General features: G+C 72.7%; 103 protein-coding genes and 1 tRNA gene (1 of these 104 only partly in view). 45 read left to right on the forward strand and 59 right to left on the reverse strand.

Annotation, left to right across the window (positions count from 1 at the left end):
• Positions 1–274, reverse strand: partial view of a cytochrome d ubiquinol oxidase subunit II gene (locus tag C4U03_RS09275; RefSeq protein WP_103937266.1) — the start only. 767 nt of this gene lie to the left of the window's left edge; 274 of the gene's 1041 nt are visible here — the first part of the coding sequence; its start codon is at positions 272–274; the stop codon falls past the left edge of the window.
• A gap of 2 nt (positions 275–276) precedes the next feature.
• Positions 277–1641: a cytochrome ubiquinol oxidase subunit I gene (locus tag C4U03_RS09280; RefSeq protein WP_103937267.1), complete on the reverse strand. Its 1365-nt coding sequence runs from the start codon at positions 1639–1641 to the stop codon at positions 277–279.
• A gap of 403 nt (positions 1642–2044) precedes the next feature.
• Between C4U03_RS09280 and C4U03_RS09285 the strand changes: the two genes are divergently transcribed.
• A tRNA-Val gene (locus C4U03_RS09285) sits at positions 2045–2120 on the forward strand.
• 302 nt (positions 2121–2422) lie between these two features.
• Here the strand turns inward: C4U03_RS09285 and C4U03_RS09295 are convergent.
• The 6 genes from C4U03_RS09295 to C4U03_RS09320 form a co-directional block, all read right to left on the reverse strand.
• On the reverse strand, positions 2423–3373 hold the full coding sequence (locus tag C4U03_RS09295; protein WP_200827156.1) for an ornithine carbamoyltransferase: 951 nt from the start codon (positions 3371–3373) through the stop codon (positions 2423–2425).
• Positions 3374–3424: 51 nt separating this feature from the next.
• Positions 3425–4240 (reverse strand): class I SAM-dependent methyltransferase, encoded by an 816-nt coding sequence (locus tag C4U03_RS09300; protein ID WP_103937268.1) that lies wholly within the window; start codon positions 4238–4240, stop codon positions 3425–3427.
• A 37-nt stretch (positions 4241–4277) separates the two neighbouring features.
• Positions 4278–5213 (reverse strand): class I SAM-dependent methyltransferase, encoded by a 936-nt coding sequence (locus C4U03_RS09305; RefSeq protein ID WP_103937269.1) that lies wholly within the window; start codon positions 5211–5213, stop codon positions 4278–4280.
• A gap of 15 nt (positions 5214–5228) precedes the next feature.
• Positions 5229–6200 (reverse strand): 2,3-diaminopropionate biosynthesis protein SbnA, encoded by a 972-nt coding sequence (sbnA, locus tag C4U03_RS09310; protein ID WP_103937270.1) that lies wholly within the window; start codon positions 6198–6200, stop codon positions 5229–5231.
• Between the two features lie 39 nt (positions 6201–6239).
• Entirely contained in the window at positions 6240–7472 is a 1233-nt protein-coding gene (locus C4U03_RS09315) for an MFS transporter (RefSeq protein WP_103937271.1), read from the reverse strand.
• Between the two features lie 764 nt (positions 7473–8236).
• The gene (locus tag C4U03_RS09320; protein ID WP_200827176.1) at positions 8237–9151 is read right to left on the reverse strand and encodes a proteasome assembly chaperone family protein; all 915 of its coding nucleotides are present in this window, start codon (positions 9149–9151) and stop codon (positions 8237–8239) included.
• A gap of 146 nt (positions 9152–9297) precedes the next feature.
• Between C4U03_RS09320 and fxsT the strand changes: the two genes are divergently transcribed.
• A complete protein-coding gene (fxsT, locus tag C4U03_RS09325) occupies positions 9298–11625 on the forward strand; it encodes an FxSxx-COOH system tetratricopeptide repeat protein (RefSeq protein WP_103937273.1) in 2328 nt (775 codons plus the stop codon).
• On the opposite strand, the gene C4U03_RS09330 is transcribed toward fxsT, so the two are convergent.
• From C4U03_RS09330 to C4U03_RS09350, 5 genes are all read right to left on the reverse strand, one after another.
• Positions 11603–13603, reverse strand: coding sequence for an amylo-alpha-1,6-glucosidase (locus C4U03_RS09330; RefSeq protein ID WP_103937274.1), 2001 nt, complete (start codon positions 13601–13603; stop codon positions 11603–11605). The genes fxsT and C4U03_RS09330 overlap by 23 nt on opposite strands.
• 177 nt (positions 13604–13780) lie before the next feature.
• Complete coding sequence (locus tag C4U03_RS09335; protein WP_200827157.1) at positions 13781–14824, reverse strand: glycosyltransferase family 4 protein; 1044 nt, start codon at positions 14822–14824, stop codon at positions 13781–13783.
• A 160-nt stretch (positions 14825–14984) separates the two neighbouring features.
• Entirely contained in the window at positions 14985–15953 is a 969-nt protein-coding gene (cbbX, locus tag C4U03_RS09340) for a CbbX protein (protein ID WP_103937275.1), read from the reverse strand.
• Between the two features lie 73 nt (positions 15954–16026).
• The gene (locus C4U03_RS09345; RefSeq protein WP_103937276.1) at positions 16027–16449 is read right to left on the reverse strand and encodes a ribulose bisphosphate carboxylase small subunit; all 423 of its coding nucleotides are present in this window, start codon (positions 16447–16449) and stop codon (positions 16027–16029) included.
• A complete protein-coding gene (locus C4U03_RS09350) occupies positions 16449–17897 on the reverse strand; it encodes a form I ribulose bisphosphate carboxylase large subunit (protein ID WP_103937277.1) in 1449 nt (482 codons plus the stop codon). Before C4U03_RS09350 ends, C4U03_RS09345 begins: the two co-directional genes overlap by 1 nt.
• 113 nt (positions 17898–18010) lie before the next feature.
• On the opposite strand from C4U03_RS09350, the gene C4U03_RS09355 reads away from it, so the two are divergent.
• Positions 18011–18886, forward strand: a complete 876-nt coding sequence (locus C4U03_RS09355; RefSeq protein ID WP_103937278.1) for a LysR substrate-binding domain-containing protein — start codon at positions 18011–18013, stop codon at positions 18884–18886.
• Between the two features lie 106 nt (positions 18887–18992).
• Positions 18993–20177 carry a saccharopine dehydrogenase family protein gene (locus tag C4U03_RS09360; protein WP_103937279.1) on the forward strand — a complete coding sequence of 395 codons (1185 nt, stop codon included), beginning with the start codon at positions 18993–18995 and terminating at the stop codon, positions 20175–20177.
• 42 nt (positions 20178–20219) lie between these two features.
• Here C4U03_RS09360 and C4U03_RS09365 read toward each other — a convergent pair whose 3' ends face one another.
• Both C4U03_RS09365 and C4U03_RS09370 read right to left on the reverse strand, forming a co-directional pair.
• On the reverse strand, positions 20220–21338 hold the full coding sequence (locus C4U03_RS09365) for a GAF domain-containing sensor histidine kinase (RefSeq protein WP_103937280.1): 1119 nt from the start codon (positions 21336–21338) through the stop codon (positions 20220–20222).
• Positions 21339–21437: 99 nt separating this feature from the next.
• Positions 21438–22094 carry a response regulator gene (locus tag C4U03_RS09370; RefSeq protein ID WP_200827158.1) on the reverse strand — a complete coding sequence of 219 codons (657 nt, stop codon included), beginning with the start codon at positions 22092–22094 and terminating at the stop codon, positions 21438–21440.
• Positions 22095–22276: 182 nt separating this feature from the next.
• On the opposite strand from C4U03_RS09370, the gene C4U03_RS09375 reads away from it, so the two are divergent.
• Positions 22277–23227, forward strand: coding sequence for a phosphoribulokinase (locus tag C4U03_RS09375; protein WP_235017731.1), 951 nt, complete (start codon positions 22277–22279; stop codon positions 23225–23227).
• A gap of 245 nt (positions 23228–23472) precedes the next feature.
• Here C4U03_RS09375 and C4U03_RS09380 read toward each other — a convergent pair whose 3' ends face one another.
• The 9 genes from C4U03_RS09380 to C4U03_RS09415 form a co-directional block, all read right to left on the reverse strand.
• Entirely contained in the window at positions 23473–24090 is a 618-nt protein-coding gene (locus tag C4U03_RS09380; protein WP_103937282.1) for a hypothetical protein, read from the reverse strand.
• Entirely contained in the window at positions 24077–25657 is a 1581-nt protein-coding gene (locus C4U03_RS09385) for a vWA domain-containing protein (RefSeq protein WP_103937283.1), read from the reverse strand. The genes C4U03_RS09380 and C4U03_RS09385 overlap by 14 nt, the downstream gene beginning before the upstream one ends.
• Positions 25657–25806, reverse strand: coding sequence for a hypothetical protein (locus C4U03_RS40315; protein ID WP_160146934.1), 150 nt, complete (start codon positions 25804–25806; stop codon positions 25657–25659). The genes C4U03_RS09385 and C4U03_RS40315 overlap by 1 nt, the downstream gene beginning before the upstream one ends.
• 30 nt (positions 25807–25836) lie before the next feature.
• Positions 25837–26925 carry a hypothetical protein gene (locus tag C4U03_RS09390; RefSeq protein ID WP_103937284.1) on the reverse strand — a complete coding sequence of 363 codons (1089 nt, stop codon included), beginning with the start codon at positions 26923–26925 and terminating at the stop codon, positions 25837–25839.
• 268 nt (positions 26926–27193) lie between these two features.
• The gene (locus C4U03_RS09395) at positions 27194–27526 is read right to left on the reverse strand and encodes a hypothetical protein (protein ID WP_103937285.1); all 333 of its coding nucleotides are present in this window, start codon (positions 27524–27526) and stop codon (positions 27194–27196) included.
• A gap of 40 nt (positions 27527–27566) precedes the next feature.
• Positions 27567–28022 carry a peroxiredoxin gene (locus C4U03_RS09400; RefSeq protein ID WP_103937286.1) on the reverse strand — a complete coding sequence of 152 codons (456 nt, stop codon included), beginning with the start codon at positions 28020–28022 and terminating at the stop codon, positions 27567–27569.
• Positions 28023–28242: 220 nt separating this feature from the next.
• A complete protein-coding gene (locus tag C4U03_RS09405) occupies positions 28243–28671 on the reverse strand; it encodes a DUF3052 domain-containing protein (protein WP_103937287.1) in 429 nt (142 codons plus the stop codon).
• Positions 28672–28837: 166 nt separating this feature from the next.
• Positions 28838–29257, reverse strand: coding sequence for a YjbQ family protein (locus tag C4U03_RS09410; protein WP_103937288.1), 420 nt, complete (start codon positions 29255–29257; stop codon positions 28838–28840).
• Positions 29258–29389: 132 nt separating this feature from the next.
• Positions 29390–29608: a DUF1918 domain-containing protein gene (locus C4U03_RS09415; protein WP_103937289.1), complete on the reverse strand. Its 219-nt coding sequence runs from the start codon at positions 29606–29608 to the stop codon at positions 29390–29392.
• 235 nt (positions 29609–29843) lie between these two features.
• On the opposite strand from C4U03_RS09415, the gene aceE reads away from it, so the two are divergent.
• Positions 29844–32633 carry a pyruvate dehydrogenase (acetyl-transferring), homodimeric type gene (aceE, locus tag C4U03_RS09420; RefSeq protein ID WP_103937290.1) on the forward strand — a complete coding sequence of 930 codons (2790 nt, stop codon included), beginning with the start codon at positions 29844–29846 and terminating at the stop codon, positions 32631–32633.
• 303 nt (positions 32634–32936) lie between these two features.
• Here aceE and C4U03_RS09425 read toward each other — a convergent pair whose 3' ends face one another.
• A complete protein-coding gene (locus C4U03_RS09425) occupies positions 32937–33317 on the reverse strand; it encodes a VOC family protein (protein ID WP_103937291.1) in 381 nt (126 codons plus the stop codon).
• A 265-nt stretch (positions 33318–33582) separates the two neighbouring features.
• On the opposite strand from C4U03_RS09425, the gene C4U03_RS09430 reads away from it, so the two are divergent.
• From C4U03_RS09430 to C4U03_RS42425, 3 genes are all read left to right on the forward strand, one after another.
• Entirely contained in the window at positions 33583–33984 is a 402-nt protein-coding gene (locus C4U03_RS09430) for a hypothetical protein (protein WP_146087292.1), read from the forward strand.
• 163 nt (positions 33985–34147) lie between these two features.
• The gene (locus C4U03_RS09435) at positions 34148–38632 is read left to right on the forward strand and encodes a cation-translocating P-type ATPase (RefSeq protein ID WP_103937293.1); all 4485 of its coding nucleotides are present in this window, start codon (positions 34148–34150) and stop codon (positions 38630–38632) included.
• An 87-nt stretch (positions 38633–38719) separates the two neighbouring features.
• A complete protein-coding gene (locus C4U03_RS42425) occupies positions 38720–38851 on the forward strand; it encodes a hypothetical protein (RefSeq protein WP_268817497.1) in 132 nt (43 codons plus the stop codon).
• A gap of 141 nt (positions 38852–38992) precedes the next feature.
• Here the strand turns inward: C4U03_RS42425 and C4U03_RS09440 are convergent, their stop codons facing one another.
• Entirely contained in the window at positions 38993–39691 is a 699-nt protein-coding gene (locus C4U03_RS09440) for a helix-turn-helix transcriptional regulator (RefSeq protein ID WP_103937294.1), read from the reverse strand.
• A gap of 282 nt (positions 39692–39973) precedes the next feature.
• On the opposite strand from C4U03_RS09440, the gene C4U03_RS09445 reads away from it, so the two are divergent.
• Entirely contained in the window at positions 39974–43072 is a 3099-nt protein-coding gene (locus C4U03_RS09445) for a M14 family metallopeptidase (RefSeq protein ID WP_103937295.1), read from the forward strand.
• A gap of 96 nt (positions 43073–43168) precedes the next feature.
• Here the strand turns inward: C4U03_RS09445 and C4U03_RS09450 are convergent, their stop codons facing one another.
• Positions 43169–44122, reverse strand: coding sequence for an alpha/beta fold hydrolase (locus tag C4U03_RS09450; protein WP_103937296.1), 954 nt, complete (start codon positions 44120–44122; stop codon positions 43169–43171).
• A 60-nt stretch (positions 44123–44182) separates the two neighbouring features.
• Positions 44183–45085, reverse strand: a complete 903-nt coding sequence (locus C4U03_RS09455; RefSeq protein WP_235017732.1) for a GDSL-type esterase/lipase family protein — start codon at positions 45083–45085, stop codon at positions 44183–44185.
• Positions 45086–45241: 156 nt separating this feature from the next.
• On the opposite strand from C4U03_RS09455, the gene C4U03_RS09460 reads away from it, so the two are divergent.
• From C4U03_RS09460 to C4U03_RS09500, 9 genes are all read left to right on the forward strand, one after another.
• Positions 45242–46513, forward strand: coding sequence for a sensor histidine kinase (locus tag C4U03_RS09460; protein WP_103937297.1), 1272 nt, complete (start codon positions 45242–45244; stop codon positions 46511–46513).
• A 47-nt stretch (positions 46514–46560) separates the two neighbouring features.
• Positions 46561–47253: a response regulator gene (locus C4U03_RS09465; protein WP_103937298.1), complete on the forward strand. Its 693-nt coding sequence runs from the start codon at positions 46561–46563 to the stop codon at positions 47251–47253.
• A gap of 120 nt (positions 47254–47373) precedes the next feature.
• On the forward strand, positions 47374–48330 hold the full coding sequence (locus tag C4U03_RS09470) for an alpha/beta hydrolase (protein WP_103937299.1): 957 nt from the start codon (positions 47374–47376) through the stop codon (positions 48328–48330).
• Positions 48323–49297 (forward strand): acyltransferase family protein, encoded by a 975-nt coding sequence (locus C4U03_RS09475; protein ID WP_103937300.1) that lies wholly within the window; start codon positions 48323–48325, stop codon positions 49295–49297. Before C4U03_RS09470 ends, C4U03_RS09475 begins: the two co-directional genes overlap by 8 nt.
• Before the next feature lie 354 nt (positions 49298–49651).
• On the forward strand, positions 49652–50854 hold the full coding sequence (locus C4U03_RS09480; protein WP_103937301.1) for a helix-turn-helix domain-containing protein: 1203 nt from the start codon (positions 49652–49654) through the stop codon (positions 50852–50854).
• Between the two features lie 135 nt (positions 50855–50989).
• Positions 50990–51367: a hypothetical protein gene (locus C4U03_RS09485; RefSeq protein WP_146087293.1), complete on the forward strand. Its 378-nt coding sequence runs from the start codon at positions 50990–50992 to the stop codon at positions 51365–51367.
• Positions 51354–51680: a hypothetical protein gene (locus tag C4U03_RS09490; protein ID WP_146087294.1), complete on the forward strand. Its 327-nt coding sequence runs from the start codon at positions 51354–51356 to the stop codon at positions 51678–51680. The genes C4U03_RS09485 and C4U03_RS09490 overlap by 14 nt, the downstream gene beginning before the upstream one ends.
• Positions 51677–52006, forward strand: coding sequence for a hypothetical protein (locus tag C4U03_RS09495; RefSeq protein WP_103937304.1), 330 nt, complete (start codon positions 51677–51679; stop codon positions 52004–52006). The genes C4U03_RS09490 and C4U03_RS09495 overlap by 4 nt, the downstream gene beginning before the upstream one ends.
• 81 nt (positions 52007–52087) lie before the next feature.
• The gene (locus C4U03_RS09500) at positions 52088–52462 is read left to right on the forward strand and encodes a hypothetical protein (RefSeq protein WP_146087295.1); all 375 of its coding nucleotides are present in this window, start codon (positions 52088–52090) and stop codon (positions 52460–52462) included.
• Here the strand turns inward: C4U03_RS09500 and C4U03_RS09505 are convergent.
• A complete protein-coding gene (locus tag C4U03_RS09505; protein ID WP_103937306.1) occupies positions 52457–52657 on the reverse strand; it encodes a hypothetical protein in 201 nt (66 codons plus the stop codon). The genes C4U03_RS09500 and C4U03_RS09505 overlap by 6 nt on opposite strands.
• A gap of 34 nt (positions 52658–52691) precedes the next feature.
• Between C4U03_RS09505 and C4U03_RS39815 the strand changes: the two genes are divergently transcribed.
• Complete coding sequence (locus C4U03_RS39815) at positions 52692–52946, forward strand: hypothetical protein (RefSeq protein ID WP_146087296.1); 255 nt, start codon at positions 52692–52694, stop codon at positions 52944–52946.
• A 545-nt stretch (positions 52947–53491) separates the two neighbouring features.
• On the opposite strand, the gene C4U03_RS09510 is transcribed toward C4U03_RS39815, so the two are convergent.
• The 3 genes from C4U03_RS09510 to C4U03_RS09515 all read right to left on the reverse strand — a co-directional run bounded on the left by C4U03_RS09510 (position 53492) and on the right by C4U03_RS09515 (position 57238).
• Positions 53492–54928, reverse strand: a complete 1437-nt coding sequence (locus C4U03_RS09510; RefSeq protein ID WP_200827159.1) for a replication initiator — start codon at positions 54926–54928, stop codon at positions 53492–53494.
• The gene (locus C4U03_RS42430; protein ID WP_268817498.1) at positions 54925–55047 is read right to left on the reverse strand and encodes a hypothetical protein; all 123 of its coding nucleotides are present in this window, start codon (positions 55045–55047) and stop codon (positions 54925–54927) included. The genes C4U03_RS09510 and C4U03_RS42430 overlap by 4 nt, the downstream gene beginning before the upstream one ends.
• A 676-nt stretch (positions 55048–55723) precedes the next feature.
• On the reverse strand, positions 55724–57238 hold the full coding sequence (locus tag C4U03_RS09515) for a recombinase family protein (RefSeq protein ID WP_103937307.1): 1515 nt from the start codon (positions 57236–57238) through the stop codon (positions 55724–55726).
• A 59-nt stretch (positions 57239–57297) separates the two neighbouring features.
• Between C4U03_RS09515 and C4U03_RS09520 the strand changes: the two genes are divergently transcribed.
• The 7 genes from C4U03_RS09520 (at position 57298) to C4U03_RS09550 (ending at position 63825) form a co-directional block, all read left to right on the forward strand.
• Positions 57298–57510: a hypothetical protein gene (locus C4U03_RS09520; protein WP_103937308.1), complete on the forward strand. Its 213-nt coding sequence runs from the start codon at positions 57298–57300 to the stop codon at positions 57508–57510.
• A gap of 4 nt (positions 57511–57514) precedes the next feature.
• On the forward strand, positions 57515–58696 hold the full coding sequence (locus tag C4U03_RS09525) for a PucR family transcriptional regulator (RefSeq protein ID WP_103937309.1): 1182 nt from the start codon (positions 57515–57517) through the stop codon (positions 58694–58696).
• A gap of 97 nt (positions 58697–58793) precedes the next feature.
• Positions 58794–59702 carry an ACP S-malonyltransferase gene (locus C4U03_RS09530; protein ID WP_103937310.1) on the forward strand — a complete coding sequence of 303 codons (909 nt, stop codon included), beginning with the start codon at positions 58794–58796 and terminating at the stop codon, positions 59700–59702.
• On the forward strand, positions 59699–60685 hold the full coding sequence (locus C4U03_RS09535; protein WP_200827160.1) for a beta-ketoacyl-ACP synthase III: 987 nt from the start codon (positions 59699–59701) through the stop codon (positions 60683–60685). Before C4U03_RS09530 ends, C4U03_RS09535 begins: the two co-directional genes overlap by 4 nt.
• A 53-nt stretch (positions 60686–60738) precedes the next feature.
• Entirely contained in the window at positions 60739–61002 is a 264-nt protein-coding gene (locus tag C4U03_RS09540; protein WP_103937311.1) for an acyl carrier protein, read from the forward strand.
• 82 nt (positions 61003–61084) lie between these two features.
• A complete protein-coding gene (fabF, locus tag C4U03_RS09545) occupies positions 61085–62353 on the forward strand; it encodes a beta-ketoacyl-ACP synthase II (protein WP_103937312.1) in 1269 nt (422 codons plus the stop codon).
• Positions 62354–62382: 29 nt separating this feature from the next.
• Positions 62383–63825, forward strand: a complete 1443-nt coding sequence (locus C4U03_RS09550; RefSeq protein ID WP_103937313.1) for an acyl-CoA carboxylase subunit beta — start codon at positions 62383–62385, stop codon at positions 63823–63825.
• A gap of 149 nt (positions 63826–63974) precedes the next feature.
• Here the strand turns inward: C4U03_RS09550 and C4U03_RS09555 are convergent, their stop codons facing one another.
• Together C4U03_RS09555 and lnt are read right to left on the reverse strand one after the other, a co-directional pair.
• Entirely contained in the window at positions 63975–64469 is a 495-nt protein-coding gene (locus C4U03_RS09555) for a DUF3145 domain-containing protein (RefSeq protein ID WP_103937314.1), read from the reverse strand.
• Positions 64470–64739: 270 nt separating this feature from the next.
• The gene (gene lnt, locus C4U03_RS09560) at positions 64740–66206 is read right to left on the reverse strand and encodes an apolipoprotein N-acyltransferase (protein WP_200827161.1); all 1467 of its coding nucleotides are present in this window, start codon (positions 66204–66206) and stop codon (positions 64740–64742) included.
• A gap of 140 nt (positions 66207–66346) precedes the next feature.
• Here lnt and C4U03_RS09565 point away from each other — a divergent pair, with 140 nt between their 5' ends.
• Complete coding sequence (locus C4U03_RS09565) at positions 66347–67513, forward strand: S8 family peptidase (RefSeq protein ID WP_235017733.1); 1167 nt, start codon at positions 66347–66349, stop codon at positions 67511–67513.
• 87 nt (positions 67514–67600) lie between these two features.
• Here the strand turns inward: C4U03_RS09565 and C4U03_RS09570 are convergent, their stop codons facing one another.
• Entirely contained in the window at positions 67601–69085 is a 1485-nt protein-coding gene (locus C4U03_RS09570) for an FG-GAP-like repeat-containing protein (RefSeq protein ID WP_103937316.1), read from the reverse strand.
• Between the two features lie 310 nt (positions 69086–69395).
• On the opposite strand from C4U03_RS09570, the gene C4U03_RS09575 reads away from it, so the two are divergent.
• The 3 genes from C4U03_RS09575 to C4U03_RS09585 are packed head-to-tail and all read left to right on the forward strand — an operon-like array spanning position 69396 to position 72909.
• A complete protein-coding gene (locus C4U03_RS09575; protein ID WP_235017734.1) occupies positions 69396–69944 on the forward strand; it encodes an RNA polymerase sigma factor in 549 nt (182 codons plus the stop codon).
• Positions 69941–70381 (forward strand): hypothetical protein, encoded by a 441-nt coding sequence (locus C4U03_RS09580; protein ID WP_103937318.1) that lies wholly within the window; start codon positions 69941–69943, stop codon positions 70379–70381. The genes C4U03_RS09575 and C4U03_RS09580 overlap by 4 nt, the downstream gene beginning before the upstream one ends.
• The gene (locus C4U03_RS09585) at positions 70378–72909 is read left to right on the forward strand and encodes a CHAT domain-containing protein (protein WP_235017735.1); all 2532 of its coding nucleotides are present in this window, start codon (positions 70378–70380) and stop codon (positions 72907–72909) included. The genes C4U03_RS09580 and C4U03_RS09585 overlap by 4 nt, the downstream gene beginning before the upstream one ends.
• 7 nt (positions 72910–72916) lie before the next feature.
• On the opposite strand, the gene C4U03_RS09590 is transcribed toward C4U03_RS09585, so the two are convergent.
• From C4U03_RS09590 to C4U03_RS09610, 4 genes are all read right to left on the reverse strand, one after another.
• The gene (locus C4U03_RS09590) at positions 72917–73786 is read right to left on the reverse strand and encodes a sulfurtransferase (protein WP_407701418.1); all 870 of its coding nucleotides are present in this window, start codon (positions 73784–73786) and stop codon (positions 72917–72919) included.
• A gap of 60 nt (positions 73787–73846) precedes the next feature.
• Positions 73847–74962 (reverse strand): alkaline phosphatase family protein, encoded by a 1116-nt coding sequence (locus C4U03_RS09595; RefSeq protein WP_103937319.1) that lies wholly within the window; start codon positions 74960–74962, stop codon positions 73847–73849.
• A 203-nt stretch (positions 74963–75165) separates the two neighbouring features.
• Positions 75166–75744, reverse strand: coding sequence for a DUF5998 family protein (locus C4U03_RS09600; protein WP_103937320.1), 579 nt, complete (start codon positions 75742–75744; stop codon positions 75166–75168).
• 427 nt (positions 75745–76171) lie between these two features.
• Positions 76172–78643: a bifunctional acetate--CoA ligase family protein/GNAT family N-acetyltransferase gene (locus tag C4U03_RS09610; protein WP_103937321.1), complete on the reverse strand. Its 2472-nt coding sequence runs from the start codon at positions 78641–78643 to the stop codon at positions 76172–76174.
• Between the two features lie 177 nt (positions 78644–78820).
• Between C4U03_RS09610 and C4U03_RS09615 the strand changes: the two genes are divergently transcribed.
• Complete coding sequence (locus tag C4U03_RS09615) at positions 78821–79741, forward strand: carbohydrate kinase family protein (protein ID WP_103937322.1); 921 nt, start codon at positions 78821–78823, stop codon at positions 79739–79741.
• 128 nt (positions 79742–79869) lie between these two features.
• Here the strand turns inward: C4U03_RS09615 and C4U03_RS09620 are convergent, their stop codons facing one another.
• The 3 genes from C4U03_RS09620 to C4U03_RS09630 form a co-directional block, all read right to left on the reverse strand.
• Entirely contained in the window at positions 79870–80280 is a 411-nt protein-coding gene (locus C4U03_RS09620) for an ester cyclase (protein ID WP_103937323.1), read from the reverse strand.
• Positions 80281–80710: 430 nt separating this feature from the next.
• On the reverse strand, positions 80711–82870 hold the full coding sequence (locus C4U03_RS09625) for a RecQ family ATP-dependent DNA helicase (RefSeq protein ID WP_103937324.1): 2160 nt from the start codon (positions 82868–82870) through the stop codon (positions 80711–80713).
• Positions 82871–83182: 312 nt separating this feature from the next.
• Positions 83183–84082: a helix-turn-helix domain-containing protein gene (locus C4U03_RS09630; protein WP_103937325.1), complete on the reverse strand. Its 900-nt coding sequence runs from the start codon at positions 84080–84082 to the stop codon at positions 83183–83185.
• A gap of 440 nt (positions 84083–84522) precedes the next feature.
• Here C4U03_RS09630 and C4U03_RS39820 point away from each other — a divergent pair, with 440 nt between their 5' ends.
• The 3 genes from C4U03_RS39820 to C4U03_RS09640 all read left to right on the forward strand — a co-directional run bounded on the left by C4U03_RS39820 (position 84523) and on the right by C4U03_RS09640 (position 86260).
• Positions 84523–84720, forward strand: a complete 198-nt coding sequence (locus C4U03_RS39820; RefSeq protein ID WP_146087297.1) for a hypothetical protein — start codon at positions 84523–84525, stop codon at positions 84718–84720.
• A 49-nt stretch (positions 84721–84769) separates the two neighbouring features.
• Complete coding sequence (locus C4U03_RS09635) at positions 84770–85096, forward strand: hypothetical protein (protein ID WP_103937326.1); 327 nt, start codon at positions 84770–84772, stop codon at positions 85094–85096.
• 63 nt (positions 85097–85159) lie between these two features.
• Positions 85160–86260, forward strand: a complete 1101-nt coding sequence (locus C4U03_RS09640) for a DUF6745 domain-containing protein (RefSeq protein WP_103937327.1) — start codon at positions 85160–85162, stop codon at positions 86258–86260.
• A 180-nt stretch (positions 86261–86440) separates the two neighbouring features.
• Here the strand turns inward: C4U03_RS09640 and C4U03_RS09645 are convergent, their stop codons facing one another.
• The 11 genes from C4U03_RS09645 to C4U03_RS09695 all read right to left on the reverse strand — a co-directional run bounded on the left by C4U03_RS09645 (position 86441) and on the right by C4U03_RS09695 (position 97452).
• The gene (locus C4U03_RS09645; protein WP_103937328.1) at positions 86441–87307 is read right to left on the reverse strand and encodes an STM4011 family radical SAM protein; all 867 of its coding nucleotides are present in this window, start codon (positions 87305–87307) and stop codon (positions 86441–86443) included.
• Positions 87307–88605, reverse strand: coding sequence for an STM4012 family radical SAM protein (locus C4U03_RS09650; RefSeq protein WP_103937329.1), 1299 nt, complete (start codon positions 88603–88605; stop codon positions 87307–87309). The genes C4U03_RS09645 and C4U03_RS09650 overlap by 1 nt, the downstream gene beginning before the upstream one ends.
• Entirely contained in the window at positions 88602–89402 is an 801-nt protein-coding gene (locus C4U03_RS09655) for an STM4013/SEN3800 family hydrolase (protein WP_103937330.1), read from the reverse strand. The genes C4U03_RS09650 and C4U03_RS09655 overlap by 4 nt, the downstream gene beginning before the upstream one ends.
• Positions 89390–90478 carry an STM4014 family protein gene (locus tag C4U03_RS09660; protein ID WP_103937331.1) on the reverse strand — a complete coding sequence of 363 codons (1089 nt, stop codon included), beginning with the start codon at positions 90476–90478 and terminating at the stop codon, positions 89390–89392. The genes C4U03_RS09655 and C4U03_RS09660 overlap by 13 nt, the downstream gene beginning before the upstream one ends.
• Before the next feature lie 16 nt (positions 90479–90494).
• The gene (locus tag C4U03_RS09665; RefSeq protein WP_103937332.1) at positions 90495–91421 is read right to left on the reverse strand and encodes an STM4015 family protein; all 927 of its coding nucleotides are present in this window, start codon (positions 91419–91421) and stop codon (positions 90495–90497) included.
• A 129-nt stretch (positions 91422–91550) separates the two neighbouring features.
• On the reverse strand, positions 91551–92369 hold the full coding sequence (locus C4U03_RS09670; protein WP_103937333.1) for a MetQ/NlpA family ABC transporter substrate-binding protein: 819 nt from the start codon (positions 92367–92369) through the stop codon (positions 91551–91553).
• Positions 92370–92411: 42 nt separating this feature from the next.
• Positions 92412–93068 (reverse strand): methionine ABC transporter permease, encoded by a 657-nt coding sequence (locus C4U03_RS09675; RefSeq protein WP_103937334.1) that lies wholly within the window; start codon positions 93066–93068, stop codon positions 92412–92414.
• The gene (locus C4U03_RS09680; RefSeq protein WP_103937335.1) at positions 93068–94081 is read right to left on the reverse strand and encodes a methionine ABC transporter ATP-binding protein; all 1014 of its coding nucleotides are present in this window, start codon (positions 94079–94081) and stop codon (positions 93068–93070) included. Before C4U03_RS09680 ends, C4U03_RS09675 begins: the two co-directional genes overlap by 1 nt.
• A 542-nt stretch (positions 94082–94623) precedes the next feature.
• Complete coding sequence (locus C4U03_RS09685; RefSeq protein WP_103937336.1) at positions 94624–95229, reverse strand: response regulator transcription factor; 606 nt, start codon at positions 95227–95229, stop codon at positions 94624–94626.
• A complete protein-coding gene (locus C4U03_RS09690) occupies positions 95226–96380 on the reverse strand; it encodes a sensor histidine kinase (RefSeq protein WP_103937337.1) in 1155 nt (384 codons plus the stop codon). The genes C4U03_RS09685 and C4U03_RS09690 overlap by 4 nt, the downstream gene beginning before the upstream one ends.
• 148 nt (positions 96381–96528) lie before the next feature.
• Entirely contained in the window at positions 96529–97452 is a 924-nt protein-coding gene (locus tag C4U03_RS09695) for a threonine/serine dehydratase (protein WP_103937338.1), read from the reverse strand.
• A 70-nt stretch (positions 97453–97522) separates the two neighbouring features.
• On the opposite strand from C4U03_RS09695, the gene C4U03_RS09700 reads away from it, so the two are divergent.
• The gene (locus tag C4U03_RS09700; RefSeq protein WP_103937339.1) at positions 97523–98509 is read left to right on the forward strand and encodes a LysR family transcriptional regulator; all 987 of its coding nucleotides are present in this window, start codon (positions 97523–97525) and stop codon (positions 98507–98509) included.
• A gap of 18 nt (positions 98510–98527) precedes the next feature.
• Here C4U03_RS09700 and C4U03_RS09705 read toward each other — a convergent pair whose 3' ends face one another.
• Together C4U03_RS09705 and C4U03_RS09710 are read right to left on the reverse strand one after the other, a co-directional pair.
• Positions 98528–99184: an ATP-binding cassette domain-containing protein gene (locus C4U03_RS09705; RefSeq protein WP_103937340.1), complete on the reverse strand. Its 657-nt coding sequence runs from the start codon at positions 99182–99184 to the stop codon at positions 98528–98530.
• A gap of 99 nt (positions 99185–99283) precedes the next feature.
• On the reverse strand, positions 99284–100450 hold the full coding sequence (locus tag C4U03_RS09710; RefSeq protein WP_103937469.1) for a lactate 2-monooxygenase: 1167 nt from the start codon (positions 100448–100450) through the stop codon (positions 99284–99286).
• Positions 100451–100564: 114 nt separating this feature from the next.
• Between C4U03_RS09710 and C4U03_RS09715 the strand changes: the two genes are divergently transcribed.
• Positions 100565–103069 (forward strand): DNA gyrase/topoisomerase IV subunit A, encoded by a 2505-nt coding sequence (locus tag C4U03_RS09715; protein WP_103937341.1) that lies wholly within the window; start codon positions 100565–100567, stop codon positions 103067–103069.
• Between the two features lie 73 nt (positions 103070–103142).
• Here the strand turns inward: C4U03_RS09715 and C4U03_RS09720 are convergent, their stop codons facing one another.
• Together C4U03_RS09720 and C4U03_RS09725 are read right to left on the reverse strand one after the other, a co-directional pair.
• Positions 103143–103355, reverse strand: a complete 213-nt coding sequence (locus C4U03_RS09720; protein ID WP_103937342.1) for a DUF397 domain-containing protein — start codon at positions 103353–103355, stop codon at positions 103143–103145.
• 4 nt (positions 103356–103359) lie between these two features.
• Positions 103360–104211, reverse strand: coding sequence for a helix-turn-helix domain-containing protein (locus tag C4U03_RS09725; RefSeq protein ID WP_103937343.1), 852 nt, complete (start codon positions 104209–104211; stop codon positions 103360–103362).
• Between the two features lie 172 nt (positions 104212–104383).
• Between C4U03_RS09725 and C4U03_RS09730 the strand changes: the two genes are divergently transcribed.
• The 7 genes from C4U03_RS09730 to C4U03_RS09760 all read left to right on the forward strand — a co-directional run bounded on the left by C4U03_RS09730 (position 104384) and on the right by C4U03_RS09760 (position 111480).
• Positions 104384–105181 (forward strand): ATP-binding protein, encoded by a 798-nt coding sequence (locus tag C4U03_RS09730; protein ID WP_103937344.1) that lies wholly within the window; start codon positions 104384–104386, stop codon positions 105179–105181.
• Between the two features lie 306 nt (positions 105182–105487).
• Positions 105488–106306: a class I SAM-dependent methyltransferase gene (locus tag C4U03_RS09735; protein WP_235017736.1), complete on the forward strand. Its 819-nt coding sequence runs from the start codon at positions 105488–105490 to the stop codon at positions 106304–106306.
• Positions 106307–106348: 42 nt separating this feature from the next.
• Positions 106349–108166, forward strand: a complete 1818-nt coding sequence (locus tag C4U03_RS09740) for an AfsR/SARP family transcriptional regulator (protein ID WP_103937346.1) — start codon at positions 106349–106351, stop codon at positions 108164–108166.
• Positions 108167–108326: 160 nt separating this feature from the next.
• Positions 108327–108944, forward strand: coding sequence for a carboxymuconolactone decarboxylase family protein (locus C4U03_RS09745; protein ID WP_103937347.1), 618 nt, complete (start codon positions 108327–108329; stop codon positions 108942–108944).
• Between the two features lie 114 nt (positions 108945–109058).
• Complete coding sequence (locus tag C4U03_RS09750; RefSeq protein ID WP_200827162.1) at positions 109059–109571, forward strand: hypothetical protein; 513 nt, start codon at positions 109059–109061, stop codon at positions 109569–109571.
• A 232-nt stretch (positions 109572–109803) separates the two neighbouring features.
• Positions 109804–110370 (forward strand): thioredoxin family protein, encoded by a 567-nt coding sequence (locus C4U03_RS09755; RefSeq protein WP_103937349.1) that lies wholly within the window; start codon positions 109804–109806, stop codon positions 110368–110370.
• A 303-nt stretch (positions 110371–110673) separates the two neighbouring features.
• Positions 110674–111480: an SAM-dependent methyltransferase gene (locus C4U03_RS09760; RefSeq protein ID WP_103937350.1), complete on the forward strand. Its 807-nt coding sequence runs from the start codon at positions 110674–110676 to the stop codon at positions 111478–111480.
• 140 nt (positions 111481–111620) lie between these two features.
• On the opposite strand, the gene C4U03_RS09765 is transcribed toward C4U03_RS09760, so the two are convergent.
• Both C4U03_RS09765 and C4U03_RS09770 read right to left on the reverse strand, forming a co-directional pair.
• Positions 111621–111980: a hypothetical protein gene (locus tag C4U03_RS09765; RefSeq protein WP_103937351.1), complete on the reverse strand. Its 360-nt coding sequence runs from the start codon at positions 111978–111980 to the stop codon at positions 111621–111623.
• A 762-nt stretch (positions 111981–112742) separates the two neighbouring features.
• Positions 112743–114842: a DNA gyrase/topoisomerase IV subunit B gene (locus C4U03_RS09770; RefSeq protein WP_407701419.1), complete on the reverse strand. Its 2100-nt coding sequence runs from the start codon at positions 114840–114842 to the stop codon at positions 112743–112745.
• Positions 114843–115099: 257 nt separating this feature from the next.
• Here C4U03_RS09770 and C4U03_RS41690 point away from each other — a divergent pair, with 257 nt between their 5' ends.
• The gene (locus tag C4U03_RS41690) at positions 115100–115330 is read left to right on the forward strand and encodes a DUF7455 domain-containing protein (RefSeq protein WP_103937352.1); all 231 of its coding nucleotides are present in this window, start codon (positions 115100–115102) and stop codon (positions 115328–115330) included.
• Positions 115331–115343 lie beyond the last annotated feature (13 nt).

The following is a 115343-nucleotide window of genomic DNA, read 5'->3' on the forward strand; positions in this document are numbered from 1 at the left end:
CGGCCAGCGTCAGCGGGATGTACAGCGTCGAGGAGATCGCTGCGAACACCGGCGGGATCCCCGTCCACATGATCACCAGCACGAAGATCAGCCAGACGTGGTTGGCCTCCCAGACCGGCCCGATCGAGTGCTCGATCAGGTCCCGCTGCGGCCGCCCGGCCGTGGCCCGGCCCGCCAGCAGGTCCCACACCCCGCCGCCGAAGTCGGCGCCCGCCAGCAGCACGTAGGCGGTCAGGCCCACCCACATCACCGCCAGCAGGAGCTGCGCCAGCATGGTCAGACGACCCGGGTCTGCGACACGTCGTGTTCCTGCGGGGCCACCGGCACCGGCACGTCGCGGGTCAGCCGGCGCATCACGTACACGGTCACCACGGTCAGCACCGCGTACACCACCGCCAGCAGGACGAAGCCCCAGATCAGACCGGGCGCCGGGTTGACCGCGCCACTCGTGCGCAGGGTCCGGAACACGGTCCAGGGCTGCCGCCCGACCTCGGTGACGATCCAGCCGGCCTCCACCGCCAGCACCGCCGCCGGACCGGCCGCCGCCGCCCCCCACAGGAACCATCGGCTGCGCGGCAGCGCACGCCGCCGCCACCACGCCAGCGCCGCCCAGGCGCTCAGCGCCAGCAGCCCGAACCCGATCGCCACCATGACCTGGAACCCCCAGTGCACGATGTTGACCGGCGGGCGGTCGGCGGGCGGCACCGTCAGCAGCCCCACGATCTCGGCGTTGGGATTCCAGTGCGCCAGCAGCGACAGCGCGTACGGGATCTCCAGCGAGTACCGCAGCTCATCGCCCACCGCGATCCCGCCGAGGTGCAGCGGGACGCCCCGTGCGGTCTGAAACACCCCCTCCATCGCCGCCAGCTTCACCGGCTGGTTGGAGGCCACGAAGTGCGCCGCCCAGTCGCCCACCCCGATCTGGAACGGCGTGACCACCCCGGCCACGGTGAACGGCAGCAGGAAACCGGCCTTGTGGTAGCGGTCCCGCCTGCCGCGCAGCATCGCCACCGCGTACACGCTCGCCATCGCGAACCCCGCCACCATGAACGCCGCCAGGATCATGTGCACCGTCTGCGGCGGCGTGGCCGGGTTGAACATCGCCCGCCACGGCGAGACCTCGGTGATCCGCCCGCCGGCCTCCCGGAAGCCGACCGGCTGCTGCATCCACGCGTTCGCCGACACGATGAAGAACGCGCTGAGCACCCCGGCCAGCACGATCGGGACGCCGCTGAGGATGTGCGGCACCGTCGCCATCCGGTCCCAGGCGTACAGGTAGATCCCCAGGAAGATCGCCTCGATGAAGAACGCGAAGCCCTCCAGCGCGAACGGCAGCCCGAAGACCTGCCCGTACCTGCCCATCAGTTCCGGCCACAGCAGCCCCATCTCGAACGACAGGATCGTCCCCGACACGGCCCCGACCGCGAACAGCACCCCCAGTGCCCTCGCCCACCGCCGCGTCAGCAGCCGGTAGGCCACGTCTCCGGTACGGTGCCCCCGCCACTCGGCCATCAGCATGACGGCCGGCATGGCCACCCCCAGGCACGCGATGATGATGTGCCACCCCAGCGACAGCCCCATCTGCATCCGGGCCCCCCACAGATCGGTGCCGTCCGCCGCCACCCAATGCACAGCCGTCATGGCTCCCCCTGGTGCCGTTCCGCCGCTGTGCATACCCACCCCTGGGGAACGCGGCCCGGCGATCACGCCCCCTCATGCCCGACATGTCGTATCCGGGGTCCGGCTTGGCACGGCGTTGGCGAATCCCGGACGCGAGCACGCGCCGAGGCCGGTCATCTCGGGGAATCTCGCAGTGACGGCCTCCGCCAGGGGCGTCGCGGCCAAGGGCGCTCCGCCCTCAAGCCGATCAGGGTCTGCTCGATACCGCGGTGCACGCGGGGCACGACCGGCTCTTCACCGAGGAGCCGAGATCATCCTCGTACCCGATCTCCGGCACGAAAGGCCCGGAGGCGGCCCGCCGGCGGCGCCTCTCCGTCGCCGGGTACTGCCCCCGCCTCCTGAGGCTGTATCGTCTTGCAGTCAAGGGGCTGTGGCGCAGTTGGCAGCGCGGCGAGCTTACACCTCGTAGGTCGTCGGTTCGAATCCGGCCAGCCCCACCATCCGGCCGGCCCCACCATCCGGCCGGCCCCACCATCCGACCGGCCCCACCATCCGGCCAGCCCGGTCCGCGCCGCACGGGCCGCGCCGCACGGGCCGCGCCGCACGGGCCGCGCCGCACGGGCCGCCGCGGCGCCGGGCGAGCGTCCACAGGCCGAAGGCGCCGCCCTCGACGAGGATGAGCATTGAGCCCGAGGGCCAGCGGGAGCAGGCCCAGGCAGGGGACGGCGGACTCGGGCAGGAAGGTGGCACCGAACGCGGCGGTGGGGCCCGCCGTCTCCCGGCCGGGGCATCCCAGGACGCGTCAGAGTGCGCCGTGCGGAGGGATCGCCCACTCCAGCGTCGCCATGGCGCTGGCCAGTTTCATCCGGGCCTGGGACCAGGCGATGGAACGGGGACCGTCCAGCACCGCGCCCGCGACCTCCTCGCCGCGGTGAGCGGGCAGGTCGTGCATGAACAGGGCGTTGGGCCAGCGGTCCAGAAATGCCTCGTCCACATAGAACGGCCGGAACGTCTCACGCCACGATGCGGCGGCCTTGCTCGTGCCCGTGGTCTGCCAGCGGGTGGTGTAGACGACGTCGACCTCGGCGGGGAGTTCCTCGGCGGAGTGGGTCTCGGTGATCGCCCCGCCCGATGCCAGGCCGGGCGGCAGCCCGTACCCGGGCGGTGTGTAGAAGGTGATCGAGACCTCCGGGATGTGGGCCAGCCCCTGGGCGAGCGCGGTGGCGGTGTTGTTGCCCTCGCCGACATAGAGCACCCGTATGCCGGAGAGGTCGCCCCGATGCAGGAGCAGTGTGGCGAGGTCGCAGATGCCTTGGGTGGGGTGCTCCTCGGCGGCCATGGCGTTCAGCACCGGCAGGCAGCCCGCGCGGGACAGCTCCCGCAGTTCGTGCACGGGCCCGGCGGTGCGCGCCACGAGCGCGTCCAGCATGGCTCCGAAGATCCTGCCGGTGTCCTCCAGGGACTCCCCGGTGTTGGTCTGCAGGTCCTGCGGGCCGAAGGCGATCGGGGTCCCGCCCAGGCGGGCCGTGCCGACGGTGAATGCGGTACGTGTCCGCGTCGAGGTCCTGGTGAACAAGATGCCGACGAAACGGCCCGCCAGCGGGACGTCGTGGAGGTCAGGTCTGCGGTACAGCGCGACCGAGCGTTCCACCAGATGCCGCACGGTGGCCTCGTCCACGTCACCGAGCGAGAACAGCCCCCGTGCCGGGCGCCTCGCGGGCGCGCTGCGCAGTGGCCGGTCGAGCGTGGTCATGGATGCGTCAACTCCTTGCGTGGCGCGCCCGCGAGGGCGGGGCCGGACAGGTCAGGGCCGCTCGCAGCTCAGGATGAAGCTCATCGGCGGGCGGACGGGGAACCGCTCGGCCTCCCGGTAGCCGATGGAGTTGTCGTGGTCGAACTCGGCGAAGTGGCGGATCTGCAACCCCGCGCCGATCACCGCCTGGAAGATGTCCGACAGGGTGTAGTGGTACCAGTAGACCTGCTCGCGGCCGTACTTCTCGCCCGAGTAGTAGTCCAGCCCCGAGTCCCAGGCCACCGGCTCGTCCATGAAGTACGGGTAGTGCAGGTCGAGGGGCTCGTCTCGTCGCCTGTCGCGGTCGGGCTTGAACATCTCCAGGAAGGGGTGCGTCTCGTAGAGCACCACCTGCCCCCCGGGACGGACGACCCGGCGGGCCGCGTCGAAGTAGCCGGGCAGGTCGGGCATCCAGCACAGTGCCCCGGCGGTCAGGAACAGCAGGTCGGCCGTCGCGTCGTACCGGGAGGGGACCTGGTAGATGTCGGTCTCCACGAACTCCGCCTCCACCTGGGCGGCGGCCGTGAGGCGGCGGGCCTGCCGGACGAACTCGGAGGAGAAGTCGAAGCCGAGGCCGCTGCGGGCGCCGAGCTGGATCGCCGACAGCAGTTCCCGCCCGTTGTTGCAGTTGAACTGGGCGAGGACCTTGCCCTCCAGGCCCAGTGATCGCAGGTGGTCGCGGAACACCGGGTCGATGTAGTGGCCGGGGTCCGCGGCGAGGTGACGCCGGGTGTCTTCGAAGTTCTGTTCCGCGTGGCGCGGGGCCACCTCGTTCCAGGCCCGCCTGTTCTGCGCGATGACGGTGTCCGAGGGGGTGCCGATCTTCATTGGGGGGTTCCTTTCTTGGACCGGTCGTGGGTCGGGGTCAGGTGCTCCACTGCTGGTGCAGGGGGTCGGGGAGAAGACGGGATGCCAGGTGCCGGGGGATCTCCCGGGACCAGAACGGCTCCAGGGGAAGGCGCCGGGCGAATTCGGCGGGCCGGGAGATGTAGCAGCGGGTGTACAGGTAGCCGGTCTTCCTCTCGGCGGCCGAATCACTGCCGGCTCTCCGGTTGAAGGCCAGGGTGGCCTCGCGTTCGACCGGCGAGTTGAACCGCCGGTGCGGGAACAGGACGGGCGCGGTCTCGGTCACCAGCCCGAATTCCCGCAGCAGGGCGGCGGTGGGCGTGTAGTCGATGGGGGTGAGCGCGAAGTTGCACACCCACGGCACGCCCCGGTCGTTGTCGGAGGCTGTGACCAGGCGGCCCATCGTGCGCTCGGAGATGTAGCCGTAGACGCCGCTGGACAGGACGACGTCGCAGCCCGCGACGTCGTCGCGGGCGTCGGCGGGGACGTCCCGGCGTTCCAGGTCGGCCAGCACCGACCGGTCCTGGACACCGGTCCGGCGGCAAAAGTCGATCGCGTTCGGGCTGACGTCGAACCCGATGACGTCCACGGGGCGCTGTCCGGTGGCCCGGCCCGCGAGCATGCCGGGCAGGTCGGCATCCGGCAGTCCGCCGTCCAGGACGGTGGCGCTGAGCCGGCGGTACCCCATGCGGTGTTTGAGCAGGAGGGCGTTGATGCCGTAGGAGCATCCGACGTCGACCACGCGGACGCGCGGAGCGCCGCGGGCCTTGCCGGCCATATCGACCAGCGCCGCGATGAAGTGCTCGATGTGGTAGGGAACGCAGTAGTTCAGCTCCCGGTAGACGCGCATCAGCGGTCGCGGTGACGGATCGTTGTAGACGGCGGTGAAGTCGTACTTGGCCTTGATGAAGTCCTCGTCCTCGGCCGCCGGCCGGGTCGTGTGGGTGTCTGCCATCAGTCCATCTCCTGTCTAGAGGGCCGGCCGTGTCGGCCGGGTGCCGTCCAGCCCGTACTTCTCGTCCACCCAGGCGTCGGAGTAGACGGTGTCGAGGTACCGGTCGCCGAGGTCGGGCGAGATCGCCACCACCACCGCGTCGTGGGAGAAGCGGCCGGCGTAGCGGCGCACGCCCGCCAGGACCGAACCGGTGGAGCCGCCGACGAGCAGCCCGTACCGGACGGCGACCTCCCGGCAGGTCTCGACCGCCTCCGGCTCCTCGATGAACAGCACGTCGTCCATGTCCTCGGGCCGCGCGATCTCGGGGCGGCGGCTGGTGCCGAGCCCGGGGATATGGCGTGAACGCGGCGTGTCCCCGAACGTGACCGACCCGGCCGCGTCGACGGCGATGATCCGGGTGCCGGGAGACCGCCGCCGGAAGAGCTGTGCGCAGCCCATCAGTGTCCCGGTGGTGCCCGCGCCCGCGAACAGGAAGTCGACGCGGCCGAACTCGCGCAGGATCGCCGCGGCGGTGGTGTCGCGGTGGACGTCCCGGTTGGCGAGGTTGGCGTACTGGTTGGGCCACACCAAAGAGGGGTCTTCGCGCAGACGCTCCTGGATGTACCTGATCCGCTCGCCCAGGTAGCCGTGGTGCCGGTCGCGCCGTGTCACGATCACCACCTCGGCGCCCAGACGGTGCATCGCGGTGATGTGGGCCGCCTGGGCGTTCTGGTCGGTCACGCAGGTGAACCGGTAGCCGCGGGCCGCCGCCAGCATGCTCAGCGCGACGCCCAGGTTGCCGGAGGAGGACTCGATGACCCGGCCGCCGGACAGCAGCCGGCCGCTGGCCTCGGCATCGTCGATCAGGGCCACCGCGGTCTTCAGCTTGACCGAACCGGCCGGGTTGAGCCCTTCCAGCTTCAGCGCCAGATCGGTGCCGTGCGCGAAGCCGTCGAGTTTGAGGAAGATGTCGTCCAGGACGATGTCGTGGGGGGCCTCGAACAGCATGGCGTTGCCCTGCGCTCCTTCCGGGCTGGAGGTCGGGGGTCAGCAGAGATGGTCGGAGGAGGGCCGGGGCCGCGAGCGCGCCGCCGCCGCGCCCAGCGTGACGGCGACCGCCAGGAAGATCAGCGTGAAGGTCAGGGGGAAGCCGCCGGGTCCCAGCAGCCGCATGGAGGTGCCGATGACGGGCGGCCCGATCATGCCTCCGACGCCCCACAGCGCCCCGAACGCGGCGCTGCCGGCGACCAGGGCCGGGCCGTAGAAGCGCTCACCGAGGATCACCAGGCTCAGCGTGTAGATGGCGTAGTAGGCGCCGCCCCACACGAAGACCAGCGCCCCGAAGGCCCCGGGCGAGTGCACTCCCACCGGCAGCAGGGCCGCGCACACGGCGGTGAGGAGGGCGCAGGCCGCCAGCATGACGGGCCGGGAGATGCGGTCGGCCAGCCAGCCGATCGGGTACATCAGGGCGATGCTGCCGCTGATCATGGTGACCAGTGCCAGGTTCGCGCCGTCTTCCGACAGCCCTTCGCGCAGCGCGTACAGCGGCAGCAGCGACATGGCGCCCTGGTCGGCGAACGCCGCCGCGCCCACGCACAGCAGCAGCAGCGGCGCCAGCGGCAGGAACGCGCGCAGCCGCATCCCCTCCTCCTGCCGTCCTCTGGACGGCAGCGACCCGCGGGTGAGCATGAGCGGCAGCAGGGCCGCGATCGGGCAGCACGCCCCGAGCAGGAAGGGGGCCCACCCGCGGGTGCCGACGAGGGTCAGCAGCGCGGGGCCCACCGCGAAGCCGACCGACAGCAACGCCGAGTACAGGCCCAGGATCCGACCGCGCAGGCGTTCGGGCGCCAGTTCGTTGATCCAGGTGTCGGTGGTCACGAAGATGCAGGCCAGAAAGAAACCGATGGCCAGCCGCAATGGCAGCCAGGGCAACGGATGGCGGACCGCCCCTATCGCCAGTAGGCACCCGGCCACCGTGACCAGGCTCACCACCGCGACCCGATAGGCCCCTAGCCGCCGCACCAAAGGAGACGCCGCCGGGGCCGCCAGCAGCATTCCCAGCGGCATCATCGCCGCATTGAGGCCGTTGAGCCCCTCGGAAACCCCGCCCCTGTCGAGCAGGACGGCCAGCAACGGATATGTCAGGCCCTGCATCACCGTGAACACGCTCGCGCTGAGGGCGACGGCGACGATGGCGGGCCATACCGCGCGCCGTGGCCGGACGTCATGCGAGTCGTCGGCGAGGGCCACAGGGGAGTCTTCGGGATCGTCCGATCTCATGCTGCCGTCCCATTGTCCGGTGGCGGAACACGGTCGCGCGGCCCCTACCCGAGGACTTCTCCGAAAAACCGGCTACAAAGGTAGGCAAGCTTGGGCCAAGGGCGGCCGACCAGCCCTCCAAGCATGTCGATCATGGAATATTTTATCTGTTCTTTACCGGAGTCGATATCGGCGTTTCGAAGATCCCGCCATCCGGAGTCGATGGCCGATTACGAGGGATGACCGAAATGCGCCAAGAAGAGGCTGCGCAGCGCTCTGGGAGCGAGCAGGTCGGGGTTTCGGCGGCAGGCCGCAGTACAGATCGCAGGACCGAATTGTGATGGGAACTGGCGTCGGGACGACAGCCCGGGGCGATGCGGTTCCAGGACCGGACAGGGCCGCTCTCCTATCCGGTCAGCCCCTTTCCGGCGCATTCCGGGTGCTCCGTCGCCGCCTCGGGCGATCCAGAGGATCTGAACCGCCTCAACCGAAGCGGCACGCCGCCGGGTACGGCAAACCATCCGGCCCGTGCGATTCCGCTCCAACCCCCGCATCATGGGCGTGACCTCCGGCGCCTCCCTCGGCGTGGTCGTTCGGCCGTGTGCGGCTGCCGGCGGCCGCGTCCGCCATCGTCCTCACCGGCGCGGCGGTCGCCGCCGGGCCGATCGGGTTCGTGGGGCCGGCCGTGCCGACAGGCCCGAATCGGCCCGACCACGACAAGCGCGGGTCGAGGGTCGGCCCGACCGCCGGACGGACCGGCCCGCCGATCGGTGTCGCGGTCTCCGCTAGAGCTGGGGGTCGGGGCCGTCGGCGCGGCGTTCGGCGAGGAAGCGCTCGAACTCGGCGCCGAGTTCGTCGGCGGTGGGCATGTCCTTGTCCTCGGCCAGCAGGCTCTCGCGTTCGGTAGCGCCGGCGAAGGCGTCGTACTGCTGTTCCAGGGCGCGCACCACCTTCTCGACCTCGTCGTTGCCGTTGACCTGCTCGGCGATCTCGGCCTCGGTGCGGACGGCCGCCTCGCGCAGGGCGTCCGAGGGCAGCACCAGGCCGGTGCAGCCGATGACGGCGTCCAGGGCGGCCACGGCGGCGGTGGGGTAGGTGGACTGGGCCAGGTAGTGCGGGACGTGCACGGCGTAGCCGATGGCGTCGTGACCGGCCTCGCCCAGCCGGAACTCCAGCAGTGCGGCGGCGCTGCCGGGCACCTGGACGCGGTCGAAGAAGGACGTGCGGTTGACCAACTCGGGACGGGTGGCGTGCGCGGTCAGGCCCACGGGACGGGTGTGCGGCACGCCCATCGGGATGCCGTGGAAGGTGACCGCCAGGCCGACGCCGAGCCGTTCCACCAGGGAGCGGACGGCGGCGGTGAAGCCATCCCACAGCCGGTCGGGCTCGGGGCCGGTGAGGAACAGGAAGGGACTGCCGGCCTCGTCGTGGACCAGGTGGACGACCAGCTCGGGGGCCTCGTAGTCCGACCAGTGGTCGCGGTCGAAGGTCATCGGCGGACGGCGCGCCCGGTAGTCGATCAGGGCGTCGACGTCGAACCGGGCGATCACCCGGTGCTCCAGGGAGTCCAGGAGGTGCTCGCGCACGAGCTGGCCGACCGACCCGGCGTCCACGAAGCCGTCCAGGCTGTAGAGCAGGACGGGCCCGGTCATCTCCGGAACGTCCCCGGAAAGCTCGTACAGGTCCTCAGGGTTGCGCACCGTCTCCCCCACCTCGTCCGGCATTACTGATCCCCAACATAGGACATCACGAGATTCATCCCCGCCCTTGACCGCTACTTGCCGGAATCGCCGCATGCCCTTGCCGCGCCCCCGGGACGGGGGTGCAATGGGGCGGGAGGCGACGCATGCACGATGACCCCGAGGTCCCGCCGAGTCCGCGCATCTGCAACCTGCCGCGGCGCAATCCGGCCTTCACCGGCCGCGACGAGCTGCTGCGGCGGCTGCGGGAGCTGTTCGCCCGCCCCGGCCCGGCCGGGACGCGGGCGTGCGCGCTGTACGGGACGGGCGGGGTGGGCAAGACCCAGCTCGCCCTGGAGTACGGCTACCGCTACGGTTCCGGCTACGACGTCGTCTGGTGGATCGACGCGCAGCGGACGACCGGCATCGAGATGGGACTGTCGCATCTGGCCGACAGCCTGGACGTGCCGGCGGCCCTGCACACCGGCGAGCGGATCGGGCTGCTGTGGGAGATGCTGCGCGAGCGCCCCCGCTGGCTGCTGGTCTTCGACGGGGCCGGCGGCGAGGACGCCCTGGAGCGGTACTGGCCGCCGGGCGCCGGGCACGTACTGGTGACCTCACGGAACGCGGCGTGGCCGTTCCTGGCCGAGCAGGCCCTGCCGGTGGAGCGGTGGTCGCGGGCCGAGTCGGTGGCATTCCTGGAGCGGCTGTCGGCCGGCGACGGCACCGCCGACGCGCTGGCCGGCGATCTGGGGGACCTGCCGCTGGCGCTGGCGCAGGCAGCGGCCTACGTGCGGGCCGGGTCGCTGACCCTGGCCGAGTACCGCGAACGCTTCCACCTGTACCGCGAGAAGGTGGTGCGGGCGCGCCGTCCCGCCGGTTACGGGCAGACGGTGATGACCACCTGGCACATGTCCATCGAGGAGGCCGACCGGATCCGACCGGGTGCCCGCGACCTGCTGATCCTGCTGTCGTTCTGCGGCACCGGGCGGGTGCCGCGGGCGCTGCCGGCCGACCGGGTGGACGTGCTGCCGCAGCGGCTCGCGGCGGCGATCGGCACGGCCGCCGACTACGACCGGACGGTGGCGGCGCTGTCGACGTACTCGCTGCTGACGGCACAGCCGGACGAGCTGGTCGTGCACTCGCTGGTGCAGCTGACGGTGCGGGCGGGCCTGACCCCCGCCGAGCGCCGGGCCTGGGCGGAGACGGCGCTGCGGCTGCTGGACCGGGCGCTGCCGGAGGACGTCGGCGACTCCGGCGCCTGGCTCGCCTACCGCATCACCCCGCTGGTGCTGGCGGCCTGCGACATCGCCGGGGCGTACGGGGTGGCGCCAGGGCCGATCGCCGCGCTGCTGCACCACACCGGCCGCTACCTGAACGCCCGTTCCGACTACGAGACGGCGCGCCGGCTGCTGGAGCGGGCGCTGACGCTGCGGGAGACCCTGGCCGAGCCGGACGAGCTGGCGGTGGCCGACACGCTGGCCGCGCTGACCGGCGTCTACCTGAACCTGGCCGACCTGACCGCGGCCGAGCGGGTCTGCCGGCGCGCCCTGGACATCCGGGAGCGCCGCTGCGGGCCGAGCGACGCCAAGGTCGCCGACATCATGTGCGACCTGGGGCGGGTGCTGCGCGAGCGCAACCGGCTGGAGGAGGCCCGCCAGCGCAGCGACCGGGCGCTGCAGATCGCCGAGGACGCCTTCGGCCCCGACCATCCCCGGGTCGCCGACCACGCCACCTACCTGGGGATCGTGCTGTGGCGCGGCGGCCGGCTGAGCGAGGCGCTGGACGCCCACCACCGGGCCCTGCGGATCCGCGAGCGGGTGGGCGGGCCGCACCGGCTGGCGTCCACCTGCAAGCACATCGGGCTGCTGTACCGGGACCTGCGCCGCTTCGACCTGGCCGAGGAGTTCCTGGAACGCGGGGTGCGGATCCTGCGCTCGACCCTCGGCCCGGACCATCTCGACACGATCGAGGTGGAGATCCACCTGGGCGACGTGCGGCGGCTGCTGGGGTTCACCGAGGAGGCGGTGGAGCTGCTGGTGCGGGCCCGCCGGCAGCGTGAGCTCAAGCTCGCGCCGGGCCATCCCGACCTGGCGCTGTGCCTGGTGAAGCTGGGGACGGCGCTGCGCGACCTGGGCCGGTTGGAGGAGGCCGAGGAGGTCCTGCTGCGGGCCCGTGACATCTACGTGCGCACCCGCGGCGAGGACCATCCGTACGTGGCCGAGTCGCTGGTGCAGCTCGGGCCGGTGCAGCGGCTGTTGGGCGACGGGCGGGGCGCGGTCGAGACGCTGCGGCGGGCGGTGCGGATCTTCGAGGACAACTACGGTCCGTACCATCCGTCGCTGGCCGAGGCGTGGGAGTGCCTGGCGCCGCTGCTGGCCGAGCGCGGCGAGCGGGACGAGGCGGCCCGGTGGGTGGAGAACGCGATGAGCGTGCACCGCTCGACGGTGCGCGGCGTCGACTGGGAGGCGGTCAGCCCGCCGCCCGCACGGTGAGGCCCGGCGGTAGTCCGGTCACCTCCGGGCCGCCGCGCCCGGTCCTGATCCGGACCCGGCGCCCGGCGACGACCAGGCCGTCGGCCTCCAGCCCGCCGGACGCGCCGCCGGGCAGCGGGTGGACCGTGACGGTGCCGCCCGGGACGTCGGGTTCCAGCCCCAGCAGGGCGCGCAGGGCCAGCACCGAGGCGGCGGCCGCCCACGCCTGGGGACGGCAGGCGGCCGGGTAGGGCTCCGGGCCGCGGCCAGGCCCGCGGGCCGCCCCGCTCCACAGCTCGGGCAGCTCGTAGCCGAAGTGGTCGGCGGCGGCCAGCAGGTCGTCCAGCAGCGCGGCGGCGGCCTCGTCGTTGCCGCTGCGCGCCAGCCCCCACAGCGCGATGGCGGTGTCGTGCGGCCACACCGCGCCGAGGTGGTAGCCGAGCGGGTCGAAACCGGCGGTCCGGGCGCTGAGGGTGCGCAGCCCCCAGCCGGAGCGCATGTCGGGTGCGGCCAGCCGCCCGGCCACCTGCCGCTCCTGGGCACGTTCCAGCAGACCGGTGCCCAGGACGTGGCCCATGTTGGAGGCGACGGCGTCCACCGGGCGCAGGTCGGCGTCCAGGGCGATGGCGACGTAGCCGCCGTCCAGCCAGAAGCGCTCCTGGAAGCGGCGGCGCAGCCCGGCGGCCCACTCCGCCAGCTCGGCGGCCTCGTCCGCCTCCCCGCAGGCGCGCAGCAGCGCCGCGCCTCCGACGGCGGCCTCGTAGGCGTACGCCTGCACCTCCGCCAGCGCGATCGGCGCCCTGGCCAGGGCGCCGTCGGTGAACCGGACGGCCTCGGGCGAGTCCTTCCAGCCCTGGTTGACCAGGCCGCCGCCGTGCCGCCGGGCGTACCGCACGAAGCCGGTGTGCCGCCGGATCCAGGCCAGCGCGCGGCGCACCGCCGGCATCGGCAGCTCGCCGATCGGCAGCCCCCAGCGCCAGGCGTCCACGGCCAGGCAGACGAACAGCGGGGTGGTGTCGACCGCGCCGTAGTACACCGGCGGCAGCACCAGGCCGTTGCCGTGGTCGGCCTCGGCGTGCCGCAGCTCGTGCAGGATCTTGCCGGGCTCCTCCTCGGTGGCGGGGTCGTGCCGGACGCCCTGCCGCCGGGCCAGCGTGCGCAGCGTCGCGGCGGCCGGCCCGGTGCCCAGCGGCAGCAGCATCCGCGCCGCCCAGATGCTGTCGCGGCCGAACAGGGTCAAGTACCAGGGGCTTCCGGCGCCGACGAAGGTGTCGCCGGGATGCCCGGCGGGGGCCAGGGCGAGGGCGGCGAGTTGGTCGAGGCCGTGCCGCAGGAAGTCGTCCAGGCGCGGGTCGCCGCCGGCGAGCTTGGGCCGGGTCCAGGGGGTGCGGTCGGCGGGCCGCGTGACCGGCGGCGGGGTCGCGTGCTCCACCGACAGGGCCACGCGCAGCGCCCAGGTGCCGCCGGGCGGCAGGTCGGCGGTCCAACGCAGCGTTCCCGCGTCGGGGGACGGGTCGAAGGCCGCGGTCACCGTGGCCTCACCGCCCCGCCAGGTCACCCGCCCGTCCCGCGGCGTCGCGGGAAGGCCGGCGGCGCTGGGGGCGCCCGCGCGGACCCGGGCGACGTCCAGCAGGTCGCAGCCGAGTTCCAGGGCGATCGGGACGCGCCGGTGCGCGGTGCCCGCGTTGCGGACGATGATCTCCTCGGTCAGCTCGTCGGCCCGCCGGACCCGCTCGACGGTCAGGTCGGGGGCGGCGGCAGGACGGCCCCGGAACCGGGCGGCCGTGACGCCGTGCCGCTCCCCCGTCCGGGCGGGCCCCAGGTCCGCGCCGTCCACCAGCACCACCAGCCTGCTGAGGATCCGGCGGTCGGCGTGGAAGAAGCCGTAGGGGGGCGTCCCGTCCAGCCGCCCGTCGCGGGGCGAGACGACGAAGGCGGGCGCGGACACGCTGACGATGGCCTGCCCCACCAGGCGCTCGGCCGCGGCGCGTTCCTCCATGCCCGCTCCCTGATCAAGACGAACGGGGGCCGCCCACGCTCGTGGGCGCGCACCCCGTTGACGGCACCGGCACCGGGGAGCCGGCGTGCGTTGTCGCGAGTGACGCTAGCGGTTGCGGGTGCACGCCGGGGCCGGTCCGCGATTACCGGACTACCGGACCTCGGGAACGGCCGGTGGTCACAGGCGGCGACCGGCGGTGTCGTAGGCGCGGGCCAGCCTGCGGTAGGCGTTCTCGTAGGCGCCGGTCATGGTGGCGACGTCGAAGCGCTCGCCGACCCGCCGCCGGCACTCCCAGGGGTCGATGCGCTCGACGGCCCGGATGGCGTCCGGCAGTTCGGCCTCGGTGTCGCAGACCAGGCCGGTGACGCCGGGCTCGACCACCTCCGGCACCGCCGCCCGGCGCAGCGCCACGACCGGGGTGCCGCACGCCATCGCCTCGATCAGCACGACCCCGAACGGCTCCTCCCACTGGATCGGGAACAGCAGGCAGCGCGCCCCGGCCAGCAGTGCGTATTTGCTGCGGGTGTCGAGTTCTCCGAGATATTCCGCGTCCGGACCCAGCAGCGGCCTGATCCGCCGTTCGAAGTACTCGGTTTCCTCCGGGCGGGTGCAGCGTCCCGCCATTTTGATGGGATATCCGGCCGCGCGGGCCGCCGTTATGGCCACGTGCACCCCCTTGTCGGCGCACATTCGGCCGAGGAAGACCACGTAACCGTCTTTAACGTCGCGGTAGGGGAACAGCGCCGGATCGACCGCGTTGTGCGCCACCCCGGCCCACCGGATGCCGGAGGCGACCCGCTGCTGGGCGCGCGAGACCGACATCAGCCCGGCCGTGCGGCCGATGAACCGGTAGCAGCGGGCCGCCTCGCCGAGCGGCGCCAGATGGGCGGTGACGATCGTGGGCGCCCGCCGGGCCGGCGCGGTCAGCGGCCCGACCAGCGTGTGGTCGTGCACCACGTCGGGGCCGAACTCCTCGATGTACTCGGCGGCGGCGACCGCGTGCGCGACCTCGACCTCCACCTGGCCGAAGCGGGGATGCTGCGGCTCGGGGTAGGTCTGGCCGAATTCGGCCGCCGTGCCGTTGCGCCCGGCGGCCACCAGCATCACCTCGTGCCCGCGCGCGTGCAGCCCGTCGATCAGCTTGGCCACGACGGCCTCGGTGCCGCCGTATCCGGGGGGCGGGATTTCGTACCACGGCGGCGCCACCATCGCGATCCGCATAGGCCCGTCCTTCCGTCGCCCGCCCGGCCGGGCGCACCGGAACCCCGCCGCATCGGCCGTATCGGCCTTGCCCGGCGGTGCACAACGCCCTCGGCCGTCCGGGGACGGCTCGCCGCACCGTCAAAGGTAACAATCGGCGAACGGCGGTGAAACCCCGCTCTCATCCGGGCGGTGCCGCCTTCTCGGTGAATACGCGGCTGGCCAGGAAATCGTCGGGCTGCAAAATGGTGAGTTCCGCCCGGCCGACCCGGCCGCCCTCGGCGATCAGCCGGTTGGCGTGCCGCAGCCGGGCCCGTTCGATGGCGTTGCGCACCGAACGCGCGTTGGCGAACCTGGGGCGGGCGCGGCGCCGTTCCAGGTAGTCGTGGAAGACGGGCTCGGTCTCGGGCGCCAGCGCGTACCCCTCGCGCGCCAGCATCAGGCGCCCGATGGCCTCCAGCTCCTCCCCGGTGTAGTCGGGGAAGTCGATGTGATGGGCGATCCGCGAGCTCATCCCCGGGTTGGAGGAGAAGAAGGAGTCCATCCTGTCCTTGTAGCCGGCCAGCACCACCACCAGGTCGTCGCGCTGGTTCTCCATGACCTGCAGCAGGATCTCGATGGCCTCCTGTCCGTAGTCGCGCTCGTTCTCGGCCCGGTACAGGTAGTACGCCTCGTCGATGAACAGCACCCCGCCCATCGCCCGTTTGAGGACCTCCTTGGTCTTGGGCGCGGTGTGCCCGACGTACTGCCCGACCAGGTCGTCGCGGGTCACCGACACCAGATGCCCCTTGCGGATGTAGCCGAGCCGGTGCAGCAGCTCGGCCAGCCGCACCGCGACGGTGGTCTTGCCGGTGCCGGGACTGCCGGTGAAGCACATGTGCAGGTTGGGCCGCCCGGAGTCGATGCCGAAGCGGGCCCGCGCCCGGTCCACCAGCAGCAGCGCGGCGATCTCCCGGATGCGCGTCTTGACCGGGACGAGCCCGACCAGTTCGGTGTCGAGGGCGTCCAGCACCTCGTCCACCTGCGAGTCGGCCCGTTCCCGGGCCAGGTCGATCCGCGCGTCCGCCGGCAGCGGCGGGTCGGCGGGCGCCTCGGCCTCCGCCGACCCGTTCACCCCGGAACGCATCCCGAACCCCATCCGTTCGGTCATGATTCACCCCCTCGTGGAACCGCCCGCCGGGACCGGCCAGGCGTGAAAGAACCGGTCCCGGCGGGCGGCGGTCTCAGGACCCGTAGCGGTCGCCTTCGGGCCGGTCGGTGGCGTAGGCGTGCAGCGAGACCCGGACGCGGCGGTCGCTGGTCTCCTGCCGGTCGATGCGGAAGCCCGGCTCGGACGGCGGGCGTTGCACGATGAACGACAGCGCCGTGGTCTGCCGCCCGTAACCGGCGTCGTAGGCGTTCAGCCGGATGTAGTGGTTCGGGTACGCCTTGCGGCATTCGTTGATCTCGTACAGGACGCCCGCCGGGTCCTTGAGGTCGAACATCGGCAGGCCCCACATCTCCCAGTAGGAGTTGCGCGGGTGCGGGTCGTCGGTGAACTCCACCGAGCAGGGCCAGCCCCTGCCGAGGGCGTAGGAGATCTGCGCCGCGATCTCCTCGTCGGTCAGGTCGGGCAGGTACGAGAAGGTGCCTTGGGTGATCCGCATCAGACGCTCACAGGGGTCGGGGCGACGTCGGGGGTGTCGGTGGACTCGTAGGTGAAGGTGATGTCGCCCCAGGTGGACAGGGCGACGTCCAGTTCGCGGCTGTGCCTGGCGGCGGCCCGCAGGATGTCGGGGCCCTCGGCGAGGAAGTCGCGGCCCTCGTTGCGGGCCTTGATCATCGCCTCCAGCGCGACCCGGTTGGCGGTGGCGCCGGCCGCGATGCCCATGGGGTGGCCGATGGTGCCGCCGCCGAACTGTAGGATCACGTCCTCGCCCAGGTGGTGCAGCAGCTGGTGCATCTGGCCGGCGTGGATGCCGCCGGAGGCCACCGGCATGACGCCGGGCAGCGAGGCCCACTCCTGGTCGAAGTACAGACCCTTGACCGGGTCGGCGGCGATCTTGTCCTGCCGCAGCGTGTCGTAGAAGCCGGCGACTGAGTTGGGGTCGCCCTCCAGCTTGCCGACGACGGTCCCGGCGTGGATGTGGTCGACGCCGGCCAGCCGCATCCACTTGGCGATGACCCGGAAGCTGACGCCGTGGGTCTTCTGCCGCGTGTAGGTGGAGTGCCCGGCGCGGTGCAGGTGCAGGATGACGCCGTTGGCGCGGGCCCACTTGGCCATCGACTGGATGGCGGTGTAGCCGATGGTCAGGTCGATCATGACGATGACGCTGCCGAGCTCCTTGGCGAACTCGGCCCGCTCGTACATGTCCTCCATGGTCCCGGCGGTGACGTTGAGGTAGTGGCCCTTGACCTCGCCGGTGGCGGCCTGCGCCTTGTTGACGCCCTCCATGCAGTACAGGAAGCGGTCGCGCCAGCGCATGAACGGCTGGGAGTTGATGTTCTCGTCGTCCTTGGTGAAGTCCAGGCCGCCGCGCAGCGCCTCGTACACCACCCGGCCGTAGTTGCGGGCGCTCAGCCCCAGCTTGGGCTTGACGGTGGCGCCGAGCAGCGGGCGGCCGTACTTGCCCAGGTACTCGCGCTCCATGACGATGCCGTGCGCGGGCCCCTGGAACGTCTTGACGTAGTGCGGGGGGATGCGCATGTCCTCCAGCCGCAGCGCCCGCAGCGCCTTGAACCCGAAGACGTTGCCGATGATCGAGGAGGTGAGGTTGGCGATCGACCCCTCCTCGAACAGGTCGAGGTCGTAGGCGATGTAGGCGATGAACTCGCCCTCCTTGCCCGGCACCGGCTCGACCCTGTAGCACTTGCCCTGGTAGTTCTCGTAGCTGGTGAGCCGGTCGGTCCACACCACGGTCCAGGTGGCGGTGGAGGACTCCCCGGCCACCGCCGCGCCCGCCTCCTCCGGCGGCACCCCCGGCTGCGGGGTGATCCGGAACGCCGCCAGGATGTCGCTGTCCTTGGGCTGGTAGTCCGGCCGCCAGTAACCCATCTCCGCGTACGGGATCACCCCTGCCGACCAGCGGCCGCCCGTGCTTCCGTTGCCTGACATCGCCTGCTCCCGTGCCGTGCCGAACGTGGACGGCTCAAGGTTGCGGCAGCGATACTTGCCATGTCCATCAAGTGTTCTGGGCCGACCATCAAGCATTCATTCAAGGGATGAGGATGACCGAGGGGCGCCTGCGCACGTTCGTGGCGCTGGCCGACACCGGCTCGGTGCGCGCCGCCGCCGAGCGCCTGTACGTGACCGAGTCGGCGGTGTCCGCGGCGGTCGCCGCGCTGGCCCGCGAGCTGGGCGTGGCGGTGGTCGAGCGCCGGGGGCGTGGGGTGCGGCTGACCCCGGCGGGCGAGGCGTACGCGACCTACGCCCGGCAGGTGCTCGGGCTGCTGGAGCAGGGCCGGGCGGCGGCGCGCGGCCAGGCCGATCCGGGCCGGGGCACGCTGCGACTGGCGGCCGTGACCACCGCCGCCGACCAGGTGCTGCCCCGGCTGCTGGCCGGTTTCCGAGCCCGCTGGCCGGGGGTGGAGCTGACCCTGGAGGTGGGGCCCAGCCGGCAGGTGTGGCGGCGGCTGGCCGACCACGAGGCCGATCTGGTGCTGGGCGGGCGGCCGCCCGCCGGGGTGCCCGCCACCGTGCTGGCCACCCGCCCGAACGACCTGGTCGTGGTCACCGCGCCGGGCGTCGAGTTCGACCTGCGCACCACGCCGTGGGTGATGCGGGAGCCGGGCTCGGGCACCCGGGTCACCGCCGAGGCGTACCTGGCCGAGCGGGACGCCGACCCGCCGCAGCTGGTGCTGGGCTCCAACGGGGCGGTGATCGCCGGGGCGGCGGCGGGGCTGGGCGCGGCGCTGGTCTCCCGGGACGCGGTGGGCGCGGAGCTGGCCGATGGGCGCCTGGTGGTGATCGACGCCCCCGGCACGCCGCTGCACCGGCCCTGGCACGCGGTCTCCGGGGTGTCGCCCACCGCGACCACCCGGCTGTTCGTGGAGCGGCTGCTGGAGGCCCCCGGCTGGCGTCCGGCCGGGGGACGACCGGAGTGAGCCGGTATTGGATGTGGTATCAGTAAGATCTCCGGATCACCGCTCCCGCGTCTTCCACCGCGAGCGGCACGGTCGGTTCCGGCAGACCGATCCCAGGAAGGGCCCCATGACCGGCGACCGCACGTACGACCTCGTCCTGTTCGGCGCGACCGGTTACACCGGCGGGCTGACCGCCGAGTACCTCGCCCGGCACGCCCCGCCGCACACCCGCTGGGCGCTGGCCGGACGCAACCGGGCCAAGCTGGAGGCCGTCCGCGAGCGGCTGGCCGCGATCGACCCCGCCTGCGGGGATCTGCCGCTGCTGCACGCCGACGCCACCGACACGGCCTCCCTGCAGGCCGTGGCCGAGTGCGCGAAGGTCGTCATCACCACCGTCGGCCCCTACATCAGGTACGGCGAGCCGCTGGTGGCCGCGTGCGCCCGGGCCGGCACCGACTACGTGGACCTCACCGGCGAGCCGACGTTCGTGGACCTGATGTACCTCCGCCACCACGAGGAGGCCGTGCGCAGCGGGGCGCGGATCGTGCACGCCTGCGGGTTCGACTCGATCCCGCACGACCTGGGCGCCTACTTCACCGTCAAGCAGCTGCCCGAGGGCTCGCCGCTGCACGTGGAGGGGTTCGTGCGCTTCAGCGGCGACATCTCCGGCGGCACGCTGCACTCGGCGCTGGAGGTGCTCACCGACCTGCCCGGCATGGTGCGGGCCGAGCGCGAGCGCCGCCGGATCGAGCCGCGCCCGGCGGGCCGCAGGATCCGCATCTCCCGCAGCCCCGTTCCGCGCACCCGGGTCGGCGGCGGGTGGACGCTGCCGATGCCGACGATCGACCCGCAGATCGTGACCCGCTCGGCCGCCGCCCTCGACCGCTACGGGCCCGACTTCTCCTACGGCCACTACGTGGCTGTCAGGCGGCTGGCGGCGGCGGCCGGCATGGCGGCGGGCTCGGCCGCGGCCCTCGTGATGGCCCAGACCCCGCCCACCCGGTCGCTGCTGCTGCGGCTGCGCGACCCGGGCAGCGGGCCGACGCCCGAGCAGCGCGCCAAGGCCCGCTTCAGCGTCACCTTCACCGGCCGGGTCACCGGCGGCGCGCACAAGGGCCAACAGGTCGTCACCGAGGTCGCCGGGGGCGACCCGGGGTACGGGGAGACCGCCAAAATGCTGGCCGAGTCGGCGCTGTGCCTGGCCCACGACGACCTCCCGCAGACGTCCGGGCAGGTGACCACCGCCGTCGCCATGGGTGACGCCCTCATCGATCGGCTGGTCCGGGCGGGGATCACCTTCCGCGTACTGTGAAGGTCGCCCCTGGAACCGGGGCTCCGCCGGCCTGAGCGGGCCTCAGCGGCGCAGCGGCACCAGGGCCTCGATGATGGTGCCGCCGCCCGGCCGGCTGGAGACGTGGACCCGGCCGCCCAGCAGTTCGGCGCGCTCGGCCATGCTCCGCAGCCCGTAGGAGTCGGGGCGGCGGCCGGGGGCGAACACGTCCTGGATGGAGAAGCCGGCGCCGTCGTCGGCGACCCGCAGCCGTACCTGGTCGTGGTCGTGCTCCAGCAGCAGGTGGACGACGGACGCCCGCGCGTGCCGCAGGCAGTTGCCCACCGCCTCCTGGGCGATGCGGTACAGCGCCGTCTGGACGTGGTCGGGCAGCGCGTCCTCCAGTTCCCCGGAGACGGTGACGGTGACGTCCGGCGACGGCTGCCGGGACCCGGCCTCCCGGGCCAGCGTGGCCAGCGCCGCCGTCAGCCCCAGGTCGTCCAGCACCGGCGGGCGCAGCCCCCCGATGGCCGCCCGGGTCTCGGCCGCCGCCAGTTCGCACAGCTCCCGCGCCAGCACCAGCTGGTCGTGTGCCTCGGCGGCGGAGCCGTGGGACAGCGCCTGGTCGCAGGCCGACAGGTGGAAGCCCAGGCCGGCCAGCCGCTGCGCGATGCCGTCGTGGATGTCGCGCACCAGGCGGGCCCGTTCGGCCTCCTGTACCTCCACGGCCCGCTCGGCGAACCGCTCGGCCGAGTGCTCGCGCTCCTGGGCGTTGCGCAGCCGCCGGCACGAGTGCAGCACCGGGGCGAACAGCGCGGCCAGCGCGGTGACCAGGTCGATGTCCTCCTGACGGCAGGGCCCGGCCGAACGGGTGTCGATCACCGCGATGGTGGCCCGGCCGCCCACCGACACCGGCAGCGCGGCGCCCCGCCCGTCGGCGTGCCGGCGCGGCCTGCCGTGCGCCGCGACCCAGCCCACGTCGCCCTCCCCGAGCGGGACGGGCCGGCGCCCCGGGCACTCCAGCACCCGCTCCTCCTCGTCCAGCACGTACACGTCACAGAACGGCAGGTCTGCCGCCGAGCGCACCACCAGCCCGGCCAGCTCCACGGCCATGTCCGGCAGCACCCGGTCCGAGCAGGCCACCGTGACGATGCGCACCAGCAGATCACCGCCCCGCCCGGCCAGCAGCTCCAGCGCGTTCACGGCCCGCCCGCCCTCCTCACCCGCACCGCCGGCGCCACCCGGCCACCGGCCGCAGCACGCTCACCGGGCCGCCCACACTCGCCGGGGCGCCCGCGGTCTTCACCGGAACAGGCCCTCGCGCAGGGCGACGGCGATGGCCGCCGAGCGGTCGGTGACCTCCAGCTTGCGGTACAGCGCCCGCAGGTGGCTCTTGACCGTCTCCTCGCTGAGCACCAGCCGGGCCGCCATCGCCCGGTTGGACAGCCCGGCGACCAGCAGCGACAGCACCTCGCTCTCGCGCTGGGTGAGCCCCCGGTCGGCGCCCGGCCAGAACTCGCCGCGGTTGAGCCGGGCCGCGCTGGCCGCCATCCGGCCCGCCAGCGTCGGGTCGACCACCGTCTCGCCCTGGGCGACCTCCTCCAGCCGCCGCACCAGCTCCAGCCCGTCCACCCGTTTGAGCAGGTAGCCGCCGGCGCCCGCGCGCAGCGCCTCGAAGACGTACTGCTCGTCGTCGTAGACCGACAGGAACACCACCCGGGTGTCCGGCGACCGGGTGGTCAGGTCCCGGCACAGGTCCAGGCCGCTCTCCGGGCCGAGCCGCACGTCCAGCAGCACCACGTCCGGCTGCAGCGCGGTGACCAGCCGTACGGCCTCCCGGGAGGTACCCGCCTGGCCGACGACGCGCACCCGGCCCGCGAACCCGGCCAGCATCGCCTGGAGACCGGCAAGGATCATCTCGTGGTCGTCGACGAGGACCACGCGCACAGGGGGGACCATCCGAGCAACATAACAACCTGAACTACCGGTCAGTAGCCCCCGTTACGGTCCGTCCGCACACCGGCGGCGGGCGATTCACCCTCCGATCACCCCCGGACTCACCTGGAAGGGTGAGGACCCCCGGGAACCGGGCGCCTAACGTCGTGTCCCGTCAGAGGAACGGTGCGGACGGAGGACATCAGGTGCCCCATCGGATCGTGCACATGCTCCGGGCGCGCGGCTCGGCCCGCCGCCCCGTCATGCTCGCCATCGCGGGGGACAGCGCGGCGGGCAAGACGACACTGACCCGGGGGCTCGTGCAGTGTCTGGGGGCGGACCGGATGACCGCGGTGTGCGTGGACGACTACCACCGCTACGACCGCGCGGAGCGCCGGGACAAGCCCTTCACCGCGCTGCACCCCGACTGCAACCACATCGACATCATGGAGCAGCACCTGCAACTGCTGTCGATGGGCGAGCCGATCCTCAAGCCGGTCTACGATCACTCCACCGGCGAGCTGGTACGGCCCGAGCTGGTCGAGCCGCGCGACTTCGTGATCGTCGAGGGGTTGCTGCCGCTGCACACCCGGCTGGCCCGCGCCTGCTTCGACATCACCGTCTACCTGGACCCGCCCGAGACGCTGCGCCACCAGTGGAAGATCCAGCGGGACTGCGCCAAACGCGGCTACACGCCCGAGCAGGTGCGCGCCGAGCTGGCGCGCCGCGAGCCCGAGAGCGCCGCCTACATCCGGCCGCAGCGCCGCTGGGCCGACATCGTGGTCCGCTTCGCCCCGGTCGCCGGCCGCGCCGACCCGCCGGACACCCCGCTGTCGGCCGAGCTGCTGCTACGGCCCACCATCGACCATCCGGAGCTGCGCGGGGTGCTCGACGACGCCGAGCACCGGGCCATGCACCTCAAGCTGCACCGCGACACCGACGGCCGCCCGGTGGACGCCCTGCACGTGCACGGCTACGTGTCGCCGGAGGAGTGCCAGGTCGTCAAGAAGGCGATCTGGGAACGGCTGGGCACCGGCACCACCCTGCCCGGCTCACTGGGCAGGCTCGCCGACGGCGCCGACAGCGACCCGCTGGCCATCACCCAGCTACTGCTGCTCTACCACCTGCTGGACGCCAACCGCCGCCAGGCCGCCTAGTCCCCTTGGTGATCGCCCCACTGGGCGGCCTGCGACCGCGGGCGGCGCGGGGAGGCCCGGAGCCCTGCTCCGGCCGCGCGGCCCTGCGGTACCGGGAGGGCGCCGACGATCTCGCTGGACCCGTCGGCGCCCTCCCGGCCTGTCCCCGGCTGGTCGGGCCACCACCGGCGTGCGCGGGGATCCGCCGCGGGAGCCGCCGGAGCGTCGGCTTCGGCGGGAGCCGCAGGAGCCGTGCGGCGACCGGCTCAGGCGTCGCGGCGGGAGCGGTCCCGCAGGCGGCGGGTCTGGTCGCGCATCCGCTGGGCCTCGGCCTCCAGCAGCCGCCCGGCCAGCTCCGTCACGTGCTCGGCGATCAGGTCGAGCTGGGCGACCAGCTCGTCGGCGGCGGTGCGGCGGGTCGTCCGGCCGCGTCCGGCGGCGAACCAGCCGGGCAGGTTGAGGTAGGTCTCGAAGCCGGCCGGCAGGTCGGTCCGCACGGCCCTGATCAACTCCTGGCGGGCCCGGGGGTCGGCGGCCAGCGGGTCGGGCCGGGCCAGCAGGTCGTCGAGTGTGTCCCTGATCTCCTTGAGCCGCACCATCGCCGGGGGAGGCATCCGCCCGGCGTGCGCGGCCACCCGTTCCACCAGCCGGTCCAGGTCGGCGCGCAGCCGCTCGATCTCGTCCTCGGCGCCGGCCACCACCAACGTCACCCTCTCCGGCGGCGCGGCCAGCGCTCCGGCCGCGTACAGCCCGGCGACGACGAACGGCCAGGAGGAGCCGGTCATGCCCGCGGCGTGCAGGCCGAGACCGGCCAGCCCGCAGGCCGAGCCGACCAGGTTCTTGGTCGATCCCAGATAGCGGACCAGCCGGTCACTGATAGCCACGGATCTCCCTGAACACCACGTCCAGCGGCTGGGAGCGGGCGTCGAAGGTCCGTCCCCCGGTCAGCTCGGCCAGCGCGCCCATCTCGGTGACCGCGGCCTCGCCGAACAGGATGGGGAACACCGGCACGCCCCGTACCCGCTCCGGCAACCCGGCGAAGCGGGCGCGGAAGCCGGCGAACTCCAGGCCGCCGGTGTTCTCCCCGTCCGACATCAGCACGATCGAGGTGAACCGGTCGGGGTCGCGGGCCGCCTGCTCGTCGGCGACCCCGTAGGCCCGCATCAGGCTGTCATAGATCGCGGTGTCGCCCCCGGCGGTCAGCTCCCGCGCCCGTTCCCGGATACGGCCCAGCTCGGCCTCGGGCGCCTCGGCCGGGACGGTGTAGGAGACCGGCTGCCCAGGCGTGCCGCTGAACGGGATGAGCGTGACCTCCTCGCGGTTGTGGAACCGCTCGAACCGCCCCGCCCCGCCCGTCAGCGCGACCAGCGCGGTGCGCAGCGCTTCGATCCGCTCGCCCTTCATCGACCCGGACACGTCCAGCACGTACAGCGTGCGGGACGGCCGGCGGAACTTGTCGTAGTAGGCCGCCAGCAGCGCCTGCACCGCGTCCGGCCGGGCCGGGAACGGCAGTTCGGGCGGTATCGCCGCAGGTTCCGCCGGGGCCGCCTCCGGGTTGACCGGACGCCGGTGGGTCTCGGTCATGATGCGGCGCTGCACGTCCGGCCGCCGCAGGTACTCCCCCAGCCTGCGGTGGGCGTCGGCGGCGTGCGCGGGCGCCGAGGCCAGCAGGGTGAGCGGGTAGTCGGCCGTCACCACCCCGTCCCTGGGATAGATGATCGTGAGCGGCTCGCGGAGCTTGCCGGAGGCGCCGACCGACCGCAGCACCGACTCGTAGTTGATCAGGCCGTCCACCGAGGAGCCCTGCCGTCGTAGGTAGGCGTCCGACAGCCAGCCCGACGAGCCCGCCGTCAGCGTCTGGCCGGCGAAGAAGTCCGTCAGCTTCGGGCCCGCCGCGTCGATGCTCGCCGCATCCAGCGCGCCGCCCCGGCCCGACAGCGCGGACGCCACCGCGACCAGCGCGGAAAAGCCCGAGTTGGACGCCGCCGGGCTGGTCATCCCGTAGGTGAACCGGTGACCGGCCGCCGCCTCGGCGATGTCGGCCCAGGTCGGCGGCCTGGTGTGCCAGCCCAGCCGCTCGGCCGCCGACCGCCGCACGCCCAGCACCACGGGGGAGATCATCGTGGTGGTCGCGGTGCGGAGCCTGCGCTGCGCGTCGCGGTGCAGCGACAGATAGCGGTTGGAGGAGAACCACACCGCCTCGTAGCGGCCGTCGGCCCTGCCATCCACGACCTGCCGGACGCCGTCGAGCGTGCCGGCGTACTCCAGCCTGACCTTGACGCCGATGTCGCGTTCGGCCTGGTCGAGGATCGGCTTCAGATCGGCCAGCTCACTGCCCGCCAGCACCCTCAGCACGCCCTCGCGCGGCTTGTCCCCGGGTTCGTCGCCGCCCCCGGTGCATCCGGACACCGTGAGCAGCAGTGCCGCGGCCAAGGCGGCCGCACGGCGCATCACAGGTCCCCACCGTCCCGCTCGTCCAGGGCGGTACGGATGGCCTCGCCGTCCGGGATGATCGTGGCAGCCCGTCCCGGCGCGATCGGCGCCACCGGCTCGGGCGGGGTGAGGACCGGTTCGTCACCGGTTTCGCTCGTCCGGTTCAATGCGGTCGTCTCCAGGTTGCTCGGGAGGTCTCAGGGAGTGCCGTCGCCGTAGCCCTTCTCAATGCCCCGCAACAGGCTTTCGAGGGCGTCATAGGAGGGCGTGTCGACGACGTTGACGAGGTTCGCCGTAACCGGCACCCGGTGCTCGGCCGTCACTCTGGCGAACTGCGCGGCGTCGGCGGTGCGGAACCCGTGCCGGGCCGCCAGCCGCTGCAACTGCGGATCGGTGGTCAGCAGCCGTCCCACCCGGTCGCCGGCGGGGGTGAGCGGGACGAGGGTGTGCCGGGAGATCACCGTGGGCACCGGGTAGGCCAGCAGCATCCCCGGCTTGATCTGGCCCTGGACGGCACGGCCCACGAACTGCGCCTCGTACACGCACACCAGCGGCGCCTGCCCCATGCCCACCGACAGGTAGTCCTCGAAGGGACCCTCACTGGTGCTCTCGGTGTAGCCCTGGTCGTGGAACAGCCGCCCCATCAGCGGCAGCACCCTGGCCTCCGCCTCGGCGTCGCGGACCACGGCGCTGCCGTTGGCGACGAAGCTGGTGATCGCCAGGTACATCGCCGCCGAGTTGGAGCTGCGCGGGTCGGTGGTGGACACCAGCACGTCCTTGCGCACCGGATAGACGGCGTTGTCGTCGAGTTGGTCCCAGCGCACCCGCCTGCGGGCCAGGTCCAGGTAGCGGGCCACGTCGAACGTCCAGGTGCCGTCGGCCGCCCTGCCGATCACCCCCTCGGCCCGCAGCAGCGCGGCGATCGGCTCGAATGTGGCGATGGCCATCGGCGTGGAGAACGGCGAGTACCGGGCGGTGACCTGCCGGCGCTGCCGGATCCTGTCGGCCGCCGGGGAACTGCCGGGGAAGGCGAAATCGTAGCGGCCCAGGTCGACCGAGGTGGCGATCTGCCGGGATCCGGCGGGATCGGCCTGCACCCGCAGCCCGTGCCGCGCGAAGGCCGCGCGCACGGCCGGGTCGTCGAAGAACGCCTGCTTCTCCGACCCGATCACGCCGCGCACCGGCTGCGTCCGGGAGGGCGGGCCGGCGGCGCGGTCGAGCAGGACCGCGACCGCGACCCCGGCGGCCAGCGCGGCGGCCAGCACGAGGGAAAGGATCCTTTTCATTGGCGCTTCGAGCCTGCGCGCGCCCGCAGGCCGGGATCCGACCGCCGGGTGTCCCGCACATGAACGTCAGATGCCCAGAACTTCCGAACCGGACGAGCACCGCCCGAACGGGCATACCCGGCAGCCTCTGGTGCCGGGGACGGCACCTGGGAGCCCTCGAACCGGCCCGCCGTCCGCATGCGGCGGCCGGGCAGCGGGCGTCCCCGGCGGGCGTTCCCGGCGCGCGGGCGGGCCGCCCCGGGACGCCGGGCGCCTCAGGATCGGCGGGTCAGCCGGCCGGGCCGCGTTTGAGGACGCGGCCGATCGCGGCGGCGACCTCCTCCGACAGGCCGGGCGCCCCAGAGGTCACCAGATCGCCGGGCCGCTCCGGCGGCCTGGCCTCGCGCACGTGCCCGCAGGAACGGCACTCGACCTCGCCCAGCCGGCAGATCAGCGACGCCGAACCGCAGCCGGCGCACCGGTCCAGGCCCGCGGTCCAGTCGTGCGCCCCCTGGCAGCCGGGGCAGATCAGCACCTGCCGGTCGGCCCGTACCCCGCGCTTCCACGGGCTGGCGCCGCGGGCGGGATCGGTCTGCCGCGCCCCGCAGCGGAAGCAGGGCATCACGCCTCCAACAGCCTGGGCCGGGCGGACCCGGCCATGATCACAGCGTGGCGAGCGCCTTGCGGTACTCGTCGATGTCGCGCGCGTCCGCAAGCGCGTTCACGACCTTCCAGCGCACGACGCCCTCACGGTCGATGACGAAGGTGCCCCGGACGGCCACCCCGCGCTCGGCGTCGAACACACCGTACGCCCTGGCCACCTCACCGTGCGGCCAGAAGTCCGACAACAGCGGGAAGGCGTAGCCCTCCCGGTCGGCCCAGGCCCGCTGGGCGAACATCGAGTCGACCGACACCGCCAGCACCCGCGCGTCCTCGCCCAGCGAGGGCAGCGCGTCGCGGATGGCGCCCAGCTCACCGGTGCAGACCCCGCTGAAGGCCAGCGGGTAGAACACCACAACGACGTTGTGCTCGCCGCGGTGGTCCGACAGCCGCACGGGGGTGCCGTGCTGGTCCGTCAGCTCGAAGTCCGGGGCGACGTCGCCCACCTCAACCGCCATGACGCTCCTGCCGATCGGCCCGCCCGACGGGGCCCTGGGACGTTCACTCCCCGCAGGCGGGGAGGGACGGGCACGCCGCCGCCGGGCCGGACCCGCCCCACCGGCCGGCGCCGTCTCACCGCACCGGTCCGTCCAGTCTGCCATCACGGCGTCGCAGGGCCGGACCCGCCCCGGCGCGGCGCCCGGCCGCCGAGCACGGCGCCGGGCGACCGCCGGTGGACTACCTGCGGACCTTCGGGGCGACCAGCCGGGTGCCGGACCAGTCCTGGGCCGCGCTCATGCTGCTGGTCTGCGACAGGCCCGCGGTCGGGGCAGACTCCCCGATGTCACTGGGCTCCACGTGCCCTTCCCTGCCCACCTTGGGCGTCAGCAGCCAGATGTGGCCACCGTCGGCCAACGAGGTACGCGCCTCGACCAGGCCGTCGACCAGGTCCCCGTCCTCGTCGCGCCACCACAGCACCACGACATCGACGACATCTTCGTAGTCCTCGTCGACCAGCTCACCGCCGATGACCGCCTCGATGGAGCGGCGCAGCTCCTCGTCGCAGTCATCGTCATAGCCGATCTCCTGCACCACCTGGCTGGCCTTGAAGCCGAGCCGTTCGGCCAGGCTGCGCTCAGACTGCGCCTGACCCGCGGTCGCGCTCACGAACGTCCTCCCAATGTCGATTGGCCACTCGGTGTGGCGTTGCGGGACAGTTCACACAAGTGATGGCCCCCAGCGCAAGTGCCTTGCGCGCTTTGGCGGGCCGCTCCACATGATCGGCACGTGCCATGCGGCGGAACATCTACCGAGCGTAACAAATCGCGGGGATTCAACCAGCCAGGAAGGACAGCCGCACCTGCCGGTCGGGGTTGTCGACGTTCAGGTCCACGACCGCCACCGACTGCCAGGTCCCCAGCGCCATCCGCCCGCCGATCACCGGGATCGTGGCGTACGGCGGGACCAGCGCCGGCAGCACATGGGAGCGCCCGTGACCGCGGGAGCCGTGCCGATGCCGCCAGCGGTCGTCGGCCGGCAGCAGGTCGGCCAGGGCCGCCAGCAGGTCCTCGTCGCTGCCGGAGCCGAGCTCGATCAGCGCCACCCCGGCGGTCGCGTGCGGGACGAACACGTGCAGCAGCCCGTCGCCCCCGGCCTGCCGGCCCGCCTCCGCGGCGAACGACGCGCACTCGGAGGTGATGTCGTGGACCGTCTCCCGGCCACCGGTGGTCACCCGGATCACCTTGCTTCTCATGCGGATCTGTCTACCCGGGCGATGCCGGCCGGGCAACGGCCGTCCCGCGATGGCACGCCCGGCGGGGCCCGCCGGGGCGGCCTACCCGGCCGCCCCGCGGCAGGCCCCCGGCCGGGCCGGACCGCGTTCAGGTCAGCCTCGCTGCGGCACCCGCCGCCGGGCCTTGGCCTTGCCCGCCTCCACGACGGCGTCCGGACCGGGGAACACCAGGGCGGTGTGCCCGTCGTCGAACTGCACCATGTAGGGCGGCTGGCCGTCGGCGCCGCGCACCTCGATGATCTCGCCGCTGTGGTCCGGCTGGCCCACCGTGTTGCCGTGAACATGCAGCCGGTCGCCCACTGCTGCCTGCATCACGCACCTCCCCGCGATAGATACGCTGGCATTGCTGTCACCTTCGTACGGCTCTCGTCCGCAGCCTCAGCGTTCCCCGCCCGGACGGTTCGTCACCGCGCTGACCGGCATAAATAGTTACCGGACAGTAGAGATGCGTTAGCCGTCATAACAGACGACCATGGAAGCTGGGGGCGACGACAACCGACGACCGTCGGCCGCGCCCGAGACTAGAACGGTAAGCAGAGGGGACCCCGTGGCTTCCGGACGCCAACGCTTTTCGATCATCAGCGACGGGCTGCCGAGCCAGCTCCCGGACGTCAATCCTGACGAGACCCGGGAGTGGCTGGAATCGCTCGACACGGTTCTCAAGACCGAGGGCCGGACCCGTGCGCGCTATCTCATGCTCCGGCTGCTGGAGCGGGCCCGTGAGCAGCAGGTGGGCGTACCCGGGCTGCGCAGCACCGATTACATCAACACCATCCCGCCGGAGCGGGAGCCCTGGTTCCCCGGTGATGAGCACATCGAGCGCCGCATCCGCGCCTACATCCGGTGGAACGCGGCCGTCATGGTGTCCCGCGGCAACCGGCCCGAGCTCGGTGTCGGTGGCCACATCGCCACCTACGCCTCGGCCGCCTCGCTGTACGAGGTCGGGTTCAACCATTTCTTCCGCGGCAAGGACCATGGCGAGTCGGGCGACCAGGTCTTCATCCAGGGTCACGCCGCGCCGGGCATCTACGCCCGCGCGTTCCTCGAGGGGCGGCTGACCGAGCACCAGCTCGACGGGTTCCGCCAGGAGCACTCGCATCCGGGCGGCGGGCTGCCGTCCTACCCGCACCCGCGGCTGATGCCGGACTTCTGGGAGTTCCCCACGGTCTCCATGGGGCTGACCGCGATCGACTCGATCTACCAGGCCCGTTTCAACCGTTACCTGTACAACCGCAGGATCAAGGACACCTCGCGCTCGCACGTGTGGGCGTTCCTGGGAGACGGCGAGATGGGCGAGCCGGAGTCGCTGGGCGCCATCGGGCTGGCCGCCCGCGAGGAGCTGGACAACCTGACCTTCGTGGTCAACTGCAACCTGCAGCAGTTGGACGGCCCAGTACGCGGCAACGGCAAGATCATCCAGGAGCTGGAGTCGTTCTTCCGCGGCGCCGGCTGGAACGTGATCAAGGTCATCTGGGGCCGTGACTGGGACCCGCTGCTGGCCAAGGACGTCGACGGCGTGCTGGTCAACAAGATGAACACCACGCCGGACGGGCAGTTCCAGACCTACACCGTCGAGTCCGGCGAGTACATCCGCGAGCACTTCTTCGGCGACGACCCCCGGCTGCGCAAGATCGTCGAGCATCTGTCCGACGAGGACATCCGCCGGCTGTCGCGCGGCGGGCATGACTACCGCAAGCTGTACGCGGCGTTCAAGGCCGCCCGCGAGCACGTCGGCCAGCCGACCGTGATCCTCACCCACACCATCAAGGGCTGGACGCTGGGACCCGACTTCGAGGCCCGCAACGCCACCCACCAGATGAAGAAGCTCACCAAGGCCGAGCTGAAGGAGTTCCGGGACCGGCTGTACCTGGACATCCCCGACTCGGCGCTGGAGGGCGAGCTGCCGCCGTACTACCACCCCGGAGAGGACTCCGAGGAGATCGAGTACATGCGCGAGCGGCGCGCCGCCCTCGGCGGCTACCTGCCCAAGCGGGTGGTGCGCGCCAAGCCGCTCAAGCTGCCCGGCGAGGCGGTCTACGGCGAGCTGAAGAAGGGCTCCGGCAAGCAGAACGTGGCCACCACCATGGCCTTCGTCCGGCTGCTCAAGGACCTGATCAAGGACGACGACATCGGCGCCCGGTTCGTGCCGATCGCCCCGGACGAGTTCCGCACCTTCGGCATGGACTCGCTGTTCCCCACCGCCAAGATCTACTCGCCGCACGGGCAGACCTACGACGCGGTGGACCGCAGGCTGCTGCTGTCCTACAAGGAGTCCGCCGAGGGCCAGCTGCTGCACGAGGGCATCAGCGAGGCCGGCGCGATGGGCTCGACGATCGCGGCGGGCACCTCGTACGCCACGCACGGCGTGCACATGATCCCGGTCTACATCTTCTACTCGATGTTCGGGTTCCAGCGCACCGGCGACTCCATCTGGGCGATGGCCGACCAGATGGGCCGCGGGTTCCTGCTGGGCGCCACGGCCGGCCGCACCACGCTGACCGGTGAGGGCCTGCAGCACGCCGACGGGCACTCCCCGCTGCTGGCCTCCGCCAACCCGGCCTGCGTCTCCTACGACCCGGCCTGGGCGTACGAGCTGGCGGTGATCGTCCAGGACGCGCTGCGCCGGATGTACGGCAGCTCGCCCGAGCACCCCGACGGCGAGAACATCTTCTACTACCTCACCGTCTACAACGAGCCGTACCAGCAGCCGCCCGCCCCGCAGGACCTCGACACCGAGGGCCTGCTCAAGGGTCTGTACAGGTACGCCGAGGCGCCCGTCCTCGAAGGCAGGAACGGCGAGCAGCCGCGCGCCCAGATCCTGGCCTCCGGGGTCGCCATGCGGTGGGCCCTGCACGCCCAGAAGCTGCTGGCCGAGGACTGGGGGGTGCAGGCCGACGTCTGGTCGGCCACCTCGTGGAACGAGCTGCGCCGCGAGGCCATGGCCTGTGACGAGTGGAACATGCTGCACCCCGACGCCGAGCAGCGCGTCCCCTACGTCACCCGCCGCCTGGAGAGCGCCCCCGGCCCGGTGGTCGGGGTGTCGGACTACATGCGCGCCGTGCCGGACCAGATCGCCGACTGGGTGCCGCAGGACTTCTCCTCGCTGGGCACCGACGGGTTCGGCTTCTCCGACACCCGCGCGGCGGCCCGCCGGCACTTCCACGTGGACGCGGCCTCGATCACGCTGGCCGTGCTCACCCGGCTGGTGCGGCACGGCGACGTCAAGCCGGACGTGCTGCGCCAGGCTATCGAGAAGTACAAGCTGGACCGCCCGATCGACGAGGTGTTCGCGGGCTCCGGCCAGACCGCCGAGTCCAGCACCGGCGGCGAGGCCTGACCTGCTCCACGGCAGGACGTGAGCGGCCGCCCCCGGGACCGTCGGTCCCGGGGGCGGCCGCTGCATACCGCCCGACGGCCCCTCGGGCCCCTGGAGCCGTCCGGACGGCGGCGGGGTTCCGCTTCGGGAGATGCCGACAGGACCCGGGAGACCGCTGCACATCGTGCGACGGCCCTCCGGGCTCCTGGAGCCGTCCGGACGGCGGGGTTCGGCTTCGGAGGGGCCGGCCGAGCCCGGAAGACCGGCCCCCGGCCGACGGGGCGCCCGGCCCGGGAGGCCGGCCGGCTCGGCGGATCCGGGGACTCAGGGGGCCGGGGGCGGGCTGAAGACGCCGAACAAGTTGCCGGCCGGGTCGCGGAGGTCGGCGAAGACCAGGCCGCTGGGGCGGGTCGTCGGCGGGACCACGACCTGGCCGCCGGCCAGTTCGGTCTCCGCGCAGATCGCCGCCACGTCCTCGACCACCACACAGAAGATCGCGTGTCCGGGCTCCCGCCCCCCAGTGTCGAAGACGCCGCCGCTGGGCAGCTCCGCTCCGGGGTAGCTGACCAGGTCGTACCGGCCGTCACCACCGGGGTCGGCGGCGAAGCTCCACCCGAACAGCCGCCCGTAGAACCGCCTGGCCGCGTCGGGGTCGTCCGTCCCGACCTGGAACCAGGCCATCGTGTTGTACGCGGGTGCCGTCATCGTCTTCCTCCGTCTGCGGACGTGCCTGGGATCGCCTGACGCACCCACTGTCGGCCGACCGGACGACAGCCCCCTGTCGGTGTTTTCCGGACGTACCGCACCGGATCGCGACGAACCCGGCCGGACCTGCGGCGGGGCGGGCGGGAATTTACCCGGCGCAGCCGAATGAGGCCGTCTCAACACCGGAGCAGCGGGCAGGGACCGGTGGAGAGCACCACGTCCCGGCTCACCGACGACGGGCGGAGGCGAACAGGAGATGGTGGAGATGGCCACCGCGCAGCAGACCCGGGCTCCACGCGGGCGCACGGCCAAGACACAGGCCAAGACGCAGGCCAAGACGCCGGCCAGAGCGCAGGCCAAGACGCCGGCGGCTGCCGAGAAGGAGCGGCACGGCGCGAGCGTGCCGATCCCGGTCGTCACCCCTCGGCTCAAGGTCCTGCACGTACCCGTGCCGGGAGGCGGCGAGGGCGCCGGGCGGCTGCCGCCGCCGGAGCGGCTGGCGTTCTACGGAGGCCTGGGCGCGATGGCCGCCTTCAACGTGATCTCCTGGCCGGTGGCCGCGGCGATCGGAGTGGGCACGGCGATCGCCGGACGGGCCAGGCGGGCGGGCCGGGCCGGCGACCAGCCGGAGGCCGGGGCCGCCAAGGCGCGGACCGGCCGGTCCTGAGCCACCTGGCGCGGGCGTCCGCGGGCCGGCCCGGCCGGCATCGGTTTCGCAGGCCGGCCCCGGGGAAGGCGCCGACCACACGTTGTGCCGTCGGTGGAACCTCCCCCGCCAAGCGGGCTCTCGGCACGTCGGGAGAGCGCCCGGCCCAGGGAGTGTGGACCACATGCTGCGACAGGCGTTCGGCGTCACGGCGCGCCTTCCCCTGAGGGCGGCGCGGCTGCCCGGCGCGGCGATGCGCGCGGCGGCCACCGCACTGCGCTCGCGCCCGGTGACCCGGACCGCTCCCGGCCGCAGCCACATACCGGTACGGGGCGTGCGGGAGCCCGGTACGGAGGCTTTCGCGCAGGCGTTGCGGGACGCGCTGACCGGCCTGCCAGGGGTCGCCCGCGCCGAGGTGAACGGCGTGCTGGGCCACGTCATGGTGGTCCACGACGACCGGGTCCGCCCATCGGCCCTGATCTCGGCGGTCGAGGACGTCGAGCGGCGGTTCGGCCTCGACCGCGCCCCTCTCGCCCGGACCGCACATCCGGCCGACGGGCAGCTGATCCTGCGCGAGGCAGCGCTCGCCGGCGTGGATCTGGCCGGGTGCGGCCTGGCGGTGGCGGGCAGGCTGCTGCGGGCCGTGCCGCTGCCTCCCGGCATCCCGGCGGCGCTGGCACTGGCCGAGGTGACCCCACCGCTGCGCGGTCCTCTGGAGCGGCGGATCGGCCGGCCCGGGACCGAGGTCCTCTTCGGCGTCGGAGTGGCGGTGACGAACGCGTTCGCGCAGCAGCCGTCCGGGCCGCTGCTGGACTTCGCGCACCGGCTGCTGCTCCTCGCCGAACTGGGCGCGCGGCGTACGGCGTGGCGGCGGCGCGAGCCCGGGCTGCTCACCCCCGGCGCCTTCGAGGCGGGGCCGCCGTCCCCCGTCTCCCGACCGGTTCCACTTCCGGCGGGGGCCGTGGAGCGGATGGGCTGGAGCGTCGCGGCGGCGCTGGGCGCCACCGCCGGCACGTACGCGCTGACCCGGAACGGAATGCGCGCCCAGGGGGTCCTGGCCGCCGGGGTGCCGAGGGCCGCGTGGTTGGGTCGCGAGGCGTTCGCCGCCAGGCTCGGCCGGCTGCTCGCCGGGCGCGGCGTGCTGGTGATGGACCCGGACGTGCTGCGCCAACTGGACCGGGTCGACCGTGTCGTCGTCGACGCCTCGGCCGTGCGGACCGGACGCCTGGTCATCGACGAGGTCGTCCCACTCGTGGAGACGCCGGCCCCCGAGGAGCTCTACGACCGGGCCCGCACCATGGCCGATCTCGACGAACCCCTGGCCCGCCGGCGGGACGGCGAGTGGACGCTGTCTCCGTTGCAGCGGGGTGCGGGCGGGGCGGCCGGCGGCGCCGCCACGGCCCTGGACGTCCGGCGGGCGCACGTCCGGGCCCGGATGCTGCGCCGGCGCGGCGCCAGAGTGCTCGTTCTAGAACGCGGGGCCGAGCCCGTTGCCCTGGTATCGGTCGTCCCCGAGCTGGACCCGTTGGCCGAGGCCCTGATGGAGGCCGCCCGCCGAGCGGCGCCGGTGCTGCTCGCCGGGGTCGGCAGCGGACTCGACCGGCGGCTCTCGGTGGACGGCCTGGTGGCCGGGGGCAACCGGCTGCGGGAGTCGGTGCGCTCGCTGCAGCGGGACGGCCACGCCGTCGCCCTGGTCTCCGCGCGTGGTGGAGCGGCCCTGGCCGCCGCCGACGTGGGGATCGGGCTGCTGGGCGGGCTGGATCACCCGGCGTGGAGCGCGCACCTGCTGTGCGGGCCCGGCCTGGAGGGCGCGTGCCTGGTCCTCGACGCCGTGCCGAGGGCTCACGACGCCAGCCGCCGCAGCGCGCGGCTCGCAGGGCTCGGCTCGGCGACAGGGACCCTGCTCGCCACGGCTGTGCCCCCCGTACTGGCCGCCCGGCGCGCGCAGCTCGCGGTCAACGCCGCCACGGTGGTGGCGATGGCCGGCGGCATCTGGTCCAGTACGGAGCTCGCCCACCGGCCCGGCCCGGTGCCGTTGGACCGTACGCCCTGGCACGCCTGGTCGCCGCAGGCCGTCCTAGAGCGCCTGGGCTCCTCGCCTGCAGGGCTCCCGGAGCAGGAGGCGCGGCGGCGCCAGGGCCGGCCCGGGACCGGGCCTGTGCCCCCGCGCGGCCTGCTCCGGCTGACCGTGGAGGAGCTCGACAACCCGTTGACGCCCGTCCTGGCCGCCGGGGCGGGGATCTCGGCGGCCGTCGGCTCGGTGGTGGACGCCGCCCTGATCGGCACCGTGCTGGGCGTCAACGCCCTGATGTCCGGCGCGCAGCGGCTGGGCGCCGACCGGGCGCTGCGGCAGCTGATCGACCTGAGCGCGGTGCGGGTGAGGCTGCGGCGGCCGGATGCGCCAGGTGCCCCCCGGACCGGCGCCGAGGTGCCCGCCGTCGCCGACGAGCTGGTGCCTGGGGACGTCGTCCGGCTCACCGCCGGCGACGCCGTGCCGGCCGACTGCCGGCTGCTGCGCGCCGACAACCTGGAGATCGACGAATCCAGCCTCACCGGCGAATCGCAGCTGGTCGCCAAGGCCGTCCGGCCCAGCCTCTCGCACACCGTGGCCGACCGGCACTCGATGCTCTACCAGGGCTCGGTCGTGGCCGCCGGGGAGGCGGTGGCGGTGGTGGTGGCCACCGGGGCCGACACCGAGATCGGGCGCACCGCCCGCCTGGCCGGCGAGCACCGCCCCGAGAGCGGGGTGGCCAGGCGGCTGCACCGGCTGACCGAGGTGACGCTGCCCGCCTCACTGGCGGCCGGGGCCACGCTGATGGGCTCGGACCTGCTGCGCGGCCGTCCGCTGGCCGACGCGCTCGGCTCGGCGGTCAGCCTCGCCGTGGCCGCGGTGCCCGAAGGGCTGCCGTTCGTGGCCACGGCGGCGGAGCTGGCCACCGCCCGGCGGCTGTCGCGCCGCGGCGCCCTGGTGCGCAACCCGGCGACGATCGAGGCGCTCGGCCGGATCGACGTGCTGTGCTTCGACAAGACCGGGACCCTGACCGAAGGCCGGCTGCGGTTGCGCCAGGTTTCCGACGGGATCGCCGCGGCGCCGACGCAGGACCTGCCGGAGCGGCTGCGCGACGTCGTCGCCGTGGCGCTGCGGGCCGGTCCGGACTACACGGGGCGGCGGCTGCCGCACCCGACCGACCGGGCCGTCCTGCACGCCGTCGACCGGCTGGGGCTGACCGCCGACCGCGGGCTGGGCGGCTGGCGGCGGGTCGGCGAACTGCCCTTCGAGCCGGGCCGGGGTTACCACGCCGTGCTCGGCGACTCGACCGCGGGCCGGCGGCTGAGCGTGAAGGGCGCGCCGGAGATCGTCCTGGAGCGGTGCCGGGACTGGTGCCATGACGGCCGGACGCAGCCGTTCGACGCGGCCGCCCGCGAGCGGGTCGAACGGGAGGTCGACCGGCTGGCCCGGCTCGGCTACCGGGTGCTGGCAGTCGCCGAGCGGCCCGCCTCCGACCGCCAGGACCTCACCGACGCGCGCGTCGACCGGTTGTGCCTACACGGGCTGCTGTGCATCGCGGACCCGGTCCGGCCGGCCGCCGCCCGGGCGGTGGCCCGGCTGCGCACGGCGGGCGTGGACGTCGTGATGATCACTGGGGACCATCCCAGCACCGCCGAGGCCATCGCCGCCGAGCTGGGCGTCCTGGACGGCAGGGTGCTGACGGGCGCCGACCTGGACGCGCTCGACGACGACCGGCTGACCGCCGTCGTCGCCGGGGTGTCGGTGTTCGCCCGGGTCAGCCCCGCGCAGAAGGCCCGGGTGGTGCGCGCGCTGCACGCGGCCGGCCGGGTGGTCGCGGTCACCGGGGACGGGGCCAACGACGCCCCGGCGATCCGGCTGGCCGACGTGGGGATCGCGCTGGGCGAACGCGCCACCCCGGCGGCGCGGGAGACCGCCGACGTGGTGATCACCGACGACCGGATCGAGACCATCACCGACGCGATCGTCGACTGCCGGGCGATGTGGCGGTCGGCCCGGGACGCGCTGGCCGTGCTGCTCGGCGGCAATCTGGGCGAGATCGGCTTCACCGTGGGCGTCGGCCTGGCCCGTGGGGCCGGCCCGTTGAACGTCCGCCAGTTGCTACTGGTCAACCTGCTCACCGACATGCTGCCGGCGATCGCGCTGGCGGTCCGCCCGCCGTCAGGGGTCAGCCGCGAGCAGTTGCTGGCCGAGGGACCGGAGCGTTCCCTGGGCACCGCGCTGACCCGCGACATCGCGGTGCGGGCCGGGACGACGGCCGGGGCCGCCTCCGTCGCCTGGCTGTTCGGCCGGGCCACCGGCACCGCCGCGCAGGCGTCCACCACGGGGCTGGTCGCCCTGGTGGGCACCCAGTTGCTGCAGACCGTCGCGGCCGGCGGCACCGACCCGCTGGTGCTGGGCTCCGGGCTGGCCTCGCTGGGCCTGCTCGGGGTCATCGTGCAGGTGCCCGGTCTCAGCCATCTCTTCGGCTGCCGCCCGCTGCCTCCGCACTGCTGGATGCTCGCCCTGGGGTCGGCGGGCGCGTTCGCGCTGCCGGCGATCCTGTTCACCCGGCCGCTGGGGATCCCGCTCACCCGGCTGACGGGCCGGGGGGCGGACCGCCTCGGCACCTGGATGAAGTGCTACCCATTGTTCACCTAATGGACACTCAACACTCACCTCCCGGGAAGCCTGATCAGACATAAAGGACAGGAAGGTCTTTTTCGGGCTGCTAAGGAGGGAGGGCTCATGCCCGACATCATCACCACCGTCCTGGCCAAGGCTCTTGTCATGGCCCTGGAGGCGCTGCTCACGCGCCTGTTCGTCCATCTGGTCCAGATGGCGCGCTACCGCATGGCCCTCGTGCCGAACGCCGTCTGACCGGCCCCCCGAGCGGGCATCACCGGAGGCCGCAGCATCCACCGGGACTGCGGCCCCCGGCGCACCGCTACCTCGCGGTGCGGAACCCCGATCCCGATCACGTCATGGCCGGGTGTCCACCGTCGCATTCGCTCCCGCCCGTCACAGGGCCGGGACGAGGGCAAGGTGGCCGGGGAGGTCGGAGACGGAGTCCTCGTAGCGGCGGGCGGGCGCGGGCAGGCCGGTCAGCACGGCATGCCGGATGCGGTCGAGGCGAAACACCCGGGTGTCCTCGCGCAGCCGGCACCAGCCGATCAGGTACCAGCCGAACGGGCCCCCCGTGACGACGATCGGCTCGACCTCGCGTTCGGTCGTGACGCCGTCGCGGTCCTCGTAGCGGATCCGCAGCACCCGCCGGGCGAGGACGGCCTGCTCGATCGGGGGCGGGATCCGGGCGGGCTCGGCGTCCGCCCGGCGCATCAGCCGGACCCGGCCGGCCAGTTCGCGGGCCGCGGCGGCGTCCCGCTCCGGCATGGCGCCGACGATCTTGGCCAGCGCAGACCGGCTGGCCTCGGCGAACGGGGCGCCCTCGAAGCGGCCCAGCGCGACCGCCACCGCCACCGCCTCGGCCGGGGTGAAGTTGAGCGGCGGCAGCGTCATGGCCTTGTCGATCGTGTAGCCGCCGCGCCGCCCGACGTCGGCGTAGATCGGCACGCCGGCCTGCTGGAGGGCGGCGATGTCGCGTTCGATCGTCCGCACGCTGACCTCGTAGCGCCGCGCCAGTTCCCGGGCGGTGCGGCGGCGCGGCGCGCTGGCGCGCAACTCCTCGACGATGGCGTACAGCCGGTCCGTGCGGTTCACGGCGCGACCCTACGGCGCGCCACCGACATTTCCGCCACCGCACCCCCGGCCGCATCGTGATGACTCGGTGACGATCCGTGCTCACGCGCCGTCAGCCGTCCCGGAAACCGGATGCCGTTCCGTCACAGGACTGCTGTGGGGGCGCTGCAGACGGCAACAATCGACAAAGCTCCCATTGAGCATTGACCGCCACATTCCGGCTGGCATTAAGTCTGATCAACATCCCCCGTCGCGGCCGTTCTCCTGACCGGCCGCGTCGCAACCCCTCTATCAGGAGGCGCAATGAGGCGCGTCGTCACCTCATGCATCGCCGCGCTGACCCTGGGGGCCGGGCTGATGGTGGCCGGACCGGCCACCGCGGCCCCGCCGGGCCCGGGTCGCGCACAGGACCGGCTGGAGGTCTTCACCGGACAGCTCACCCCCGCACAGCTGGAGAAACTGCGCGACCTCGGGCTCGACCACGAGGACATCGCACTCGGTAAGGCCGCCGACGGCAAGGTCGCCGTCGAGGCCGTCATGAGCCGCGCCCAGGGCGACGCCCTGAGCGCCAAGGGAATCCCGCTGCGGGTCAAGAAGATCAAGGGCCAGACGGCCGCGCAGCGGTCGCGGGCCCTGGCCGAGCAGGGCGGGGTGTTCCGCCCCTACAGCGGCCCCGGCAACATCCGCGAGGAGATCGTCAACGCCGCCAAGGCGCACCCGGACATCGCCCAGGCGGTCGACATCGGCAGGTCGGGGGCCGGCAAGCCGATCACCGCGGTGCGGGTGAGCAAGGGCGCCCGGAAGCTGTCGACGCCCAGCAAGCGCCCGGCCGTGGTCTACCAGGCCACCCAGCACGCCCGGGAGTGGATCACCCCGGAGACGGTGCGCCGCCAGTTGCACTACTTCCTGGACAACTACGGCAAGAACGCCGAGATCACCAAGATCGTCGACACCACCGACCTGTGGTTCGTCCCGGTGGTCAACGTGGACGGCTATGACCTCACGTTCGACCCGGAGTTCCGGATGTGGCGCAAGAACGTGCGCGACAACGACGGGGACGGCCAGATCACCGGCGCCGACGGCGTCGACATCAACCGCAACTTCCCCTACAAGTGGGGCTACGACAACGAGGGCTCGGCCCCGACGCCCGAGAGCGCGGTCTACCGGGGCCCGGCCCCCGGCTCCGAGCCCGAGACCAAGGTGCAGGACTCCCTGGTCAAGCGGCTGCGCCCGAAGTACATGATCAACTACCACTCGGCGGCGGAGCTGCTGCTGTACGGGGTCGGCTGGCAGACGCAGACGCCCTCCCCCGACGACCACATCTTCACCTCGCTGCTCGGTGACGACGCCCACCCGGCCGTGCCCGGCTACGACCCCGACCTCGGTGCGGAGCTGTACACCACCAACGGCGACACCGACGGTCACATGCAGAACAACTACGGCACGCTGACCCTCACGCCGGAGATGTCGACCTGCGAGACGGCCAGCAACGTCGACCCCGACGACCAGTGGAGGCCCGAGGACTGCGTCAGCGTCTTCCACTTCCCCGACGACGAGAAGCTGATCCAGCGGGAGTTCCAGAACAACCTGCCGCTGGCCATCGCCACCGCCAAGTCGGCGCACACCCCCGACGACCCGGTCTCGATCGTCGGCAAGACCACGCCGGACATGGTCGTGGACGCCTTCGACACCTCCTACGGCACCAAGCAGCCGGTGGCGGTGGAGGCCCGCCGGTCGCTGGACGACCTGCGCCTGCGCTACCGGATCAACGGCGGAAGCGCCAAGAGCACCAAGGTCCGCGAGTGGAAGGGCGGCGAGCGCTACGGCGACGAGAACGACGTCTACTTCGCCGAGTATCGCGGCACCGTCCGCGGCGCCAAGGCCAAGGACAAGGTGGAGGTCTGGTTCGAGGCCCGCAAGAAGGGCAAGCCCGTGGCCAGCGAGCACTTCACCTACACCGTGGCCGAGGACATCGGCGGTGAAGTGCTCGTCCTCGCCGCCGAGGATGTGACGGGCATCAGCCCCGTCCAGGGGGTCACCCAGGCCAAGTACGCCGCCTCCTACGCCAAGGCGCTGGACAAGGCCGGCTACCGCTCCGACGTCTACGACGTCGACCAGCACGGCCGCAAGGCCCCGCACCACCTCGGGGTGCTCAGCCACTACGACGCCGTCATCTGGGAGACCGGTGACGACATCATCCCGCGCACGGCCGGGCAGCCGGGCGGCACCGCCGCCAAGCTCGCCATGGACCTCGAACTGACCGTGCGCGACTACCTCAACGAGGGCGGCAAGCTACTGTTCACCGGCAAGTACGCCGGTAACGCGCAGAGCGCCGACGGCTCGTACTTCTACGAGCCGGACGTCCCGGCGCAGCCGGAGTGCGCGGTCCGCTCCGACCCGCCCTGCCTGCCGATGCTCAACGACTTCCTGCAGTACTACCTGGGTGCCTACACCTACGTGGACGGCGCGGGCAGCGACGGCGACGGCAAGCCCTACCCGGTCAAGGGCACCGGTGGAGCCTTCAATGGGTTCGCCAGCACCCTCAACGGCGGAGACTCGGCGAACAACCAGGACCACACCGCCTCGTTCCTGACCACGTCGAGCTTCCTGCCCCAGAAGGAGTTCCCGCAGTTCGCCTCCACCGCCCCGATCGCCTGGGAGCGGCCGGGCGGCGCCCCGTACGACCCGCGCACCGGCGCCTGGTACGTCTACAGCCAGGCGGCGGACGTGTCGTACAAGCGGCTCACCCGGACGGTCGACCTGACCGGCAAGAGCACGGGCGAGCTGGAGTTCAGCACCTCCTTCGAGACCGAGGCCGACTGGGACTTCATGTTCGTCGAGGCCCACACCGTGGGCGAGGACGACTGGACGACCCTGCCGGACGCCAACGGTCACACCAGTCAGGAGACCGGGGAGAGCTGCGCGAGCGCCTGGCGCACCCTCCACCCGTTCCTGGACCACTACCAGGGCGCCGACTGCTCGCCGCAGGGCACGACCGGGGCGTGGCACGCCGCCTCCGGCCGGTCCAACGGCTGGCAGGACTGGTCGATCGACCTGTCGGCGTACGCGGGCAAGAAGGTCGAGCTGTCGATCACCTACGTCAGCGACTGGGGCACCCAGGGCATCGGCGTGTTCCTCGACGACGCCAAGGTCACCGCGGACGGCCAGACGCTCGCGGAGACCTCGTTCGAGGACGGCCTGGGCGACTGGACGGTCGCCGGCCCGCCCGCGGGCTCGGCTCCGGCCGCCAACGACTGGACCCGCAGCCAGCGGGCCTTCGCCGAGGGCGCCGGGGTGGCCACCGAGGACACCGTCTACCTCGGGTTCGGCGCCGAGGGCCTGACCACTCAGCAGGCCCGCACCGACTTCGTCAAGAGGGCGATGCGGCACCTGCTCCGATGAGGACGGCCGGGGTCGGCTGACCCCGGACGGCACGAGGCCCGCCCGGCGCGCACTGGGCGGGCCTTCGTCGTCCGCGGCCTGTACGCCGTCCGCGGCCTACAGCGTGCGCAGGAAGCCGATCAGCGCCTCGTTGACCTCCTCGGGACGTTCCTGCTGTGTCCAGTGGCCGCAGCCGGGCAGCAGGACGATGTCGCGCAGGTCGGTGACGAAGTCGTGCAGGCGGGGCAGCCTCTCCTTGACGCCCGGGGCGGCCAGCACCATGTCCCGTTCCCCCGCGATGTAGAGGGCCGGGGGCGTGATCGGGGCCCGATGCCAGGCGGCCGTGAGCTCCCAGTTGCGGTCCAGGTTGCGGTACCAGTTGACGGGACCGGTGAAGCCGCTGGAGGCGTACTCGGCCGCGAACGTGGCGATGTCGCCCTCGGTGAGCCACCCGGGCAGCCGGCCGGGGGCCGGGTACACGTCCAGCAGCCCGCCGCCGTCGGGCACGACCGGCACCAGGTCGGCGGCGTCCCCGGAGGCCGCGTAAAGCACACGCCGGAATGTGTCGGGCAGGTCCCGCTCGAAGACGGCCTCGGGCACCTCCGGCTGCTGGAAGGCCACCATGTAGAAGCCGTCACCGAACTGTTCGCGCATCTGGGCGACCGGCGGGCGCGAGGAGCGCGGCCGGGGGTGCACCGACAGGCCGACGACCCCCCGTACCAGGTCGGGCCGGAACTGGGCGGTGTGCCAGGCGACCGGGGCGCCCCAGTCGTGCCCCACGACGACGGCCTGCTCCTCCCCCAGCGCGGCGATGAGCGCGACGACATCGCCCGTCAGATGCAGGATCGTGTAGTCCTCGACCCGGCCGGGCCCGCCGGTGCGGGCGTATCCGCGCTGGTCGGGGGCGACGGCGTGGAAGCCCGCCTCGGCCAGCGCCACCAGTTGGCGCCGCCAGGAGTACCAGCACTCGGGAAACCCGTGCAACAGCAGCACGAGCGGGCCGCTGCCCGCCTCGGCCACGTGCATGCTCAGCCCGTTGACGTCGATGTGGCGATGCGCGATCTCTGTCATCGCACGGACGTTATCGGGCCGTGGTGAGCACCGGGTTGCCGGGACCTGGCGAGCCGTGGGTCAGGCGTCGCGTCTGCGGGCGAGGGCGGCGGCGGACCAGAAGCTCTTGGCGTACGTCACGCGGGCGAGCGTCGCCTGCCCCCTGGCGTTCGGGTGGAAGTAGTCCCATCTGCTGACCTGGTCCAGGGTGAACGGATGGGAGAACACGGCGCCGTCGTCGAACCGGCACCTGGCGTCCTGCGCGCACACCCTCCCCATGACCTCGTTGTAGGCGATGACGCGCCGGCGCACGTCCCGTCGTCGCTCCACGTCCTCGATGTCCGTCGAGATGGGGTCGGTCAGCATCGACTGGCAGACGCGCAACCTCGACCAGGCGGCACGGGCGGCCCGGTTGTCCCGTCCGGCCCGCCACAGCCACCGCAGGTCCGGGATGCTCGACACGAAGATCCGCGCGCTGGGGAGCCCGTCGCGCAGGGTCTGCATCCCGGCACGGAACCGGGCCTCGTAGGCGGCGACCGAGGTCATGCCGGCCACGGTGGAGGTGCAGGCGTCGTTGGCGCCGATCAGGATCGTCACGTACTCGGCCCGCTGGGAGACGGCCGCGTCGGCCTGCCCGGCCAGCATCGCGACCTTCGCCCCCGTGACGGCGTTGTTGTGGGCGGCCAGGGCTCCGTTGCGCGCCCGCAGCCGCAGGTAGTGGCTGTCGATTCCGCCGTAGGAGCCGGTGGCCCAGGACCGTCTCACGCAGTCGAAGAACCAGCCGCAGGAGTTGTAGCCCCGGGTGATGGAGTCCCCGAGCGCGGCCATCCGGTAGGGGACGGCGGGCCGGGCGGTGCCCGCGTCCGGTCGGGTGAGGGCGAGAGGCGCAGCTTCGGCGGCGGATGCGGCGGCCGGGGACAGGCCCAGGGCGAGAGCGAACGCCAGGCCGGCGGATACGGCGGGATGGGGAGCGCGTCGGGCCACGGGCACCTCCGAGGACGACAGAACGATGTGCACACATCACGTTACAGAGTGTGAACGCATTGGCCCGGAGGGGCACGCCCGCCGTACCCAGGTACTACCCGCGGATGGCACCACGGTCTCATGCCGGCTGTCCGACCTCGGGCCTAGCCTGCACGTGTGACCGGCGACGACACCGATGGCCAGCCCCTCAGGAGGACTCTGGGAGGATTGCTGCGGCTGGTGGCGGCCGCCGCGCTGACCGGGGTCGCCGACCCCCCGCCGGCGCACCGGGACTGGCCGTCCTGGTTGCGCTGGACCCGTCTGCTCGGCGTGGGACGGCTGCCCTACGGCGCCGTGGTCGTCACCATCGACCTGGTCATCGCCCTGACCATCTTCGGCGGCACCTACAACCAGCTGTTCACGGAGGCGCACGCCCGCAATCCGGGGTGGTTGCTGCTGATCGCGGCCGCCGCGCTGGCAATCCCGGTGGCGCTGCGCGACCGGCATCCGGTCGCCGCCTGGCGGATGGCCGTGGCGGCGATGGCCGTCACCGCCCCGTGGCACTGGGTGGATGTGCCGTACGTGCCGGGCGGGGCGATCGCCACACTGCTGTGCCTGTACTCGCTGGCGGTCCGGTCACCGCGCGCCGTCACGCTCGGCGCCGGCCTGATCTGCGCCATGGGCGCGTGGGCCGTGGACAGCGCCACCGCCATCGGGGTCATGGTGCTGGTCTCGGTCCCGCTGCTGGTGGGCGCCTTCGTCCGGGAACGCCGGGCGGCCCGGCGGGAGCTGGCCGAGCAGGAGCGCCGCCACAAGGAGACCGAGGCGGTGCTCAAGGAGCGCCAGCGCATCGCCCGCGAGCTGCACGACGTGGTCGCCCACCACATGTCGATGATCGCCATCCAGGCCGAGGCCGCCCCGTACGCCGAGCCCGGGATGCCGGAACGGACCCGGTCCGACCTGGCCCAGATCCGCGCCACGGCGCTGGAGGCGCTCACCGAGATGCGTCGGGTGTTGGGCGTGCTGCGCACCGAGAACGGAGCCGAGACCGCCCCGCAGCCCGGCTTGGACCGGCTGGAGGAGCTGGTCGCGGGTGCGCGCGGCGCCGGTCTCGACGTGACCGTCGAGACGACCGGCGACCCCGGCCCGCTGCCGCCGGGGTACGGCCTGACCGCCTACCGCATCGTCCAGGAGGCGCTGAGCAACGCCATGCGGCACGCCCCCGGGTCGCGCGTGGATGTGACGGTCCACTACGGTCATGACGCGCTGCGGCTCGGCGTGGCGAACGGCCCCCCGCCCCGCCAGGCGCCGCCGCCCTCCCCCGGCGGCGGGCACGGCCTGATCGGCATGCGGGAGCGGGCGGCGATGCTGGACGGCGAGCTCACCACCGGTCCCACCCCGGAGGGCGGCTTCGCGGTCACGGCCGTCCTGCCGTGGAAGACCGCCTGACCCCTGCCGCAGGTCCGCCGACCGCACCGCCAGACAAGGGAGAACAGGTGACCATCAGGGTCGTCATCGTCGATGACCAGGGCATGGTCCGGGCCGGGTTCGGGGTGCTGCTGAACGCGCAGCCCGACATCGAGGTGGTCGGCGAGGCCGCCGACGGCGAGACGGGCCTGCGCGTCATCGACGCGCTGCGGCCGGACGTGGTGTTGATGGACATCCGGATGCCCGGCCTGAACGGGCTGGAGGCCACCCGCCGGCTGCTCGCGCGCGACCACCCGCCCGGCGGGTCGGAGACCGGGCGGGACGATCCGCCCAAGGTACTGGTGCTCACCACGTTCGACCTGGACGACTACGTGTACGAGGCGCTGCGCGCGGGGGCCAGCGGGTTCCTGCTCAAGGACGCCTCGGCGACGGAGCTGGCCGAGGCGGTGCGGGTGGTGGCCGCCGGGGACGCGCTGCTGTCGCCCTCGGTGACGCGGCGGCTGATCGCCGAGTTCGCCCGGTTGGGCGCGCCCCGCTCGCCCCGCCGGGAAAGGCTGGCCGACCTCACCGAACGGGAGACCGAGGTGCTCGCCCTGGTCGCGCGCGGCCTGTCCAACCAGGAGATCGCGGCGGAACTGGTGGTGGCCGAGCAAACGGTCAAGACCCACTTCGGCCGGGTGCTGATGAAGCTGGGGCTACGCGACCGGCCGCAGGCGATCGTCTACGCCTACGAGACAGGGCTGGTCCGGCCGGGCGACTGACCGCTGTCATACCCAGGTACCAGGGACGAAGACGGCACCTGAAGCCGATGCCCGTCACCCGGGCCGGTTCCTACCTTCCCGATCAGTGGACGAACCCGCTGACCAGGAAGGACACCGTCGATGCGGAGTCATCGCGCCCGCCGCCGGAGCAGCGGCCTAGCCGCCGTCGTCGCGCTGGCCGCGACCTGCTCGACCACGGCCGGCATGACGAGCCCGGACCCCTACGCGGCACCGGGCGCACTGCCGGCCCTGTCCGCTCCGGCACTCGGCGCACGCTACGCCTCCGTCCGCCACGACATCGACGGCGCGCTGCGGACGGCACGCCAGAACGGTGACGGCGACCGGGTCCGGGCCCTGTCGGCCTTCCTGGCGCCGGGGCGTCGTTTCCTGTCGTTCGACGCCCGCGGCAGGGGCCGGGCCGTCGAGGTGCTGGGTGACCTGGCCGCCGCCGACCGGGTGGCGGTCGTGGTGCCCGGCGCGGACGGCTCGCTGACCGGCTACGACTCCTGGAAGTTCGCCGGTGGTGGCGCGCGGGCGCTGTACGCGCGAGCGCGTCAGGTCTCTCCTGGTACGAGGCTGGCGGTCGTCGCCTGGCTCGGGTACGACTCGCCCCGCACGCTCAGCACCGACGTCCTCACCGCCGGACGCGCCACCGGCGCCGCGCGTGGGCTGCGCCGGCTCGTCTCCGAGGTCCGCCGCGTCAACGGCGCGGCGGGCCTGTCGCTGCTGTGCCACAGCTACGGGTCGGTGGTGTGCGCCAAGGCGGCCCGGCATGTGCACGCACAGGACATCGCCCTGTTCGGCAGCCCGGGCACCGGCGTGGCGCGGGCTTCCGATCTGCGGACCGGCGCCCGGGTCTGGGCGGGACGCGCCGGCGGCGACTGGATCACCTTCGTCCCCCACGTCCGGTTCTTCGGCGTCGGCTTCGGCGCCGATCCCGTCTCCCCGGAGTTCGGCGCCCGGGTCTTCGACGCCGGTTCCGGACGGCACAGCGGCTACCTCAAGCCCGGCTCCACCCCACTGCGCAACCTCGCGCTCATCGCCCTCGGCCGTTCCCAGGAGGTTTCCCTTGCTTGACACGCATCATCCCGGCCTTGCCGAACGGATCGCGGCCGCGACCCCGCCCGGCCGTGACCGCGCGGTGGACGCGCTACGCGCCATCGCGATCGCGGGGGTCGTCCTGGGGCATTGGCTGGTGACCGCGTTCGTGGCGCCGCCCGGTGAACACGGCCGCCTGGTGGTCGCCAGCCCGCTGCAGGCCATGCCCTGGCTGGCACCCGTCTCCTGGCTGTTCCAGACGCTCGCACTGTTCTTCTTCGTCGGCGGCTACGTGGCCGCCAAGGGGTACAAGCCGGGCACACCGTACGGCACATGGGTGCGGACCAGGATGACCCGCCTACTACGTCCCGTCCCGGTACTGCTGCTCGCGTGGATACCCGCGTCCGCCGCCCTGGTGTACGCGGGCTACAGCGGGCCGACGCTGCGTTCGGTCATCAAGCTAGTGCTCAGCCCGCTGTGGTTCCTCATCGTGTACGCAGCGCTGACAGCGCTCACCCCGCTAGTCATCGCCCTGTGGCGACGGCTCGGATGGTATGCGGCGGCCCTCGCGTTCGGCACCGTCGCGGTGGTCGACCTGGTCCGGTTCGGCCTGGACGGGCCAGGCGCGCTCGGCTGGGTCAACGTGCTCGCCGGATGGCTGGTGCCGTACCTGCTCGGAGCCGCCTGGGCGCACGACGGCGTGAACCGCCGCCTGTCCGTCGCCCTGCTCGCCGGCGGAGTCGTGGCCACATCCGGCCTGATTCTGTGCGCCGGATATCCGGCGAGCATGGTGGGCGTCCCCGGCGCCGAGGTGTCCAACCTGAACCCGCCCACACTGGCGGCGGTGACCTTCGGCATCGCGCAGGTGGGAGCGGCCCTGCTGCTGCGCGACCGGCTGGCCCGCCTGATGCGCGGGCCTCGATGGTGGGCCGCGGTCGCCCTGGCCAACCTGTCGGCAATGACGGTGTTCCTGTGGCACCAGAGGATACCTCCGGGCTACTTCTAGGACAATCACTCTGACCTGGCCTTTCTCATGGCTCCGGAGATTCCGGCTCGCTGCGGTCGGGTGAGCGGTCGGGTGATCAGACCGACGATCGCTGTTGCTTTCCGCACCTTGGCACTCCGTTCGACGCTTGGACCGTGGGTCTCACTTGCTGCTGTCCATGCTGGTGCGGCCGAAGGTTTCCCGCATCGAACGGTGGTTTGGTTCGCCACGTCATACGCCAGTACTAGGCGGTGTACTCACCTGGCGTTCCAGGTCACGAGCAGAACTCCGAAGTACCGCTTAGCCCGCTGGGCAGGGATCACGGCGCTTACCATCGGGAGAGCAGGCACGCACACGCGACCCCTTGGAGCAGCCGTGACCGCATGGAGTGAGTACAGCACTGGTGAGCGGGTCAAAATCCTGCGGGGCACGGAGATGACCCAAGCGGCTCTCGCTGAGGCTGCCGGGGTGTCGGTGGCGCTGGTGCAGAAGGTCGAGCAGGGCGGCAGTGTCAAGGTCGCTTCGTTGATCAAGCTGGCTGACGCGCTGGGTACGGATGTCGGGGTCTTGCTCGGGCAACAGGCTCCTCGGCGGGCGATGCGGCGGGCCGAACGGACTGCCTTGCGTGCGATCTCCCTTGCGGTCCATGACAGTGCGCTGGTGTCTCATGCGCCGGATGCCGAACCCGGCACCCTAGCGGACTTGCAAAAGGCCAACGCTGCCGTGTGGGCGGCGTACTGGTCCGGCGACTACCCCAACCTTGGGGCGCTGGTGCCAGCGCTGATCACTGAGGCGCGGGCCTTCACAGACGCTCATGATGGGCGGCTAGCCGAGCAAGGATCGGCCATCCTCGCCGAGGGCTACGAAGTAGCCGCGTGTGTGGCGAACATCCTGGGCAAACGGGACCTTGCCTATGCAGCCGTGGCACACGCCATGCGGGCGGCGGACAGCTCTGGTGATGAACTGCTGTCGGCAAACCTTGCCGCGCTGCTGGCGTGGGTCTACCTGCGGGACGGGCGAACCGAACGGGCCGTCAAGGTGGCGGAGGACGCCGCCGTGAGCATCGCGCCCAGCTTTGCGGATGCCAGTCCGGCCCGACTGTCGGTGTTCGGCAACCTGATGTTGCGGGCAGCCGTGTCGGCTTCCCGGCGGGATGATCGGATACGCGCTACTGACTTCTTGTCGCAGGCTCACGCGGCGGCGGCTCGGGTCGGCAAAGACGGCAACCTGTATCAAACCGCGTTCGGGCCAACGTCGGCCAGCACTCAAGCGGTGGGCATACACCTGGCCTTCGGCAACATCGGTCAGGCGCTCGACCTGATCGAAAACACACGCCTGCCAGCGGACATGCCAAAGGCGGCAAAGTCGCGTTACATGCTGGATGTGGCGTTGGCATGGTGCGAAGCTCGCCAATGGGACAAAGCGGCCGATACGCTCCTTGATGTGTGCTCAGAAGCTCCTGAGTGGGTTCGCCATCAGGAACTAGCGGGGCAAGTCGCTCAGCGTCTCGGGGATGGGTCTACAGCGAAGCTCCGGAAGATCACACAGCTACTCGGGGTGCCTCTGCTGCCGCGTTAGTCCTACGGTTTATGTGACTCAGTCACCTACTGCCGGTCGTCCTGGTACTGGCCGTAGGCGAATTACGCGAAGTCGTTCTAAGCCTCGGACACTACGTGCGTTCATTGTGTGCGGGGGCGCTGTCACGCTCTCGGCATGGTCGCGAACCCCTCTCCCAACGAGGCATCCATCGCTCGCGTGCGGGCCGTCGTCTACGCACGCGGTGCCGATGCCCGCGAAGAAGATCACGCGGTTGCCCAGTGCGAACGCTGGGCGGCTCGCCATGACTGGGAGGTCGGCGCGGTCGTCCGCGAGACCTCCGACATTGAGCCTCCGCTAGAGCGCTGGGGCGTGCGCGTCGCCTTGGGCCTGCTGAACAGCGGGAGGGCGTCGGTGCTGCTGGCCTTGTCGCGCATCACAATCTCCGACGAGAACGCGGCGTTCCACGCGGTGTGTGCGGCGGCTGAGAGTGCGGGCGGCTTCGTGCATGTGCTCGACTCGGCCGAAAGCGGTGCCGCTGATGCCCGGCCGTAGTCCCCAGGACCGCGAACGCCGCGTGAGCCTGCACGGGGTCGATCCCTGTGAGGAGTACCTGTGCGAGCTTCGTTCGCCGCTGAGGACCCTGGGGTGCCCGGCGGAACTGGTCCGGCCTGAGCCTGGGGCGCTGGTGCTGCGGGTGAGCTACCCCGATCGCCCGTTGGACAGCGAAGACGTCGTGTGCGCTTGGACGGAGGGGGAGTGGTGGTTCACCTGGATCGGGGGCCACATCATCGGTCCGGCCGAGGACCTCGGCGGGGTCGCCATCGCGATCTACCGGACGCTGCGTGACGGGCAGGTGCCCTCATGACGCCCCCCGCTACCGATCGGCTGGGCCGCTGGACGGTCCCGCACAGTGACGAACTGCGGTGGAGTGACGAACTGCGGTGGGCGTGGCTGCTGGCCCGTCGCGAGTTCGGCGACGAGTTCGGCAGCGTGATGGTGTGGTTCGGGCTCGCTACCGGTCAGTGGCGGGCGATAGTCCCGGCGGCCGGTGGCTGGCGCATGCTGGAAGCCGCCCGGCCCGATGACCTGCGTACGCAGATCCGGGGAGCGCTGGGGTTTTGGCCGGTGTCCGCCACACAGCACCACCGCCGGTTCGAGGGCAACCCTGACCCGTACCGCAGTGGCCGCTAGGCCGCGAGGAACGGAAGCAGGGGCGGCAGCACATGAACAGTACGCGGGAATGCCCGCACGGTGGACGGAAGGCTTCGGGCAGTGGTGGATGTTGAGGGTCCGGGAGTGGGCGGGCCGGATACGGCGGCGGGGTTCATCGCTCGCCTGCGGGACTTCCACCTGGAGTGCGGAGAGCCCTCGTATCAGACGCTGGTGGATATCTCCGAGCAGTTGCCGGACCTGTACCCGGATCTTTTGCAGTGGCGGGACCTGCCAACCCTGTCCAGGTCAACGATCAGCGATGTCCTGAACCGTAAGCGGGTGAACCTTCCCTCTGCTGCCTGGGTGGTGGTGTTCGTGCTGTCATGCCAGAGGCGGGCGCTTGAGACCTGCGTCCTGATGGACGATCCCGGCCTGTCCGTTCTCCCGAAGTGGGTGGAACTCTGGCAACAAGCTCGGGTGGCTGAACGCTCATAGGACAAGCAGGGTGACGGCGACCGCTGGCACGGCAAGGCCCATAGAGGCCAACACCAGCAGGACCGCCAGCACTGCCAGCACGACCACGCCCACGACCACGAACGCCGCTCTCGTGCTGGGCTGGCTGGTCAGGACTGCGAGCACACCGAACACGCCCGTGAGGGCGAACAACGCGCAACCGATACGTACACGCATAGATCCGTTTCCTGTCCTCGGGAGGTCTACAGACATGGAGTCGCAGAGTCCGCCGCTAACACGGGATTGCCCGCTGGTGTGCCTCACACCTTCCCGGCGCATCATCAACCCTCTGCGTCACTACCTGAAAGGTGAGGGCGTCCATGAGCCGACCGTGGGTGACGTGCTCTGGCTGTGGCAGGACGACAAGCTCCAGGACGTAAGGAACCTGGGGCCTGATGCCATCAAGCAGATCTTCACGATTCTGATGGCGGCGGGTCTGATCCACCGGCATCACAACCAGGGCTGATCCACCGCCGGACCCAGGGCCGCGGCTTGGGCTCCGTGCTGGCAGGGTCGGGGCCGGTCGATGCCCGAAGGGCACCCCGTAGGGGCGACCGAAGGGAGTCAGCCGGCGCCGGTGGCACCTTCCACGCGGGCTGACCGCCGGGCCTGCAAGCCGCTGCCCGGCCCCTTGGACGGCGGGCCTTGGGTGCGGGCCTGCGTCTGGGGTGTGCGGCTGGTGGGCGCACCGTCCACGGGGGGCTGTGGGCGGGGCCGCGCTGCGAACGGCCCCCAAGGCCGCACGCGCAAAGCGCGGCGGCCGTCCACAGCCCCCGGTGGGCGGGACCAGCCCCCGCCCGGCCCTGCGCCCCCTCGGGGCGCGGGGCCTGCCTCTCCTGGGTGGCCTGATCGGTGATGGGTGCTGGTCTGCGCGTCAGCGGACCGGCCCGGGGCTGCCCGCCGTGGGAGCGTCGGCGGGAACGGCGGGCGGGCGTCGAGTCCGCGACGCGAGCGGCCCGCTAGGGCCGCCTTGACCCTGTAGTGAAAATCCTCGACGGACGGCATGAGCGGTCAGCCTGCCTCGGCCTGGTGGTCACTGTCGGTGGCCTCCTGACGGATGCGGCGGGCGGTCTGGATGCGTTCGCGGGCCTGGGCTGCCCAGAGGTGTTCGCCGTGGCGTAGGCCGCTGCCGGTGTACTTCCATCGCCCCACCTTGATCGTGGGCCGGTTCGGGTCGGGTTCGGGTCGGCCGTCGCGTTGGCGGGCCTGGGCGGCGGCGTGGTCGGCGCGGGCCTGCCGCAACTCGGTGAGCGTGACGGAGTAGCGGCGGCTCTTGGTGGAGAAGTGGCCTCGGTAGCCGAGCATGTGTGCCCAGTGCCGTAGCCGTAGCTCGTGGTACTCGGGGAGGTCGGCGAGGGTGAAACAGGTCCAGATCATCCGGCGGGCGTGCTCGGACACCTTCAACGTGCTGATCTGGCTGGCGTAGCGGATCGGGCGGTCCACGGTGCCCGCGTCCTCGGCGCCCTTGGTGGCGTACTTGGCGATGTAGCGGGCCACGTGCTTGTCGGCTATGCCGTCCAGGTCTGCGGCCACGTGGATCGGCTGAACGTCCAACTGCCCGCCCCACCCCAAGGTCAGAGGCAGGCTCTCCCCGTCCGGGTGCGGGACCGCAACGGCCACCTCTGCGGCGGCGGCCCGTAGCGCCCGCTCCAGTAGATCCGTGCTGGCCCACGGTGGCGGGGGCTGGTCGGGGCCGTCCGGTCCGTCCAGGCGGATCACGGCGTGGAAGTGGATCAGGCCGCGTCGCTGGTACTCGATCACGCGGGCGTAGGAGATGCGGGCCTGTTCGCGGAGGGCCTTGTGGGTGATGCCGAGTTCAGCGGTGATCTTCTTCGGCACGGTCAGGGTGAGGCGTCGCCACAGCTCGGGGGCGTGCGCGTTCCACAACACCGCCTGTGCGTAGTCGTAGCAGTCGATACAGATCGGCTGCCCGATCGCGGGGTCTGCCTCCTGGTGGCGGCGTCCGCATCCCTCGGGGCGGCCGTGGCGGCACAGTGGCCGGTTCCTGCGGGGGCGGCACATCTGCACCTGCCCGCCCTTCTCCCGGCGGGTATGCACGGCTCCGAAGGACGGGGCGGTCAGCGTCAGGAACACACGCGGATGCGCGCTGACACTCTCCGGGACGCTCTTGCCGCCGGTCAGCCCGGAGATGATCAGGTGATAGGTGTCGTCCCGGTACACCTGCGCACACGCCGCGCACCGCGACGCCCGGCGGTTCCCGCACGCGGTCAGCAGGAACCCGGTCGGCTCGTCGTCGGTGCGATACGACTCGATCAGCTCGCCGGTCTGGGCGTCCAGGGTGAACCGCTCACCCCGCAACCGGACCGGCTGCTCACAGCCCCCGGCGGTGCGGATCATCTGTTGCCAGCGGACGAAGTCCGGCATCGCCGCACGGTGCAGAGCGGCGATGACCTCGGGCGGAAGGTCGGGCGTCGGCGGGGCGCTCATGCCGCATCCCGCCCGGCGGCCTGGTGCTCGTCGGCCTGGTGCTCGTCGTGCTGCTGGTCGGCCTGGTCCTGCTCGGCCTGGTCGTCCTGGTGGGCGTCCTGGCGGGGGGCCAGAACCACCCCGAAGATCGTTGCTACCTGCTGCCACTTGGCGTCGCTCCAGCGCGGTGACCGCGCGGCCTGACGCCTGCCCCATTCAACTGCTTCCGGGCTCGGCTGCAACCCTGCTGCTCCTTCTCTCGGCGATAAGAAGAGCACGCGGCCAACTCCGCAGAATGAATGCGTCCTACAGCGGGCACGCTGACGCACACCCGATGGTGACGATTCCGGCGAGTGAGCTGCTTTGAGAATTCGCAAATAGTGGGGGCTGTCTTTTGTCAGGCTGTCGGCGGACGCATCCGCCCGGCGCCTACCCGATATGCCGAGTGCCCACCCCGGCGGCTTCTTCAGCTCATGTGTCTGTGTCTCTGTTTATACGGCTGTCGCTTGGTGATGGGGTCCCCTCACGAGGACCCCGGCGGCGGGAGCCGACCCCGCCTGTCACTCGCCTTCTACGGAGACGCCATGGCGGCTCCGCTCTCCACTGTGCCACGCCCCGACCAAGATCAAACCTGCTGGATCGCCTGTGGGCTCGGGCTTCCCGGCGTGCAGGGTTGTCCGTGGGTGACCGCTGGCGTCCGGTGGCGTCCGGTGGTGACTGGTGGCGTACGGCTGCACATCGGCAGATAGTGACGCAGATCACAGAAAACGGCACCCCGGACCTGGTCGCCTCGGGGTGCCGTTACGCGGTCGCTGATCAGTCCTCGCGCCAGATCAGTTCGAGTAGATCAGGGTTAAACGTCGTGCGGCTACCGTTCCCCTTGCCCGCTGGGTGAACGATGATCGCCAGGAAGCATCCACGCACATAGGCGCGCTTCTGCCCCAAGTCCAGGCGGTCATCATCGGTTTCTGAGTACCAGCGTCGGCGGATATCGGAGATGTCGGTTTCGGATTGCTGGGAGGCCAACTCGTAGCGCTCGCGCTCTGCCCTGAGTTTGGCAATCTCCGGCTCCAACCGCTCTACCTCGGCGAAGAACAGGGCATTGGAAACCTTGCGCTTTCCCCACTGTGCTCGAAGTTCGGCAAGCTGCTCTTGCAGCTCGATCAGCTCACGTTCGCGGGGCCATGGGCCGATGTCCCGGCGGGCGCTCTTGGCGCGCTCCTCCAGCTTGGCAAGTACCGCCTCGGAGATGAACTCTTCGAGCTTGTCACCCCTGCGGGACAGTCCCCCGCATCCTCCCTGGGTCTTGTCCTGGCAGTAGTACCGGAAGACACCCGTCTTGCGGTCGTTGACCACTCGGAGCTTCTTCCCGCACATGGAGCCGTCCGGCAGGATGCGGCCACAACGCAGGACCCCGGTCAAGAGGTAACTGTGTTCGCGGTGGTCGGGGGCCATGGGACGAACGGCCCCGTCCCGGGTGATGATCTTGCCTCGGCGCGCGTCGTAGAACGCCCGTACCGCCTGCCACCGTTCCGGCGAGATGATCGGCTCCCACTGCCCCGTCACGGGCTTGCCGTCCACCTCGACAATCTCACCTTGGATCATCCGCCATCCGCAAAGACGAGGGTTGAGAAGCATCTTGCGTAGGGTGCCGGTGGTCCAGTCGTACCCGCGCGGCGTCTTGACCCCCTTGGCCTGCCACTCCCGAACGATGGATGCCTGAGAGCGGCCCGAGATCAGTTCGTCGATCGCCTTCCTGATCAACGCCGCTTCGCCCTGGTCGATGGTGGTGCCGTCGGCCATCCAGCCGAACGCCCTGTGTGCCTTCGGGGGCAACCCTCGTTCCGCTCGTGCCCGGTGCCAGTTGCGCACGCGGCGGCGGGTGCGCTTGACCTCCATGCGGGAGATGACGGCTCCCATGAGTCCCATGGACTCTACGTCCTCGCTGTACAGGTCCTTGAAGCCTCGCTTGTCGGCGTAGACCCGACCCTCTTCGTGGGTGATGGCGTCCACGAACCGCTCGTAGTCACCGGCCCGGCGTACTAGGCGATCGTCAGCGGTCACGATGCAGCCCATGACGGGCGTTCCGTCCGACAGCTTCCCCTTGCGCAGGACCTTCAGCATCTCCTCAAAGTCATCGCGGTAGACGTCGGCCTTGGCCGCTGACTTGTCGTTGTCGGCGAAGCGGGCGACGATCCGACATCCCAGACGTCCGGCGGTCTTCTCGTTGGCGGCCTGCTGGTCCTCTACTGTGTGTTCGTCCTTGGCCTTGTCCACGCTGGCGCGGGCGTAGTCCACTACGGGAATCAGGTCACGGTCCGTAGCTGTCATGGGGGTTCCTCCAGAAGTAGCCTAAGTGGTCCTTCTGGCACCAGACCGCCCTGATCGGCGTGACGACGGCGGGGACCGCCCTCGGCGCGCTGCCCGGTCTGCACACCCGGCCCGAGCAGCCGTCGTGGGCGCTGCAGCGGCTGGCCTGGCTGCCCATCTTCGCGGCGGTCCTCGCCCTGACCTGGCTCGCCGCGCACCGCTTCGAACGCCCCGGCCGCCGACGGCACCGGCGGCCCGCGGCGGGCGCGCCGCCGGGGGGATGGCACTCTTGAGTCCGTGGAGACCACGAGCGAGGACACGATCCGGGCGGCCACCACCAAACGGCTCGAACAGGCCATGGGCACTTTCGGCACCCAGGCGCTGGCCAGTATGGAACAGCGGCTGCCCTGGTTCCGCCGGATGCCGCCCGACCAGCGTTCGTGGATCGGGCTGGTGGCGCAGGCGGGCATCGCCGCGTTCGTGGAATGGTTCAAGAACGCCGAGGGCACCCGGCCCGCCATCGCCGGCGAGGTGTTCGGCACCGCGCCCCGCGAGCTGCTGCGCTCCATCAAGCTCAAGCACACCATCGACATGATCCGCGTCATCATCGACGTGGTGGAGACCCGGCTGGACGAGCTGGCCGCGCCCGGCGGCCAGGCCCAGCTGCGTGAGGCCATCCTGCGCTACACCCGGGACGTGGCGTTCGGCGCCGCTCAGGTGTACGCGCAGGCCGCCGAGACCCGCGCCGCCTGGGACGCCCGGCTGGAGGCCCTGGTCGTCAACGCCGTGCTGCGCGGTGAGGTGGACGACGGTATGCACTCGTGGGCGGCCGCGCTGGGCTGGACGGCCAAGCCGGTCACCGTCGTCGCCGGGTACACCCCGCCCGACGAGGAGCCCGAGGTCACCATCGACCAGATGCAGCTGGCCGCCCGGCGCGGCCGCGTCGACGTGCTGGCCGGCGTGCAGGGCAACCGCGTCATCGTCATCGTCGGCGGCGCCGAGGACCCGATGGAGGCCGCCCGGCCCATCGCCGCCAAGTGCGGCCCCGGCCCGGTCGTCATCGGGCCGCTGGTGGCCGACCTGTACGAGTCGAGCATCTCCGCGCAGGCCGCGATGGCCGGGCTGCGCGCCGCCGCCGGCTGGCCGGACGCGCCGCGCCCGGCGCTGGCCGTGGAACTGCTGCCCGAACGCGCCCTGGACGGCGACGAGTCGGCCCGCCGCCATCTGGTCAAGAAGGTGTACGAGCCGATGTGCACCGCCGGCGCCCCGCTGCTGGACACCCTCACCACCTACCTGGAGCAGGGGTCCTCGCTGGAGGCCACGGCACGGCTGATGTTCGTCCATCCCAACACGGTGCGTTACAGACTGCGCAGAGTGACCGAACTGACCGGGCTCGCGCCCACCGACGGCCGCAACGCCTTCACCCTCCGGTTGGCGCTGGTCCTGGGCCGTTTCGCGGAAAGACGCGCCGGTATGTGACCGGCGCACCCTTGTAGGTCTCTCACAAAGCCTCACGCCGAAACTTCGTGGCGATCCGCATCGGCGGGGCCGTCACCGACCCGGCAATGTGAAGTCCGTGATTGTCATCGCCTCGCCCGGTCAGGGCGCCCAGACCCCAGGCTTCCTGCAGCCGTGGCTCGACGTGCCCGAGGTCGCCGACCGTCTCGCGTGGTGGTCCGCGGTCACCGGACTCGACCTGGTGCGCTACGGCACTACGGCCGACGCCGAGGAGATCCGCGACACCGCGGTCGCCCAGCCGCTGCTGGTCGCCGCCGCGCTCGCGGCGGCGCGGGCGCTGGACGTCACGCCGGACGTGGTGGCCGGGCACAGCGTCGGCGAGTTGGTCGCGGCGGCGATCGCCGGCGTGCTGACCCCCGAGTCGGCGCTGGTGTTCGTGCGCGAACGCGGCCGGGCGATGGCCGAGGCGTCCGCGGTGACCGAGACCGGGATGACCGCGGTGCTCGGCGGCGACCCCGACGAGGTGCTCACCGCCATCGACAAGCACGGTCTCACCCCCGCCAACGTCAACGGCGCCGGCCAGGTGGTGGCCGCCGGGACGATGGACAAGCTCGCCGCGTTCGCCGACGAGCCCCCCGCCAAGGCCCGGCTGCGCCCGCTGTCGGTGGCCGGGGCCTTCCACACCGCGCACATGGCGCCCGCCGTCGACCGGCTCGCCGCGCTGGCCGCCGGGATGCCGGTGACCGACCCGGCGACCAGGCTGCTGTCCAACGCCGACGGCGCGGTCGTGACCTCCGGCCGCGAGTACGTCGACCGGCTGGTCCGCCAGGTCAGCTCCCCGGTCCGCTGGGACGCCTGCATGGCGACCATGCGCGAGCTGGGCGTCACCGCCGTCATCGAGCTGCCGCCCGCGGGCACCCTGGTCGGACTGGTCCGCCGCGAGCTCAAGGGCGTGCAGACACTGGCCCTCAAGGGCCCGGAGGACCTGGACAAGGCGCGTGAGCTGATCAAGGCGCACGCCTCATGACCGCTGCCGGCGCCCCCGCCACCGGGCTGCGCGTCCCGGACGCCCTGCCCGGCGCGCGCATCCTGGCCTTCGGCGACTACCAGCCCGCCAGGGTCGTCACCAACGACGACCTCGCGGCGACCATGGACACCGACGACGCGTGGATCCGCAGCCGGGTCGGCATCGTCGAGCGCCGCATCGCCGCCGCCGACGAGACCATCGCCGACATGGCGGTGCACGCCGGCGGCAAGGCGCTGGCCGGCAGTGGGCTGGCGCCCGGTGACATCGATCTGGTGATCGTGGCGACCTGCTCGGCCGAGACCCCGCTGCCCAGCCACGCGGCCACCGTCGCGCACCGGCTCGGCATCACCGCGCCCGGCGCGTTCGACCTGAACGCCGCCTGCGCCGGGTTCTGCTATGCGCTGGCCACCGCAAGCTCGGCGATCCGCGACGGCAGCGCCCGCAACGTGCTGGTGATCGGCGCCGAGAAGATGTCGCAGTGGATCGACTGGACCGACCGGTCGACCGCCATCATCTTCGCCGACGGCGCCGGCGCCGCGGTGGTCACCGGCGCCCAGGCCCCGGGCATCGGCCCGGTGGTGTGGGGCAGCGCCGGCGACCTCGCCGACAAGATCCGGATCGAGGACCGCGCCTCGTTCCTGGTCCAGGAGGGCCAGGCGGTCTTCCGCTGGGCCACCACCGCGATCGCCCCGGTCGCGGCGGCGGCCTGCGAGCAGGCCGGCATCTCCCCCCAGGACCTGGCCGCGTTCGTGCCGCACCAGGCCAACCTGCGCATCGTGGAGTCCATCGCCCGGCGGCTGAAGGCGACCAACGCGGTGGTCGCCGACGACATCGTGCACTCGGGCAACACCTCGGCCGCCTCGATCCCGCTGGCACTGGCCCGCATGATCGAACGCGGCGAGGTTCCCTCCGGAGCCCCGGCCCTGCTGATCGGGTTCGGTGCCGGGTTGACCTACGCTGCCCAAGTCATCCAGATCCCGTAGGCCGCCGCCGCCCGGCGACGGCCTGCGTCCACTACAAGAGGAGAAACCACGACATGCCAGCTGCTACCGAGCAGGAGATCCTGGCCGGCCTCGGCGAGATCGTCGAGGAGATCGTCGGCATTCCGGCCGGCGAGGTGACCCCGGACAAGAACTTCATCGACGACCTCGACATCGACTCGCTGTCGATGGTAGAGATCGCGGTGGCCGCCCAGGACCGGTTCGGCGTCGAGATCCCCGACGACGAGCTCCGCAACCTCAAGACGGTCAAGGACGTCATCGACTACGTCCAGGGACTGACGGGCGCCACCAAGGCCTGAGTGCGTGCGGCGGGCCGCCGGACGCCGCACGCGCGCCCGGCGGCCCGCCCCCGACTCCTCTCAGCAAACCAGGAGCACTGACATGAGCAGGAACCAGACCACAGTCGTCGTTACCGGTCTCGGTGCCACGACGCCGCTCGGCGGCGACGTGCCGTCGACCTGGTCGGCGTTGCTCGCCGGCAGGTCCGGGGTGCGCCCGCTGGACTGGGAGGGTGTCGAGGAACTTCCGGTCCGCTTCGCCGCCCAGCTCGCGGTGGAGCCGACCGAGGTGATGCCCAAGCACCGGCTGCGCCGGCTGGACCGCAACGAGGCGATCGCGCTGATCGCCGCGCACGAGGCCTGGCAGCACGCCGGTTACGCCTTCGGCGACCGCGCCGGGGGGACCGTGGACGGCGACCGGCTCGGCGTCGTCATCTCCAGCGGCATCGGCGGCCTGCACACCGCGCTCAACAGCTACGACGTCTACCGGGAGAAGGGCTGGCAGCGGGTCTCGCCGTTCACCGTGCCGATGCTGATGCCCAACGGCGCCTCCGGCCTGGTGGGCATCGAGTTCGGCGCGATGGCCGGCTCGCACGCGCTGGTCAGCGCCTGCGCCTCCAGCGCCGAGGCGATCGGCTACGCCGTCGACATGATCCGCTCCGGCCGGGCGGACGTGGTCATCGCCGGGGGCACCGAGGCGTGCATCCACCCGCTGCAGATGGCCTCGTTCGGCTCGATGCGGGCCCTGTCCACCCGCAACGAGGAGCCCGCCCGCGCCTCCCGCCCGTACGACAAGAACCGTGACGGGTTCGTGCTCGGCGAGGGCGCCGCGGTGCTGATCCTGGAGTCGGAGGAGCACGCGCGGGCGCGCGGCGCCGAGATCCACGGCATCGCGTCCGGCTGCGGCTACTCCGGCGACGCCTACGACATCGTGCAGCCCGACCCGTCCGGCACCGGCCAGTCCAAGGCGATGCGCCGGGCGCTGGCCGACGCCGGCCTGACCGCCGAGGACATCGTGCACGTCAACGCGCACGGCACGTCCACCCCGCTGGGTGACGTCGCCGAGCTCGCCTCGATCAAGGCCGCCCTGGGCGAGGAGGCCGCGGCCAAGCTGTGCGTGACCGCCACCAAGTCGATGACCGGGCACCTGCTCGGCGGCGCCGGCGCGCTGGAGTCCCTGATCACCGTGCTGACCCTGCGCGAGCGGCTGGTGCCGCCCACCATCAACGTCGACGACCTCGACGACGCCGTCGACCTGGACATCGTCCGCGGCGAGCCGCGCGAGCTGCCGGACGAGCCGATCGCCGCGCTCAACAATTCCTTCGGCTTCGGCGGCCACAACGTGTCCGTCGCCTTCCAGCGCGCCGTCTGAGGCGCGTCCTTCCAAAGGAGCCTGCCAGCATGACCGTGCTCGACAACCGGGTCGTCGGCCCGGCACCGGCGTCCCCGCAGGAGCAGACCGACCCGCGGCATCCGCGGGTCCGGCTGGAGATCCTGTTCGACGACGGCACGTTCCGCCCGCTGACCGAGGAGAACGACGGCAGCGGTGTCCTGGCGGGCGTCGGCCGGGTCGAGGGCCTGCCGGTGGTGGCCTTCGCCTCCGACCCCCGGGTGCAGGGCGGGGCGATGGGCATGGCCGGCTGCCAGGCGATCGTGGCCGCCTACGACCATGCGGTCCGCGAGCGGCTGCCGATCGTTGGGGTGTGGCACTCCGGCGGGGCGCGGCTGGCCGAGGGCGTGGAGTCGCTGCACGCGGTCGGGCTGGTGTTCGCGGCGATGACCCGGGCGTCCGGGATCGTCCCGCAGATCTCGGTGGTGCTGGGCGCGGCGGCCGGGGGCGCCGCCTACGGCCCGGCGCTGACCGACATCGTGATCCTGGCAGAGCAGGGCAAGATCTTCGTGACCGGTCCCGACGTGGTCAAGTCGGTGACCGGCGAGGAGATCGACATGGCCGGGCTGGGCGGTCCCGAGCCGCACTCCCGCAAGTCCGGCGTGGTGCACGTGGTCGCCAAGGACGACACCGACGCGCTGGCCCGCGCCCGCACGCTGGCCGTGCTGCTGGGCCACCAGGGCCGGATGCGGGTCGACGAGGTGGCCGAGCGAGACTTCTCCGGCCTGCTGCCGGACAACGTCCGCCGCGCCTACAGCGTCCAGCCGTTGGTCAAGGGCCTGGTGGACAACGCCGACGAGTCCTATGTCGAGCTGCACGCCAAGTGGGCGCCCAACATCGTCACCGCGCTCGGCCGGCTCGGCGGCCGGACGGTCGGCGTCATCGCCAACAACCCGCTGCGGCTGGGCGGGTGCCTGGACGCCCAGTCGGCGGAGAAGGCGGCCCGGTTCGTGCGGATGTGCGACGCGTTCGGGGTGCCGCTGGTCGTGCTGGTGGACGTGCCCGGTTACCTGCCGGGCGTCGGCCAGGAGCACGGCGGCGTGGTCCGCCGGGGCGCCAAGCTGCTGCACGCCTTCGCCGAGGCCACCGTCCCGCGGGTGACGCTGGTGACCCGCAAGGCGTACGGGGGCGCCTACATCGCGATGAACTCCCGGTCGCTGGGCGCCACCCGGGTGTTCGCCTGGCCGACCGCCGAGCTGGCGGTGATGGGCGCGGTCGCCGCCGTCCGCGTCCTGCACCGCCGCGCCCTGGCCGCCGTCACCGAGGACGAGCGCCCGGCGCTGGAGGCCAAGCTGGCCGCCGAGCACGAGCAGATCGCCGGCGGCCTGGAGCGCGCCTGCGAGCTGGGGGTCGTCGACGAGGTCATCACCCCGGCCACGACCCGCACCGCCATCGCCCGCGCCATCGCCGAGGCCATCCCGGCCCGCGGCACCCACGGCAACATCCCCCTCTGACCCGCCCGGCACGAGAAGGCCCCCGCGAAAGAACGCGGGGGCCTTCTCGTATGCCCGGACTGGCCTCCGCCGGCCACCGCAGGTGAGAACGCCCGACCCCACCCCATTCCGACCCGGACGTTCGGGTCCGGGTGGTTCTCGGGGAGGGGTCAGACGGCGGCGTGGAGCCAGCGGACGGGGGCCCCGTCGCCGGCCCGGCGGAAGGGCTCGAGCTCGTTGTCCCAGGGGGTGCCGAGCAGGCGGTCCATCTCGTGCTCCAGGGTGCTCTTGCCGACGGCGACATTGGCCATCGCGGCGCGCAGCCGGTCCTCGGGCACCATGACGTCGCCGTTGGCTCCGATCACCCCGCTGAAGACCCCGAGGGAGGGCGTGACGCTGTAGCGCACCCCGTCACAGCCCGGGGTGGCGTCCTCGGTCGCCTCGAAGCGCAGCAGCTTCCAGTTGCGCAGCGAGGAGGTGATCCCCGCGGCGGTGCCCGGCTTGCCCTCCCAATGCAGTTCGGCGCGCATGCTCCCGGGAGCAGCGGGCTGATCGGCCCACGTCAGGGACGCGGGCACGCCGAGAACACCTGCGACGGCCCACTCGACGTGCGGGCACAGCGCAGGTGGCGCGGAGTGGACGTAGAAAACGCCACGTGCGGTCACCGGACCTCCTGGATGCGTACCGAGGCTCGTCTTCCCCTACGGCCTCAGAGATCCCGGGACGGTGCCCGCGTCCAACATTGTGCATCATCGGCAGGAGTCACACCAGCACACGACCATTCTTTGGCGAACTCTTGCCGGCCCCCGCAGCGCGTCGGCCCCCGCCCGCCGCCGGACGATTCCCCGGTCCTCCGGCGGCGGCCGGTGTCCGGACCGTCGTGCCGAACACGCTACGGGCCGGGCGTCCCGAGGCGACAGGGGCCAGAGTCCCGATCAGCCCGGGAGAGTGCGGCGACGCCGTACGACGGTCACGCTCAGCTCGGCGGCCGTCACCGCGAGCGCGACGAAGATCACATAGTCGCCGTAGCGGGCGAAGGGGGTGCGGGCCCCGGCCGGCGGCAGCGCCAGGGTCACCACGACGGCGCCGCGGGCGTCGGTGTCCGCCCAGGCCAGCCGGCGGCCCTGGGCGTCGAAGGCGGCCGACACCCCGGTCAGCGCCGCCTGCACCACCGGCCGCCCGGTCTCGGCGGCGCGCACCGCCGCCAGGCTCGCGTGCTGCGGCGGCGCCCAGCTGTCCTGGAAGGTGGACGTGGCCGACTGGACCACGATGACCCGCGCGCCCTTGCGCACCAGCGCGCGCCCCAGATCGGGGAAGGCGGACTCGAAGCACACCAGCGGCCCGATCCGGGTTCCCCCGGCGGCCAGCGTCTCGGCGCCGGTGCCGGGCACCCGGTCCTGACCGGCCGCCCTGCTGATGTGCGCCAGCCAGCCCAGCACCGGCCGCAGGGGGATGTACTCGCCGAACGGGACCAGCCGCGTCTTGACGTAGCGGCCGCGGATCCCGTTCGCCCCGATCACGATGGAGCTCTTGGAGATCCGTCCGCGGGCGTCCCGGGCGTCCTCGTTGACCAGCAGCTCCGAGCGCGCGGCGAGCGCGGTCAGCCGCGCCCGCAGGTCAGGGCTGCGCGCCAGGTCGAACCCCACGCTGCTCTCGCCCCACACGACGAGGTCGACGCGCGGGAGCCCGGCGGTGATGCGCTCCTCGGCCGCCAGCCGGGCGGCGGGGCCGTGGACGACGCCGGGCTGCACCAGCGCCACGGTCATGGTCCGTTCGGGGCGGGGCCGGTGGAGCACCGCGTACGTCAGCGGCCCGGCCAGGACGACGGCGAGGGCCGTGGCGAGGGCGGGCGCCCGGACCCTCCGGTCGATGATCGCCAAGGTCAGCGCGGTGTTGACGGCGACGACGGCGAAGCCGACCAGCCACACGCCGCCGAGCGCGGCCAGTGCCAGCACCGCGGGGTGCCGCCACTGGGTAGCCCCCAGCAACGCCCACGGTCCGCCCAGCTTGTGCCAGGAACGCGCGTACTCGTTGAGCACCCAGAGGCTGGGCAGCACGAGCATGGCGGCCGCCGGGCGAGCGGGCAGCAGCGTCCGGGCGGCCCACCCCCACGGTGCCCACAGCACTCCGAACACGGCGGCGACCAGCAGCAGCCCCGGGCCGATGTTGGGGATCGTCCAGTACAGCGCGGCGATCAGGAAGCCCCCGCCGAACCACCAGCCGCGCACCGCGGCCTCCCGGGCGGTGGGGGCCGCGCGCAGGCCCAGCAGCCCGGGCACCAGCAGCGCCCAGGCCGCCCAGTCGAGCTCCGGGCGGGGAAAGGCCAGTACCGGCAGGGCCCCGGCGGCGAGCATCGCCGCCCTCCGCGCGTAGACCGCCCGCCTGCTCTCGGAGGGGGTCACCTCCCCAGTTACGCACCCGGCACCGGTCCGTTCAAGCTCGCCGGCGCCCTGAGTGCGCAGCAGGTCATTCCGGTGGTGCGATCAAGCCCTCTCCGGCACGATAAGTCCCACATCAATCACATAGCGTGAAAGCGGGGGTCATGTTCGATCAGGAGGCGCGGCTGGAGCGGATGCTTGCGCGGCATACCGACGCGGCCGTGGTCGAGCCGATGGCGGGGCGTCCCACCGTGGTGCGGCGCGACCAGATCCTGGTGGCGACCGACGACGCGGCCGCCGTCGAGGACGTGGTGCGACGCTGGTACGACTCCGGCCACGACGAGGGCGGGGTCTACCTGATGCGGCTGCGGCCTCAGGCGCGGGTGGACGTGTGCGAGCTGGCGACCCGGCTCGGCGGGGACGGCCGAGGCCGCGGGCTGGCGGTGGCGCCCAACACCGTCGTGTACGGGCAGCCGATGTGGTGGTCGGGGCCCGCCGGCCGGCCGCGCCCGGCCGGCCCGGTGCCCGCCCCGTCGGCCGCCGCGCCGCCGCGCCGGGACGTCACCGTCGCCGTCCTCGACACCGGTCTGTCCGCACACCCCTGGTACGAGGACACCGACTGGTACGCCGAGCAGCGCGAGGAGGTGGCCGAGGTCCTCGACGCCGATCTGGACTTCAAGCTGGACGCGCAGGCCGGGCACGGCACGTTCATCGCCGGGGTGGTGCTGCGGCACGCGCCGTCCGCCCGGATCCGGGCCCGGCGGGTGATCGGCGGTGACGGGGTGGGCGACGAGCTGGGCGTGGTGCGGGCGCTGACGTGGCTGGCCGACTGGGGACGGGCCGACGTGGTCAACCTGTCCCTGGGCTGCTACACCTTCGACGACCGGCCCTCCCCCGTGCTGGCCCGGGCACTGGCGGCGCTCGGCCGCGACACGGTGGTGGTCGCCTGTGCCGGCAACGCGGCCGGGGACCGGCCGTTCTGGCCGGCGGCGTTCGAGCCGGTGATCGCGGTGGCCGCGCTGGACGGGCAGGAGCGCGCCCGGTTCTCCAACTACGGCCGGTGGGTGGACGCTTGCGCGCCCGGTGTGGACGTCGCCAGCTGTTATCTGGACTTCGACGGCTCGCGGCCCCCGATGAACGGCGTCGACCCGGATGCGTTCGCCGGTTACGCCACGTGGAGCGGCACGTCGTTCGCGGCCCCGGCGGTCGCCGGGACGATCGCCGGGACGGCGGCGGCCGAGGACCTGCCCGCCGGCGCCGCGGCCGCTCGGGTCCTCGACCCGGCCAAGGCCCGCACGCTGCCCGGCCTCGGCGTGGTCGTCGGCGGCTGACGGCCGGGCCGCCGGCGCGCCGGGGGTGCCGCCAGGCCGGTCCGTGGATCCGGCCTGGCGGCGGCATGCTCCTGGAAGGGCCGGACCCTATCGCCCGAGGAGCCGTCCGAGCTGAGCGTTCTTTCCGGTCACGCCGAAGGTGCCGGTGCCGATCGCCTTCGCCCCGGCGACGGGCAGCACGCCGCGTGCGCCCCGGCTCTTGATGAAGGTGACCGCGCCGTTGGGGCTGTTCTCACCGGGAGCCCCGACGACCAGGTCGGCGTAGCCGTCCCTGGTGTGGTCCAGCAGCGTCACCTGGTAGCCGAAGTTGTCGTTCCGCTCCGCGCCGTCGGGAACGCCGGCAATGTTCTGCGAGACGGTCTGCGCTCCGGTGCCGGTGAGCCCCTTCGCCGAGCCGAACAGCACGTACGCCCGGCCGGCGTTCACCACCTTCTTGCCGCCGACCTGGGCGTAGGGCACGCCGACCGCCAGGTCCGCCTTGCCGTCCTTGTTGACGTCGCCGGCGGCGATCCCGCTGCCGAAGCCGTCACCGGCCACGGCCACGCCGGGAACACCCGGGGTGTCCAGGTCGATGCTGGTCTTCGTGGCGGGGTCCACGTTCGTGGCCGAGCCGGGGAAGACGACGACCCGGCCGCCCTTGGGCGAGCCCTGGCCCACCGCGACGTCCCTGGCCCGGTCGCCGTTGAAGTCGCCCACGGCAAGCGACCTCACCTCGGTGAGGACCGCCCTGCCGTTAAGGAGGTCGCCTCCGGCCGTGCCCGGGAACACCACGAATCCGCGCCGCTCGGCGGGAACGTGCCAGTCGGCGTCGTTCCAGGCGTACACCAGGTCGTCGTAGCCGTCGCCGGTCACGTCGCCCGAGGCCACCCACGAGCTGTTGACGTCCTGCGGCGACTGGGCCGAGACGCCGCCGCCGCGGACGAGCCCCTTCGCGCCGCCGGGCCGCACGGCTCCGGCCGACGCGGCGGCCGTCTCGTTGAAGTAGTACCACTTGAAACTGCTGACGCCCGGGACGGTGATGAACAACTCGGGAGAGCGGTCGCGCTCGATGTCGCCCACCGCCAGGGACTCGCCCCAGCGGTGACCGGCTCCCGCCTGGCCGAACTCCCCGCTCGCGGTCGCCCGGTTGGTCAGCCCGGAACGCGTGCCCCACAGGATCGTCACCGTGCCGGCGTTGGCGCCGTCGGCGGTGTCCTCGTCGGGGGCGCCGACCGCCAGGTCGGCGTAGCCGTCCCGGTCGAAGTCCGCCGAGGCCAACGAATGGCCGAAGTGGTCGCCGGCCTCCGCCGCGCCGGGCACTCCGGCGCTGTTCTGGGTGAAGACCTTCTTCTTGCCGGTGTTGAGGCCGGCCGCCGAGCCGTAGACCACGCTGACGAAGCCGGCGCCGGCCTTACTGCCGACCTTTCCGTTCGGGCTGCCGATGGCCAGGTCGGCGTAGCCGTCGCCGTTGAAGTCGTAGGCCTTGGCGGGGGCGGCCGCCGAGGCCGAGGGGGCGAGGCCGGCGAGACCCAGCCCGCCCAGCGCGGTCACCGCGGCCAGGGCGGTGGCACGCGCGAATACGCGAGATCGCAATGAACGACCTTCCGTCTGCTGTGCGCGGCACCTGTTCTGCCGCGCCTTACCAGCAGGACGAACAATTCGGACGTCCGGTTTACCGGGATTGACGATTTTCCCCGACTTTCCACGACATCCAGTGTCGAACGTACCGGACGGCCGGGCGGCTCCCGGAAGCCGGTCCCGCCCGGAGGGCGGTTACCCCGTGTCCGAAAAATGGATTCATAAGGGGTCGGACACAACGCCGTAGCAAAGAGATAACCCTCCGCATTCACCCGTGAGGTCCCCTTAGGCTGCCGGACGACGGGGGACCTCGGGGAGGCGTGCGGTGACGGTCCCGAAGGGGATGGGGGCGGCTGCGCCCGGCGAGCTGGTGCTCCGGGCGCGGGCCGGTGACGACACGGCGTGGGCCGCGCTGACGGACCGCTACTCGGCGATGCTGTGGGCGATCGCCCGGGGGCACGGGCTGGGGCCGGCGGACGCCGCCGACGTCGTGCAGCTGACGTGGCTACGGCTGGTCGAGCACATCGGCGCGCTGCGGCGGCCGGACCGGGTCGGCGCCTGGCTGGCGGTGACGGCCCGCCGAGAGTCGGCCCGGACGCTGCGCCACCGGGGCCGGTCCGAGGAGCGGTCGTTGGAGGCGCTGCCCGATCCGGTCACTCCCGAGGCGGTCCTGGCCGGACGCGAACGACTGCGCGCCGTCTTCGACGCCATCGGCGCCCTGCCCGGCCTGTGCCAGCAGATGCTGCGGCTGCTGGCGCTGTCCCCCACGTACGCGGAGGTCTCAGCGGCCCTGGACATCCCGGTGAGCAGCGTCGGCCCGGCCCGTGCCCGCTGCCTGGCCTCGCTCCGCAAGCGACTGGAGGGATCCGCGTGACCGACGCCGAACTGCTCAGGCTCGTGCGCACCGCGTTCCAGGTCCACGACCCGCCGCCCGAGAGCGTACCGGCCGCCGCGCGGGCGGCCTTCCGCCTGCGGGAGCCTGACGCGGCCCTGGCCGGTCTCGTCCGCGACGGCGACGACGAGGCGCTGCCGGCGCTGCGCGGTGACGGCACGCGGCTGCTCGTGTTCGCCGGCGGGGGCCTGACGGTCGAGGTGGAGGTGACCGGAGGCGAGCAGGTTTACCAGATCGCCGGGCAGTTGCTGCCGCCCGCCCACGCGCGGGTGCGGGTCCGGCACACCGACGGCGAGCTGGACGGACGGGCCGGTCCGGCGGGGCAGTTCGTGGTGGACGGGGTGCCCGCCGGGCTGATCAGCCTGCTGTTCCGGCTGCCCGACGACTCCTCGGTCGTCACCAGCTGGATCCGGCTGTGACCACGGCGCTGCTGCGCCTGGCGGCGGCCGATCCGGCGCGGGCCCACGCCGTCGCCGCCGAGGCGCTGGACGGCGCCGCACCGGGGCCGCCGCGGACGTTGATCGGGCTGCGGCGGGCCGCCGCGCTGGCCGCCAAGGAGCTCGGGCGGCTGGAGGAGGGCCTGGCCCATCTCGATGAGGCGCTGCGGATCGCCGACGCCGCCGGGCTGGACTACGAGCGGGCGCAGGTGCGGATGAGCCAGGTGGGGCTGCTGGCCGCCCACGGCGACCTGTCCGCGGCGCTGGAGTGCGCCGCGGCGGCGGCCGGGGTGCTGCGCGGGGCCGACGCCGACCGGCTGGCCGCCAACCGGGCCTGCGCGCTGGCCCGCGCCGGCCGGCCGGACGACGCGCTGGCGGTCGTCCGAGAGGCGCTGCCCCGGCTGCGGCGCGGCGACGACCCGGCCACGCTGGTGGGGCTGCTCATCAACCTGGGGCTGGCCAGGGCGCTGTGCGGCGGGCTGGAGACGGCGCAGGCCTCGCTGGCGGAGGCGGTGGCGGTCGCCGACCGGGCGGGGCTGCGGTCGCAGGCGGCCATGGCCCGGGGCAACCTGGCGTTCGTGGTGTCGCGGCGCGGCGACCTGCCGCAGGCGCTGCACCTGTACGCGGCGGCCGAGCCCGGCCTGACCGGCGAGCGGGTCGTGCAGTGCCGGCTGGACCAGGCCGAGACCCTGATCGCCGCCGGGCTGACCGGCGAGGCCCGGCCGCTGCTGGCGCAGTCACTGGCCGAGGCGGCGGACCGCGGCTACCGCTGCGACGTCGCCGACGGCCTGCTGCTGCTGGCCTGCGCCGAGCTGGCCGACGGGGACGCCGAGCGGGCCACGCAGACGGCCGAGCAGGCCCGGACCGCCTTCGCCGAGCAGGAGCGGACCGGGTGGATGCTGCTGGCCGAGCATCTGCTGCTGCGCGCCCGCTGGGCGGCCGGCGACCGTTCCCCGCTCCTGCTGCGCACGGCCGTCGCCACGGCCGGACGGCTGGAGCGGGGCGGCTGGGCCGAGCCCGCCGCCGACATCCGGATCGTCGCTGCGCGGCTGGCGCTGCATCTGGGCCGTCCCGCCCAGGGGCTGCTGGAGCAGGCGGGGCGGGCCCGCCGCCGCGGTCCGGCCGCGCTGCGGGTGGCCGCCTGGCACGCCACCGCCCTGGAGCGGTCGGTGGCGGGGGACCGCCGCGGCGCGCTGGCCGCCGTCCGCTCCGGGCTGCGGGTCGCCGGCGAGCACGCCGAGGTGTTCGGCGCCGCCGAGCTGCGCGCCCGCGCGGCACGGGTCGGCGAGGACCTGGCCGCGCTGGGGCTGGACCTGGCGCGTTCGGCCCGCGAGCTGCTGGCCGCCGAGGAACGCCGCCGGGCCATCGCCCGCCGCGCGGTCGCCGTCCGGCCGCCGGCCGACCCGCAGCGGGCCCGTGCCCTGGCCGAGCTGCGGGTGGCGAGCGCCGAGCAGGCGGCCGCCGTCGCGCGGGGCGAGGAACCGCCGCACGGCGCCCGGCGCCTGGCCCGGCTCGAAGCGGCGGTACGCACGGCGACGCGCCGGCACTCCCCCGCCAGGGGCCGGTCCCGCCCGCGTCCCGCCGGGGCCGCCGCGCTGGTGGCCGCGCTGGGAGATCGGGCGCTGGTCGAGCTGGTCCAGGTCGGCGACGGGCTGCACGTCGTCACGATCACCGGGGGCCGCTGCCGCCGCTGGCCGATCGGCCCCTACGACGCGGTCGCCGCGGACGCGCGCCTGGTTCGCTTCGCGGTACGGCGGCTGGCCCGCCACGACGACGAGACCGCCGCCAGGGGACTACGCGACGCGGTGCGGCGGATGTCGTCGTGGACGCCCGCCGGGCTGCACCGGGCCCTGGAGGGACGTGAGCTGGTCATCGCCCCGACGGGCGCCTTCCACGCCGTGCCGTGGGCGGCGCTGGTCGAGCGGCCGTTCACCGTCGTCCCCTCGGCGACCGCCTGGCTGCACGCCGTCCGCGACGCCGGAGTACGGCCGGGCCGGGTGGTGCTGGCAGCCGGGCCGTCGCTGCCGCAGGGCGAGGCCGAGGTCCTGGCGCTGGCCCACCGGTACCCGGACGCCACGGTGCTGCACGGTCCGGCCGCCGACGTGGCGTCGGTGCGGCGGGCCCTGGACGGGGCGGACCTGGCGCACCTGGCGGCCCACGGGGAGTTCCGCGAGGACAATCCGCTGTTCTCGCATCTGCGGCTGGCCGACGGGCCGCTGCTGGCCTACGACCTGGAGGACGTGCCCACCGCGCCGCGCATGGTCGTGCTGTCGGCCTGTGACGCCGGGCAGGCGGCCGGTGACGGGGTGCTGGGCATCGTCGGCGTGCTGCTGGGGCTGGGCACCGCCACGGTGATCGCCAGCGTCACCCCGGTGCGGGACGCGGGCGCCCGCGCGTTCATGACGGCCCTGCACGAGCGGCTCCGTCAGGGGACGGCACCGGCCCGGGCGATGTCCCAGGTGCCGAGGTCCAGCGGTGACCTGGGCTTCCAGTGCTACGGCGCGGGCTGACCGGCCCTCACCGCTCGCCGGTGGCCACCGGGCGGGCGGGGTCGGCCACCCAGTTGGACCAGGAGCCGACGTACAGCGCGGCGCGGATCCCGGCGACGTCCAGGGCCAGGACCTCGTGCGCGGCCGTCACCCCGGAGCCGCAGTAGGCGCCCACCTCGGCGGCGTCGGCGGCGCCGAGGCCGGCGAACCGCTCGCGCAGCCGCTCCGGGGGCAGGAACCGCCCGTCGGGACCGACGTTGCCGGACGTGGGCGCCGACACCGCACCCGGGATGTGCCCGGCGACGGGGTCGATGGGCTCGACCTCGCCCCGGTAACGCTCGGGCGCACGGGCGTCCAGCAGCACCCCACCCTTAGCCAGGGCCGCCGCACCCTCGGCGTCCAGCACCGGGAGCCCGCCCGGCCGCGCGGTGAAGTCCCCGGGCACGGGCTCCGGCTTGTCGGTGGTCACCGGCCGCCCCGCCTCGACCCAGGCGCGGTAGCCCCCGTCCAGGACGTGCACCTGCGGATGTCCGAAGTACCGCAGCGTCCACCAGGCCCGTGCGGCTGCGGTGGAGTCGGCCTCGTCGTACACCACCACCGGGCGCCCGACCGACACCCCGGCGGCGCGCATGGCCGCCTCGAAGCCGGCCGCCGCCGGGAGCGGATGCCGCCCCGCCGGACCCGGCGGGGCCGCCAGGTCACGGTCGAGGTCGACGAAGACCGCGCCGGGCAGGTGACCCCGGCGGTAGTCCTCGACGCCCGGCGGGCCGGCCAGCCGCCATCGCACATCCAGCACGACCGGCGGCTCGGGCCGCCGCAGCAGCCCGGCCAGGGCGGGCACGTCGATGAGCGGACGCGTCGCGGCCGCTTCCGGGTGAGATGTCGGCTCGTCGGTCACTGCGCCAGCGTAACCCTGCTACAAGCGGTGCTCGGTGGTTACCGCACCAGCGTAACGCCGCTACAGGCGGTGCTCGGTGACCAGCGGAACGAGCTGCTCGCGCGGGATCATCGAGCCGTGCATGCCGACCATCAGGGACGCCTTCGGCTCCTGCCTGGTCGCCACGATGGCCAGCTCACCGTGCGGAACCGCCAGTACGTCCCCAATGCGCGGCAGCATGTCCGGCGCCACCGGCCCGAACCAGCCCGCCGCCACGGCCTCGTCCCGGGCGCACACCCAGGCCCGGTCGCCGACCAGCTCCCGCCAGGCCGCCAGCACGTCGGCCGCCGCCCCCGGCTCGGTGTACAAGTGCCGGGCGCGGGCCTCGCCGCCGAGCTGGGCCACCCCCTCCCGCAGCGCGCCGATCTCGTCGACGTCGATCCGGTCGGCCGGGTTGACCATGCCGTGGTCGGCGGTCACGTACAGCACCGCCCCGGGCGGCAGGATCTCGGCGATCCGCTCCGCCAGCAGGTCCACGAAGCGCAGTTGGTGCCGCCAGGCCGCCGATCCCGCCCCATAGATGTGGCCGGTGGAGTCCAGGTCCGGGTGGTAGACGGTCACGTACGAGCGGTCGCCCTCCCGCAGCGCCTTCTCCGCCCGCGCCACCAGCTGCCCCATGCTGTCGGCGGGCAGGTAGTCGGCGCCCCGCGCGGTCGCCGTGCTGAGCCCACTGCCCCGGTAGGCGCCAGAGGCCGCATAGCCCACGCTGACCCCTGCCGCCGCCGCCCGCTCGTAGGCGGTGGGCGCGGGCTGGAAGGTCGCCGGGTCGACGCTGTCGTCCCACTTGAGACAGTTGAGCAACCGGCCGGTGCCGGGCACCGCCACTTGGACGCCGAGCAGCCCGTGGCCGCCCGGCGGCAGCCCGGTGCCCAGCGAGGCCAGGCTGGTGGCGGTGGTCGCCGGGAATCCGGCGGTCAGCGGCCGGCCCGGCAGCGAGTTCAGATAGGGCGCGTACCGGGGATAGTCGCGCAGCAGCTCCCAGCCCAGCCCGTCGATGACCAGCACGCAGATCCGGGAGGCCTCGGGAAGGCCCAGCACGTTCTCGCCGCCCGGCACCCCCAGCGCGGCCAGCACGGAGGGCGCCAGGTCGGCCAGCGCCGCGGACCCGTACCGGGGCACCGGCGGCCCGGCGCTCACCTCGCACCCCTCAAGGGGACCTCACCGAAACCAGACCGCACGCGTTCCTCCCTGCCCTCTCGGCTCAGAGTCCCGCGCGCCCCTGATGGCCGCCGCTGGGCGCGTAGGACATGACCGACGACCACGGTAGCCGCTGACAGCGCATATCGGTCAGCCGCTTGTGGCCATCCGGCCATTTCCGGTCGCCCGTACGGGGTGGGCCGTCAGCCGGCGGCCGCGGACAGGGCCTGGGCGAAGGCCAGCACCTGCACGACCGCGTCGGCGCCGTCGGCGGCCTCGCTGACGCGCAGCGACATGTCGTCGGCGGTCACGTTGCCGGTGTAGCCGTGGTCGGCCTCACAGGACTCGTCCCCGCAGGTGGCGGGCTCCAGGTCGATGTGGGCGATGGCCCCCCAGCCGATGGTGAGCACGACCTCGGTGGGCGGGACGCCCGGCACGTAGGAAGCCGGGTCGGGCACCACGCGGGTGACCGCGACCGACTGGATCCGGTCGAGCCGCACCGCCTCGGTCGTGGTGGAGGCATGCGCCTGCGGCACGCCCTCGCCGGGCGGGTGCTCGTCGGTGTGGCACACCAGCAGCCGGGTCGGCGACAGGACCAGCACGGTCACGTGCCGCCGCACCTCCATCGCCGGGTCGAAGGTCGCCTCGTGGTGCACGACATAGGCCAGCACCGTCTCGTTGCCCAGTGCCGATTCGACCGCGTCCGCGACGAGTGCCGGGTAGTAACCGCTGCGCTCGATGGCGGTGCGCAACCCATGAGCCGTCGCTCGGGTGTCCCTCATAGGGTCCATCCTGCCCTGTCCGGGGTCATGCGCGCACACGCCAGTCCGGATGGGCGGTCATCGGTTCCGTCCCGGGTAAGGGAAGGGTATGGACGCCATGCACGAACCACCTCCCGTTCCTCCCATGCCCTCGCCGCCTCCCGTACCGCCGCCTCCCCGACCCGATCCGCCGGGCCCCCGCCCGCCCATCCCGTCACCGGAGCCGCCGGTACCCCCGCCTCAGCCGCCGCCACCCGGACCTCCGAGCCCCGGGCCGCACCCGCCGATACCGGGACCGCCTCCGGATCCGATCCCGCCCATCCCGCCGGAGCCCGGTCCGCCGCCGGAGCCGGCCCCACCGCCACAGCAGTAGTCGATCGGCGTCTCGGCCCGGCAAAGGCGTCACCCGGTCATGTCCTGCGCCGTTCAGGGCCGGACATGACCGGGGTCACGAGCCGACAGGCGGAGGCGGGCTGGGAAGACGACGGGGGCCGAGTTCGGGACGGGGGCCCAGAGGGCGGGCCAGCCGCAGGGAGACATCGCCCACCATGGCGCCGTCGGTGCCGGCGCGTACCGGGTCCAGCTCCAGGCGGACGACCTCGGGCAGGTCGTCGGCCAGCCGGGACACCCGCAGCAGCAGCCTTTCCAGTGCCCCCACGTCCACCGGCTCGGTGCCCTGGTGGCCGAACAGCAGCGGGGCGGTGCGGATGGCCCGCACCAGGTCGGCGGCCTCCACGTCGGTCAGCGGCGCCAGCCGGTAGGCGCGGTCGTCCAGCAGCGCGGCGGTCACGTCCGACAGCCCGAACGACACCACGGCGCCGAACGACGGATCCTCCATCGTGACGATCCTGGCCGGCACGCCCTTGCCGTCCGCGCCGCCCACGGTGATGCCGTAGCAGGCCAGCAGCTCGGCGGCCTGGACGGCGCCGACGGTCACCGGCCCGTCGGCGCCGTCCAGCAGGTCCTCCACCAGAGCGCGGGCGCGGTCCCGGTCCAGGCCCTCGATGTCGGGCTGGTGCCCGTGCGGGCGCTGCCGCCACATCGCGTAACGGGTGACGTACGCCAGGGCGCGCACGGCGTCCTCGGGCGCCGGGTACGACGGCACCGAGCCGGCCGGCGGCATCCGGCCGGCGCCGGGCGTGCGCAACTCGGCGGGCATGCCCCAGGCGCCCAGGTACGTCGCCACGATCGGCTTGGTGCTGTCGATGGACAGCCGCGCGATCGCCGCCGCCACCCCCGGATCCAGCTCCCCGATGGTCGGCGGGGCGAACAGCGTGACCACGGCGTCCACCGAGTCGTCGGCCAGCGCGGCGGCCAGCGCGTCCTCGTACTCGGCCGCGCCCGCCCGGGGCCCGAGGTCGACCGGGTCGCGGGGGGACAGCCCGAGCGCCACCGCGGCGTCCTGGGCCAGCAGGCCCAGCGAGTCGGAGTTGTCGATGATCGCCACCCGGTCTCCGCCGGGCAGCGGCTGGTAGGCCAGCAGCTGGGCCACGTCGAACAGCTCGTCCAGGTCGTCCACCCTGATCACCCCGGCCTGGGCGAACAGCGCGCTGACCGCGTGGTCGGGCAGGCTGAGCGCGCGGGCGGCATGGCCCAGCGGGACGCCCTGGGTGCTGCGGCCGGACTTGACCGCCACGATCGGCTTGGTGCGCGACAGCCTCCTGGCCAGCCGGGTGAACTTGCGCGGGTTGCCGATCGACTCCAGGTAGAGCAGGACGCCGGCGGTCGCCGGGTCCTCCTCCCAGTACTGCAGCAGGTCGTTGCCGGACACGTCCGCCCGATTGCCCGCCGACACGAACGTCGACAGCCCCAGCCCCCGTTCGGCGGCACGCTGCAGGATGGCGATGCCCAGCGCGCCCGACTGGGAAAAGAAGCCCATCGGCCCGCGTCCCGGCATGGTGGGCGCCAGCGTCGCGTTCAGCCGTACGGTGGGGTCGGTGTTGGCGATGCCCAGGCAGTTGGGGCCGACCACACGCATGCCGTGCGCACGTGCCAGCCGCACCAGCTCCTGTTGACGCGCCCGGCCCTCGACGCCAGTCTCCCCAAAGCCTGAGGAGACCACGACAAGCCCATGCACCCCCTTGCCGGCGCACTGCTCGACCACCTCGTGGACGGCCTCCGCACGCACCGCCACCACCGCAAGGTCCACATCGTCGGGGATGTCCAGCACGGTGGTGTAGGCCCGTACCCCGGCCACCGCCGTCGCGGTCGGGTGCACCGGGTAGACGGGGCCGCTGAAGTCACCGGCCAGCAGGTGGCGCAGCACGGTCTGGCCGACGCTGTGCGCCTCCCGGCTGGCGCCGATCACCGCCACCGAACGGGGGAACAGCAGACGCTGGATGGAGCGGGACTCGGCCCGGTGCTCGCGGGCCGCCATCACCTCCACGGACGTCTCGGTGGGCGCCAGGTCCAGCACCAGTTGGATGATGCCGTCCTCGAAGCGCTGTTCCGCCCGGTACCCCACATCCCGGAAGATCTTGGTCATCCGCCGGTTGTCCGGCAGCACGTGCGCCACGAACCGGCGCAGCCCCCGCTCGCGCGCCGCGGCCGCCACGTGCTCCAGCAGGACCGACCCCAGGCCCCGCCCCTGGTGGGCGTCCTCCACCAGGAAGGCGACCTCGGCGGTGCCGGGCTGGTCGGGAATACGGTCGTAGCGGACCACCGCCACCATGGAGTCGCCGATCGTGGCGATCAGCGCAACCCGGTCGTCGTGGTCCACGGTGGTGAAGTGCTCGATCTCACGCTCGCTCAGCCGCGGCCGGGGAGAGAAGAACCGGTAGTAGATCGACTCGGGGGACAGCCGCTGGTAGAAATCGCGCAGCAGCTCGGCATCGCCGCTGTGGATGGGCCGCAGGTGCGCCGTCCCGCCGTCGGCGAGGACGACGTCGGCCTCCCAGTGATCGGGGTACGAGTCGCTCACCTACCAGAGAGTAGTCATCCGGCGGGGACCTTTTCCGGCCGCTCGCGGGTGAGGTATTCGACTTTCGGTGCGCGTTCGAGACCTTCTGCGGGCCTGGGAACTGTTACGGTCGAGCACACGCCCCGGGGATAATGCTGCTGGCGGGGCGCTAGTGGTGTTGATCGAGGTGGTGACGTCATGACACGCGTGGTCGTGGTCGGTGATCTCATGACCGATACCGTGGCGCGGGCCGCGTACCCCTTGGCCAAGGGCAGCGACACCCCGGCCATGGTGACGATGCACGGCGGCGGTTCGGCGGCCAACGTCGCGTCATGGCTCGCCGTCGAGGGTGGCGAGGTCACCTTCGTGGGCCGTCGTGGCGCGGACATCGCGGGTCGGAACCGGGATATGGAGCTCATGGGGCTGGGCGTGGACGCCCGCACCGTCATGGACAACGAGCGTCCCACCGGGAGCTGTGTGGTGATGGTCACCCACAAGGGCGACCGCACGATGCTGTCCGACCCGGGCGCCAACGCCGCGCTGCTGCCCGAGGACATCCCCGCGGAACTGTTCGGCCAGGGCGCCCATCTGCACCTGTCGGGGTACTCGCTGCTGAACGAGGGGTCCCGCAAGGCCGCCCAGCACACGCTGGCCCTGGCCCGCAAGGCCCAGATGTCGATCTCGGTGGACGCCGGCTCCTCCTCCCCGCTCAAGCGGGTCGGGGCCGAGCCGTTCCTGGAGTGGACCCAGGGTGCCCGCCTGCTGGTGGTCAACGCCGCCGAGGCCGAGGTGCTGACCGGCCGGGAGGAGCCCCAGGCCGCCGCCAAGGTGCTCACCGCCTGGTACCCCCAGGTGGTCATCAAGATGGGCGCCGACGGCGCCCTGTGGTACACCAACGGGCGCCCCGAGCCGATCGTGGCCCCTGCTCAGCCGATCGACAAGATCGTCGACGGTACCGGCGCCGGTGACGCATTCATCGCCGGCTTCCTCCCGCCCTGGCTGGACGGCAAGCCCCCGGCCGAGGCCCTGGCCGCCGGCTGCGCGCTGGCCGCCCGCGCCATGACCCGCATCGGCGCCCGTCCCACCCTGGACGTCGTCGACAACGAGATCAGGAACTGACCCGCCCCGATCCCCACCGCTCGTCTCGCTCGTCTCCGGCCGGCGGCCGGTCCGCTCTGCGCGGACCGTGGCGCGCCGCGGCCGGTGCCCTCCCGGCGGCCTTCGCGATCGGCCGGGCATGACGGCGCTCAACTCGGAAAGACCCCCAGCCTGGTCATCAGGCCGAGCGCGTCGGACACCACCCAGTACTCCTTGAACCTGCCGTCGGTCACCCGCAGCATGTCCATCCCGGTGAAGGACACCCTCGTGCCCGGGGCGGCGGTCGCGCCGGGCAGGCCACCGCGGTAGTCGCCGGCGAAGGTCCAGTGTGCGGACACCAGGTCGCCGTCGACGAGCGGCCCCACCTCGATCGTGGTGGCCACCTTGTCGAAGAGCGTGAAGGTCCGGCCGATCTGCTCGGCCGCCTCCTGGACGCCGCGCACGTCCCGATCGGGCCAGTGCCCGATGAAATCCGGCGCGCACAACTCGTGCAGCACCTTCAGATCTCCCTGCCAGAGCTCACCCAGCCATCGCCGGTAAAGATCTGCGATCGCGATCATGGGCCGCCTCCTACCCGGTGCCCGCCACCTGAACCGCGTCCGAGCGCCCCCGATCGCGCCGTGACGCAGGGGAGCCGCTCTGGCCTGGGCCGACAGGACCGGTAAAGCAGAGAAGTCACGCCGGGCTCGGCCACCGGCCCCTCGATCAGCCCACGAACGAGCACCGGACGCGGGAGCGTCCAGTCTTCGGTGGGCCGATCTGCCAGGTGGGGCGTTCACTCAGGTGAATCGGCGTCGCATAGGCGACGCCGACGCGGGTTCCACCGCTTCCGGGCACTCCCCCGCCCACCTCTCATGCCCGGACCCTGAGCACCGCCTCCATGCCCGGACCCTGAGCACCGCCTCCATGCCTGGACCCTGAGCACCGCCTCCATGCCCGGGACCGGGGTACCGCGTCGGGCACATGATGGGTGCCACGAGACGGGAACGGTCAGTTGGGGACCGCCAGGACCAGCGGGAGGACGGCGGGGGCGCCGGCCTCACGTAGCAGGCGGGCGGCGACGGTCATGGTCCAGCCCGTGTCGACGCGGTCGTCGACCAGCAGGATCGGGCCCGGGGCGGAGGCCATGGCGGCGGCCAGTTCGTCCGGCAGGGTCAGGGAGTGCCAGACCGAGCGCAGCCGCTGGGCGCTGTTGTGCCGGCGCGGTCCGGGGTCGCCGACGGCGGCGACCTGTCCAAGATGGGGCAGGCGGCCGATCCTGGCGATGCGTTCGCCCAGGCTGGCGACCAGGCGGGGTCTGGAGCGGGAGGCGATCGTGACCACGCCGGCCGGGCGTTCGGCCCAGTCCCAGGCGGACAGCACTTTGACCACGGCGTCGAAGACCTCGCCGGGGACCTCGGTGTCGGGGGCGGTGTCGGCGAGCAGTTCCCGCAGCCGGTTGCCCCAGCCGATGTCGGTGAGCCGGCCCAGGGCGCGGCCGGGCTCGGCCAGGGCCGCGGCGGGGATGCGGCCGGAGACCCCGAGGTCGTCCTTGACCCCGGTGGGCCACATCCGGCGCGGGGCCACCTCGACACCGGGACGGCGGAGCCGCCGCCCGGCCTCCTCGGCGCCGGTCCCGGAGACCTCGGCGGACCACGGCCGCCCGGTGCAGTTGTCGCAACGGCCGCACGGGGCGGCCTGCGGGTCGTCGAGCCGCAGGCGCAGGAACTCCTCGCGGCACGTGGTGGTGCTCAGGTAGTCGAGCATCGCCTGCTGCTCACGGGCCCGTTCGGCGGCCACCCGCTCATAACGCTCCCGGTCGTAGGCCCATGGCCGGCCGGTGGCCGTCCAGCCGCCCTTGACCCGGCGTACCGCCCCGTCCACGTCGAGCACTTTGAGCATCATCTCCAGCCGGCTGCGGCCCAGATCGACCATCGGCTCCAGGGCGCCGGTGGACAGCGGGCGGCCGGCGGAGGCGAGGGCGTCCAGGGTGGTCCGCACGATCGGCTCCGGAGGGAAGGCCAGGCTCGCGAAGTAGGCCCAGATGTCGCGGTCCTCAGTGCCCGGCAGCAGGATGACCTCGGCCCGGTCCACCCCGCGCCCGGCCCGGCCGATCTGCTGGTAATAGGCCACCGGCGACTGCGGGGCGCCCACATGCACGATGAAGCCCAGGTCTGGCTTGTCGAAGCCCATCCCCAGCGCGCTGGTGGCCACCAGCGCCTTGAGCTTGTTGTCGAGCAGGTCCCGCTCGGCCTGCAGCCGTTCGGCCGGGTCGGTCTGCCCCGAGTAGGCGGCCACCTCGTACCCGCGGTCTCGCAGGAACCCGGCGATCTCGTGGGCGGCGGCGACGGTCAGCGTGTAGACGATGCCCGACCCCGGCAGCTCGTCGAGACGCTCGGCGAGCCAGGCCAGGCGCTGCTCGGCGGTGGGCAGCCGGACGACCGCCAGCCGCAGCGACTCGCGCTCCAGGCTGCCCCGCAGCACCAGCACCTCGTCATGCCGGTCACCGGCGGCATCGGAGGCGCGAGGCGTCCCGGGGCCGTGGCCGGGCTGGGGGGTGAGCTGTTCGGCCACGTCCTGGGTGACCCGGGCGTTGGCGGTCGCGGTGGTCGCCAGCACCGGCACGCCGTCCGGCAGCTCGGCCAGCAGCGTGCGCAGCCGCCGGTAGTCGGGCCGGAAGTCATGGCCCCAGTCGGAGATGCAGTGCGCCTCGTCCACCACGACGAGCCCGGCCCCGGCGGCCAGCCTGGGCAGCACCATGTCGCGGAAGTCGGGGTTGTTCAGCCGCTCCGGGCTGACCAGCAGCACGTCCACCACACCGGCCTCGACCTCGGCGAACACCCGCTCCCAGTCGTCGGTGTTGGCCGAGTTGACGGTGCGGGCGCAGATGCCGGCCCGCTCGGCCGCCTCGATCTGGTTGCGCATCAGGGCCAGCAGCGGCGAGACGATCACGGTGGGCCCGGCACCCCGGTCGCGCAGCAGCCGGGTGGCCACGAAGTAGACGGCCGACTTGCCCCATCCGGTGCGCTGCACCACCAGCGCGCGCCGGCGTTCGAGCACCAGCGCCCGGATCGCGGTCCACTGGTCCTCGCGCAGCCGCGCGTGGTCACCGGCCAGCGCCCGCAGGCACGCCTCGGCCTCGCTCCGCGGCCCGTCGTGTGTCTCGCCCATGCCCTCTTGGTACCAGTCCCGTACGACGGCCAGAACCAGAAGCGGATTCTGGGGAAAACCTTTCCGGCCCATGCCGGTCGTCGGGCCGCGGCGGGCGGACAAGGACCGTATGGCTCGGGAGGACTCTCCGGCATCCCCGTTCGACCGGTGGACCGGATCCCGGCGGCGCGGCGGAAGATGCTGATCGCCGCGCTCGACCAGATGGCCGGCGATCGGCGGGTCCGCCGGACCGCCGAGGCACTGGCGCCGCGTCCGGGCGAGCGGCCGTCGGCCGTGGGGCCGGTGAGCAGGCCGACGGCCGTCCTGGTCGGGTCAGCCGTCCAGCTCGGTGAGCAGGCGGTGGAGCAGTATCGTGCTGTCTTTCACGGACAGGGCGCTCATGGATATCTTGTCCAGCAGTTGCCTGTAGGCGGCCACGTCCTCGCCCTTGTCGATGTAGAGGGCATTGGTGAGCTGTTCGATGTAGACGATGTCGGGCAGTTCCGGAGGCGGGAAGCGCAGGATGCTGAACGGGTTGCGGCTGAGGACTCCGAGCGGCGAACCGATCGGCACAATCTGCAACGTGACGTTGGGCCGGTCGAGGACGTCGAGCAGATGTCGCAACTGTTCGCGTATGAGCGCCCGATGGCCGAGGAAGCGGTGCAAGGCCGCCTCGTCGAACACCGCCCACAGCCGGGGTGGGTCCGACTGGTCGAACATGCGCTGACGCCCCATCCGCATGCCGACCCGGCTTTCGACCTCGGCCTGCGATGCCATCGGACGCTGAAGCCCGATGACGGTCCGGGCGTAAGCCTCGGTCTGCAACAGGTCGGGGATCAGTTGCGTCTCGTATATGCGGATGAAGGAGGCCGACCCCTCCAGGCCGAGGTAGGCCTCGAACCATCCGGGGATGATGTCGCCGTACTGGTGCCACCAGCCCGGCATGTTGGACTGCCGCGCCAGGCTCAGGATGGCGTCACGCTCGTCCTCGTCCCTGACTCCGTACAACGTGAGCAGGTCGGCCACGTCGCGCGCCTTGAAGCCGACCCGGCCCGACTCCATGCGGCTGATCTTGGACTGGCTGGCCCGGATCGCATAGCCGGCGTCCTCGGCCGAGAGCCCTCGGGACTCCCGGAGCCTGCGCAACTGGGCGCCCACCATGATCCGCAGGGCAGTCGGCCCTCCCCGGAACTGCGAGGCGAGGGCCTTGGCGGGCTCCACCCGCCCACTCATTGGGCCTCCCGGGGGATGCGCGGTTCGGTTCGCCTCATCTCCGAACGTCGTCCTTGCTTGCGGCCCCATCCCCCCAGTTTGGCAGTTGCGGAGAATCCGAAGGTACAGATCGGCACTCGGAGGCAGCATCCACCCATAACGGAGCACGTGCTGATGCATATGCATCTAGATGCACTTGCACTGGTTGGCGGCCCTGTAGCAGGATGATCCCGGGCTGAAGCCCCCATGGCCGGACCGGTCCGCGGACGACCGGTATCCGGCCGGCCCGGGGGACGGCCCGTCGCACCCAGGCCACTGCGAAGCGATCGCCGTCGGGCAACGCGTCCACGAGGCGTCCTCTCGCCCGTCTCCGCGCCCCGGCGGTCGGGCCGCGGCCCGACCGCCGGGGCGCGGGTGCGGCGTCCTTGTTCCCTGTTCACCACGGCCACGAAGGGCAAGACATGGGAGCGTCTCCAGGCGATCGGCGGCACGACGGCGGGACACCGGAGCACCCGCCCGCCCGGCTGCCACAGCGCTGGGTGGTCATCCTGGCGGTGGCGGGCGTCACGGGAGCGGTGCTCGCCGCCCGGGTCGATCCGGTCACGGGCCTGACCGCCGGCCTGGCCATCGTCGGCCTGCTGCACACCGTCATGGACTGAGCCGTCCGGGCGCCCGGATTCTGTCGGTGCCGGTCGATAACTTGCGGGCATGTACCGACAGGGAGACGTTCTGATCCAGCCCGTCGCCGAGGACGCGGTGCCCGCGGCGGTCAAGGCGCTGCCCGCTGCGCCGCGCGACGGCCGCGGGCGCATCGTGCTGGCCCTCGGTGAGGCGACCGGGCACGCGCACGCGATCACCGCGCCCGGCACGCTGCTGCGGGACGGGGACCCGATGACCCCCGACCATCTGCACCTGCCGTCCGGGGGCCGGCTCGTCCACGAGGAGCACGCCGCGATCTCGCTGCCCGCCGGGTGGTACCGGGTGGTGCGGCAGCGCGAGTACATCCCGGGCGCCGTCCGCGTCGTCGCCGACTGACGCACGCCCTCAGGCCCCGGCGACGCTCGGCCGTGGCTCCCCTTCGACGATGTGAGGAATTCCATGACGACCTTGGTGGTCGAGGACTGGCAGTCGGTGGCCTTCACGACCGGGGAGGCCGACCGCGCACGGGCCGAGGCCGGCGTGCGGTCGGCCTACCGGGCCGCGGGCCTGGCCGTGCCGGAGCGCTTCGTCTGGGTGCCGTCCCCAGCGGCGGGCACCGTCGCCGCCGCGCTGATCGGCGGGCGGGACGAGGCGGCGCAGACCCTGCGCGAGGCGGGGCTCGCCGAGGTCACGGCCACGATCGGCGAGCTACTCGGCGATGCCGGCGCGGGCCGCAGCGTCCGTGACGAGGTGCGCACGCGCCCGTGGGAGATGGCCCGCGCCGCCGCCTACGCCGAGCTGGGCCCCCAGGAATGGGCCCGGGCGTGGGCGCGGACGGCCGCCCGCTCCTGGGACGCGGTCAGCGGGCTGGTGACCCGGGTCCGGCGGGGCATCGCCGAGCTCGGCGACGAGGGCGATGAGAAGGCGCAGGCGCTGCTGCGCGGCGCCACCCTCGACGCGGTGCTGGGGCAGCACGACGCGCCGTGGCTGTGGCTGTTCGACGCCCTCGGCCGGCTGGAGGAGCTCGAAGGGCTGGCCGAGGTCGCTCGTACGGCTGGCTGGTGGTGGCCGTACGAGCGGATGGTCGTCCTCTGCGAGCGTCCCGTGGAGCTGTACCGCGACGAGCCGGGCAGGCTGCACCGCGGCGACGGCCCCGCGCTGAGCTTCCCGGACGGGTTCGCGTTGCACGCGTGGCGGGGGATGCCGATCCCGGCGGACTTCATCCAGACGCTGGCCGGCCTGACGGCCGACCGCATCCAGCGCGAGGACAACGCCGAGCTCCGCCGGGTGATGCTGGAGCACTACGGATACGACCGGTACCTGGCCGACGTGGGCGCCAAGCCGCTGCACCGCGACGAGACGGGGGTGCTGTGGCGCATCGACCTGCTCGATGACGAGCCGGTGGTCATGGTGGAGGTGGTCAACTCCACTCCGGAGCCCGACGGCTCGTACCGCACCTACTACCTGCGCGTCCCTCCCGACACCCGCACCGCCCGCGCGGGCGTGGCCTGGACGTTCGGCCTCACCGAGGACGAGTACCGCCCCGAGAAGCAGACCTGATCCCCACCGCGACCCGCCGCGTGACCGTCCGGCTCCAAACGCCCGGCTCCACAAGCGCTGAGCAGCCGCGACGGACCAGAGCCGTGACTTCCCGCCAGAGGCCACCCTCCTGGAATCCAGCGGCGACCGTGTCGGCAGGGCGGGTGGGGAGTCGCGGGGATGGGGCGGGGCCCCGGGGCTTCATGGCGTCGAGGGCGGCCACAGGGCGGGAATGCGTTCGAGGATGCCGCCTGTGAAGACGTCGTAGAGGCCCAGGGGCTCCAGGTGGACGTAGCCGATGTGGCAGTCGCAGGCCGGCTTGGGGCAGAGGCGGGGTTGCAGGGCGGCGCGGAAGGAGCCGTCGTAGAGGTTGCCCAAGGTCTGGGGGACGAAGTGGCAGCGGCGGACGGTGCCCTCGCCGTCGACCGAGATGACGGTCTCCCCGGTGCGGCAGGCCAGGCCCCGGCTCTGGTGCGGGGTGCGGCTGTAGGGGAAGAGCGGGTCGATGGCGGTCCAGGCGGCGGCTTCCTCGTCGGTGTACTCGTGCCCTTCGGCGGCGTTGACCCACAGGTAGGTGCCGGAGGGGAGGTCGCCGCGCAGGCGCCGGGCGGTCGGCAGATGCTCGGGCAGGCCGACGATGCCGACGCTGTGCCGGATGCCGCGGGACGTGAGGTCGCGTGACTTGGTGAGGAAACGGTCGTAGGGGACCTGGCCGGGATGGTAAGTGGCCCAGAGCGCCAGGCTGGCCGGATCGGCCTCGGCGGTCCAGTCCGTGCGGTGGCTCAGGTTGGTCTGGATCGCAACGCGTTCGACGTGCGGAAGGCGGCTGAGCCGCACCAGCGCCCGCCGGTACCAGGAGCGGACGAGCCCTTCGCCCCAAGGGGTGAACAGGACGGAGACGGGATGGGACTGACCGGCGACCCAGTCCTCGAAGCGTTCCAGGGCGGCACGGTCGGCGCGCAACTGATCCGGGGTGTCGCGGCGCTTGGCGAACGGACAGTACGGGCAGTCGTAGTCGCAGCTCGCCAGCGGCCCCCGGTACAGGATGGTCAGGTGCTCCGGCGTCATCAGCGGGCCTCGTAGGAGTCCATGAGGGTCTGTACGCGCGCCGAGAACAGGGACGGGCCGATGGTGTCGGAGTGGGCCAGACCCGCCGGGGTCAGCCGCAGGGCATCGGGGAGCGCGTCCAGCCAGCCGCGTTCGATGTGGCCGGACAGTTCCGGGAAGTCGGTCAGGGCGTCGGCGCCGAAACGCCGGGCGTACTCGGCACGGTCCAGGCCGGCGGCCTGCAGCAGCGACTGGATGAGGTGGCGGCGACGGCGGTCCTCGGAGTCCAGGGTGAAGCCGACGTGGGCGACGTCGAAGTCCGGCTCTCGCAGGTAGTCGTCAATGATGCCGCGCACCTGGCCCGCACCCACCGCGTAGTCGAACGAGTAGTGCAGGCCGGTCGTGTAGGAACGGGCGCCCGCGCCCAGACCGACCATGCCGTCGGTCTGGCAGCAGTAGGCGGTGCCGGCGTCCCCATGGCCGCGGCGGCGGAACATGCGCATGGAGACCTGCTCGTAGCCGTGGGCCAGCAGGTGGTCGCGGCCGATCTGATAGAGGCGCATGCGTTGGTCGTCCCAGTCGCCCGCGCGCCGTCCCAGCCCGGTCAGCGGCCGTACGTACAGTGGGTAGAGGTAGAGCTCCTCCGGCTCCCACAGCAGGGCGGTGTCGAGCGAGGACAGCCACGAGCGCGGGGTCTGCCCGTCGATGCCGTAGATCAGGTCGATGTTGAGGGTCGGGAAGCCGGCGGCGCGGATCCGGTCGAGCGCGGCCTCGACCTCGGCGCGCTTCTGGGGGCGGACGGCGGCGCGGGCCTCGGCGTCGACGAAGCTCTGCACCCCGATGGAGACGCGGGTGGCGCCCCGTTCGGCCAGGACGGCCAGGCGGTCGGCGGTGGCGGTGGCCGGGGAGGTCTCCACGGCCAGCGGGATCGCCGTCAGGTCCGCCAGGCGCCCGGCGATGTCGCACAGCCGCTCCAGTTCGGCGGCGGTCAGGTAGGTGGGCGTGCCGCCGCCGATCGCGGCCGTGGCGAACGACGCCTCGCCCAGCGCGCCGTGGACGGCCCGCGCCTGGCGTTCGAGCGCGTCCAGGTAGGCGGTGGTCAGGTCCTCGGAGGCGCCCGTACGGGTGAAGAGGTTGCAGAAGCCGCAGCGCATCTCGCAGAACGGCACGTGCAGGTAGAGGAAGAGCGAGCCGCGGTCCTCCCCCGCCCACACCTCGCGCAGCGCGGGGCGGGGCGACAGGGGCCGGTAGGCGGTCTTGTGCGGGTAGGCGTAGACGTAGCCCTGGTACGGGCTGACAGCGGTGTCGGCAACGGTCATGGCAGCACGAACTCCCCGTAAGGAACGGTCCAGACGACCTCATGGCCGATCCGGTGCCCGGTGTGGCCGTCCTCCCCGTAGGCGGTGCCGTGGTCCGAGCAGATGATGACGAGACAAGGCCGGCGCATGAGTCCCAGCAGCCGGCCGATGTGCCGGTCCACGTACTCCAGCGCCGCCGCGTGGGAGGCCCGCGAGTCGCCGTGCTCGCGGGTGGCGCCGTCCAGGTGGAACCAGTTGGGCTGGTGCAGCGCCGACACGTTGAGGAACAGGAACAGCCTGCGGCCGGGCGGCTGCCGCGCCATGATCTGCGCGACCCGGCCGATCTGGTGTTCCAGGGAGGCGGGGTCGGTGACGCCGAACTCCGGTTCCCAGTGGCTTTCGGCGAACAGGCCGGGCAGCGCGGAGCCCAGCGGGGTGAGCTTGTTGAAGAAGCCCACACCGCCCACGCAGACCGTGTGGTAGCCGGCGCGGGCCAGGCCGGTGGGCAGGTCGGCCGCGTCGAAGACCCAGGTGCCCTGCCCGGTGCTCGCGCTGCCGGGAAAGGTCGCCGCGAACGGCCGGGGGTGCGGGCCGGGGCCGTCCGGGGTGGGCAGGAACCCGGCGAAGATGGCGGCGTGCGAGGCGTAGGTGAAGCTGCCGGGGGCGTGCCGCCGCTCCCACCGCCCGCCGGGCAGCACCGCCGTCAGGTTGGGGGTGCGCCCGGCCTCGGCCAGTTCGGCGGCGACGTCGTAGCGCAGCGTGTCGAGGGTCACCAGCAGCAGGTCGTGGCTGCCGATGACGGCGTTCAAGTCGCGCATGGTCCCATGTACCGGGACATTACCGCCCTGACCTGGGTGGTGTAGGTGTCGAGCCGCTCGCCGGGCGAGCCGGGCAGCCCGGTCAGGCCGGGCAGCAGGTCGCCGAAGGCGTTGACCTCACCGACCGCCGTGCGCCGCCAGCCGACCCCGATCAGCAGGTCCACGCCGACCATCAGGCTGCCGGGAAAGCAGCGCGCGGCCTGCGCGCACACCCGCAGCGCCCGCCGCCAGCCGTCCTCCCCCATCGCCTCGCGCACCGCCCGCAGGTCGCCCCGGGCGCCGCCGAGGTGCAGGTTGGTCATCGGCGACCGGCTGGTGCGGACGACGGCGTGGGTGGGCGTCCCGGCGACCACGACCACCCGCAGGTCGAGCGTGCGGCCGGCCAGCCCCGCCTTGGGCAGCCACCGCTCGACGTGCAGCCCGTCCGGCGCCAGCGCGTCGATCAGCGCCGCGACCTCGTGCTCGGTCTCGTAGGAGCGGACGCGCAGCGCGTTGCGCAGGCCGCCGCCGGGGACGGGCACCGCCGAGGTCACCGCCTTGACGCGGCCCGCGCCCACCTGCAGCGCGACCACCCCGGACGCCGACGAGCCGTGCGCGGGCTTGACGAAGACCCGCCGCAGGCCCGCGACCGCCATCCGTTCGCGCAGGTCGTCGTAGCCGAGGACGGGGCCGTCCAGGGCGGGCGGCACGGGCACGCCGGCCGCCGCCAGCCGGGCGTGGCAGCGCCGCTTGTCGAACATCACCGCGATCTCGTCCGGGTCGTTCAGCGGGACGGCCCCGGCCCGCCCGGCCGCCGCCGCGACCCGGCGCAGCGCGCCGGTGAACGCGGCGTACCAGCGGGCGCCGTCGCCGACCCGGGCGGGGTCGCCGGGCCCGCGCAGCAGCGCGTCGCACTCGGCGTCCCCGCCCGGCGAGTCGATGCGCAGCAGCGTGCCCGGCGTCATCGACGGCTCCCGGCCGGCCAGCACGTCCCGCCAGGCGAGCACCTCGGGCGGCCGGAGCCCCTGCGCCCGGCACGCGGCCTCGAAAAGGGTCACCCGCCGGTCGCCGGGGGTGCCGACCACGGTGAGGTCCATCGTCAGGAGGCGTCCGCTATTCCGCGACGGCGACGTACCGCCACTCCTCGTCCTCCTCCTGCTCGTCGCTGAGATCGACCTCGACGCCGGGCAGCGCCGCGCGGATCCGCGCGGCCATCGCCTCGCTCAGGTAGTGGTGGTGCAGGTCCAGCGACTTCAGATGGGTCAGCGGCTGCCCGGACAGCAGCGCCTCGGCGCCCTCGTCGGTCAGCACCCCCATCGACAGCGCCAGCGACTCCAGCCGGGCCACGACCGGGGCGCCGGCCACCGCCGCGCAGATCTGGTCCTGGATCTCCGCGTCCTGCAGGCCCAGGTGGCGCAGGGCGGGCAGCCGCTCGCCGGACAGGATGGGCGCCAGGTCGGCGACGGTGGCATCGCCGCCGTACTGATCGACGCCCAGCCACATGACCAGACTCTCCAGGTTGGGCAGGTCGCTGGCGGCCACCGCCCGCACCACCGCGGCGGGCAGGCCGCCGGACTCCAGCCGCAGCTCGCGCAGGTGCTCGCTGCGGAACGGGTCGAGGGCCAGGCCGTTGCCGCCCCGCACGCCGAACCGCTCCAGCCGGGGGAAGGCGGCCAGCAGCGGGCTGATGTCGGACTGCTCGATCCAGGAGATCTCCGACTCCTCCATCACGATGTCGCCGACGAACAGCGAGCGCAGGTTGGGCAGCCGCTCGGCGGCGGCCACCAGCGGCTCCAGCGGACCGGACTCCTTGCTGTCGTAGGACATGTTCCAGTAGCCGATGATCAGCGCGGTGACCCCGGTGGTGTCGACGGTCTCAACGAAGTCCGCGAACACCTCCTCGAAGGCGGCCTCCTCGAAGGCTGAGGCGACCCGCCAGGCGACCGCGCCGGCGTCCGGCAGGCCCTCCCGTTCGGTCTCCGGGTCGAACTGCTGGACGGGGAGACCCGCGTATTCGGTGAGGTGATGGTTGACGGTCATCTGGTCGCCTTTTCCCGACGGTCGGATCGGACGGGCACTGTCCTATCAGAGAGGGCCGACAACCTTCCCTGAACACGCGAAAGCCCGCCGGACGGCGCATACCGTCCGGCGGGCCCGCGGTGGCGGGGATCAGGCGGCGGGCAGCACCGACCCCTGGTACTTGTCCTGGATGAACTTCTTGACCTCGGCGCCCTGCAGCAGTTCGACGAGCTTGCGCACCTGCGGGTCGTTCTCCTGGCCGGTCTTGGTGACCACGCCGTTGGCGTAGGGGTTGCCGTCGGCCTTCTCCAGCACGAGGGCGTCCTTGGCCGGGGTCAGCCCGCCCTCCAGGGCGAAGTTGCCGTTGATGACCGCCGCGTCCACGTCCTGCAGGGAGCGGGGCAACTGGGCGGCCTCCAGCGGCCGGAACTTCAGGCCCTTGGCGTTGGCCGCCACGTCCTTCTCGGTGGCGTTGGTGCCCGCGCCCTCCTTGAGGGTGATCAGGCCGTTGTCGGCGAGCAGCTTGAGGGCCCGCGCGCCGTTGGTGGCGTCGTTGGGGATCGCCACGGTCGCGCCCTGCGGCAGCTCGGCCAGCGTCTTGACCTTCTTGGAGTAGGCGCCCAGCGGCTCCAGGTGCACCGGCGCCACGAACGTCAGCTTCAGTCCCTTGGACTGGGCGAAGTCGTCCATGTAGGGCTTGTGCTGGAAGAAGTTGGCGTCCAGTTGGCCGTCGTTCAGCGCCAGGTTCGGCTGGACGTAGTCGGAGAACTCCTTGATCTCCAGCTTGAGGCCTGCCTTGGCGGCGAGGTTGTCCTTGACATAGCCGAGGATCTCGGCGTGCGGGGCGGGGCTGGCGCCCACCGTGAGGACGTCGTCGGAGCCGGTGTCCCCGGAGTCGGACGAGCCGCAGGCGGTCAGCCCGAACAGCAGTCCGGCGGAGGCGATGGCGACGGTCAGTTTGCGCAGCACGAGGAGTGCCTTTCTGTGTGAGGGTTTCCAGGAGGGCAGGGCTCAGCGGTGGGTCAGGCGCCGGGCGACCAGGTCGCCGAGCGTCTGCACCAGTTGCACGAGCCCGACGAGCAGCACGACGGTGGCGACCATGACGCCGGTCTCGAAGCGCTGGTAGCCGTAGCGGACGGCCAGGTCGCCCAGCCCGCCGCCGCCGATCGCGCCGGCCATGGCCGAGTAGCCGACCAGGGCGATCACGGTGATGGTCAGCCCGGCGACCAGCCCGGGACGGGCCTCGCGCAGCAGCACCTTGCCGACGATCTGCCGCCGGGAGGCGCCCATCGCCCGGGCCGCGGCGATCACCCCGGGGTCGACCTCGCGCAGCGAGGTCTCCACCAGGCGGGCGTAGAACGGGACGGCGGCCACGGTCAGCGGGACGATCGCGGCGGTGGTGCCGATGGTGGTGCCGACGATCGCCCGGGTCATCGGCAGGATCGCGACCATCAGGATGATGAACGGCAGTGACCGGCCCACGTTGACCACCGCGCCCAGCACCTTGTTGAGCGGCGGGACGGGCAGCAGCCCGCCGCGTTCGGTCAGCACCAGCAGCACGCCCAGCAGCAGCCCGCCGACCGCGGTCAGCACCGCCGACCACAGGGTCATCTGCAGGGTCTCCAGCGTGGCGTCGCGCAGCAGCGGCGCCAGCTCGTCCCAGGTCATCAGGAGGTCCCTTCCAGTGCGGTGTCCCGGCCGTGCACCTCGACGGTCAGCCCGGCCTCCCGCAGGTGGGCGAGCTGGGCGGCGTTGGCGTCCGGGTCGCCGGGCAGCTCGATGCGCAGCCGCCCGACGCGCAGGTCCCCGACCTGCTCGACGGCGCCGCCGAGGATGTTGACGTCGACGGCGTAGGTGCGCGCCAGGGTGGACACGAACGGCCGGTCGGCGGCCTCGCCCACGAATGTCACGTCCGCCACGGTGGTGCCGGGCCGCACCGCTCCACTCTCGGGCAGCGGGAACAGGCCGGCGGCCAGTTCGGAGCCGGGGCGGGTGAGCAGCTCGGCCAGTGGGCCGGACTCCGTCAGCCGGCCGTCGCGCATGATCGCGGCCGCGTCGCAGATCCGCTTGACCACCTCCATCTCGTGGGTGATCAGCAGGATGGTCAGGCCCAGCTCCCGGTTGAGGCCGCGCAGCAGCTCCAGGATCGAGCCGGTGGTCTGCGGGTCCAGCGCCGAGGTCGCCTCGTCCGACAGCAGCACCCGGGGCCGCCCGGCCAGCGCCCGGGCGATGCCGACGCGCTGCTTCTGCCCGCCGGAGATCTGCGCCGGGTACGCCCCGGCGTGCTCGGCCAGCCCGACCAGCTCCAGCAGCTCGGCCACCCGGCGGGCCCGCTCGCGCCGCGGCACCCCCATGACCTCCAGCGGGAAGGCCACGTTGCCGGCCACCGTCCGGCTGCTCAGCAGCCCGAAGTGCTGGTGGATCATCCCGATCCGCTGCCGGGCGGCGCGCAGCTGCGCTCCCGACAGCGTCGACAGGTCCCGGCCGTCCACCACGACCCGGCCCGAGTCGGGACGTTCCAGCAGGTTGACGCAGCGCAGCAGGGTGCTCTTACCGGCACCGCTGCGTCCCAGCACCCCGAAGATCTCTCCCTCCCGGACGCGCAGGTCGACGCCGTCCACGGCGGTCACGGTGCGCCCGCGGGCCCGATAGGTCTTTCGAAGTTTCTCGATCTGAATCACAGGAAAACATCCCGGCGTCTACGGCCCCATGGCCGGCGGATCGGTCGGGCCGACCTCAGGTCGGCATCAGGTCGCCGTCAAGCTCGGCTTCAGGTTTGGCTTCAGGTCTGCGGTGGGCGCGGCGCAGCGCACCATGGCCGCCTCAGCAGGATCCGGGCGGGTACGGGGCGTGGCTCAGCAGGTGCAGAACGAAGATCATGTGCGGTGCGGTCCCAGGGTCGGCTGGTGCTCGCTTCGGGGGCGCGAGCCGGTGGCGGGGGCCCTCAACAACCGCACATTCGACGACAGCGCGTACACCCCATCGCCTGCGCGTGGCGCGGGCGGCAGTTCGGGCATGGGCGTACGGCGGTCACGCCATGAGTGAACCACAAGAACGCACCTGAAACCAAATCGCACAAAAACTCCTTCGCCCCCATCTCTTTCCCAAAGGACGAATAACGGCGCGACACCTGTGATCCAGCTAACTTTTCGGAACACCTCAGGGAATGGCGCGGGCGCGCCATGTCATCACCGCGACCGCCCGAACGGGCGCGCGGGAGCCGTCAGATCCAGCCGTGGTCGCGGGCGGCCCGTACGGCGGCGTGCCGGTTGTCGGCGCCCAGCTTGGTGACGGCGGCCGACAGGTAATTGCGGACGGTGCCCTCCGACAGGCCCATGCCGCGGGCGATCCGGGAGATCGGGGCGCCGTCGGCGGCGGCCCGCAGGGCGTCCAGCTCGCGGGGGGTCAGCGGGCATTCCTCGGCGGCCAGCGCGTCGGCGGCCAACTGCGGGTCGATGTAGCGGGCGCCGCCGGCCACCTGCCGGATCACCGTGGCCAGCTGTGCTCCGGGGGCGTCCTTGCCGAGGAAGCCCCGCACGCCCGCGGCCATGGCGCGGCGCAGGTTGCCGGGCCGGCCGTGCGCGGTGACGATGATCAGCCGGCAGCCGGGCGCCTCGCGCGACAGCCGTTCGGCGGCGGCCAGGCCGTCCATGCCGGGCATGTCGATGTCGAGCACCGCCACGTCCGGCCGCAGCGTCCGCACCCGCTCCACCGCCTCGTCGCCCCGGCCGACGTCGGCGACGACCTCGATGCCGTCCTCGGTCTCCAGCAGCAGCACCAGGGCCTCCCTGATGAGCAGGTGATCGTCGGCCAGCAGCACCCGGATCATCCCGCCCCCTCGGCCCGCAGCTCCCCGGCGTGTCGAGGCGACTCTACGGGCACCACGGCCCGCACGCCGAACGTGCCATCGCCCCGGTGCCCGGCGGTGAACTCCCCGTCGGCGGCGGCGATCCGCTCGGCCAGCCCGGCCAGCCCGCTGCCCCCGTCGGGGGCGGCGCGGCGGCCCGCCCCGTCGTTGACGATCTCCAGCCGGACGCCGCCGCCCGTGGCGGTCACCTCGATCCGGCACCAGGTGGCCGAGCTGTGCCGCAGCACGTTGGTGACGGCCTCGCGGGCGACCCAGCCGAGCGGCTGGTGGACGTGGGCGGGCAGGTCGGGAAAGCCCTGCGGCGGCCGGCAGCGGATACCGGCGGCGCTCAGCACCGCCGACGCGCCGTCCAACTCGGTGCGCAGCGAGGTGGCGCGGTAGCCGCGGACGACCTCGCGGACGTCCCGGACCGAGTCGCGGGCCATCCGCTGGATCTCGGCGAGCTCCTTGCGCACCCGCTCCTCGTCCCGGTCCAGATACCGTTCGGCGACCTCCGCCCGCAGCGCCACCGCCTGCAGGCTGTGCCCCAGCACGTCGTGCAGGTCGCGGGCGAACCGCTGCCGCTCCTCCCCCACGGCGGCACGGGCCAGCTCGGCCCGGGCCTCCCGCAGTTCCTGGACGACGTGGAAGAGCCAGTAGGAGATGTAGCCCGACAGCGCCGCGAACGGGAACCAGAAGAACTCGTACACCACCGTCGGCGTCGGCAGCCCCAGCAGCAGCCCGTACCCGGTGATGCCCAGCGCGCCGACCGCCGTGACGGGCACCGCCGCGCGCAGCGGCAGCACCAGCGGGATCAGCCCGGCCGGCATCACCAGCGCGGCCGCCCAGACGGGGCCGAGCACGGCGGGCAGCAGGCAGGAGATCGCCGCGATGACCGCCAGGCCCACTCGGTGCCGGGGGTGGGTGCGGCGCATGAGGTTGCCCCACAGCAGCCGTCCGTACAGGGCCAGCATCCCGGTCACGCTCAGCAGGGCGTAGGCGACGCGGCCCGGCTCCTGGCGGGTGAACATCTCGTACCAGAGGGCGGGCACCAGCGTCCCGCCGAGCGCCACCAACGACATCACCACGATCGCGGTGGCGATCACGCGGGTGCGGGGAACGCGCGGCTGCACGATGCCTGCCTTTGCCTGCGACCGGGGGGCGGGAGGCCCAGCGTATGCGAACCCGCCCCCTCACTTCGGTGCGACGTTCGGGACGCTCGTGCACGACCCTCCCCGAGGGATCACGCCCGGCTCATGCTGCCGCGTACCGGCCGACGGCTCAGGCCGGTCGCCAGTCGGTGTTGGCGCCGCACAGCACCAGGCACGGATGCTCGCCGGGCACCTGACCGGCGAGCCAGGCGGCGAAGGGCGCCGCCGCGGCCGGTTCGACGGCGAGCCGCAGCTCCTCCCACAGCCGGTCCCGGGCGGAGGCGATCTGCTCGTCGCCGACCAGGACGGAGCGCACCCGCCGTTCCCGCAGAATGCCGAACGGCAGCTCGCCCACGCGCGAGGCACCCAGGGCCGAGGCGGCGATGGAGTCGGCGGGCGCCTCGACCGGCTCGCCCGCCGCGAAAGCCGCGTGCAGGGCGTTGCACCGCTCCGGTTCCACCGCCACGAGGGTGCGGCCGGGGCCGAGGACCAGGCTCACGCCCGCCGCCAGCCCCGATCCGCCCACCGCCACGGCGACGGTGTCGCATCCGGGGACCTGCTCGACGATCTCCAGCCCGACCGTGCCCTGCCCGGCGATCACGCCGGGGTCGTCGTAGGCGTGCAGGAAGCCCGCGCCCGAGGCGGCGGCCTCGGCGCGGGCCGCCGCCTCGGCCTCGGCGTACCGTTCCCCGTGCCGGATGACCTGCGCGCCGGCGGCGACGATGCGGCGGATCTTCGCCTCCGGGGTGCCGTGCGGCACGTAGATCCGCGCCGGGAGCCCGCGCAGCCGGGCCGCCTCGGCCACGCCGAGGCCGTGGTTGCCGCCCGAGGCGGCCACCACATGCCGCACGTCCCGGTCCGCCGTGAGGACGTTGAGCGCGCCCCGGAACTTGAAGGAGCCCGTCACCTGCAGGTGCTCCAGCTTGAACGCGACGGGCCGGCCGTCGATCCGCGTCGACAGCACCGGGGTGCGGCGCGCGTACGGGGCGATCCGGTCCGCCGCGGCGAGCACGTCGTCCAGAACCGGCCGGATGCCGGTGAGGTGTTCCGTCATGGACGCGAGTCTGGCCGCCCCTAGGCTTAAGCACCATTAACGATTCACGAGAAGCCTTGAGGAATCCTTCATGCCGCTGGGAGTCACCGGGTTGCGCGCTCTGGTAGCGGTGAGCCGGGCGGGATCGATCACCGCCGCGGCCGAGCGCCTGTCGTTCACCCCCTCCGCCCTGTCGCAGCAGTTGTCCAGGCTGGAGCAGGAGGCGGGCTGCCGGCTGCTGGTGCGGACCGCGACCGGGGTACGGCCCACCGAGGCCGGCGCGGTGCTGCTGGAGCACGCCGAGCGGGTCCTGGGCGAGTTGCGGGACGCTGAGGAGGCCGTGCGCGCGGTGGCCGGGGAGCAGCCGCAGCATCTATCGGTCGGCACGTTCGCGACCGCTGGCAAGACGCTGCTGCCCGAGACGCTGGCCGCCTTCCGCCGGGTCAATCCGCAGGTACGGCTGTCGTTGCTGGACCTGGAGCCGCCCCGCGGGTACGACCTGGTGACCTCACGCGACCTGGACCTGCTGGTGACCCACTGCTATCCGGGCATCTCGCTGCCCGTGGCTCCCGGACTGTGCCGAGAGCGCCTGCTGACCGACCCTCTGCTGGTGGTGCTCCCGCCCGAGCACCGGCTCGCCGGCCGTCCCGCCCTCCGGTTCGCCGACCTCGGGCAGGAGGAGTGGATCTCGGGCGGGCCCGGCGTCCACAACCGGGTCTGCCTCGAAGCGGCGGCGGCCCGGGCCGGCATCGAGGTCCGGCCGTCGTACGAGACCCATGACTACGAGGTCACGCTGGCCCTCGTCGCCGCCGGCATCGGTATCGCGCTGGTGCCCCGGACGGCCTTGCAGCACACCGCCTCGCCCGGCTTCGTGGCGCGTCCGCTGAGCGACGTCTGCCTGGCCCGGGACATCTTCGTCGTGCACCGGCGCCGCCCGCCCCGGCTCGCCGCCGACCTGCTGGCGATCCTGCACCGCTTCGCCGGCGAACTCGCCGGGGACTCCACCGACCTCTCACGGCCGATGCCGGAGTCCGGGCGGCCGGACGAGGCGGTCGCGGCCGGGCGAGGATCGTCCTGACCCCGCCTAGTGATCAGGTCAGGCGGCGTACAGCCGGATCGGGGCCCGGCCGGTGGCCAGGCGGCCGTCGTTAAGGACACCGATCCGGTCCGCGCCGCACGCCTCGTCGGGGTCGCGGGTGGTCAGCAGCACCGTCACCCCGCCGGAGGCCAGTTCCCGTAGCGTCGCGCGGATCCGCCGGGCGTCCTCCCTAGGCAGCCCTGCGGTGGGCTCGTCCAGGAACAGCACGTCCGAGCGGCCCACCAGGGCCAGCGCCAGGTCGAGCCGGCGCCTGTCCCCCGCCCCCAGCCGCTCGAACCGCGCCCCGGCCTTTCCCTGGAGGCCGACCCGTTCGAGCGCCTCCTCCCGGGTGAGCGGGTCCAGCGTCCAGCGGCGCCAGGTGTCGACCACCTCGGCGACGGTCAGGCCGGGGAACAGGCCGCCCTCCCGCCACACCGTGCCCATCCGCAGCGTCTCGCCTGGTGCGTACGGATCGACCCCGGCGACCCGTACCGTCCCGGACATGGGGCGGCGGTAACCCGCGACCGTCTCCAGCAGCGTCGTCTTACCGGAGCCGTACCTGCCGAGCAGCGCGTAGACGGTGCCCTGCGCGACGGTGAACGAGGCCCCGCGCACGGCCTCGGCGCCCCCGTGTCCGGCGGTCAGCTCGTGTACCTCGATCACTTGCCTGGTCATGGCATCCATGCTTCCCGCGCCGGGCGGGAACGTGCAGTCACGCGCGTCAGGAAGGCACCGGGACATTCGCTGGCCGAGGCCATGACATATGTCAGGAGGTCATGCCTCCGTCAGAATGTCCGGGGTCAAGTCGCCCGGCCTGGTGCATCCGGCGAGCATGGTGGTCAGCTCCAGTTCGGCCATTAGGCAACGCAGCACGTGCCGTACACCGGCCTCGCCGGCGAGCCCCAGCCCGTAGGCGTAGGGCCGCGCCACCAGCACCGCCCGCGCGCCCAGGGCCAGCGCCTTGACGATGTCGGCCCCGGTACGGATACCGCTGTCGAACAGCACCGTGGTCTGGTCCCCGACGGCCTCCGCCACACCGGGCAGCGCGTCCAGGGAGGCCACCGCCCCGTCCACCTGCCGGCCGCCGTGGTTGGAGACGATGACGCCGTCCATCCCCGCATCCACCGCCCGGCGGGCGTCGTCGGGGTGCTGGATGCCCTTGAGCGCGATGGGCCCGTCCCAATGCTCACGCAGGAACGCCAAGTCGTCCCAGGTAAGCGACGGGTTCCCGAAGTTAGCCACCCAGTGCAGGATCGCCAGGTCGCGGTTGGCGTCGGTGACGGGGCCGCCCACCGCCTTCTGGAAGACCGGATCGGTGAAGTAGTTGGCCACACCTATGCCGCGCAGGAACGGCAGGTAGGCAGCGTCCAGGTCGCGCGGCCGCCACCCCAGCGTGAACGTGTCGAGGGTGACCACCAGCGCCGTGTAGCCGGCGGCCTTGGCGCGTTCGAGGAAGCTGACCGCCAGGTCACGGTCTTTGGGCCAGTACAGCTGGTACCAGCGGGGCGAGCCCGCACCGCTGGCCTCGGCCACCTCCTCCATGCAGAAGGAGGCCGCCGAGCTGAGCACCATGGGGACGCCCAGCCCGGCCGCCGCCCGCGCCACCGCCAGCTCTCCATCCGGGTGCAGGATCGACAGCACGCCGATCGGCGCCACCAGCAGCGGGGCGGGCATCTTCGTGCCGAGCACCTCCACCGAGAAGTCCCGCTGCGACACGTCCCGCAGCATCCGGGGGACGATCCGCCGGCGGTCGAACGCCGCCCGGTTGGCCACCGCCGTCGCCTCGCTGCCGGCCGACCCCGCCACGTACCCGAACGCCTCGGCGGGCAGCCGCCGCCCCGCCAACTCCTCCAGGGCGGTCAGATCGGTGGGCAGCGCGGGCCGCGCGCCGCCGAGCCCCTCCAGGTAGATCTCGTTCTGGAAATCCGCGAGCGAGCCCATCGCCACCTCCACCGGCCGGTATGTCGGGAACGTACCTATGATCCCTGACCGCCCAGGTCACCGAAGCCGGGCCGTCCGGCCAAAACTGTCCGCGGGACCGGCCACAATGTGGGCATGGCACGACGCGGATCCACAGCCCCTCCCCCGCCGGACTTCGAGGAGAACATCGTCGACGTCGACGTCTCCGAGGAGATGCGGGGCAGCTTCCTCGAGTACGCGTACTCGGTGATCTACAGCCGGGCGCTCCCGGACGCCCGGGACGGTCTTAAGCCCGTCCAGCGCCGGATCCTGTACTCGATGAACGAGATGGGACTGCGGCCCGACCGCGGCCACGTCAAGTGCGCCCGGGTCGTCGGCGAGGTGATGGGCAAGCTGCATCCGCACGGCGACAGCGCCATCTACGACGCCATGGTGCGGATGGCGCAGCCGTGGGCGATGCGGATGCCGCTGGTCGACGGGCACGGCAACTTCGGCTCCCTCGGCGGCGACGACATGCCCGCCGCCATGCGATACACCGAGTCCCGGATGTCCCGCGAGGCGATGCTGCTGGTGGGCTCCATCGACGAGGACACCGTCGACTTCCGGCCCAACTACGACGGGCAGGAGAACGAGCCGGAGGTGCTGCCGGCCGCCTTCCCCAACCTGCTGGTCAACGGCGCCTCCGGGATCGCGGTCGGGATGGCCACCAACATGGCCCCGCACAACCTGGGCGAGGTCATCGCCGCCGCCCGGTACCTGCTGGAGCACCCCGAGGCCACCCTTGAGGACCTGATGCAGTTCGTGCCCGGCCCCGACCTGCCCACCGGCGGCCTGATCGTGGGCCTGGACGGCATCCGCGACGCCTACGCCAAGGGCCGCGGCACGTTCCGCACCCGCGCCACCGCCCGCATCGAGAACGTCACCCCCCGCCGCAAGGGCATCGTGGTCACCGAGCTGCCCTACGGCGTCGGTCCCGAGCGCGTCGTCGCCAAGATCAAGGACCTGGTCAACGCCAAGAAGCTGGCGGGCATCTCCGACCTGAAGGACCTCACCGACCGCAGCGTGGGGCTGCGCCTGGTCATCGAGGTCAAGAACGGCTTCAACCCCGAGGGCGTGCTGGCCGAGCTGTACCGGCTCACCCCGATGGAGGAGACGTTCGGCATCAACAACGTGGCGCTGGTCGACGGCCAGCCGCGCACGCTGGGGCTGCGCGACCTGCTGCAGGTGTACGTCGACCACCGCATCGAGGTGGTGCGCCGCCGCAGCGAGTTCCGCCGCCGCAAGCGCCAGGACCGGCTGCACCTGGTGGAGGGCCTGCTGGTCGCGCTGCTCAACATCGACGAGGTCATCCAGGTCATCCGCGACAGCGACGACTCCGCGCAGGCCAAGCAGCGGCTGATGCAGATCTTCGAGCTGTCGGAGATCCAGGCGCAGTACATCCTGGACACTCCGCTGCGCCGGCTGACCCGCTACGACCGGCTGGAGCTGGAGAAGGAGTCCGAGCAGCTGGCCAAGGAGATCGCCCAGCTCACCGCCATCCTGGAGTCCGAGCGCAAGCTGCGCGGCGTGGTCTCCAAGGAGCTCGGCCAGGTGGCCAAGGAGTTCAGCACCCCGCGCCGCACCGTGCTGCTGGAATCCTCCGGCCAGGCGGCCGCCGCCGCGGTCCCGCTGGAGGTCCCCGACGAGCCCTGCCTGGTGCTGATGTCCTCCACTGGCCTGCTGGCCCGCACCACCGGTCCCGAGCCGCTGCCCGCCGAGGGCGCCCGCAGCCCGCACGACGTGCTGACCTCGGTGGTGCGCGCCACCACCCGCGGCGAGATCGGCCTGGTCACCTCGGCCGGGCGGCTGATCAAGGTGGAGGTGCTGGACCTGCCGGCCCTACCGCACTCGGCGAGTCCGCCGTCCCTGGCCGGTGGCGCCCCGCTCAGCGAGTACGCCGACCTGGCCGACGGCGAGACCGTGGTCGGCCTGGCCGGCCTGACCGGCGACGGGCCCGGCCTGGCCCTGGGCACCGAGCAGGGCGTCGTCAAGCGGGTCGCGCACGACAACCCCAACCGCAGCGAGTTCGAGGTGATCACCCTCAAGGAGGGCGACCGCGTGGTGGGCGCCGTCGAACTGCTGTCGGAGGAGGAGGACCTGGTCTTCATCACCAACGACGCCCAGCTGCTGCGCTACTCGGCCGCCAACGTCCGCCCGCAGGGCCGCCCCGCCGGCGGCATGGCGGGCATCAAGCTGTCGGCGGGCGCCCGCGTCATCTGGTTCGGCGCCGTCGACCCCGGCCGCCAGGCCCGGGTCGTCACGATCGCCGGCTCCTCCTCGGCCCTGCCCGGCACCCAGACCGGCGCCATCAAGGTCGCCGACTACGCCGACTTCCCGCCCAAGGGCCGCGCCACCGGCGGCGTCCGCTCCCACCGCTTCCTCAAGGGCGAGGACACCCTCCTGCAGGCATGGGCGGGCCCCGCCCCGCTGCGCGCCGTCTCCTCCACCGGCAAGCCCCTGGAGATCACCGTCGAACTGGGCCGCCGCGACGGCTCCGGCGAGAAGCTCACCATCCCCCTGTCCGCCATCGGCGGCCCCATCGGCCCACTGACGGCTGCCGGCCCACCCTCCGCCCCCACGGAGGACCAGCCCGCCGACTGACCACCACTCCGGGTGCCCCCGCTCATCGGCGGGGGCACCCACCCGCCTCCGACCCAGCCACGGCCTTGAGCAACTAGGACAGCCGGTGCCGCCCAGCCCGGAGCGCAGCGGCGAAGGACCGCAACTCGGCCGCCGTGAAGATCAGGCGGGGGCCGTCCGGATCCTTGGAGTCGCGCACACCGACGGCTTCACCGGCCCGGGCCAGTTCCACACAGTTCTGATCCAAACCCTGGCTGTAGGAACTCTTGCGCCAGACAAGCCGACCAAAACGGGACGAAGGCACCATGCAGCTATTTTAGTTCTCTGATCTTGGCTGCAAAACACTCGGTGCTGTCTGCCGGAGAGAGGGCCATTGCGTTGAGGTGTCGGAAGACGAGGGCGTGCCGGTCAATATCCTCAGGCGTCTCAAGGTACAGCTCGTGTCCTCCCGGGCTCAGGTAGACGACGCTGGGGTCCTCAGGGAACTCCAAGATCACGAATGACCCGGACATGGCGGGGTGCAGGCCGGCTGTGGTCAGCAGTACCTGGACGGTGACGTGTTCCAGGTCTTTGGTGTCAATGAGCCGTTGGAGTTGCTCTCGCTGATCGTCCAGAGAACCGAACGGCCGCGACAGGGCGGCCTCGTCGATCACGGCCCACAGGTGGAGCGGATCGGCGTGCTCCAGGATGCGCTGACGTTCCATGCGCAGCTCCACGCGCCTTGCCACCTCGGCCGGGTCCTGGACGAGTGACGCGCGGACGATCGCTTCTGCGTATGCCGGAGTCTGGAGCAGGCCGGGGATCGCGCTCTGTTCGTAAGTCAGGACGCGGGACGCCTCCTGCTCGAAACCCGTGTAACCGAGGTTCTGGAAGACGTCCTGATAGCCCGTCCACCAGCCGCGCTGGCGGGAGTCTCGGGTGAGCTGGAGCATGGCCTCTCGGCGTTCGGGGTCGGTGACCTCGTAGACCTCCAGCAGGGCCTTGATGTCCTGGATGCTGGGGCGGCGCCAGTCGTTGTTCTCGATGCGGGAGAGCTTGCCCTTGCTCCATTCGAGTTCGCGGGTGACGTGCTCGGCGGTGAAGCCCGCCGCTTCACGGAGAGCGCGCAGTTCGCGGGAGAGTCTGCGGCGGCGGACGGTGGGACGGGGGCGTTGTTCGGTCATCGGGGCTCCGCGATCGATTGATCAAATGGGAGTTGCCGGAAACTAGACGTACAACCTCATTCTGGGGATGTTTCAAGGTTGGGGTTGTGAATTTGAGGGTTCGGCATGACGATGATGCTAACCCTCCGCATCCGGTTCGTGTCGGTGAATCACCGAGATCGGGTGCGGGCCGATGTGCGGGATTCCGCGCCGTCCCGCCGACCCCGAGGAGATCGTCGTGATCGCTGGTCGTCCCCGTGACCTTCCGCTGGGCGGCGCGTGTCTGTGGGCGTTGCCGCTGGACGCGAGCATCGCCGCGCGGGCGCGGCAGTTGGTGGGCGATGTGCTGGGCGCCCTCGCGTTCCCCCGCGAGCAGCTCGACAACGGGCGGCTGGCGGTGAGCGAGCTGGCCACCAACGCCTTCCAGCACGCCCGGCCGCCCGCGCCGCTGCGGCCGTTCGGGCAGGTGGCGCCGGCCGAGCTGTGGATGTGGGCGCGCACCTACCCCCGGCGCGAGCTGGTGGTGACGGTGTTCGACGCCTGCCGGGATCGGGTGCCCGTCGCCAGGGCTGGTGGCGGGCTGGACGAGTACGGCCGGGGGCTGGGCATGGTCGCGGAACTCTGCGCGTCCTGGGGCACCGGCCCGTCCCGGTCGCTGCTGCAGACCCGGCCGATCCCGGGCAAGACGGTATGGTTCACGCTGCCGCTGCCCGACCCTTGGCCCGGCGCCGCCCGGCTGGCCTCGCCCTCCCGAACGGCCGAGTCGCTGCACGCCATGCTGGCCCGGCGGGGCGTGCACGGAGTCATCACCCGGCACGCCAAGGGCGTGTCCCTGGTGTCGGCGCCGTGCGGGATCAACGTCACGATGGAGCCGGCGGCCATGCGTTACATGGGTACGGAGGGCACCTACGTCCGGCGGCCCCTCACAGACCTGAACGACCTCGCCGAGCACATCGTGCGCCGCAACGAAACACCGACGATCCGGCCCTGAGAAACCCGGCCGTCGTCCCGGGCGTCAACTGCTGCCCCTCCGGGCGGTATCCCGGCAAATTCACCGCGCCAGGCACGACCTGTCATGCAGGGGAGAGAAAAGTACAGGCGCAGCGGGACCGGTTCGCCCACACGCGACGTACGGCGGCCGGCCACTGGAGCCAGGGGCGCAGCCCGTGGCGGTGCGCCGTTGGCCGGTCGTGCTCCGGCCCCGGCGAGGCGGGAGGCCGTCACACGCTCCGTCACATGGTCGCGTTGTCCGATGGTTCCAGCCGCCGCGGACGGCGGCGTCCCGAAGGAGGATTTCGTGACCAGTGCACCGGTCGACTTCGAGTCGATCAAGAAGACGCAGCGGGCGGGCTGGGAGACCGGCGACTATCCGCGGGTCGGCAACACGCTCCAGATCATCGCCGAGCTGCTGGTGGAGGCGGCCGACGTACGGGCCGGGCAGCGGGTGCTGGACGTGGCCTGCGGGCAGGGCAACGCGGCGCTGGCGGCGGCCCGGCGGTTCGCCGAGGCCACCGGCGCCGACTACGCCGTCAACCTGCTGGAGCAGGGCCGAGAGCGGGCGGCGGTCGAGCACCTGCCGGTCACCTTCGTCGAGGGCGACGCCGAGCAGTTGCCGTTCCCGGACGGGTCCTTCGACCTGACGGTGAGCACGGTGGGCGTGATGTTCGCCCCCGACCACCAGCGGGCCGCCGACGAGCTGGTCCGGGTGACGGCCCCGGGAGGCAGGATCGCCCTGGCGAGCTGGACGCCGACCGGCATGATCGGCCACCTGTTCAAGACGGTGGGCCGCTGGGCGCCGCCCCCGGCCGGGGTGCGCCCGCCGGTGCTGTGGGGCACCCCCGAGCACCTGTCCGCGCTCTTCGGGGAGCGGGTGGAGTGGATCGCGCTCAACAAGCGGGAATACGTGTTCCGCTACCACTCGCCCCAGCACTTCTCAGAGTGGTTCCGCCGGTTCTACGGGCCCATCACCAGGCTGTCCGGCACTCTGTCCGAAGAAGACCTGGAGCGGTTCTCCGAGGACCTCGCCGAGGTCGCCCGGCAGTTCAACCGCACCGATGACGGCACGGTCGCCGGCGCGGCGGAGTACCTGGAGGCGGTCGGCGTCAGGCGCGGATGACCGCGGCGTGACCCGGCCGCTCCGGTGGAGGACAGTGGGCTCATGGTGACGATCCGGCTGCTGGGGCCGCCGGCCATCGAGCGGACCGGCCGCCCGGCCCGTCCGCCGAGGGGCCGCAAGGCGTGGGCGCTGCTGTGCTATCTGCTGCTGACCGAGCGTCCGCCCAGCCGCAGGCGCCTGGCCGAGATGCTGTTCGGCGACGCCGACGACCCGCTGGGAGCGCTGCGCTGGACGCTCGCCGAGCTGCGCAGGGCGCTCGGCGTGCCCGGCGTGCTCGGCGGGGACCCCGTCGTCACGGCGCTGGACGGCGAAGTCATCATCGACGTCCACCTGCTCACCGACGAGTCCGGCGACCCGGCCGGGCTGCTGGACCTCGACGGCGAGTTGCTCGAAGGCGTGCACCTGGCCGCGCTCCCGGAGTTCGAGTCGTGGCTGCTGGTGGAGCGGCATCGCGTCTCGGCCGCGCTCGAGGCGCGGTTGCACGAGACGGCGGTCGCCCTGCTGGCGGCCGGCCGCGCGGACGAGGCCGTCGCGTACGCCTCGCGCGCCGTCGCCGTCAACCCGCTCGAAGAGCGCAACCACGAGGTGCTGGTACGCAGCCTGGCGGTGACGGGCGACCGGACCGCGGCGCTGCGGCAGGTGGCGGTATGCGAGGACATCCTGCGGCGGGAGCTGGCGATCGACGCCTCCCCGGCGCTGCGGGAAGCGTCCGAGGTGGACGCGCCGGCCCCGATGGCCCCGCCGCTGGGCGGCCGGGCGGCGGCCGTCAGCCAGTTGGAGGCCGGCCGTGCCGCCATCGCCGCCGGCGCGGTCGACGCCGGCCTGCAGTGCCTGCGCCGGGCCGTGACCGAGGCGGCCCGCTGCCGGGACGACGCGTTGCGGGGCCGTGCGCTGGCCGCCCTGGGCGGTGCGCTCGTGCACGCGGTGCGAGGCCGGGACGAAGAAGGCTCCGTGCTACTCCACCAGGCGATAGCGCTCGCGGTCCGGGCGGGCGACCGCGCCACCGCGGTGACGGCCCACCGGCAGCTGGGGTTCGTGGAGGTGCAGGCGGGCCGGCGCCGGACCGCCGACGCCTGGCTGGCCAAGGCCCGGGCGTTGGCCGACGGCGACCAGGAGATCGCCGCGATCCTCGGGGTCCGCGGCATGAACGCCTCCGACCTGGCCGACTATCCGGCGGCCCTGGCCCATCTGGAGGAGTCGGTCGAGCGGGCCGCCCGCTGCGCCGACCACCGGCAGCAGGCGTGGTCGCTGTCGATCCTGGCCCGCGCGCATCTGTTGCGCGCCGAGCACAGCCAGGCCGCCGTGGCGCTGGCGCGCTCCCTGGAAATGGTGCGCGAACAGCGGTGGATGGCGTTCCTGCCTCTGCCGCAGGTCCTACAGGCCGAGCTCGACCTGAACGGCGGGGACGTCCGCACGGCGGCCGACGGGTTCGAGCAGGCCTGGACGCTGGCCTGCCAGCTCGGCGATCCGTGCTGGGAGGGCATGGCCGCGCGGGGCCTCGGCCTGGTCCATGCCGCCCGGGGCGACTCGGGCACGGCCATGGACTGGTTCACCCAGGCGGTGTCCCGTTGCACCAAGGTGTCCGACCGTTACCAGTGGGTGCACGGATACGTGCTGGACGCGATGATCGCCACCGCCCTGGACCGCGACGGGCGGGACCGGGCCGGGCCGCTGGTGGCGGCCCTGGCGCTGCTGGCCGCGCGCTGTGAGATGCGCGAGTTCGTGGTGCGCGCCCACCTGTACCGACACCGCCTGGGCGATCGGACGGCACTGGCGTCCGCCCGGCTGCTCGGCGCCGACATCGACAATCCCGCTTTGACCCGGTTGCTCGGCAACCGCACGACAGGACGGACGAAATGACCTCTGCCGACCGCACACAAAACGACCTCGGAAGGGATGCGTGGAAGCCGGTCGATGAGGGGTGGGGCCGCCGAGCGGCCCGCTCCGCGGCCCTGCGCGCGCCGACACTCGTGGTCGGCCATCTCGCCCGCAAGCCCCTGTCCCCCGAGGAGTCCCCGCGATGAGCACCATCGGCTTCCTAGGCGTTCCAGAGCACACGCCCGAGGCCCAGCGGCTGTTCGACGACGACGTCGACGAGCTCGGCTTCGTCATGAACATCTCCCGGTTGTGGGCTTACCGCCCCGAGTTCCTGGCCGGGCTGTTCGACCTCATGCAGGGGCTCGGCCGGATGCACGGGCTGACCCTGCGCCAGCGCGGCGTTCTCGTCGCCGCGTGCGCGTCGGCCTTCGGCGACTCGTACTGTTCGCTGGCGTGGGGGTGCAAGCTGGCCGAGGCGGCCGATCCGCAGACGGCCGCCGGGGTGCTCCGCGGCGACGATGGGGGCCTGACCCCCGGTGAGCGGGCGCTGGCCGCATGGGCCCGCAAGGTCGCCCGCGACCCCGGCCGCACCTGTGCGGCGGACGTGCAGGCGCTGCGCGACGCCGGCTGGGACGACGCCCAGATCTTCGCGATCACGGCGTTCGTCGCGCTGCGCGTCGCGTTCTCGACCGTCAACACCGCACTCGGCGCGCGTCCCGACGCCGCCTTCCGGACCATCGCGCCCGGGGCCGTCCTCGACGCCGTCACCTTCGGCCGCCCCGTCGAGGAGCCGCCCGCCGAGGAGCCGCCCGCTCAGTGACCGCCGCCCGGGTGCTCCCGCCCGCCTCTTGGGGCCGCCTGCTCAAGGCCGGCGACGCATTCGGCGGCGGGCGGCGCGCTGGTCTAGCCTCGCGCCATGTTCGAAGAAGAGTCCGTGAAGCCAGAGCCGGTGGGCGCGCAGGAGCGGTTGGCGTTGCTGGACAGGCTGCTGACGCTGCCGTTCCGCGAGGACGAGCCGCTCGATGACGATCACTCCGCCGGGCCGGACCACCATCTGTACGCGCTGCTGGCCAGCCAGGACTTCTGGGAGGACCGGAGCGAGGAGGTCGTCGAGGCGGCGCAGGAGGAGATCGACGCCGCCCACCGGGCGCTCGCCGAGGCGATGACGGCACGCTGGGGCAAGCCCGAGACCGTCGATCTGTGGCCCTATCTGGAGCGGGCGCTGGACGAGACCGCGCCGGTGCCCGAGCCGATCGGCACACTGTGCGGACTGTCCGGCGAGATGCAGGTGTGGCGGCGGCCGGAGACCGGACGCTGGGTCGCGCTGGCGGTCGGGCAGGCCGACCCGGAGTTCCCGATCGAACTGCTGGCGGCGGTCGGCGAGATCCCCGCACTCGACGCGGCCATGTCCGCCGTCCGGGCAGCGGACGAGGGCATCCCCGGCTGAGGGCCGTCCGCTTCCCACCGGGCGCGGAGGGAGAACCGGACGGCCGAACGGACATACCGGAGATCACGCCACCCCCGGCCACAACGTCCGCGAGACGCCTGGCCCGCCGACCGCCGGGCCGTGTGCGGGAGATCACCCACATCCGGCCAGGGGCGGGCTACAGCGGCCTGACCTGCATGTTGGTGCGGTGTCGGTCCGAGGGCTCCGGGAGGGAGTCTGCGAGGATGGCCGTATGGCCATCGCTTCGTTCATGGTCCCGATCGGAACGCCGGCGCCCGACTTCACGCTTCCGGCGATCGATGGTGGGACGGTCTCGCTGGGCGACCTGTCCGGGTCCCCCGCGCTGCTGGTGATGTTCCTGTCCAACCACTGCCCGTACGTACGGCGCGTGGAGTCCGCGCTGGGCTCGGTCATCGCCGAGTACCAGGACAAGGGGCTGGCCGCCGTCGCCGTCTGCAGCAACGACGTCGTCAACTACCCCGACGACGGCCCGAAGTTCCTGCGGGAGCAGGCCGAGCGGGCCGGGTTCACCTTCCCCTATCTGGTGGACGAGTCCCAGGAGGTGGCCAGGGCTTACCGGGCGGCCTGCACTCCCGACTTCTTCCTGTACGACCGGGAGCGCCGACTGGCCTACCGGGGCGAGTTCGACGGCGCCCGCCCGAGGAACGACGTACCCTCCGACGGCGGCAGCCTGCGCGCGGCCGTCGACCGGGTGCTGGCGGGCGAGCCCGTCCCCGAGCCGCACACGCCCAGCCTCGGCTGCGGCATCAAGTGGAAGCCGGGCAACGAGCCGTCCTGACCACCTCCACCGCGGAGCGCGCCCGGTACCGGTCACCTGACCGGAATGATCTGACGGGCGGGCGGCCTCTCCTCGGCCCAGGTCACTGACGGACCGCCCCGAGGGCCTGCGGGGCGTCCGCCGACCGTGGACGGTCCGTGGCGGGACCGCCCGGCCCCGTCAGGAATGCACGACGCCGGCCACCGCCTTCGGCCGGTATCGGCCAGCCGTCCGGCGAAGTCACGGATCCCGTTCCGGAACGGGCCGCCGAACGTAAGATCATCGGCACGGCTCTGAGGCGAGTCCGCACACGAGAGGACGGCTGTGACAGGCGAGCAGGCACCGTCGGGCGTCGACGTCACCACCCCGAACGTGGCACGCATCTACGACTACTTCCTGGGCGGCAAGGACAACTACGCCGCGGACCGGGCGGCGGCCGAACAGATCATGCAGACGGTGCCCGAGGCCCCGCTGGCGGCGCGGGCCAACCGGGCCTTCCTGACCAGGGCGGTGCGGTTCCTGGCGGCCGAGGCCGGCATCCGGCAGTTCGTCGACATCGGCGCCGGGCTGCCGACCCAGGGCAACGTGCACGAGGTGGCGCGGCGCGCGATCCCCGACGCCCGGGTCGCCTATGTCGACAACGATCCGGTGGTGCTGGCCCACGGGCGGGCGCTGCTGGCGGGCGACGACCTGGTCACGGTCGTGCAGGGCGACCTGCGGCGGCCGGAGGAGATCCTCGGCGAGCCCGCGCTGCGCGAGCTGATCGACCTGGACCGGCCGGTGGCGGTGCTGCTGGTGGCGGTGCTGCACTTCATCGCCGACGCGGAGGACCCGTACGCGATGGTCGAGCGGCTGCTGGACGGCCTGCCGTCCGGCAGCCATTTGGTGATCTCCCACGGCTACCAGGGCGGGATGGACCAGGACGCCTCCACGCGGGCCGAGGGCGTCTACCGCCGTTCGACCTCGGCGATCCACTCCCGCGATCCCGGGCAGGTCCGCCGCTTCTTCGGGGACTGGACGGTCCTCGACCCCGGGGTGGTGTGGATCACCCAGTGGCGTCCCGAGTCCACGGACGAGATCACCGACCCGTCCACCACCCACTTCCTCGGAGCCATGGGCCACAAAGCGTGACCGCTCCCGCAGAGCGGCGAGGTCTCGGCACGGCATAACGACGACCGCGGGAACGGCCACCATCGGCAGTTCTCGCGGGTCAGGGATACGCGGCGTACATCGGGGAACGCCCGGTCGGCTGCAGGCCGCTCCCGTGCAGGTCAGGGATATGCGGGACGGGGCTGGGGCGGACGGGGCGCCAGGGCGACGCCGCGTTCGGCCGCCTCGGCGAGGGACTCCAGCAGTTCGGCCGGGTCGGCCGGGCCAAGGTCGTGGTGCCAGTCCCCGACGATGCGCTCGCCCTCGCCGCCCGGGTCGAAGCGGCCGCCCGAGAAGCAGCCCGCGACCGCCAGCCGCACCAGGACCTGCGCGTGCTCATCGAGGGTGGTCACGTAGTCGGCCGCGTCGATCAGCGCGATCGCGGTGCGGGCGTTGTGCCCGTGGTCGTCCTTCTCGACCCGGTCGATCCGCGATCGGGCCTGCGCGCGCAGATAGTCCGCGATCAGCTGTGTCCTCGGCACGCCGCGTCCCTCCCCGACCGGGCCTCTCCCCGGTATTCGAACGGTCATCGACCGATCACATTGTGTCCGCGGCATCCATGCGTACCTGCGACTTGGGCGTCTCCGGACTCCTGGATGCCCCATCGTTTAACAAGGACCTTCCGGCCCCTGACGCGCCGAAGCGAGTGTTCGCCCCCATCGCGCCGGGGCCGTACCCGGCGGGCGATGTCCGGTCCGGTCAGTGGGCGGCGGGCGTGAAGACGACCGGCAGGAAGAACGGCCCGCGCCTCCGGCCCGGCGACCAAAGGGTCACAGCACGCACAGTGCCCGCGATCGGACACACCGTCGCTCCGGGAGAAGTAGGACGAACGACAGAACACGCCATCCCGCACCAGACCGAAAGGCGACGTGAACCGGCACCGGTTCGGCGATTCCGACGCCCCCGCCCGACACCGATTCGCACGTATCGGAAGCAGCCCCGCATCCGCTCATGGGCGCACACGACTTGTTCAATCCGATAGACCTCGGCGCCCGGACACATCACCCAGTGGTTCAGGGAGCGACCCGCCACCCGCCGGACCACCGACCGGGGCGCCCCACCGGATGCCAGGGACGCTCACCCCCAGCGCCCAGCACAGCACACCCTGGGGCCGGCCTGCCCAGTGACGCGTTCGCGTGGGTGATCGACGTTGCGCAGGTGGTGCCGACGCGAGTCCCGCCGTTTCCGGACACTCCCGGAACCCGCCCGGCCGGTGGGCGGCGGGGCGGGCACGGTGAGCGCGGTCAGGTGTCGATGCGTTCGGCGTCGAGCTCGGCGGCGCCGGCGGTGATGAACTCCCGGCGGGGGGCCACCTCGCTGCCCATCAGCAGGTCGAAGATCTTGGCGGCCTCTTCGGCGTCCTCGACCCGGATGCGGCGCAGCATGCGGTGCCGGGGGTCCATGGTGGTCTCGGCCAACTGGTCGGCGTCCATCTCGCCGAGGCCCTTGTAGCGCTGGACCGGCTCCTTCCAGCGGATGCCGCGGCGTTCGAACTCCACCAGCTTCTTGCGCAGCTCGGCGTCGGTGTAGCAGTAGACGTACTTGTCCTGCCCCCGCTTGGGGTTGGTGAGCTGGATGCGGTGCAGCGGCGGCACCGCGGCGAACACCCGGCCGGCCTCCAGCATGGGACGCATGTACCGGTAGATCAGCGTCAGCAGCAGGCAGCGGATGTGCGCGCCGTCCACGTCCGCGTCGGCCATCAGAATGATGCGGCCGTAGCGGGCGGAGTCCAGGTCGAAGGTGCGGCCGGAGCCGGCGCCGACGACCTGGATGATGGCCGCGCACTCGGCGTTCTTGAGCATGTCGGCGACGGACGCCTTCTGCACGTTGAGGATCTTGCCGCGGATCGGCAGCAGCGCCTGGAACTCCGAGTCACGAGCCAGCTTGGCGGTGCCCAACGCCGAGTCGCCCTCCACGATGAACAGCTCGCTGCGGTCGTCGGTGGTGCGGCAGTCGACCAGCTTGGCCGGCAGCGCGGAGTTCTCCAGGGCGTTCTTGCGGCGCTGGTTGTCGCGCTGGGTGCGGGCCGCGATCCGGGCCTTGGCGGCGGCGACGATCTTCTCCAGCACGGTGCGCATCTGCTGCCTGGCGCCCCGCTTGGGATTGTCGAACGCCTCCCGCAGCCCCTGGGTGACGACCTGGGAGACGATCCGGGTGGCCGCCGAGGTGCCCAGGACCTCCTTGGTCTGCCCCTCGAACTGCGGCTCGGGGAGGCGGACCGTCACCACGGCGGTCAGCCCCTCCAGGATGTCGTCCTTGGTGACCGGGTCGTCGCCGTTCTTGAGCAGCTTGGTGGCGCGCAACTGGTCGTTGATGGTGCGGACCAGGGCGCGGTCGAAGCCGGTCACGTGGGTGCCGTGCTTGGGCGTGGCGATCACGTTGACGAACGACTTGCAGACGGTGTCGTAGCCGGTGCCCCAGCGCAGCGCGACGTCGACCTCCAGATCGCGCTCCACGTCGGTGGGGGTCAGATGGCCCTGCTCGTCGAGCACCGGAATGGTCTCGGTGAAGTGGCCGCGGCCCTGGAAGCGCAGCAGGTCGCAGATCGGCTCGTCCGTGGCCAGGTAGGAGCAGAACTCGCCGATGCCGCCGTCGAACCGGAACGTCTCGGCGACGGGCTGCTCGCCCCGCTCGTCGCGGACGGAGATCTCCAACCCGGGGACCAGGAACGCGGTCTGCCGCATCCGGTCCATCACCAGGGCGGTGTCCACGCTGGCGTCCTTGAGGAAGATCTGCAGGTCTGGCCAGAAGCGGACGCGGGTGCCGGTGGCCTTGCGGGGGACCTTGGCGATCTGCCGCATCCCGGACTTCTTCTTGAAGCGGCGCTCGGGGCCGGGGGCGGCGAACTCGCCGGGCAGGCCCCGCTTGAAGCTCATCGCGTGGGTGTGGCCGTCACGGTCGACCTCAACGTCCAGCCGCGCCGACAGCGCGTTGACCACCGACGCGCCGACGCCGTGCAGGCCGCCGGAGGCGGTGTAGGAGACCCCGCCGAACTTGCCCCCCGCGTGCAGCCGGGTCATCACCAGCTCCACGCCCGGCAGCCCGGTCTTGGGCTCGATGTCCACCGGGATGCCGCGGCCGTTGTCGCCGACCTCGTAGGAGCCGTCGGCGTGCAGGACCACCGAGATGCGGGTGCAGTAGCCCGCCAGCGCCTCGTCCACCGAGTTGTCGACGATCTCCCACAGGCAGTGGATCAGGCCCCGGCTGTCGGTGGACCCGATGTACATGCCCGGCCGCTTGCGCACGGCCTCCAGCCCCTCCAGGACCGACAGGTGGCGGGCGGAGTAGGCGTGGGGATCGTCGCGGACGGGCGCTTCGGTGCTCTCAGTGGTCAGGGCGGTCAACGTGCTTGCGCTCCTCGGGGGTAGGGCATCGGGGAGAAGGCTACCCCCGCCCGCCGACATTTCACTCGGCGGCTCGCCGCCCCGCAGGTCCGGTGGCCGTTGCGAAGGAACGGTGGGTGACCCCCCATCGAACAAGATGTGACATCCGTCACTCATCGGCCCATTCCGCTCTCGGCGTAGTGAGAACCGGATTGGGAAGGCCCACGTCGGGTTAGATGTTGTCCTAAGTACCGACCCCGAGTACTGAGGAAGGTGCCGTGACCGGAGCCCTTGCCCCAACCAAGCCGCTTACGGCCGCCGATCGGTGTGACCGCTGCGGCGCTCAGGCCTACGTTCGTGCGGTCCTTGTAGGCGGCGGCGACCTTCTGTTCTGCGCCCACCACGGGCGTAAGTACAGCGAGTCGCTCCGCGCCTCAGGGGCGGACATCCACGACGAGACCGACCGACTGAAGGCAACCCCGGCCACCGTTCACAACGACGAGCGGTAGCCCTTCGATAAGG

The organism is Thermomonospora echinospora (genome assembly GCF_900108175.1).
GTDB classification, from domain to species: Bacteria; Actinomycetota; Actinomycetes; order Streptosporangiales; family Streptosporangiaceae; genus Thermomonospora; species Thermomonospora echinospora.

Coding starts and splice junctions, on each gene's coding strand:
- C4U03_RS09705 (WP_103937340.1), bottom strand. CDS start 99,184: ATGACCAGGCAAGTGATCGAGGTACACGAGCTGACCGCCGGACACGGG.
- C4U03_RS09600 (WP_103937320.1), bottom strand. CDS start 75,744: ATGAGGGACACCCGAGCGACGGCTCATGGGTTGCGCACCGCCATCGAG.
- C4U03_RS09335 (WP_200827157.1), bottom strand. CDS start 14,824: ATGCGGATCGCGATGGTGGCGCCGCCGTGGTACGAAATCCCGCCCCCC.
- C4U03_RS09385 (WP_103937283.1), bottom strand. CDS start 25,657: ATGCGCCGTGCGGCCGCCTTGGCCGCGGCACTGCTGCTCACGGTGTCC.
- C4U03_RS09660 (WP_103937331.1), bottom strand. CDS start 90,478: ATGGACCTCACCGTGGTCGGCACCCCCGGCGACCGGCGGGTGACCCTT.
- C4U03_RS09485 (WP_146087293.1), top strand. CDS start 50,990: ATGGTCGCGAACCCCTCTCCCAACGAGGCATCCATCGCTCGCGTGCGG.
- C4U03_RS09400 (WP_103937286.1), bottom strand. CDS start 28,022: ATGGCGGTTGAGGTGGGCGACGTCGCCCCGGACTTCGAGCTGACGGAC.
- sbnA (WP_103937270.1), bottom strand. CDS start 6,200: ATGCTGTTCGAGGCCCCCCACGACATCGTCCTGGACGACATCTTCCTC.
- C4U03_RS09615 (WP_103937322.1), top strand. CDS start 78,821: ATGACACGCGTGGTCGTGGTCGGTGATCTCATGACCGATACCGTGGCG.
- C4U03_RS09535 (WP_200827160.1), top strand. CDS start 59,699: ATGACCGCTGCCGGCGCCCCCGCCACCGGGCTGCGCGTCCCGGACGCC.
- C4U03_RS09315 (WP_103937271.1), bottom strand. CDS start 7,472: ATGAGATCGGACGATCCCGAAGACTCCCCTGTGGCCCTCGCCGACGAC.
- C4U03_RS09565 (WP_235017733.1), top strand. CDS start 66,347: ATGTTCGATCAGGAGGCGCGGCTGGAGCGGATGCTTGCGCGGCATACC.
- C4U03_RS09470 (WP_103937299.1), top strand. CDS start 47,374: ATGCGGAGTCATCGCGCCCGCCGCCGGAGCAGCGGCCTAGCCGCCGTC.
- C4U03_RS09725 (WP_103937343.1), bottom strand. CDS start 104,211: ATGACCGAACAACGCCCCCGTCCCACCGTCCGCCGCCGCAGACTCTCC.
- C4U03_RS09410 (WP_103937288.1), bottom strand. CDS start 29,257: ATGAGAAGCAAGGTGATCCGGGTGACCACCGGTGGCCGGGAGACGGTC.
- C4U03_RS09510 (WP_200827159.1), bottom strand. CDS start 54,928: ATGAGCGCCCCGCCGACGCCCGACCTTCCGCCCGAGGTCATCGCCGCT.
- C4U03_RS09650 (WP_103937329.1), bottom strand. CDS start 88,605: ATGACCGTTGCCGACACCGCTGTCAGCCCGTACCAGGGCTACGTCTAC.
- C4U03_RS09350 (WP_103937277.1), bottom strand. CDS start 17,897: ATGTCAGGCAACGGAAGCACGGGCGGCCGCTGGTCGGCAGGGGTGATC.
- cbbX (WP_103937275.1), bottom strand. CDS start 15,953: ATGACCGAACGGATGGGGTTCGGGATGCGTTCCGGGGTGAACGGGTCG.
- C4U03_RS09390 (WP_103937284.1), bottom strand. CDS start 26,925: ATGAAAAGGATCCTTTCCCTCGTGCTGGCCGCCGCGCTGGCCGCCGGG.
- C4U03_RS09645 (WP_103937328.1), bottom strand. CDS start 87,307: ATGACGCCGGAGCACCTGACCATCCTGTACCGGGGGCCGCTGGCGAGC.
- C4U03_RS09655 (WP_103937330.1), bottom strand. CDS start 89,402: ATGCGCGACTTGAACGCCGTCATCGGCAGCCACGACCTGCTGCTGGTG.
- C4U03_RS09695 (WP_103937338.1), bottom strand. CDS start 97,452: ATGACGGAACACCTCACCGGCATCCGGCCGGTTCTGGACGACGTGCTC.
- C4U03_RS09665 (WP_103937332.1), bottom strand. CDS start 91,421: ATGACCGTCAACCATCACCTCACCGAATACGCGGGTCTCCCCGTCCAG.
- C4U03_RS09355 (WP_103937278.1), top strand. CDS start 18,011: ATGACCGAGGGGCGCCTGCGCACGTTCGTGGCGCTGGCCGACACCGGC.
- C4U03_RS09700 (WP_103937339.1), top strand. CDS start 97,523: ATGCCGCTGGGAGTCACCGGGTTGCGCGCTCTGGTAGCGGTGAGCCGG.
- C4U03_RS09685 (WP_103937336.1), bottom strand. CDS start 95,229: ATGATCCGGGTGCTGCTGGCCGACGATCACCTGCTCATCAGGGAGGCC.
- C4U03_RS09505 (WP_103937306.1), bottom strand. CDS start 52,657: ATGCGTGTACGTATCGGTTGCGCGTTGTTCGCCCTCACGGGCGTGTTC.
- C4U03_RS09370 (WP_200827158.1), bottom strand. CDS start 22,094: ATGGTCCCCCCTGTGCGCGTGGTCCTCGTCGACGACCACGAGATGATC.
- C4U03_RS09630 (WP_103937325.1), bottom strand. CDS start 84,082: ATGAGTGGGCGGGTGGAGCCCGCCAAGGCCCTCGCCTCGCAGTTCCGG.
- C4U03_RS09305 (WP_103937269.1), bottom strand. CDS start 5,213: ATGGCAGACACCCACACGACCCGGCCGGCGGCCGAGGACGAGGACTTC.
- C4U03_RS09675 (WP_103937334.1), bottom strand. CDS start 93,068: ATGACCTGGGACGAGCTGGCGCCGCTGCTGCGCGACGCCACGCTGGAG.
- C4U03_RS09540 (WP_103937311.1), top strand. CDS start 60,739: ATGCCAGCTGCTACCGAGCAGGAGATCCTGGCCGGCCTCGGCGAGATC.
- C4U03_RS09345 (WP_103937276.1), bottom strand. CDS start 16,449: ATGCGGATCACCCAAGGCACCTTCTCGTACCTGCCCGACCTGACCGAC.
- C4U03_RS09635 (WP_103937326.1), top strand. CDS start 84,770: ATGTACCGACAGGGAGACGTTCTGATCCAGCCCGTCGCCGAGGACGCG.
- C4U03_RS09295 (WP_200827156.1), bottom strand. CDS start 3,373: ATGACCACGCTCGACCGGCCACTGCGCAGCGCGCCCGCGAGGCGCCCG.
- C4U03_RS09625 (WP_103937324.1), bottom strand. CDS start 82,870: ATGGGCGAGACACACGACGGGCCGCGGAGCGAGGCCGAGGCGTGCCTG.
- C4U03_RS09640 (WP_103937327.1), top strand. CDS start 85,160: ATGACGACCTTGGTGGTCGAGGACTGGCAGTCGGTGGCCTTCACGACC.
- C4U03_RS09300 (WP_103937268.1), bottom strand. CDS start 4,240: ATGAAGATCGGCACCCCCTCGGACACCGTCATCGCGCAGAACAGGCGG.
- C4U03_RS09710 (WP_103937469.1), bottom strand. CDS start 100,450: ATGGGCTCGCTCGCGGATTTCCAGAACGAGATCTACCTGGAGGGGCTC.
- C4U03_RS42425 (WP_268817497.1), top strand. CDS start 38,720: ATGCCCGACATCATCACCACCGTCCTGGCCAAGGCTCTTGTCATGGCC.
- C4U03_RS09550 (WP_103937313.1), top strand. CDS start 62,383: ATGACCGTGCTCGACAACCGGGTCGTCGGCCCGGCACCGGCGTCCCCG.
- C4U03_RS09740 (WP_103937346.1), top strand. CDS start 106,349: ATGGTGACGATCCGGCTGCTGGGGCCGCCGGCCATCGAGCGGACCGGC.
- C4U03_RS09430 (WP_146087292.1), top strand. CDS start 33,583: ATGGCCACCGCGCAGCAGACCCGGGCTCCACGCGGGCGCACGGCCAAG.
- C4U03_RS09330 (WP_103937274.1), bottom strand. CDS start 13,603: ATGGAGGAACGCGCCGCGGCCGAGCGCCTGGTGGGGCAGGCCATCGTC.
- C4U03_RS09715 (WP_103937341.1), top strand. CDS start 100,565: ATGGCACGACGCGGATCCACAGCCCCTCCCCCGCCGGACTTCGAGGAG.
- C4U03_RS09755 (WP_103937349.1), top strand. CDS start 109,804: ATGGCCATCGCTTCGTTCATGGTCCCGATCGGAACGCCGGCGCCCGAC.
- C4U03_RS09495 (WP_103937304.1), top strand. CDS start 51,677: ATGACGCCCCCCGCTACCGATCGGCTGGGCCGCTGGACGGTCCCGCAC.
- C4U03_RS09620 (WP_103937323.1), bottom strand. CDS start 80,280: ATGATCGCGATCGCAGATCTTTACCGGCGATGGCTGGGTGAGCTCTGG.
- C4U03_RS09720 (WP_103937342.1), bottom strand. CDS start 103,355: ATGGTGCCTTCGTCCCGTTTTGGTCGGCTTGTCTGGCGCAAGAGTTCC.
- C4U03_RS09745 (WP_103937347.1), top strand. CDS start 108,327: ATGAGCACCATCGGCTTCCTAGGCGTTCCAGAGCACACGCCCGAGGCC.
- C4U03_RS09280 (WP_103937267.1), bottom strand. CDS start 1,641: ATGACGGCTGTGCATTGGGTGGCGGCGGACGGCACCGATCTGTGGGGG.
- C4U03_RS39815 (WP_146087296.1), top strand. CDS start 52,692: ATGGAGTCGCAGAGTCCGCCGCTAACACGGGATTGCCCGCTGGTGTGC.
- C4U03_RS09360 (WP_103937279.1), top strand. CDS start 18,993: ATGACCGGCGACCGCACGTACGACCTCGTCCTGTTCGGCGCGACCGGT.
- C4U03_RS09450 (WP_103937296.1), bottom strand. CDS start 44,122: ATGACAGAGATCGCGCATCGCCACATCGACGTCAACGGGCTGAGCATG.
- C4U03_RS09445 (WP_103937295.1), top strand. CDS start 39,974: ATGAGGCGCGTCGTCACCTCATGCATCGCCGCGCTGACCCTGGGGGCC.
- fxsT (WP_103937273.1), top strand. CDS start 9,298: ATGCACGATGACCCCGAGGTCCCGCCGAGTCCGCGCATCTGCAACCTG.
- C4U03_RS39820 (WP_146087297.1), top strand. CDS start 84,523: ATGGGAGCGTCTCCAGGCGATCGGCGGCACGACGGCGGGACACCGGAG.
- C4U03_RS09490 (WP_146087294.1), top strand. CDS start 51,354: ATGCCCGGCCGTAGTCCCCAGGACCGCGAACGCCGCGTGAGCCTGCAC.
- C4U03_RS09435 (WP_103937293.1), top strand. CDS start 34,148: ATGCTGCGACAGGCGTTCGGCGTCACGGCGCGCCTTCCCCTGAGGGCG.
- C4U03_RS09425 (WP_103937291.1), bottom strand. CDS start 33,317: ATGACGGCACCCGCGTACAACACGATGGCCTGGTTCCAGGTCGGGACG.
- fabF (WP_103937312.1), top strand. CDS start 61,085: ATGAGCAGGAACCAGACCACAGTCGTCGTTACCGGTCTCGGTGCCACG.
- C4U03_RS09515 (WP_103937307.1), bottom strand. CDS start 57,238: ATGACAGCTACGGACCGTGACCTGATTCCCGTAGTGGACTACGCCCGC.
- C4U03_RS09415 (WP_103937289.1), bottom strand. CDS start 29,608: ATGCAGGCAGCAGTGGGCGACCGGCTGCATGTTCACGGCAACACGGTG.
- C4U03_RS09730 (WP_103937344.1), top strand. CDS start 104,384: ATGTGCGGGATTCCGCGCCGTCCCGCCGACCCCGAGGAGATCGTCGTG.
- C4U03_RS09395 (WP_103937285.1), bottom strand. CDS start 27,526: ATGCCCTGCTTCCGCTGCGGGGCGCGGCAGACCGATCCCGCCCGCGGC.